The organism is Rhizobium sp. BK112 (genome assembly GCF_014193215.1).
GTDB classification, from domain to species: Bacteria; Pseudomonadota; Alphaproteobacteria; order Rhizobiales; family Rhizobiaceae; genus Rhizobium; species Rhizobium anhuiense.
In genome coordinates, this window is the sequence record NZ_JACHYZ010000002.1 from 1 (window position 1) to 113,610 (window position 113,610).

113 protein-coding genes and 1 pseudogene are annotated in these 113,610 nt (G+C 60.9%); 76 read left to right on the forward strand and 38 right to left on the reverse strand.

What is annotated here, in order from left to right; genetic code table 11:
- A pseudogene (locus FHT75_RS05220) lies at positions 1-406 on the forward strand (hemolysin); the annotation flags it as partial.
- Between the two features lie 330 nt (positions 407-736).
- On the forward strand, positions 737-994 hold the full coding sequence (locus FHT75_RS05225) for a hypothetical protein (protein WP_063476317.1): 258 nt from the start codon (positions 737-739) through the stop codon (positions 992-994).
- 3 nt (positions 995-997) lie between these two features.
- Here FHT75_RS05225 and FHT75_RS05230 read toward each other — a convergent pair whose 3' ends face one another.
- From FHT75_RS05230 to FHT75_RS05255, 6 genes are all read right to left on the reverse strand, one after another.
- Positions 998-1,723, reverse strand: a complete 726-nt coding sequence (locus FHT75_RS05230; protein ID WP_028756845.1) for an SDR family oxidoreductase — start codon at positions 1,721-1,723, stop codon at positions 998-1,000.
- A 12-nt stretch (positions 1,724-1,735) separates the two neighbouring features.
- Positions 1,736-2,797 carry an ABC transporter ATP-binding protein gene (locus FHT75_RS05235; protein WP_028756846.1) on the reverse strand — a complete coding sequence of 354 codons (1,062 nt, stop codon included), beginning with the start codon at positions 2,795-2,797 and terminating at the stop codon, positions 1,736-1,738.
- Positions 2,798-2,906: 109 nt separating this feature from the next.
- On the reverse strand, positions 2,907-3,113 hold the full coding sequence (locus FHT75_RS05240; RefSeq protein ID WP_028756847.1) for a DUF2160 family membrane protein: 207 nt from the start codon (positions 3,111-3,113) through the stop codon (positions 2,907-2,909).
- A gap of 4 nt (positions 3,114-3,117) precedes the next feature.
- Positions 3,118-3,954, reverse strand: a complete 837-nt coding sequence (locus FHT75_RS05245) for a carbohydrate ABC transporter permease (RefSeq protein ID WP_028756848.1) — start codon at positions 3,952-3,954, stop codon at positions 3,118-3,120.
- A gap of 4 nt (positions 3,955-3,958) precedes the next feature.
- Positions 3,959-4,834, reverse strand: a complete 876-nt coding sequence (locus tag FHT75_RS05250) for a carbohydrate ABC transporter permease (RefSeq protein WP_047613532.1) — start codon at positions 4,832-4,834, stop codon at positions 3,959-3,961.
- 96 nt (positions 4,835-4,930) lie between these two features.
- Positions 4,931-6,364, reverse strand: coding sequence for an extracellular solute-binding protein (locus FHT75_RS05255; protein ID WP_028756850.1), 1,434 nt, complete (start codon positions 6,362-6,364; stop codon positions 4,931-4,933).
- A 297-nt stretch (positions 6,365-6,661) separates the two neighbouring features.
- Between FHT75_RS05255 and FHT75_RS05260 the strand changes: the two genes are divergently transcribed.
- From FHT75_RS05260 to FHT75_RS05315, 12 genes are all read left to right on the forward strand, one after another.
- Positions 6,662-7,546 carry a sugar phosphate isomerase/epimerase family protein gene (locus tag FHT75_RS05260; protein WP_028756851.1) on the forward strand — a complete coding sequence of 295 codons (885 nt, stop codon included), beginning with the start codon at positions 6,662-6,664 and terminating at the stop codon, positions 7,544-7,546.
- Between the two features lie 62 nt (positions 7,547-7,608).
- Positions 7,609-8,835: an ROK family transcriptional regulator gene (locus tag FHT75_RS05265; RefSeq protein ID WP_028756852.1), complete on the forward strand. Its 1,227-nt coding sequence runs from the start codon at positions 7,609-7,611 to the stop codon at positions 8,833-8,835.
- Positions 8,836-8,865: 30 nt separating this feature from the next.
- A complete protein-coding gene (locus FHT75_RS05270; RefSeq protein WP_047615179.1) occupies positions 8,866-9,843 on the forward strand; it encodes a sugar kinase in 978 nt (325 codons plus the stop codon).
- Entirely contained in the window at positions 9,843-11,138 is a 1,296-nt protein-coding gene (locus tag FHT75_RS05275) for a D-tagatose-bisphosphate aldolase, class II, non-catalytic subunit (protein ID WP_063476318.1), read from the forward strand. The genes FHT75_RS05270 and FHT75_RS05275 overlap by 1 nt, the downstream gene beginning before the upstream one ends.
- Before the next feature lie 12 nt (positions 11,139-11,150).
- A complete protein-coding gene (locus FHT75_RS05280) occupies positions 11,151-11,876 on the forward strand; it encodes an SDR family oxidoreductase (RefSeq protein ID WP_063476319.1) in 726 nt (241 codons plus the stop codon).
- A gap of 11 nt (positions 11,877-11,887) precedes the next feature.
- On the forward strand, positions 11,888-12,661 hold the full coding sequence (locus FHT75_RS05285; RefSeq protein ID WP_063476320.1) for an SDR family NAD(P)-dependent oxidoreductase: 774 nt from the start codon (positions 11,888-11,890) through the stop codon (positions 12,659-12,661).
- Between the two features lie 155 nt (positions 12,662-12,816).
- Positions 12,817-13,641, forward strand: coding sequence for a class I fructose-bisphosphate aldolase (locus tag FHT75_RS05290; RefSeq protein WP_063476321.1), 825 nt, complete (start codon positions 12,817-12,819; stop codon positions 13,639-13,641).
- A 22-nt stretch (positions 13,642-13,663) separates the two neighbouring features.
- The gene (locus FHT75_RS05295) at positions 13,664-14,818 is read left to right on the forward strand and encodes a Gfo/Idh/MocA family protein (protein ID WP_063476322.1); all 1,155 of its coding nucleotides are present in this window, start codon (positions 13,664-13,666) and stop codon (positions 14,816-14,818) included.
- The gene (locus FHT75_RS05300; RefSeq protein ID WP_063476323.1) at positions 14,818-15,489 is read left to right on the forward strand and encodes a D-lyxose/D-mannose family sugar isomerase; all 672 of its coding nucleotides are present in this window, start codon (positions 14,818-14,820) and stop codon (positions 15,487-15,489) included. The genes FHT75_RS05295 and FHT75_RS05300 overlap by 1 nt, the downstream gene beginning before the upstream one ends.
- Positions 15,489-16,547, forward strand: a complete 1,059-nt coding sequence (locus FHT75_RS05305; protein WP_063476324.1) for a carbohydrate kinase family protein — start codon at positions 15,489-15,491, stop codon at positions 16,545-16,547. Before FHT75_RS05300 ends, FHT75_RS05305 begins: the two co-directional genes overlap by 1 nt.
- Positions 16,548-16,683: 136 nt before the next feature.
- Positions 16,684-17,472 (forward strand): L-iditol 2-dehydrogenase, encoded by a 789-nt coding sequence (locus FHT75_RS05310; RefSeq protein ID WP_063476325.1) that lies wholly within the window; start codon positions 16,684-16,686, stop codon positions 17,470-17,472.
- A 56-nt stretch (positions 17,473-17,528) separates the two neighbouring features.
- Complete coding sequence (locus FHT75_RS05315; protein WP_063476326.1) at positions 17,529-18,539, forward strand: zinc-dependent alcohol dehydrogenase family protein; 1,011 nt, start codon at positions 17,529-17,531, stop codon at positions 18,537-18,539.
- A 17-nt stretch (positions 18,540-18,556) separates the two neighbouring features.
- Here the strand turns inward: FHT75_RS05315 and FHT75_RS05320 are convergent, their stop codons facing one another.
- From FHT75_RS05320 to FHT75_RS05365, 10 genes are all read right to left on the reverse strand, one after another.
- On the reverse strand, positions 18,557-19,576 hold the full coding sequence (locus FHT75_RS05320; RefSeq protein WP_047615194.1) for a LacI family DNA-binding transcriptional regulator: 1,020 nt from the start codon (positions 19,574-19,576) through the stop codon (positions 18,557-18,559).
- 173 nt (positions 19,577-19,749) lie between these two features.
- Positions 19,750-20,610 carry a Pnap_2097 family protein gene (locus FHT75_RS05325; RefSeq protein ID WP_063476682.1) on the reverse strand — a complete coding sequence of 287 codons (861 nt, stop codon included), beginning with the start codon at positions 20,608-20,610 and terminating at the stop codon, positions 19,750-19,752.
- Positions 20,611-20,612: 2 nt separating this feature from the next.
- The gene (locus FHT75_RS05330; protein WP_063476327.1) at positions 20,613-21,887 is read right to left on the reverse strand and encodes an MSMEG_0569 family flavin-dependent oxidoreductase; all 1,275 of its coding nucleotides are present in this window, start codon (positions 21,885-21,887) and stop codon (positions 20,613-20,615) included.
- An 11-nt stretch (positions 21,888-21,898) separates the two neighbouring features.
- Entirely contained in the window at positions 21,899-22,186 is a 288-nt protein-coding gene (locus tag FHT75_RS05335) for an MSMEG_0570 family nitrogen starvation response protein (RefSeq protein WP_028756268.1), read from the reverse strand.
- Positions 22,179-23,348 (reverse strand): MSMEG_0565 family glycosyltransferase, encoded by a 1,170-nt coding sequence (locus FHT75_RS05340; protein WP_028756269.1) that lies wholly within the window; start codon positions 23,346-23,348, stop codon positions 22,179-22,181. Before FHT75_RS05340 ends, FHT75_RS05335 begins: the two co-directional genes overlap by 8 nt.
- Positions 23,345-24,319, reverse strand: a complete 975-nt coding sequence (locus tag FHT75_RS05345; protein WP_028756270.1) for a sll0787 family AIR synthase-like protein — start codon at positions 24,317-24,319, stop codon at positions 23,345-23,347. Before FHT75_RS05345 ends, FHT75_RS05340 begins: the two co-directional genes overlap by 4 nt.
- A gap of 2 nt (positions 24,320-24,321) precedes the next feature.
- Positions 24,322-24,864 (reverse strand): MSMEG_0567/Sll0786 family nitrogen starvation N-acetyltransferase, encoded by a 543-nt coding sequence (locus FHT75_RS05350; protein WP_028756271.1) that lies wholly within the window; start codon positions 24,862-24,864, stop codon positions 24,322-24,324.
- Positions 24,861-25,979, reverse strand: coding sequence for an MSMEG_0568 family radical SAM protein (locus FHT75_RS05355; protein WP_028756272.1), 1,119 nt, complete (start codon positions 25,977-25,979; stop codon positions 24,861-24,863). Before FHT75_RS05355 ends, FHT75_RS05350 begins: the two co-directional genes overlap by 4 nt.
- Positions 25,906-26,952, reverse strand: a complete 1,047-nt coding sequence (locus FHT75_RS05360) for a Nit6803 family nitrilase (RefSeq protein ID WP_028757318.1) — start codon at positions 26,950-26,952, stop codon at positions 25,906-25,908. The genes FHT75_RS05355 and FHT75_RS05360 overlap by 74 nt, the downstream gene beginning before the upstream one ends.
- Positions 26,953-27,027: 75 nt before the next feature.
- On the reverse strand, positions 27,028-27,510 hold the full coding sequence (locus FHT75_RS05365) for an MSMEG_0572/Sll0783 family nitrogen starvation response protein (RefSeq protein ID WP_003521909.1): 483 nt from the start codon (positions 27,508-27,510) through the stop codon (positions 27,028-27,030).
- A 584-nt stretch (positions 27,511-28,094) separates the two neighbouring features.
- Between FHT75_RS05365 and FHT75_RS05370 the strand changes: the two genes are divergently transcribed.
- Positions 28,095-28,790, forward strand: coding sequence for an alpha/beta hydrolase (locus FHT75_RS05370; RefSeq protein WP_028756274.1), 696 nt, complete (start codon positions 28,095-28,097; stop codon positions 28,788-28,790).
- 198 nt (positions 28,791-28,988) lie between these two features.
- Positions 28,989-29,639: an esterase/lipase family protein gene (locus FHT75_RS05375; protein ID WP_028755596.1), complete on the forward strand. Its 651-nt coding sequence runs from the start codon at positions 28,989-28,991 to the stop codon at positions 29,637-29,639.
- Between the two features lie 102 nt (positions 29,640-29,741).
- Here the strand turns inward: FHT75_RS05375 and FHT75_RS05380 are convergent, their stop codons facing one another.
- Positions 29,742-31,586 carry an acyltransferase family protein gene (locus tag FHT75_RS05380; protein ID WP_028755595.1) on the reverse strand — a complete coding sequence of 615 codons (1,845 nt, stop codon included), beginning with the start codon at positions 31,584-31,586 and terminating at the stop codon, positions 29,742-29,744.
- A gap of 596 nt (positions 31,587-32,182) precedes the next feature.
- On the opposite strand from FHT75_RS05380, the gene FHT75_RS05385 reads away from it, so the two are divergent.
- Positions 32,183-33,328 carry a right-handed parallel beta-helix repeat-containing protein gene (locus FHT75_RS05385; protein WP_028755594.1) on the forward strand — a complete coding sequence of 382 codons (1,146 nt, stop codon included), beginning with the start codon at positions 32,183-32,185 and terminating at the stop codon, positions 33,326-33,328.
- Between the two features lie 50 nt (positions 33,329-33,378).
- On the opposite strand, the gene FHT75_RS05390 is transcribed toward FHT75_RS05385, so the two are convergent.
- Entirely contained in the window at positions 33,379-34,713 is a 1,335-nt protein-coding gene (locus FHT75_RS05390; protein WP_047613565.1) for an O-antigen ligase family protein, read from the reverse strand.
- A gap of 481 nt (positions 34,714-35,194) precedes the next feature.
- Here FHT75_RS05390 and FHT75_RS05395 point away from each other — a divergent pair, with 481 nt between their 5' ends.
- Positions 35,195-35,998, forward strand: coding sequence for a Ku protein (locus FHT75_RS05395; protein ID WP_028755591.1), 804 nt, complete (start codon positions 35,195-35,197; stop codon positions 35,996-35,998).
- A gap of 22 nt (positions 35,999-36,020) precedes the next feature.
- Here the strand turns inward: FHT75_RS05395 and ligD are convergent, their stop codons facing one another.
- From ligD to FHT75_RS05415, 4 genes are read right to left on the reverse strand one after another with little or no spacing between them, the layout of a single operon-like run.
- Complete coding sequence (gene ligD / locus FHT75_RS05400) at positions 36,021-38,531, reverse strand: DNA ligase D (protein ID WP_028755590.1); 2,511 nt, start codon at positions 38,529-38,531, stop codon at positions 36,021-36,023.
- Between the two features lies 1 nt (position 38,532).
- On the reverse strand, positions 38,533-39,387 hold the full coding sequence (locus FHT75_RS05405; RefSeq protein WP_028755589.1) for a Ku protein: 855 nt from the start codon (positions 39,385-39,387) through the stop codon (positions 38,533-38,535).
- An 18-nt stretch (positions 39,388-39,405) separates the two neighbouring features.
- Positions 39,406-39,639 carry a DUF2188 domain-containing protein gene (locus tag FHT75_RS05410; protein WP_028755588.1) on the reverse strand — a complete coding sequence of 78 codons (234 nt, stop codon included), beginning with the start codon at positions 39,637-39,639 and terminating at the stop codon, positions 39,406-39,408.
- A gap of 55 nt (positions 39,640-39,694) precedes the next feature.
- Positions 39,695-39,958 carry a hypothetical protein gene (locus FHT75_RS05415; protein ID WP_028755587.1) on the reverse strand — a complete coding sequence of 88 codons (264 nt, stop codon included), beginning with the start codon at positions 39,956-39,958 and terminating at the stop codon, positions 39,695-39,697.
- A gap of 143 nt (positions 39,959-40,101) precedes the next feature.
- Here FHT75_RS05415 and FHT75_RS05420 point away from each other — a divergent pair, with 143 nt between their 5' ends.
- The 3 genes from FHT75_RS05420 (at position 40,102) to FHT75_RS05430 (ending at position 43,042) form a co-directional block, all read left to right on the forward strand.
- The gene (locus FHT75_RS05420) at positions 40,102-40,530 is read left to right on the forward strand and encodes an OsmC family protein (RefSeq protein WP_028755586.1); all 429 of its coding nucleotides are present in this window, start codon (positions 40,102-40,104) and stop codon (positions 40,528-40,530) included.
- A gap of 93 nt (positions 40,531-40,623) precedes the next feature.
- A complete protein-coding gene (locus FHT75_RS05425) occupies positions 40,624-42,060 on the forward strand; it encodes an FAD/NAD(P)-binding protein (RefSeq protein WP_028755585.1) in 1,437 nt (478 codons plus the stop codon).
- 88 nt (positions 42,061-42,148) lie between these two features.
- Positions 42,149-43,042 carry a DMT family transporter gene (locus FHT75_RS05430; RefSeq protein ID WP_028755584.1) on the forward strand — a complete coding sequence of 298 codons (894 nt, stop codon included), beginning with the start codon at positions 42,149-42,151 and terminating at the stop codon, positions 43,040-43,042.
- Positions 43,043-43,045: 3 nt separating this feature from the next.
- On the opposite strand, the gene FHT75_RS05435 is transcribed toward FHT75_RS05430, so the two are convergent.
- From FHT75_RS05435 to FHT75_RS05450, 4 genes are read right to left on the reverse strand one after another with little or no spacing between them, the layout of a single operon-like run.
- Positions 43,046-44,665: a VOC family protein gene (locus tag FHT75_RS05435; RefSeq protein WP_028755583.1), complete on the reverse strand. Its 1,620-nt coding sequence runs from the start codon at positions 44,663-44,665 to the stop codon at positions 43,046-43,048.
- 21 nt (positions 44,666-44,686) lie between these two features.
- Entirely contained in the window at positions 44,687-46,282 is a 1,596-nt protein-coding gene (locus FHT75_RS05440; RefSeq protein ID WP_028755582.1) for a response regulator, read from the reverse strand.
- A gap of 4 nt (positions 46,283-46,286) precedes the next feature.
- Positions 46,287-46,712 (reverse strand): response regulator, encoded by a 426-nt coding sequence (locus FHT75_RS05445; RefSeq protein WP_028755581.1) that lies wholly within the window; start codon positions 46,710-46,712, stop codon positions 46,287-46,289.
- Positions 46,699-48,837 carry a sensor histidine kinase gene (locus FHT75_RS05450; RefSeq protein ID WP_028755580.1) on the reverse strand — a complete coding sequence of 713 codons (2,139 nt, stop codon included), beginning with the start codon at positions 48,835-48,837 and terminating at the stop codon, positions 46,699-46,701. Before FHT75_RS05450 ends, FHT75_RS05445 begins: the two co-directional genes overlap by 14 nt.
- A 192-nt stretch (positions 48,838-49,029) precedes the next feature.
- Between FHT75_RS05450 and FHT75_RS05455 the strand changes: the two genes are divergently transcribed.
- The 3 genes from FHT75_RS05455 to FHT75_RS05465 all read left to right on the forward strand — a co-directional run bounded on the left by FHT75_RS05455 (position 49,030) and on the right by FHT75_RS05465 (position 51,062).
- On the forward strand, positions 49,030-49,407 hold the full coding sequence (locus tag FHT75_RS05455; RefSeq protein WP_063476329.1) for a response regulator: 378 nt from the start codon (positions 49,030-49,032) through the stop codon (positions 49,405-49,407).
- 482 nt (positions 49,408-49,889) lie between these two features.
- Positions 49,890-50,594 carry a helix-turn-helix transcriptional regulator gene (locus FHT75_RS05460; RefSeq protein WP_028755578.1) on the forward strand — a complete coding sequence of 235 codons (705 nt, stop codon included), beginning with the start codon at positions 49,890-49,892 and terminating at the stop codon, positions 50,592-50,594.
- A gap of 30 nt (positions 50,595-50,624) precedes the next feature.
- Positions 50,625-51,062, forward strand: coding sequence for a response regulator (locus tag FHT75_RS05465; protein ID WP_028755577.1), 438 nt, complete (start codon positions 50,625-50,627; stop codon positions 51,060-51,062).
- A 149-nt stretch (positions 51,063-51,211) separates the two neighbouring features.
- On the opposite strand, the gene FHT75_RS05470 is transcribed toward FHT75_RS05465, so the two are convergent.
- From FHT75_RS05470 to ybaL, 4 genes are all read right to left on the reverse strand, one after another.
- Positions 51,212-51,928: a sensor histidine kinase gene (locus tag FHT75_RS05470; protein WP_183844739.1), complete on the reverse strand. Its 717-nt coding sequence runs from the start codon at positions 51,926-51,928 to the stop codon at positions 51,212-51,214.
- A gap of 162 nt (positions 51,929-52,090) precedes the next feature.
- Entirely contained in the window at positions 52,091-54,640 is a 2,550-nt protein-coding gene (secD, locus tag FHT75_RS05475) for a protein translocase subunit SecD (protein ID WP_028755575.1), read from the reverse strand.
- An 86-nt stretch (positions 54,641-54,726) separates the two neighbouring features.
- The gene (locus FHT75_RS05480) at positions 54,727-55,107 is read right to left on the reverse strand and encodes a hypothetical protein (protein ID WP_028755574.1); all 381 of its coding nucleotides are present in this window, start codon (positions 55,105-55,107) and stop codon (positions 54,727-54,729) included.
- Between the two features lie 54 nt (positions 55,108-55,161).
- A complete protein-coding gene (gene ybaL / locus FHT75_RS05485) occupies positions 55,162-56,982 on the reverse strand; it encodes a YbaL family putative K(+) efflux transporter (protein WP_183844738.1) in 1,821 nt (606 codons plus the stop codon).
- A gap of 34 nt (positions 56,983-57,016) precedes the next feature.
- Here ybaL and FHT75_RS05490 point away from each other — a divergent pair, with 34 nt between their 5' ends.
- Positions 57,017-57,322: a helix-turn-helix transcriptional regulator gene (locus tag FHT75_RS05490; protein WP_028755572.1), complete on the forward strand. Its 306-nt coding sequence runs from the start codon at positions 57,017-57,019 to the stop codon at positions 57,320-57,322.
- A 6-nt stretch (positions 57,323-57,328) separates the two neighbouring features.
- Here FHT75_RS05490 and FHT75_RS05495 read toward each other — a convergent pair whose 3' ends face one another.
- Positions 57,329-58,750 (reverse strand): ArnT family glycosyltransferase, encoded by a 1,422-nt coding sequence (locus FHT75_RS05495; protein WP_183844737.1) that lies wholly within the window; start codon positions 58,748-58,750, stop codon positions 57,329-57,331.
- A 726-nt stretch (positions 58,751-59,476) separates the two neighbouring features.
- Here FHT75_RS05495 and FHT75_RS05500 point away from each other — a divergent pair.
- The 13 genes from FHT75_RS05500 (at position 59,477) to visR (ending at position 71,724) form a co-directional block, all read left to right on the forward strand.
- Positions 59,477-61,105, forward strand: coding sequence for a globin-coupled sensor protein (locus tag FHT75_RS05500; protein ID WP_183844736.1), 1,629 nt, complete (start codon positions 59,477-59,479; stop codon positions 61,103-61,105).
- A gap of 63 nt (positions 61,106-61,168) precedes the next feature.
- Complete coding sequence (locus FHT75_RS05505) at positions 61,169-61,465, forward strand: STAS domain-containing protein (RefSeq protein WP_003545491.1); 297 nt, start codon at positions 61,169-61,171, stop codon at positions 61,463-61,465.
- Positions 61,462-61,827 carry a chemotaxis response regulator CheY1 gene (gene cheY1, locus FHT75_RS05510; protein WP_003570362.1) on the forward strand — a complete coding sequence of 122 codons (366 nt, stop codon included), beginning with the start codon at positions 61,462-61,464 and terminating at the stop codon, positions 61,825-61,827. The genes FHT75_RS05505 and cheY1 overlap by 4 nt, the downstream gene beginning before the upstream one ends.
- 17 nt (positions 61,828-61,844) lie before the next feature.
- The gene (locus FHT75_RS05515; protein WP_097595988.1) at positions 61,845-64,139 is read left to right on the forward strand and encodes a chemotaxis protein CheA; all 2,295 of its coding nucleotides are present in this window, start codon (positions 61,845-61,847) and stop codon (positions 64,137-64,139) included.
- Between the two features lie 4 nt (positions 64,140-64,143).
- Positions 64,144-64,611: a chemotaxis protein CheW gene (locus FHT75_RS05520; protein WP_028755568.1), complete on the forward strand. Its 468-nt coding sequence runs from the start codon at positions 64,144-64,146 to the stop codon at positions 64,609-64,611.
- Positions 64,608-65,516: a protein-glutamate O-methyltransferase CheR gene (cheR, locus tag FHT75_RS05525; protein ID WP_183844735.1), complete on the forward strand. Its 909-nt coding sequence runs from the start codon at positions 64,608-64,610 to the stop codon at positions 65,514-65,516. The genes FHT75_RS05520 and cheR overlap by 4 nt, the downstream gene beginning before the upstream one ends.
- The gene (gene cheB, locus FHT75_RS05530; protein ID WP_047613585.1) at positions 65,513-66,556 is read left to right on the forward strand and encodes a protein-glutamate O-methylesterase CheB; all 1,044 of its coding nucleotides are present in this window, start codon (positions 65,513-65,515) and stop codon (positions 66,554-66,556) included. The genes cheR and cheB overlap by 4 nt, the downstream gene beginning before the upstream one ends.
- Complete coding sequence (locus FHT75_RS05535) at positions 66,557-66,946, forward strand: response regulator (protein ID WP_003556488.1); 390 nt, start codon at positions 66,557-66,559, stop codon at positions 66,944-66,946. It abuts the gene before it with no gap.
- Complete coding sequence (gene cheD, locus FHT75_RS05540) at positions 66,943-67,497, forward strand: chemoreceptor glutamine deamidase CheD (RefSeq protein WP_028755565.1); 555 nt, start codon at positions 66,943-66,945, stop codon at positions 67,495-67,497. The genes FHT75_RS05535 and cheD overlap by 4 nt, the downstream gene beginning before the upstream one ends.
- 16 nt (positions 67,498-67,513) lie before the next feature.
- The gene (locus FHT75_RS05545; protein ID WP_028755564.1) at positions 67,514-67,903 is read left to right on the forward strand and encodes a hypothetical protein; all 390 of its coding nucleotides are present in this window, start codon (positions 67,514-67,516) and stop codon (positions 67,901-67,903) included.
- A gap of 198 nt (positions 67,904-68,101) precedes the next feature.
- Positions 68,102-69,793: a flagellar basal-body MS-ring/collar protein FliF gene (fliF, locus tag FHT75_RS05550; RefSeq protein ID WP_183844734.1), complete on the forward strand. Its 1,692-nt coding sequence runs from the start codon at positions 68,102-68,104 to the stop codon at positions 69,791-69,793.
- 429 nt (positions 69,794-70,222) lie between these two features.
- Positions 70,223-70,969: a transcriptional regulator VisN gene (gene visN / locus FHT75_RS05555; protein WP_028755562.1), complete on the forward strand. Its 747-nt coding sequence runs from the start codon at positions 70,223-70,225 to the stop codon at positions 70,967-70,969.
- 8 nt (positions 70,970-70,977) lie between these two features.
- Positions 70,978-71,724, forward strand: a complete 747-nt coding sequence (gene visR / locus FHT75_RS05560) for a transcriptional regulator VisR (protein WP_028755561.1) — start codon at positions 70,978-70,980, stop codon at positions 71,722-71,724.
- A 56-nt stretch (positions 71,725-71,780) separates the two neighbouring features.
- On the opposite strand, the gene FHT75_RS05565 is transcribed toward visR, so the two are convergent.
- The 6 genes from FHT75_RS05565 to motA all read right to left on the reverse strand — a co-directional run bounded on the left by FHT75_RS05565 (position 71,781) and on the right by motA (position 77,168).
- The gene (locus FHT75_RS05565; protein ID WP_028755560.1) at positions 71,781-72,224 is read right to left on the reverse strand and encodes a hypothetical protein; all 444 of its coding nucleotides are present in this window, start codon (positions 72,222-72,224) and stop codon (positions 71,781-71,783) included.
- A gap of 5 nt (positions 72,225-72,229) precedes the next feature.
- Positions 72,230-73,309, reverse strand: coding sequence for a flagellar biosynthesis protein FlhB (flhB, locus tag FHT75_RS05570; protein ID WP_028755559.1), 1,080 nt, complete (start codon positions 73,307-73,309; stop codon positions 72,230-72,232).
- 313 nt (positions 73,310-73,622) lie between these two features.
- A complete protein-coding gene (gene fliG, locus FHT75_RS05575) occupies positions 73,623-74,663 on the reverse strand; it encodes a flagellar motor switch protein FliG (RefSeq protein ID WP_028755558.1) in 1,041 nt (346 codons plus the stop codon).
- 28 nt (positions 74,664-74,691) lie between these two features.
- Entirely contained in the window at positions 74,692-75,279 is a 588-nt protein-coding gene (gene fliN / locus FHT75_RS05580; protein WP_028755557.1) for a flagellar motor switch protein FliN, read from the reverse strand.
- Between the two features lie 65 nt (positions 75,280-75,344).
- Positions 75,345-76,295: a FliM/FliN family flagellar motor switch protein gene (locus FHT75_RS05585; protein ID WP_028755556.1), complete on the reverse strand. Its 951-nt coding sequence runs from the start codon at positions 76,293-76,295 to the stop codon at positions 75,345-75,347.
- Positions 76,296-77,168, reverse strand: a complete 873-nt coding sequence (gene motA, locus FHT75_RS05590) for a flagellar motor stator protein MotA (RefSeq protein WP_028755555.1) — start codon at positions 77,166-77,168, stop codon at positions 76,296-76,298. It abuts the gene before it with no gap.
- 255 nt (positions 77,169-77,423) lie between these two features.
- Here motA and flgF point away from each other — a divergent pair, with 255 nt between their 5' ends.
- The 13 genes from flgF to fliP all read left to right on the forward strand — a co-directional run bounded on the left by flgF (position 77,424) and on the right by fliP (position 86,495).
- The gene (flgF, locus tag FHT75_RS05595; protein ID WP_028755554.1) at positions 77,424-78,158 is read left to right on the forward strand and encodes a flagellar basal-body rod protein FlgF; all 735 of its coding nucleotides are present in this window, start codon (positions 77,424-77,426) and stop codon (positions 78,156-78,158) included.
- A gap of 119 nt (positions 78,159-78,277) precedes the next feature.
- Entirely contained in the window at positions 78,278-79,675 is a 1,398-nt protein-coding gene (fliI, locus tag FHT75_RS05600; RefSeq protein ID WP_028755553.1) for a flagellar protein export ATPase FliI, read from the forward strand.
- A 2-nt stretch (positions 79,676-79,677) separates the two neighbouring features.
- On the forward strand, positions 79,678-80,220 hold the full coding sequence (locus tag FHT75_RS05605; RefSeq protein ID WP_028755552.1) for a hypothetical protein: 543 nt from the start codon (positions 79,678-79,680) through the stop codon (positions 80,218-80,220).
- Positions 80,221-80,404: 184 nt separating this feature from the next.
- Positions 80,405-80,797 (forward strand): flagellar basal body rod protein FlgB, encoded by a 393-nt coding sequence (flgB, locus tag FHT75_RS05610; RefSeq protein ID WP_028755551.1) that lies wholly within the window; start codon positions 80,405-80,407, stop codon positions 80,795-80,797.
- 4 nt (positions 80,798-80,801) lie between these two features.
- The gene (gene flgC / locus FHT75_RS05615; RefSeq protein WP_028755550.1) at positions 80,802-81,218 is read left to right on the forward strand and encodes a flagellar basal body rod protein FlgC; all 417 of its coding nucleotides are present in this window, start codon (positions 80,802-80,804) and stop codon (positions 81,216-81,218) included.
- A 2-nt stretch (positions 81,219-81,220) separates the two neighbouring features.
- Positions 81,221-81,565: a flagellar hook-basal body complex protein FliE gene (locus FHT75_RS05620; RefSeq protein WP_028755549.1), complete on the forward strand. Its 345-nt coding sequence runs from the start codon at positions 81,221-81,223 to the stop codon at positions 81,563-81,565.
- Positions 81,566-81,584: 19 nt separating this feature from the next.
- Complete coding sequence (gene flgG / locus FHT75_RS05625; protein ID WP_028755548.1) at positions 81,585-82,373, forward strand: flagellar basal-body rod protein FlgG; 789 nt, start codon at positions 81,585-81,587, stop codon at positions 82,371-82,373.
- A gap of 16 nt (positions 82,374-82,389) precedes the next feature.
- Complete coding sequence (flgA, locus tag FHT75_RS05630; RefSeq protein WP_028755547.1) at positions 82,390-82,872, forward strand: flagellar basal body P-ring formation chaperone FlgA; 483 nt, start codon at positions 82,390-82,392, stop codon at positions 82,870-82,872.
- Complete coding sequence (locus FHT75_RS05635; RefSeq protein ID WP_028755546.1) at positions 82,869-83,990, forward strand: flagellar basal body P-ring protein FlgI; 1,122 nt, start codon at positions 82,869-82,871, stop codon at positions 83,988-83,990. Before flgA ends, FHT75_RS05635 begins: the two co-directional genes overlap by 4 nt.
- On the forward strand, positions 83,987-84,529 hold the full coding sequence (locus tag FHT75_RS05640) for a MotE family protein (protein ID WP_028755545.1): 543 nt from the start codon (positions 83,987-83,989) through the stop codon (positions 84,527-84,529). Before FHT75_RS05635 ends, FHT75_RS05640 begins: the two co-directional genes overlap by 4 nt.
- Positions 84,526-85,242: a flagellar basal body L-ring protein FlgH gene (gene flgH, locus FHT75_RS05645; RefSeq protein ID WP_028755544.1), complete on the forward strand. Its 717-nt coding sequence runs from the start codon at positions 84,526-84,528 to the stop codon at positions 85,240-85,242. Before FHT75_RS05640 ends, flgH begins: the two co-directional genes overlap by 4 nt.
- A gap of 12 nt (positions 85,243-85,254) precedes the next feature.
- Positions 85,255-85,761: a flagellar basal body-associated FliL family protein gene (locus tag FHT75_RS05650; RefSeq protein WP_028755543.1), complete on the forward strand. Its 507-nt coding sequence runs from the start codon at positions 85,255-85,257 to the stop codon at positions 85,759-85,761.
- A complete protein-coding gene (gene fliP / locus FHT75_RS05655) occupies positions 85,758-86,495 on the forward strand; it encodes a flagellar type III secretion system pore protein FliP (RefSeq protein ID WP_003556541.1) in 738 nt (245 codons plus the stop codon). Before FHT75_RS05650 ends, fliP begins: the two co-directional genes overlap by 4 nt.
- A gap of 182 nt (positions 86,496-86,677) precedes the next feature.
- Here the strand turns inward: fliP and FHT75_RS05660 are convergent, their stop codons facing one another.
- Positions 86,678-88,594: a glycosyl transferase gene (locus tag FHT75_RS05660; protein WP_028756334.1), complete on the reverse strand. Its 1,917-nt coding sequence runs from the start codon at positions 88,592-88,594 to the stop codon at positions 86,678-86,680.
- A 444-nt stretch (positions 88,595-89,038) separates the two neighbouring features.
- Here FHT75_RS05660 and FHT75_RS05665 point away from each other — a divergent pair, with 444 nt between their 5' ends.
- From FHT75_RS05665 to FHT75_RS05785, 25 genes are all read left to right on the forward strand, one after another.
- Positions 89,039-89,944 (forward strand): flagellin, encoded by a 906-nt coding sequence (locus tag FHT75_RS05665; protein WP_029868420.1) that lies wholly within the window; start codon positions 89,039-89,041, stop codon positions 89,942-89,944.
- A gap of 282 nt (positions 89,945-90,226) precedes the next feature.
- Positions 90,227-91,135, forward strand: coding sequence for a flagellin (locus FHT75_RS05670; protein ID WP_029868419.1), 909 nt, complete (start codon positions 90,227-90,229; stop codon positions 91,133-91,135).
- A gap of 245 nt (positions 91,136-91,380) precedes the next feature.
- Positions 91,381-92,292: a flagellin gene (locus FHT75_RS05675; protein ID WP_047613597.1), complete on the forward strand. Its 912-nt coding sequence runs from the start codon at positions 91,381-91,383 to the stop codon at positions 92,290-92,292.
- A 299-nt stretch (positions 92,293-92,591) separates the two neighbouring features.
- Entirely contained in the window at positions 92,592-93,554 is a 963-nt protein-coding gene (locus FHT75_RS05680) for a flagellin (RefSeq protein ID WP_063476331.1), read from the forward strand.
- A 204-nt stretch (positions 93,555-93,758) separates the two neighbouring features.
- Entirely contained in the window at positions 93,759-94,388 is a 630-nt protein-coding gene (locus tag FHT75_RS05685; protein ID WP_063476332.1) for a hypothetical protein, read from the forward strand.
- The gene (locus FHT75_RS05690; protein WP_063476333.1) at positions 94,385-95,734 is read left to right on the forward strand and encodes a MotB family protein; all 1,350 of its coding nucleotides are present in this window, start codon (positions 94,385-94,387) and stop codon (positions 95,732-95,734) included. Before FHT75_RS05685 ends, FHT75_RS05690 begins: the two co-directional genes overlap by 4 nt.
- Before the next feature lie 4 nt (positions 95,735-95,738).
- Positions 95,739-97,031, forward strand: a complete 1,293-nt coding sequence (gene motC / locus FHT75_RS05695; protein ID WP_063476334.1) for a chemotaxis protein MotC — start codon at positions 95,739-95,741, stop codon at positions 97,029-97,031.
- 2 nt (positions 97,032-97,033) lie between these two features.
- The gene (locus FHT75_RS05700; protein ID WP_063476335.1) at positions 97,034-98,473 is read left to right on the forward strand and encodes a flagellar hook-length control protein FliK; all 1,440 of its coding nucleotides are present in this window, start codon (positions 97,034-97,036) and stop codon (positions 98,471-98,473) included.
- Positions 98,421-98,978: a lytic transglycosylase domain-containing protein gene (locus tag FHT75_RS05705; protein ID WP_029868224.1), complete on the forward strand. Its 558-nt coding sequence runs from the start codon at positions 98,421-98,423 to the stop codon at positions 98,976-98,978. Before FHT75_RS05700 ends, FHT75_RS05705 begins: the two co-directional genes overlap by 53 nt.
- A 280-nt stretch (positions 98,979-99,258) precedes the next feature.
- Positions 99,259-99,930 (forward strand): transcriptional activator Rem, encoded by a 672-nt coding sequence (rem, locus tag FHT75_RS05710; protein WP_029868223.1) that lies wholly within the window; start codon positions 99,259-99,261, stop codon positions 99,928-99,930.
- A gap of 126 nt (positions 99,931-100,056) precedes the next feature.
- Positions 100,057-101,358, forward strand: a complete 1,302-nt coding sequence (locus FHT75_RS05715) for a flagellar hook protein FlgE (RefSeq protein ID WP_029868222.1) — start codon at positions 100,057-100,059, stop codon at positions 101,356-101,358.
- A 19-nt stretch (positions 101,359-101,377) separates the two neighbouring features.
- A complete protein-coding gene (gene flgK, locus FHT75_RS05720; RefSeq protein ID WP_063476336.1) occupies positions 101,378-102,865 on the forward strand; it encodes a flagellar hook-associated protein FlgK in 1,488 nt (495 codons plus the stop codon).
- A gap of 3 nt (positions 102,866-102,868) precedes the next feature.
- Positions 102,869-103,915 carry a flagellar hook-associated family protein gene (locus FHT75_RS05725; protein WP_183844733.1) on the forward strand — a complete coding sequence of 349 codons (1,047 nt, stop codon included), beginning with the start codon at positions 102,869-102,871 and terminating at the stop codon, positions 103,913-103,915.
- 31 nt (positions 103,916-103,946) lie between these two features.
- On the forward strand, positions 103,947-104,294 hold the full coding sequence (flaF, locus tag FHT75_RS05730; protein WP_029868219.1) for a flagellar biosynthesis regulator FlaF: 348 nt from the start codon (positions 103,947-103,949) through the stop codon (positions 104,292-104,294).
- Positions 104,291-104,740, forward strand: a complete 450-nt coding sequence (flbT, locus tag FHT75_RS05735) for a flagellar biosynthesis repressor FlbT (RefSeq protein WP_029868218.1) — start codon at positions 104,291-104,293, stop codon at positions 104,738-104,740. The genes flaF and flbT overlap by 4 nt, the downstream gene beginning before the upstream one ends.
- Positions 104,731-105,162: a flagellar hook assembly protein FlgD gene (gene flgD / locus FHT75_RS05740; protein WP_029868217.1), complete on the forward strand. Its 432-nt coding sequence runs from the start codon at positions 104,731-104,733 to the stop codon at positions 105,160-105,162. The genes flbT and flgD overlap by 10 nt, the downstream gene beginning before the upstream one ends.
- Before the next feature lie 91 nt (positions 105,163-105,253).
- The gene (gene fliQ / locus FHT75_RS05745) at positions 105,254-105,520 is read left to right on the forward strand and encodes a flagellar biosynthesis protein FliQ (protein ID WP_009992823.1); all 267 of its coding nucleotides are present in this window, start codon (positions 105,254-105,256) and stop codon (positions 105,518-105,520) included.
- Positions 105,521-105,609: 89 nt separating this feature from the next.
- Positions 105,610-107,697, forward strand: coding sequence for a flagellar biosynthesis protein FlhA (flhA, locus tag FHT75_RS05750; protein WP_047613614.1), 2,088 nt, complete (start codon positions 105,610-105,612; stop codon positions 107,695-107,697).
- On the forward strand, positions 107,694-108,446 hold the full coding sequence (fliR, locus tag FHT75_RS05755) for a flagellar biosynthetic protein FliR (RefSeq protein WP_047613616.1): 753 nt from the start codon (positions 107,694-107,696) through the stop codon (positions 108,444-108,446). Before flhA ends, fliR begins: the two co-directional genes overlap by 4 nt.
- A 4-nt stretch (positions 108,447-108,450) precedes the next feature.
- Entirely contained in the window at positions 108,451-108,864 is a 414-nt protein-coding gene (locus FHT75_RS05760; RefSeq protein WP_047613619.1) for a hypothetical protein, read from the forward strand.
- A 31-nt stretch (positions 108,865-108,895) separates the two neighbouring features.
- Complete coding sequence (locus FHT75_RS05765) at positions 108,896-109,459, forward strand: rod-binding protein (RefSeq protein ID WP_047613620.1); 564 nt, start codon at positions 108,896-108,898, stop codon at positions 109,457-109,459.
- 122 nt (positions 109,460-109,581) lie between these two features.
- On the forward strand, positions 109,582-109,947 hold the full coding sequence (locus FHT75_RS05770; RefSeq protein ID WP_047613621.1) for a hypothetical protein: 366 nt from the start codon (positions 109,582-109,584) through the stop codon (positions 109,945-109,947).
- Positions 109,947-110,486, forward strand: a complete 540-nt coding sequence (locus FHT75_RS05775; RefSeq protein WP_047613623.1) for a membrane protein — start codon at positions 109,947-109,949, stop codon at positions 110,484-110,486. Before FHT75_RS05770 ends, FHT75_RS05775 begins: the two co-directional genes overlap by 1 nt.
- 290 nt (positions 110,487-110,776) lie before the next feature.
- Positions 110,777-111,616 carry a WecB/TagA/CpsF family glycosyltransferase gene (locus tag FHT75_RS05780; RefSeq protein ID WP_097595979.1) on the forward strand — a complete coding sequence of 280 codons (840 nt, stop codon included), beginning with the start codon at positions 110,777-110,779 and terminating at the stop codon, positions 111,614-111,616.
- A gap of 214 nt (positions 111,617-111,830) precedes the next feature.
- The gene (locus FHT75_RS05785; RefSeq protein WP_183844732.1) at positions 111,831-113,603 is read left to right on the forward strand and encodes a succinoglycan biosynthesis protein exop; all 1,773 of its coding nucleotides are present in this window, start codon (positions 111,831-111,833) and stop codon (positions 113,601-113,603) included.
- The last annotated feature ends 7 nt before the right edge of the window (positions 113,604-113,610 follow it).

A 113,610-nucleotide genomic window follows, 5' to 3' on the forward strand; every position in this document is an offset into this window, starting at 1 on the left:
GGCAAGCTATACACTTGGCGCCAATGTCGAGAACCTCACCTATAATGGAACGGCGGCCTTCACCGGCACCGGCAATGCATCCGCCAACACGATCACCGGCGGTAACGGGGGCAACACGCTTACCGGTGGTGCCGGCGACGATATTCTCATCGGTGGGGCGGCAGCGGACTTTTTCATCTATTCGCCGAACTGGGGCCACGATACGATCACGAATTTCGTGGCGACCGGCACAGCGCATGACACGATCAGGATCGATCACAGCGTTTTTGCAGATTGGGCGTCGCTTCTTGCCGCATCCAGTCAGTCTGGCAGCGATACAATCGTTACCGCGGATATCAACAACACCATAACGTTGAAGAATGTCGCCGTATCGAGCCTGGAGTCGACGGATTTCCAGTTTGCGTGACCTTCGCTCGGACTTCCTCGGCGGAACCTTCTGCCGAGGAGGATTGGACCGAGGTTATTGCGGCGGCGTGCCGCAACCTGGGTCCTTGGTTGAAGGCCGTCATAAGTCAGGTGCTTAAGACGCCTCGCCGAGTTGGGCGGCGCCAGTATTGGGGAGCTGTCTCAACGTTGGTGGCAGCGCCAAACGTGGTAGCGAGGGCCAAAAACAGCGCGGCCCGCGCGATGGCGGGCCGTGTATCGGCGAGGCTTTCGTTTCAACGGGTCTCATATCGTGATGCCCTGATCGGAACCGCGACTCCGGCCGTCCGTTACCCTTTGAGGAACGGAGGACATGGACATGCCCAAGAGAAAAGCCATCGTCGAGGCGGCGCTCGAGTCCGGGTACGAGCGCCAGGCACTGGGGATCATGAATACGGAGCAAGCTCTCAAGCTTGAGGATTCCGACGGCCTTGTTTTCAGTCATCCAGATAAAGAGGCCGGCGTAACGGATCATTTTGTTGATCAGGATGAGCTGCGCCGATTGGTGCGGCGGTCAACGTCGCCGCTTCCCCCATTGCAATCGCAGGCTCGTACGACGCGTTCGTCCTGAACTTCAGGCAATCATGTAGCCGCCGTCCACCGGCATCGATATCCCGTTCACCATGGCAGCCTGATCGGAGAGCAGGAAAAGAACGACCTCGGCGATGTCTGCCGGTTCGGCGAAGCGACCGACGGGGATTCGCTTCATCATTCCCGCGGCCTTCTCGGGATCGCTCCATGCTTTCACCGCCATCGGGGTCAGCGTCACCGTTGGGTGGACGCCGTTGGCGCGGATGCCGTGCGGTGCAAGCTCCTTTGCCATGACCCGCGTCAAGCCATCCAACCCGCCCTTCGACGCACAATAGGCAGCGTGGTCGGGGATGCCGACGAAGGACGCGACCGACGAGACGTTGACGATGGCGCCCTTGCGGCCCGCCTTGATCAGCGAACGGGCATATTCCTGGGCCACGATCATCGGAGCACGGGTGTTGACCGCAACAAGTCGGTCGAATGCTTCGACTGTCGTATCCAGGAACGGCTGGAGCTCGGTCGTGCCGGCGCAGTTGACGAGGAAATCGGCGGGAAGGGCAGCGATGACAGCCTCCCTGGTCGCATCGGCATCGGCGAGATCGACCTGTATGGCCCGGCAGCCGGATTCCTGTTGCAGCGCTTCGACATCGGCAGCACTCCGGGTCAGCGCGACGACCTGAGCACCCCGTTCGATGAGCATCCTCACAAGTTCGCGTCCGATGCCTTTTCCGGCGCCGGTCACGATGACCGTCTTTCCTTTGAACTCCATGGATCGCCTCCCTTACAGTCTCTGGCCCGTTTCCCGATCGAAGATATGCGCACGCCGGGGATCGATATGGAAGTACATCGTCCGTCCGGGATCGACTTCGATGCGCTCGCGGATCAGGGCGTCGATCGGCACGCCTCCCGTGCGGCCGAAGATCAATGTCTCCGAACCCGTGGGCTCGAACACGGAGACCTCGACCGGAACGCCTTCATCGCCGATGGTGATATGCTCCGGCCGGATGCCGTAGGTAACGGCTCTTCCTTCGTCCGCATTTGTACTTCCCATGGGAAGGGCGATACCCTGGTCGGTGACGACGACCTTCCTGCCGTCGCGGGTCGCGATGCGGCCCTGCAGGAAGTTCATCGATGGGCTGCCGATGAAGCCTGCGACGAAGAGGTTGACCGGGAAGTCGTAGAGATCGAGAGGCTTGCCGATCTGCTCGACCCTGCCGTCACGCATCACCACGATCTTATTGGCCATTGTCATGGCCTCGATCTGATCATGCGTGACGTAGACGGTGGTGGTCTTCAGCCGCTGGTGAAGCTCCTTGATCTCGACGCGCATGGTGACGCGAAGCTTGGCGTCGAGGTTCGACAACGGCTCGTCGAACAGGAAGACCTTCGGATCGCGCACGATCGCGCGGCCCATCGCCACACGCTGACGCTGTCCGCCTGACAATTGCTTCGGATAGCGGTCGAGATAACGCGTCAGGTCGAGGATCTCGGCCGCTCTGCCGACCTTCTCGTCGATCTCCGCCTTGGGGCGCTTGGCCATCTTCAGCGGAAAGCCCATGTTCTCGGCGACCGTCTTGTGCGGATAGAGCGCATAGCTCTGGAAGACCATCGCGATGTCGCGCTCCTTCGGCGGAGCGTTGGTGACGACACGGCCGCCGATCCGGATGTCGCCGCCGCTGACGGTCTCAAGACCGGCGATCATCCGCAGCAGGGTGGACTTGCCGCATCCGGATGGGCCGACCAGCACGACGAATTCGCCGTCCTCGATGTCGACACTGACGCCGTGCATGACCTGGAGTGCACCATACCTTTTGGTGACGTCGCTCACCTGTACATTTGCCAAAGTCGTTCCTCCCTAAAGCAGCAATTTAAAGTGCTGCAGCATCCTTTGCGCGTCTGATGAGACGCGCGGCGCTGTCGTGTCTTGATGGTGTTGACGGAAATTCATCGGCTCATCCCTTCCAGACGAGATAGGCGCCGAGGACTGCCGAGATTGCTGCCGCAAACCATACCGAAAGCCCGAACGGCTCGATGAACCGCATCCAGAACAGCGAGAGCGCGACCCAGATCACAATCGAGATGAACAGCCGGTCGAACCAGTTCGTTTCGATCGGCAGAAAGCCCGGCTTGCGTTCACCATTTCCTGACGGAGATGTCATGGCTTCATCCTTTCACGGCGCCGAAGGTCAGGCCGGCAACGATGTGACGCTGGACCACCGAAAACACGATGAGCGCCGGAACCAATGTCAGCATTGAGATCGCGGCCATGATGCCCCAGGCCGTTCCCGTGGTCGTCACATATTCCGACAGGCCGGTGGTCAGCGTCCGCGCATTGAAATTGGTGAGCGTCGCCGCCAGCAGATATTCGTTCCACGCAAACACCCACGTCAGGATCAGCGTCACCGCAAGTCCGGGCCGTGCCAGGGGGAAGACGATGTCGTAGAGGACGACCCATGGGCTGGCGCCATCCATATAGGCCGCCTCATCCAACTCCTTCGGAATGGCTTCCACGGTCGGTCGCAGCGTCCAGATTGCGAAGGGAAGGTTGAAGGAGCAGTAGACCAGGATCATGCCGAGCCGGGAATCGGCGAGCGAGAAGTCGCCGATCCTGTAGACCTGCGTCAGCAGCAGGAAGAGCGGCAGCAGGAAGACCGCCGGCGGCGCCATGCGGTTGGTGATCGTCCAGAAGAAGATGCTTTCCTTGCCGGCAAGCTCGAAACGCGTCAGGGCGTAGCAGGCAAAAAAGCCGAGCGTCGTCACGAGCAGCGCGTTGCCTGACGAGATGATCAGCGAATTGAGCATGTAGCCGCGCAAGGTCGGGTTGGTCAGCACGTCCTGATAGTTCTTCCAGAAGAAGCTCCGGAGAATGACGTCGGGCGTCGAGAACAGGTCGAAGGGCTGTTTCACCGATATGACGAACAGCCAGTAAATCGGGAAAAGCGTCGCGAGGCTTATCAGCGTCCACAGGACGACCGGAAGCCAGGGGGTCTGGTTCTTCATCGCGTCAACCTCTCTTCACGCGGGGCGCAATCAAGCCGACATAGAGCAGCCAGCAGACGACGATGGTGAGGTAAAGGACGATGACGGAGATCGCCGAACCGTAGCCGTAATTCGTCTTGGGAAAGACTTCCCGGAAAATATGGACGCCGATGTAGCGCGTCGATGAACCCGGACCGCCGCCGGTCAGCATCAGCACTTCGTCGACGGTGCGCAGCGCATCCATCAGCCGGATGAACACCGTGGCGAGCAGGGCCGGGCGGATCAAAGGGAGTGTTATGTGCCAGAAGATCTGGCTCTTGCCGGCGCCGTCGATCTGCGCCTGCTCGAATGGGTCTGACGGAAGCGAGACGAGGGCGGCGATCAGCGAGAGGGTGACGAGTGGCGTCCAGTGCCAGATATCCATGATGACCGTCACGGTGAAGGCCGCGACGGCACTCTGGCCGATATTCAGATCGTAGCCGAACCAGCTTCGGAGGAGATAGGGAATGATGCCGATCGACGGCGTGGTCATCAGCTTCCAGACGGAGCCGACGATGATCGGCGCCATTATCAGCGGCAGGGTATGGATCGTGCGAAACACCGCTTTTCCGGGAAAGTCCTTGAGCAGCGCCTGGGCGAGGATGTAGCCGAGGACCAGCTCCGACACGACCGCGAAGAAGACGAATGCCAGGGTTATGCCGAGCGATGCCAGGAACTGCTGGTCGAAGACCAGCCGCCGATAGTTCTCAGCCCAGTTGAAGATCATGCCCGGATTGGCCGCGAACGGGTTCCATGAATGGAAAGAGACCCAGAGGACGTAGACGAAAGGAAAGATCCCGAACAGTCCGAGGATCACTATGGTCGGTGACAGCAACAGCCACCCGAGCTTCTGCGAATGCATCGCCTATCCCCCATTGAACGTTATGTGGACGTCCGCTCCACCTGGAGCGCAAAGATGACGGGTCGTCGGAACGACCCGTCAGTTGGGGAGGATGTTTTATTTGCGATAGCCGAGCGAGGTGAGCTCCTCTTCGGCCTTGGCCGCCATCTGGTCGAGGCCTTCATCGGGGCCGATCTTGCCGGTCAGGATGTCGTAGAAGATCGGAGCGGTCGCTTCACGTACCTGCGCATGGAAGGGGTAGGGAGGAGCGCCGGCGAAGAGCTTGCCCTCGTCCTTCAGCATTGTGTAGAAGCCACCGAGCTTGGCGTCCATCTCCTTCACCTTCGGATCGTCGAACGTCGCCGTGTTGGTGATGCGCGGTGCGGCGATGGCCCAATCGGGCTGAACTTCGTTCTGACCGATGAATTCGAGGAAGAGCAGCGACGCTTCCTTGTTCTTGGACGTGACCGGCACGCCGAAGGCGCCGCCATCGTAGTAGCCGATATAGCCCTTTCCGGCTTTCGCATCATCCAATACGCCCGGCTCGAGCGGCGGCAGAGCGAAGCCGACCTGGCCGACCACCTTCGACTGCGCCGGATCGCTGGCGATCCACGCGGCATTCTCACCATAGATCAGCCCCTGGGCGACACGGCCCGCGGCAAACGTCGTTGCGGTTTCCGTCCAGGTTGACTGGGTCGATTCCGGAGGAGCGATGTCGCGCAGGTGCAGCCAATATTTCAGCGCGGCCTTCGCCTTGTCACCGTTCATCGAACCGCCGTGTTCGACCGTCGCCGCATAATTGTTCTTGGCGTCGATGCCCCAATTGTAGACGCCGAAGGTCGGCACGATGGACTCGAAGAATTCATACCAGGAGGCCGGATGGCCGGTATGGGCCTGAGCGGTCGTGCCCCAGAGCTCCAGACCGTTGTCCTTGCCGTATTTCGTGAAGAATTCGGCAATCTGGGTGTACTCCTCGTGGGTCGTCGCCGGCTTCAGGTCCTTGCCGGTTTCCTTCTTGAAGGCTTCCTTGATCTTCGCATCGTCGAAGAGGTCCTTGCGATAGAGATAGGTCTTCAGGAAGGCTTCCATCGGAACGCCGAAGAGATCGCCGCTCGTGTCCTTGAAGTAGTCGGCAAAGCTGGTGAAGTTCGCATCGTCGTAGGTCGGCGCTTTCAGATCCGGCTGGTCTTTCAGCGTCTTCGTGATGTCGACGAGGAAATTCCTGGCGAGATAGGAGTAGATGATGTCCTGCTCGATGTAGACCATGTCATAGATGCCGGTCTTGGCTTCCATGTCCTTGATGGCCTTGTCGTACATCTGATCCCAGGACGTCGTCTCGATGTCGACCTTGATGCCGGTCTTCTTTTCGAATTCCGGAGCAAGCACGTTCTTGATGTAGTTCGACGGCGGGGTGCTTTCGGTGACGCCGTGCAGGGTCACGCCCTTGAATTTAGCCCCGGCGTCGGACCAGAAGTCGGCCCAGGCCGGTGAAGCGGTGGCGGCGAGGCCGAGCGTCAGCGCAAGCGCGCTAGCCTTCAAAGCATAGTTCATTTCCAATCCTCCCAGAGTGCAGCGAGATCATTTCGCCGGTGCTTTGTGTAGGCCAAAAAAACCGGCGGCGCAACATTTGTTGTCTAAACATGCAAATCATGAGCCTATCCCATTGATTTCTGCAGAAACTAATTTCTGCTGAGAGGCAGGGTAAGCGCAAAAACGGCATAATATATTGCATTGCAAAGAAATTTTGCGAAGCAGCAAAAAGCTAGCCGCTGAAATTATTTGTTGCCTCACCAAACTAAATGGCATAGCACTGTCCGCGATCAAGAGCATCTCGCGGAGGAAAAGGCTATGCGTCGATTGGGTATCCATTCATTTGTATGGACAGGTGGCCAAACGCAGGAGGGGCTGGAGATGGCCCTCAACAAGACGGCCGAACACGGATATCGCACCATCGAATTTGCCTATCTGCGCCCCGAGAAATTCAACCTCGATCGACTGGCGAAGCTTGCCCAATCCCTTGACGTCGAGATTGGCGTGACGATGGGTCTGCCGCTCGACAAGGACGTATCGAGCGAGGACATGTCTGCTGTCTCCGCCGGCAAGCAGACGCTGGCCGACGCCGTTCGGGCGGTCCGCGATATCGGCGGCAACAAGCTCGGCGGGATTCTCTATTCCGCCCACACCAAATACAATCGCCAGCCGACGAGGAAAGGCTGGGACAACAGCGTCGCCGCGATCGCCGCGACCGGCGAGGTCGCCAGGCAGGCAAACGTCGACCTCGTCCTGGAGGTCGTCAACCGGTTCGAGACGAACCTGCTGAATACCACGGCGCAGGGGTTGAAGTTCATCGCCGAGACGGGATCGGAGCATGTCCGTCTCCATCTCGACACGTTCCATATGAACATCGAGGAAGCCAATCCGGCCGCGGCGATCCGTCTCGCCGGCGACAAGATCGGTTATTTCCACATCGGCGAGAGCAATCGCGGCTACCTCGGCGACGGCGTCATCAACTTCGATCTGATCTTCGACGCGCTGCTCGACATCGACTATAGGCGCGACATCGTATTCGAAAGTTTCTCGACGACGGTCGTCGACGAGGGCCTGTCGCTCGCCTGCGCGATCTGGCGCGACACCTGGGAGGATAATGATCCGCTTGCAGCACACGCGAAGCGCTACATCGAGCTGAAATATGACGAGGCGAAGCGCCGCCGCGCCACAAACGCGCGGCCCTAATTATCCTTCTGACAGCCTGTTCCAGTCGTGTAAGGGTTGGGCGACTTGAAGGGAATTGAAATATGAACGACACCGTCTCCATCGGAAGTTCGCCGCGCAGGATCCGACAGAACAATATCGTCGCCGCCTTGCAGACGATCTACGCTCACCGAAGCCTCAGCAGGGCGGATCTCGCCCGCAAGCTCGGGATGAACCGTTCATCCTCGGGAGAGATCGTCGCCGAACTGACGGAAGGCGGGTTCGTTCAGGAATCGGACGAGAGCGGCAAGCAGCGCTCGGAGCCCTCCCGTGCCGGGCGGCCGGGCATCATGCTCGAACTGGTTCCCGATGCCGCGTTCTTCGTCGGAATCGAGATCGGCGTCGAGCATATATCGGCAGCCGTCATCGATCTCTCCGCAGAAGTCCGGGCCTGTCGAAAAATGGCGTTCGATACACCGTCTTCGACGGTGGAGGAGGCGGTGGCGCAGGGTGTCGAGCTCATTGTCGGCGTGATGGCGAAGAGGATGATCGGCAGGTGCAAGGGTCTCGGCATATCGACGCCGGCCCATATCCGGCCGGATGGTTTTGTCACCCTGGCACCGATCATCGGCTGGCGAGACGTGCCGTTGAAGGAGATTGGCCGATCCGCTTTCCTGGCCGTTGTCCCGGCCGCCGTCCCGATCACGGTCGAAAACGACGCCAACGCCTTCGCGATCGGTGACAGCTATCGCCACGGCGCCGCGGGAGTGACCCTGTTCCTGCTCATGGAAACCGGCGTCGGCGGCGGCATCATGATCGATGGCAAACTGTTTCGTGGCGGCCACGGTCTGGCGGGCGAAATCGGCCACACCCTGGTGCCGGGAAGCGGCGGTCAGAAGTTTGAACAGCTGATCGGTCGCGAGGTGCTCATCAGGCAGTATCGCGAGGCTGTCGGCCGCGAGAACGCCGATCTGCAGGATTTCCTCGGCGACGTTCGTGACCGTGTCCCGGCTGCCGTCAACATCGCCGAAACCTGGTCGCGCCATCTCGCCTACGCATTGCTGCAAGCCTGTCGCCTGCTCGACCCGGACAGGATCGTGCTGGGCGGCTCCGTGGCATCCCTCTACCCGATGGTCGCTGCCCGCGTGGCGGTCCACATGTCGGAGAGCCAGAACATCCCTTTCCCCACGCCTGAGATCGTCGTCGACAGTGATGCGGAGTTCGGTTCCGCCTTCGGGGCGGCATGCATGTTGCACCAGCGCTTTCTGTCACTGGAGAGCGAGGAGTTCGGCAGCGAGGATGGTGGGCCGGTCCAATCGGCGACGAGTTGACGACAAGAACTATCGAAAGCAGGGTTGCAAATGGCTTCAATACTGTCTCCGGACGCGCTTGGTCCCACGGTTTGCGTAGGCGAGATCCTCGTGGAGATCGTCGCCACGACGGTTGGAGACGGATTTCTCGAAGCCCAGCCGCTGGTCGGTCCGTTTGCGAGCGGCGCGCCGGCGATCTTCATCTCGCAATGCGGCCGGCTCGGCGGCAAGTCGGCCATGGTCGGCGCTGTCGGCGATGACGATTTCGGCCGGGTGAATACCGATCGCCTCAAGCGCGACGGCGTCGACGTTTCGGCGATCTCGATCGATCCGGACTATCCGACGGGAAGCGCGTTTGTCCGCTACCGCAAGGATGGCTCCAGAGATTTCGTCTACAACATCGCCACATCGGCAGCCGCGCGCTTCGGCTGGTCTCAAACGGTCGGCGATCTCATCGATCGGAGCGGGCATCTTCACGTGATGGGCTCGGCTCTGTCGGTCCCCAGTGCGCGTGAGGTGATCGACAGGGCGGTCGATATCGTCAAGGCGCGCGGGGGAACGCTCTCGGTGGATCCGAACATTCGCAAGGAATTGAAGCTGGACGAGGACACCGAGCGCCGGTTTTCCAAGCTTGTTGCCATGGCTGATCTGCTTCTGCCTTCCGGAGAGGAGCTTGAACGTGCCGCAGGTGTCGAAGGCGAGGCGGAAGCAATCCGCCGCTTGTTCGAGATGGGCGTCAAGGAAATCGTGCTGAAGCGCGGCGCCGACGGCGCGACCTATTTCGGCAGGCAAGGAGACCGCATCGAGGCTCCGGCATTCGTCGTTCGTGAGGTCGATCCGACCGGCGCCGGCGACTGCTTCGGCGGAGCCTATCTCACCTGCCGGCGGCTCGGAATGTTTCAGAAGCAAGCGCTGACCTATGCCTCCGCCGCCGGCGCCCGCAATGTGACGGTGCTGGGTCCGATGGAAGGCGCCGGCACTCGGCAGGAACTCGATGCATTTATTGCTTCAACGGAAAGGCGGCCGTGATGCAGGTGCACCTCGACGAACTGGCCAGACTGAGGATCGAAGGCCGCCCGAAAGGCGTGACCTCCGTATGCTCCGCCCATCCGATCGTGCTTCGGGCAGCACTCCGGCACGGGCGGCAACAGGAAAGCACCGTCCTGATCGAGGCGACCTGTAACCAGGTCAATCACCTCGGCGGCTACACCGGAATGACGCCAAGCGACTTCGCGTCTCTCGTCATGAAGATCGCGGCCGAGGAGGCGTGCCCCGAAGAACTGATCGTTCTCGGCGGCGATCACCTCGGCCCCAATCCCTGGCGCGACCGCCCGGCGGAAGAGGCCATGGCCGAAGCGGAGAAGATGGTTGCCGCCTATGTCGAGGCCGGTTTCCGCAAGATCCACCTCGACGCCTCGATGGGCTGCAAGGGCGAGCCGGTGGCGCTCGACGACGAAACCACCGCCCATCGCGCCGCCCGGCTGGCTGTTGTCGCCGAGGCCTCGGCGAAAAAGGCCGGCGGCGCGATGCCGGTTTACGTCATCGGCACCGAAGTGCCGCCGCCGGGTGGAGCCGACCATGCCCTCACGACGATCGAGCCGACGGCTGCAGCGGCGGCGCTGAAGACGATCGATGTCCACCGCCGGGTCTTTGCCGAGGAGGGCCTAACGGAGGCGTTCGGACGCGCTATCGGGCTGGTCGTTCAGCCGGGTGTCGAGTTCGGCAATCACAATGTCATCCTTTATAACCGCAGCAAGATCGAGGCGCTGCAATCAGTGCTCACCGAGGAGCCGCAATTCGTGTTCGAGGCTCACTCGACCGATTATCAGGGCACCCGGCCGTTGGCCGCGCTGGTGGAGGACGGGTTTCCCATTCTGAAAGTCGGTCCGGAGCTGACCTTCGTCCTGCGCGAGGCGCTCTATGCGCTGGATGCGATCGCGTCCGATCTGTTGCCCGACTACGGGGAGCGCCCGCTCTATGCGGCGATGGAAACGCTGATGCTCGATCAGCCCGGCAATTGGAGCCGCCACTACCACGGAACCGATGGCGAGAAGCGGTGGCTGCGGCACTATTCGCTCTCCGACCGTATCCGCTACTACTGGGCGTCGGCTGAAGCGCAAGATGCCGTCCGGCGCCTGTGCGGGGCCCTTCGAGGTCAATCCGTACCGCTGCCATTGCTTTGGCAGCATATGCCGGCCGCGCAGCACTTCGCGGATGCGCCGCTCGATCCGGAACAGGTTTTGGTCTGGAGAGTGACGAGGAGTCTTTCGGACTATCACGCCGCCTGCGGCGTCGGAAAGAATGAGCAATCAGCATCAAGATAGGAGGAGAAATCGATGACGGAACTGAATGGGAAGATCGCAGCGGTCACGGGTGCAGCATCCGGTATTGGCCTTGCTTCGACGGAGGCGATGCTCGCCGCAGGCGCGACGGTCGTGCTGGTGGACCGCGATCAGAAGGCGCTTGAGACGGTTTGCGAACGGCTTGGCGAGCGCGCCATTCCGCTGGTGATCAACTTGCTGGATCCGGACCAGTGCACGGGACTGCTCGAGGGTATCCTGTCGAAGACGGGCAAACTCGACATTCTGCATGCCAATGCCGGCACCTATATCGGCGGCGACCTGATGGAAACCGACCTCGATACCATCGATCGAATGCTCAATCTCAACGTGAACGTCGTCATCAAGAACGTTCGAAATGTCATTCCTCACATGATCGAACGCGGCACGGGCGACATTGTCGTCACCAGCTCGGTCGCCGGACATTCGGCGATTCCATGGGAACCGGTCTATTCGTCATCGAAGTGGGCGATGACCTGCTTCGTCCAGACGATGCGGCGCCAGCTTCTGAAAAACGGCATTCGCGTGGGGTCGGTTTCTCCAGGGCCGGTGATCAGCGCGTTGCTGGCGGATTGGCCGGAGGAAAACCTTCGCAAAGCCAAGGAGGCCGGCGCTTTGATCGAGCCCAAGGAAGTCGCCGACGCGATCATCTTCATGCTGACCCGGCCGCGCAACGTCACCATCCGCGATATCGTGGTGCTTCCAAGCGCATTCGACATCTGAAGGAGCTGAACATGAGCTACCAGGAGAAATTTCGCCTTGCCGGCGAACGCGCGGTGGTCACCGGCGGAGGGCGCGCGATCGGCCTTTGCTGCACCGAGGCGCTGGCGGAGGCGGGTGCTGCCGTCGTCGTCATCGAACGCAGCGAGGCCGACGCTGAGCAAGCGCTTGCGTTGCGCGACAAAGGCTACGACATCGAAGTCCGGGTCGGCGACGTCACCGACGCGGCCCGCATGGAAGCGATCGCGACCGAGCTTGCCGACGGCGGCCGGCCGGCGACGATCCTCGTCAACAATGCCGGCATCGGCCAGAGTGGCATCCCGGCGGAGGATCTCACCGACGCCGATTGGCTGCGCATGATGGACGTCAATCTCAACGGCGTCTTCTGGTGCTCGCGCGCCTTCGGTCGTCCCATGATTTCGCTGAAACGCGGCGCCATCGTGAACCTCGGCTCGATGTCGGGGACGATCTGCAACCGGCCTCAGCCTCAGACGGCCTATAACGTCTCCAAGGCGGCGGTCCATCACCTCACGCGCTCGTTGGCGGCCGAGTGGGCGCATCACGGCATCAGGGTCAATGCCGTCGCGCCCACCTATATCGAGACACCGATGGTGGTCGCCGTCGAAGCCAATCGCGAGCGGATTCCGCTCTGGCTCGCCGACACGCCGATGGGGAGGATGGGAACGCCGGAGGAGGTTGCAAGTGCTGTCCTCTTCCTCGCATCGGGCGCCGCCAGCCTGATGACCGGGGCGATCGTCAATGTCGATGCAGGTTTCACCTGCTGGTAATCCTTGCGGGACAGGCGCGAGGGGCGCCTCGTCCGCACTGGAAGGTCGGCAGCCGACAAATCAACCAATGTGGAAACGTTACCACATTTTCTTGACTCGCAATTCCGCTCCATTTATTCGAATGTGGAAACGTTGCCATATCTGGGAGGAGCTTCATGAAGTCCGCACGGTTGAACCGACTTTTCGGCGTGTCTGGAAATTGTTTTGACGTTGCCATCGATCACGGCATGTTCAATGAACGGACCTTCCTCGCCGGCATCGAGAACATGAAGACGGCCATCGAGGTGATCGCGCAAGCCGCGCCCGACGCCATCCAGCTTCCGCCGGGAACGGCACCCATTCTGCAGGCGATCCCCGGCAAACATCGTCCGGCACTGGTGCTGCGCACCGATATCGCCAACATCTACGGCAATCCGCTGCCGTCCCAGCTGTTTTCCGAAATGATCGACAGGGCGGTGGAGCAGGGCGTTGCCTTGGACGCGGCCTGCGTCGTCGTCAATCTTTTGATGCTGCCGGACCAGCCGGAGGTCTACCGCGCCTGTGTGCGCAATGTGAACAGCCTGAAGCGCGAATGCGAGATCTACGGCATGCCGCTGATGGTCGAGCCGCTGGTCATGCAGGACAATTCCAAGGGCGCCTATATGGTCGACGGCGCGATTGACAAGATCCTGCCGCTTGTGCGCCAGGCGGCCGAACTCGGCGCCGATATCATCAAGGCCGACCCCTGCGACAATGTCGATGAATATCACCGCGTGGTCGAGATCGCTCAAGGCCTGCCGGTGCTGGTGCGCGGCGGCGGCCGGGTTTCGGATCAGGAAATCCTGGTCCGTACCAAGCAGTTGATGGAGCAGGGCGCCCGTGGCATCGTCTATGGCCGCAACGTCATTCAACACAACAATCCCGGCGGCATGACGCGGGCTTTGATGGCGATCGTCCATGACAAGGCTTCGGTCGAGCAAGCCTCGCTGCATATCGGCTGACGCGCGGCTGGGAGGAGATGTCATGACGAAAACATTCCGCTTCGGCGTCATCGGCTGCGGTCTGATGGGACGCGAATTCGCCAGTGCCGCGGCGCGCTGGCTGCACCTGGCTGATGTGAAGGCGCGACCGGAAATCGTCGCCGTCTGCGACACCAACACGACGCTGCTTGACTGGTTCAGGGATCATGTGCCGACTGTTCGCCAGTTCACCGCCGACTATAAGGAGCTTCTGGCCAATCCCGAGGTCGATGCGGTCTATTGCGCCGTCCCGCATGTGCTGCACCAGCAATTCTATATCGACGTTCTGAAGGCCGGAAAACATCTTCTCGGTGAAAAGCCCTTCGGCATGGACGCCGCTCAGAACCGGGAGATCATGGCGGTTCTAGCCGAGCATCCCGACCTCCTGGTCCGCTGCTCGTCGGAAATGCCGTTCTTCCCCGGTGCACAGAAGGTCATCGCGCTCGCAAAAAGCGGCGAGATGGGAGATATCCTCGAAGTCGAGGCGGGGTTCCTGCATTCTTCGGATATCGACCGGCAGAAGCCGATCAACTGGAAGCGGATGGCCGAGATCAACGGCAATTATGGCTGCATGGGTGATCTCGGCATGCATGTGCTGCACGTGCCGCTGCGTCTCGGCTGGCGCCCGACCACACTGCATGCGCAATTGGTCAAAAAGGTCACCGAACGTCCCGACGGCAAGGGCGGCATGCTGCCCTGCACCACCTGGGACAATGCCACGATCAGCAGCCGCGTGCGCACTGCAGATCAGGATTTTCCGATGGTGCTGAAAACCTGGCGCATCGCGCCCGGCGAATCCAACAGCTGGTACATCCGCGTTCTCGGCATGAAGAAGAGCGCATTCTTCAGCACGAAGTCTCCGCGCCAGTGGCAGTGGATGGATTATAATGGCGGTGCGCAGGCCTGGAGCACCGAGGATCTCGGCTATGGCTCGCTGTTTCCGGCCATAACAGGCAAGATCTTCGAATTCGGTTTTGCCGACGCCATACAGCAGATGTGGGCGGCCTTCGTCGACGAGCTTGCCGGCGGCGATGCCAACGGTTTCGGTTGCGCGACGCCGGCGGAGGCGCAGGCGCATCATGCCGTCCTGACGGCAGCCCTCAAATCCGGCCGCGAGGACGTGGTGGTGCCGGTCGCCTATGACGGGGCGTCCGTCTGATGCAGCGCTCCGAGATCAACGCCGCGTTGCGGCGGGCAACCGAAACTCTCGAGCGCTGGCATTGGTCCCTGCCGGCATGGGGCTATTGGACGGCGGCGGATTTTGCCGCTCATCCGGCGGCATCGGCCTATTTGCGCTCCCATCAGCTGGGTTGGGATGTCACCGATTTCGGCTCGAACCGGTTTGCCGAATGCGGCCTCGTGCTGTTTTGCCTGCGCAATGGCATCGTTGATGTCGAGGGGGAGCGGACCTATGCCGAAAAGCTGCTCTTCGTTGGGGAAGGGCAGCTCACGCCGACGCACCGCCATGCGGCGAAGATGGAAGACATCATCAATCGCGCCGGCGGCGATCTCGTCATCGAATTCGCCGCAACCGATACCGATGGCAATGTGCTGAAGGAGGATGTGACGGTTCCGGTCGACGGGCTGCCGCACCGGCTCGCCGCATGGGAGCCGCTGGTTCTCCAGCCCGGCCAGAGCGTGACGATCCGCACCGGGCTTTACCACCGCTTCTACGGCAGGAAAGACAGCGGACCCGTACTTGTCGGCGAGGTCAGCCAGGTCAACGACGACAACAGCGATAATGTCTTCCTGGAGCCGATCGGGCGCTTTGCCGCGATTGAGGAGGACGAGCCGCCGCTCAGACCCTTGTGGAACGAGGGAGCCAGCTGATGCGAAGCCGGGAGGCGGTTCAACATCGCGACAGTCAGAAGCAGGGCGGCATCGTCTGCGCGGGAAACTTCATCGTCGATCGTGTCCACACCCTGTCCTATTGGCCCGAACAGGGCAATCTTGCGCATATCCTGCACCAGGATCTGGGTGTGGGGGGCGGGGCGGCCAATGTCGTCACCGATCTGGCCTCGCTCGGATTTCCTGGACAGCTGGCAGCGGCCGGGTGCATCGGTGCTGATCAGGACGGGGAGATCGTCAAGGCCCGCCTTACGGCCGCCGGCGTCGATGTCGGTGGGTTGACGGCGCTGGCCGACCGCGTCACGGCGCATACGCATGTCATGAATGTGCCCGGTCAAAACCGCACCTTCTTCTATCATGGTGGCGCCAACGATGCGGTCACCGACAAACATGTCTCACCCGCGACCTTCGCTGAGGCCGGCTATCGGCTGTTCTATCTCGGTTATCTCCTGCTGTTGCCGGGTCTCGACCGCATCGGCCCCGATGGCCGTTCGGGAGCATCGCGCCTGCTGGAGGCCGCGCGCCGCGCCGGGCTGACGACCTGCGTGGACTTCGTATCGAGCGAGGACCCGGAATTTGCAGCCAAGGTCGGCGTCGCTCTGCCCTTCTGCGATTACCTGATCATCAACGAGATGGAGGCGGCCCGGGCAACCGGCGTTGTCGTTCGCGATGCAAAGGGAGACTTGGTCGAGGCGGGGCTTCTGGAAGCGGGCGAGCGCCTGCTTGCCGCGGGCGTCGCGAAGGGTGCGATCATCCATGCGCCGGAAATCTGCTTCTGGTTTGCGCCGGGCGCTTCCTCGGTCATGACGCGGTCACGACCGGTTGATCCCCATGATATCGTCAGCACGGTCGGCGCGGGAGACGCCTTCTGTGCCGCCGTGCTCTACGGCCTGCATGAGAACTGGCCTGTCGAGCATATCTGCGCCGTCGCCCATGCTGCGGCTGCGCGTTGCCTCGCGGGTGCGACGGCCACCGATGGCATCCCCGACATGTCTGTCCTCCTTCGCGAGGCGAAGGAGACGCACCCGCAATCCGCTTAGCCCATCGGCGTCGGCTCACGAGAGCGCGGCGCCGATCACCATCCAGTCAGAATGGAGGAGCAGAGATGAAGCTATTCGATATGGCAGCCGTGCACGGCACCTTTGCCGATTTGGGCGCGACCAGGGAGGCAGGGCGATGACCTATGCGGAAACGGGACGGCTCTCCGGCAAGGTGGCACTGGTCACGGGAGGCGCGAGCGGCATCGGCAAAGCGGTCTGCGAACGTTTCACCGCCGAAGGCGCCAGGGTTGTCGTGGCGGATCTCGACGGCGAACGCTGCGCACGGGTGGCGCAGGCGATCGGCCCTCATGCCTGGGGTGTGGCGCTTGACGTGACCAGCCAGGACAGCATCGAAGAAGCTGTGCGCTTCACGATATCAACCGCCGGTCAGATCGACATCCTGGTCAACGCCGCCGGCATTTACGACGTCGAGTCCATTCTGGATATATCCCGGGAGCGGACCGCGAGGGTCTTTCAGGTCAATATCGAAGGCCTGATCTTCATGACGCAGGCCGTCGCCCGGCACATGGTGGAGAGAGGGGAAGGTGGACGCATCATCAACTTCTCGTCCCAGGCGGGACGTCGGGGCGAGGGGCCGGCGGTGGCTTACTGCGCCTCCAAGGCGGCCGTCATCAGCATCACGCAAAGCTGCGCCCTGGAGCTGATCCGCTACGGGATCAACGTCAACGCCATCGCTCCCGGTGTCGTCGATACGCCGATGTGGGATGTCGTCGATGCAAAACTCGGCAGCCGCGAAGGTTTGAAACCCGGCGACGTCAAGCGCCGCGTGGCTGCCGCCGTTCCCGCCGGACGATTTGGCGCCCCCCAGGAACAAGCGGCCATGGCAGCCTTCCTGGCCGGCCCCGATGCAGCATACATCGTGGCGCAGTGCTACAATGTCGATGGCGGCAATGTCATGAGCTGACGCTTCGCTTCATCTGCGGCAATAGGCAATCGAACTTGGGGTTCTGGAGGAGTGGAATGAAGGCTGTACGCTTGGAGTCGATCGGGTCTTTGACCATGCGCAGTGTCGAAAAACCGGTCGCCGGGCCGGGCGAGCTGCTTGTCCGGGTCGCAGCCGCGGGCATCTGCGGTTCCGATCGCCACATGTACAAGGGCGAATATCCGACGGCGATCCCCGTCACGCTGGGCCACGAATTCTGCGGCATCGTCGAAGAGATCGGCGATGGTGTGACACGGTTTACCGGCGGCGAGTTGGTGACGGTCGACCCGAATATCGCCTGCGGCACCTGTCCGGCTTGCACGCGGGCGCGGCCGAACTTGTGCGAGCGCCTGACCGCCATCGGTGTGACACGGGATGGCGGCTTCGCCGAATATGTGGCAGTGCCGCACGCGCAGGCCTTCGTGCTGCCGACCGACCTCGATCCCGTTCACGGCGCCTTCAGCGAACCGCTGGCCTGTTGTCTCCACGCCATCGACAAGGCAGGGATCCGTCCTGGCGACAGCGTCGCCATCCTCGGCGGCGGCGTGATTGGCCTGCTCATGGTGCAGCTGGCCCGCCTGGCGGGGGCGAGCGAGATCATTTTGATCACGCGGCAGCAATCAAGACGCCAAACGGCTCTGCGCCTGGGGGCGACGCACGCCTTCGACCCGGCCTCTTCTGACACGATCGCGTCCGTTCGAGAGGTCACCAAAGGCGGCGCCGACGTGGTCATCGAATGCGCCGGCGTCAGCGACACGCTTCAAAGCGGTCTGAAAATGGCGCGGCGCGGTGGCGCCTTCGTGCTTTTCGGGGTGACGCCGGCGGGTGTCGAGGTGCCGGTTCTGCCCTTCGATCTGCTGATAAACGAAGTCGATATCAGGCCGGCCTACCTCAATCCCTTCACCCATTCGCGGGCTGCGGCAATGGTCGCCAGCGGAGTGTTGGAGCTGGATGCATTGGTCACCAGAACCATCGGCCTCGAGCAGGTCGCCGAGGTGGTGGGCAACGCGCCATTGCCCGGCGAGATCAAGGTCATCGTCCGGCCTTAGCCTCGAGACCCACCTGCTCAACTGCGGACGGGGCCGGTGGAATCGCGCTCGATCAGCGTGACCGGCACCTTTACGATCGCAGCCTGTCGGGATTCGTCCCCGGTCTGGTGCTCGTCGATCAGCGCTTCCAACAGGCGTGCTGCCTGCTGCCCGACATCGCGGATCGGCTGTGCAACCGTTGTCAGCCGCGGAAAGACGTAGGCTGCTTCCGGCAGGTCGTCGAAGCCGACAACCGAATAGTCGTTCGGAACCGAAAATCCGCGATCCTGGATAGCATGGATGGCGGCAATCGCTGAAACGTCGGTCGTGCCGATGATGGCGGTGATATCAGGCCGAGACGCCAGCAATTCTCGCGCCAGCCGGTAGGTCTCGGCAAAGCTGTGCTCTTCCGCCATTGCCACGACGGCAGGCGCGATGCCGTTTTTCGCCATTTCCGCGGTGATGCCTTGAAGGCGAAGCTGGATGGGCTGGCTGTGCGCCGGCGCGCCGACGATGGCGATCGCCCGGTGGCCGAGGCCGATCAGATGGCGCGCCATCAGCCGCCCGCCTTCCTCGTGATCGGCCATGACAGCGTCGTCTGCGATGCCGTTCAGCTCGCGGTCAATGGCGATGATCGGAATGCGAGCGTCCCGCAGCACCCCGAAGTGCTCGATGCTGCCGAAGGCGCTGGCGACGATGACGCCGTCGACGCGCTGGGCGAGCAGCATCGAGATATAACGCGCCTCGTGCTCCATATTTTCCGCCGTGCTGCAGATCAGCGTCTGATAGCCGTGCTGAAACAATTCCTGTTCGATGGCATGGGCCAGGATGCCGAAGAAGGGCACCTCGATCGACGGTAGCATCAGTCCGATCATCCGGCTTGGCGCACCGCGCAACATGCGTGCGCCCTTGCTGGGCGTGTAGTTCAGTGCACGGATCGCCGCCTCGACGCGGTCTCGGAGCTCAGGCGAGGCATAACCGCTGTTGTTGAGCACGCGCGAAACCGAAGAGACCGACGTTCCTGCAAGTTTGGCGATATGTCTGATGCTGGTCGTCACGTGCTCGTTTTTCTTTTTCTAGCGGCGGTCGAATGAACCGAACTGCTGAAGTTCACCTCCATTTGTCATCCACTAGATCACTAGCGGCACGCCGCATCAAGCGCGCTCCGCTCGCCATCCCATTGTCCTTCTCCGTTTCAAACGACACAAAGCAGGCATTGCGGGACGATGACTCAGCGAAGATATGTCCACGCGCTGAATATTTTGGCGATCACTTTCCCATTCTCGCGTCGTAGCTGCCCATGGACAGTTTTTTGCTCGTCGGAAAAATCGATAAGGTCGAAGAAAACACTTTCATTTCGTTCGATATTTCCAAGGAAGAAAACGTCCTTACGGACGACCGGTCCCTTGCAGGGAAACCAGTTTTCCAGGGCGCGGTCGGCGAGTGCCTGATACTCGGCAAAATAAAACAATCCTGCGCCGTTGAACTCCTGCGAAGCGCTGGGATCAAACTTAAAGGTTCGGAGCGCCCTGTGAGCGAGGACGGAAAACCCGAAATGCGTGCCTAACCGTCCATTCCGGATGTCCACAGCGTTCTGGGCCAGAGGACTGGGCTGGAAGCGCCGTCCCTGCCGCTCAGGCAACGTCACACGCGCGATCGAGTGATTGTTGTCTTTGATCGTTCTGTGAACGAAGGTAGAGATGAGTTCCACCGCGCCGACGCTTCGTCCGTGCAGAGACAACTCGTGTCGGGTCGACGTTCGGGTTCGCGAGACTGCGGACAGCTTCGAGTGGATCGTCAAAATGTCATTTGCCTGCACGATGGCGAAATGGGCATCCGTCAGGGACGTTGCACAGATCGCGGCATAGGCTTCCTCTCCATCGGCCGTTCTGAAATCCGCATTGTCGAGCCCGAGGTGACGGGCGAGCATCAGCCAGTGACGATGGCCGAGTTCCTTCATCAGCCAGGTCTCCGACAGCCCGTTTCCATTCAAATGCGGCATGCCGAGAAGCACATGCGGATCAAGGGCACGTTCCATCAAGTCGCGTGCCGAAGGTCCTGCGGGCGGAAAATCGAGAAGGGCTGCGCTCATCATCAGGCACTGACCGCTTGCTTGAGAGAGGATGCCTGTGCCGAAAGCCGAGCTGCGAGATGCCCGACCACATGTTCGGCATCCTTGCCGACGCTGAGGAACCGCCCGGAACCCCAGGTCCAGAGCCAGGGAAGTCCGAGCACGTAGACGCCATCGACGACGGTAACGCCGCGGCGGTGAACGGGGTAGGCGTTGCCGTCGAAGATCGGCAGGCCGACGAAGGACCAATCCGGACTGAAACCCGTGGCCCAGATGACCGAGGTGATCCCCTCCGCCTTCAGATCGAGTTCGACAATCTCCGCCCCAGGCTCCCAGACGGGGACATAGGGGGATCCGGCCGGAGCCTCGATGCCTTTTTCGGCGATATGCCGGTCAATCAGGGCATTGATACCGTTATAGACACGGTCGGCACTGTCGAGATTGGCCTTCAGGTTCGGCTCGAACAGCATCCGGCCGGCGGCGACGCCGGACATGCGGCCATAAAGCATCATACCCTCCAGCGCGAATTTGCGCAGATCGATATCGCGTCCGCCGTCGCGTCCGGTCAGGTAATGGTTGGTGTCGTGCTTCTTCTTCGTCATGCCATCATGTTCGACCGTGATGTCGTACTGGCCGATATCGGAAAGCCAGTCGACCACATCGCGACCGCGATAGAACCGGGCGCAACGCGGCGCGTTGCCGGTGACGAGATGCACCTTGCGGCCGGCAAGATACAGATCCTCGGCGATCTGGCAGCCGGACTGGCCGGAGCCGACCACGATGACGCCGCCCTCCGGCAGTTGGTCGGCATTGCGGTAGGCGGCGGTGTGGAGCTGCATGATGTCCTCGGGCAGGCGCTCGGCCGCACGCGGAATGGCCGGATCTGCATAGAGGCTGGTGGCGATCACCACGGCATCGGCTGTCACCGCGCCAGCTGAGGTCTCGAGCCGGAAGAGGCCGCCATGCTTTTCGAGCGACGTCACGCTGGTTTGCTCGAAGACCGGCGCGTCGACCTTCTTCACGAAGCGATCGACATAGGCGAGTATCTCGTCCTTGACCATAAAACCGTGCGGATCCGTGCCGTCATAGGAATGGTCCGGAAGCTGGCATTGCCAGTTCGGCGTCACCAGGCAGAAGGCGTCCCAGCGTTCGTTCTTCCATTTATGCGCAACGGTCTTCTTCTCGAAAACCACGTGATCAATGCCGTGCCTCTTCAGATAGTGAGAGGCCGAGAGCCCGGCCTGGCCGCCGCCGATGACAACCGCGCTGTAATGGCTCTTGAGGGATGGTGTGGTCATGGTGGGTCCTTTCAAAGGATGAAGCTTTCGCAGCGGACTTCGGCCTCTGCGTCGGTGAGATAGGGAGTGGCGGCCTGTTCGATGCGCGACAGCTGGCCGAGCGCTAGCGAACAGGGATAGCCGTATTTCGCCTTGACCCTGTCGCTGGCGATGGTCAGTGCCGTGCGGCTGCGATCGAGAAAGTCGGCCAGCGGATAGTTTTGGCCCTCGGCGAAATAGTCCTTGATCACCAGGGAGGGCGAGTAACAGGTCTCCTTGCGGCCATCCGGCCAGGCAATGACGAACCGCATTTCAGGCATGGTCGGCCTCCAGCAGCGTGTGATAGCGGGCAAGATGGGCTGTTGCGGTTTGGTGCCAGCCATGGCGGGCGGCAACCTCGAGACCACGGGGGATGATCTGCTCGCGGATCGGTGCGACCAGCGCCAGCGCCATGCCTTCGGCAATGGAGACTGGATGATGCGGATCGCACCAGATCGCATCGCCGGGACCCAGATATTCGGTGAAGGGTGCAATCGAGGATGTCACGACCGGAATACCGCTGGCCATGGCTTCCAGAACGACGAGGCCGAAGCCCTCTTTGAGCGAGGGGAACACCAGCGCATCCGCCAGCCGGTAGAGGCTCGGCATGTCGGCATCCGCGATCGCACCGGTGATATGCACAGCTGCTGCGTCCCGACCGAGGCAGGCGAGGTGAGAGCGGAACTCCTCCTGATAGTCGCCATGGTCCAGGAGAGAGGCGCCGCCGGCAATGACAAGCTGGGCATCCGGCCGGATGGCGCGGACCTGACGAAAGGCTTCGAGAATGCCGAGGGTGTTCTTTCGCGCCTCGATGCCGCCGACACTGAGGAAGATCGGCCCGTTTCCGAGCTGCAGCCTGTCGCGCAGAGCGACCTGCTCGCCGTTCCAGGCAGGCGAGAAGCGGTTGGTGTCGACGCCATTGCCGACTATTGTCGCCTCGATGCCGCGATCCTCTCTGAGCTTGTCCCGCCAGAGGCGGCTGACGGCGAAGAAGAGATCGGCCACATCGATCGCGCGATCCTGCAGAGCCATCAGGCGCGGATCGGCGAACTGGTCGATGTGGTGGACGGTGCGGGCAAAACTCGGGATCAGGCCCTCCAGCTTGAGGGTCGCCAGCGCATTGCCGGAAATGCCGTCATGGGCGTGGAACAGGTCGAAGCCATTGGTTCCGGCTTTCCGGAAATAGCCGATATAATCGGCGATCCGCTGCTCGACCATTTCCGTCATATCCGGGGATGCCGGCGCCGCGGCAATACAGGCGGTGCCGCAGGAGGGCTGACGAAAAAAGCCCGCCCCCTTGGCATCGGGCGCATGCAGGACCACCTCATGGCCAAGCGAGGTCAGCGCTTCCGAAAGCTGCATGGCATGAACCACGCCGCCACGCGGGTTGGTGGAATGGGTCAGCATCGCAATGCGCAAGGTTCGGTGCGACGGAAGGTTCATGCGGCGGCATCCTGTCGACCGAGCTGCAGCAGCGGTGTCTCGGCATGATTGCGCACCACTGCGCGGGTCTCGCCATCGACCAGTGCGACCTCCGCACCAGCCACGACCGCGCCGATGACCGCGGCGCTGATGCCGCGCGCGGTGAAGCGGGTGACGACATCGGCCGCATGTTCCGGCGCGACCGAGAGCAGATAGCCGAAGCTCGGAAAGGTGACGAGCCAGCGATCGAGAGCGACACCGGCCGGCAGAGGAATGGCGGCGACGTCGATATCGATGCCGACATGCGAACATTCGGCCAGCATGATGGCGGTGCCGATGATGCCGCCCTGGCTGATATCCTTCGCAGACAGCGCGAGCCCGGCCTCGGCGATCTCGGGCAGCAGCTCGAGGTCGACGCGCAGGCGCGCCGGCGCGGCATCGGTGGCGGCCTCCCAGTTGTTGAAGGGTTCGCGGTAACGGCCGCGATGGTCGATCGCCGCAACCAGCACATCGCCCGGCCTTGCATCGAAGCTCGTCAGCAGTGTCTTGGCGCGACCGAGAATGGCGACCGACAATTGGCCGCGTTCGGTGCGCATATTGGTGTGGCCGCCGACGATCGGCACGCCAAAGGCGCTGGATGCCGCCCGCATGCCATCCAGAACGAGTGTCGCGCCAGCTTCGCCATCGGCCCAGACGGCATCAACCACGGCGATCGGCCGGCCGCCCATGGCAACGACGTCGGAGATATTGACCATGACGCCGCACCAGCCGGCAAACCAGGGGTCGGCGGCGACGAACTCGTTCATGAACCCTTCGATGGCAAAAAGCAGATGACCGTCGCCATCGGGCAGCGCGGCGCAATCGTCGCCGACGGCAATCTGCTGCCCCTGCAGGCCGAGCCTTGCGGCGATCGTGCCGATATCCTGCTTGGCGGCGATGCCGCCGCTCGTCGAGAGTTTGGCCGCCAGGGCCTTGATGTCGATCGCGACCATCTTCACGCCGCCTTTCTGGAAAGGGCGGTGAAGCCTGCCTCGGGTGTGACGCAAGGCGGATAATAGGCAAGGTCGGCCTTCATCCTGAGATGCGGCTTGCCATAGACCTCGAACTCCTCGATGACATCCCAGTGCAGCCTCCGAAACAGCAGGCCGTTCTGAACCTGCACATTGGCGAGGAACGTGTGGCATCCGATCGCATTGGCGGAGGACACGGCGAGCTTGATCAGGGTCGCCCCCAAGGCGCCGATCTTGCGAAAATCCGGATGGACCGCCAGTCTTGATCCCCACCAGATGCCGGGTTCGGCCTGATGGATGCGCACCGTTCCCACAAGCTGGTCGGCGGCAATGCCCAGCATGGAGAGAGCCACGATCGGGATGGCGTAATCGTCGATCGCGTCGCGGTCATCGCTTTCGAAGATCCGCTGTTCCTCGCAGAAGACGGCACGGCGCAGCGCATGCGCCTGGCTGCGCTCCCAGGCGGAGGTCGCGAATTTCACCTGGAATTCGCTCGAGCGATAGGGAGCAAAGGCTTCGAGCATCATTTGGTGAGCATCCTTTCATAGGTGGAAAGGGCGGAGCAGGCGCCGCATTTGCCGCAGCCGGCCTTGATGTCGACGGCCTTCAAGCCGCTGTCGACCAGCATCTTGGACAAGGGGCCGAGGATCGAGTGCATGAAGTCAGGCCTGGGCGCCGGGTGGCTTTCGAGCGGAGTGCCGGAAATCGGCACGAAGGGCACGACGAAGGGATAGACGCCAAGCGCAACCAGATTTTCGCAGATATCCAGAATGGCCTCACGGCTGTCGCCGAGCCCCGCCAGGATATAGGTCGAGACCTGGCCGCGCCCGAAGACCTCCACCGCGGCCCTGAACGAGGCCATGTATTTGGCGATCGAGACCTGCGCCTTGCCCGGCATGATGCGGGCACGGACCTCCGGCGTCACGGCTTCCAGATGCATCCCGAGGGCATCGACGCCGGCCTCCTTCATGCGGGTGAACCAGATATCGTCCTCCGGCGGCTCGCATTGCGCCTGGATGGGAATATCGACGGCCGCCTTGATGGCGCGGGCGCTGTCGGCGAGGATCGCAGCGCCGCGGTCGTCGCCCTTCGGCGTGCCGGTGGTCATCACCATATGTTTGACGCCGTCCAGTTCGACGGCGGCCTTGGCGACTTCCGCGAGCTGCTCCGGCGTCTTGTGGGCGATGGTGCGGCCGGCTGCCAGCGATTGGCCGATGGCGCAGAACTGACAGGTCTTGCTGCGGCTCTGATAGCGGATGCAGGTCTGCAGCACGGTCGTGGCGAGCACGTCCTTGCCGTGCAGAACCGCGATCTGCGAATAGGGAATGCCGTCGGCGGTCGAGCGCTCGTAGAAGCGTGGGCGCAAAGGAAAGGAAACCTCACCCAGCACCCTGCCATCCCGGCTGATACGGCTGCGGCCCATATCATCCGGCTTTTCCACCAGATAGGGACTCTCGAATGCAGGTGCGGTGTGAACCGGCACCATCACCGTCATGCCGTCAATGGTCAGCGCCTTGTGGTCGGAAGGTCCGGCACCACCGCGGCGGCTTTCATGTCCGGCCTTGGGGTCAACGAGCCGGGCTCCGTAGGACTGCAATTCGTTGATCAGAATCTCGGTCGGCAGATGTGTCGTATTCTCCATCGGAAAGGGTCCTTGCTTCGGCTGTGGGGAGGGACGGCTGGGTGGTGGTGACCATCGGCGCCGTGGCGCGGCCATCCATGACAAGATGCAGCAGCTCGGGCCGGGCATAATGGCCGACCGAATCCATCATCCGCTTGCGCTTCACGATCAGGCTCATGTCGAGATCGGCGATCAGGATGCCTTCGCCTTCCGTCAGCGGCGGCACGACGTGTTTGCCTTCGGGCGAGATGATCGCAGTCATGCAGCCGCCGCGCAGGGCCTTCTGCAGGCCCGCGTCGGGAGCAATGGAAGCGATCTGCTCGTCGGTCAGCCAGCCCGTGGCATTGACCACGAAGCAGCCGCTTTCCAGCGCGTGGTGGCGGATGGTGACTTCCATCTGGTCGGCAAAAATCGGCCCGACCATCGAGCCCGGAAACTGGGCGATATGGATGTCCTCGTGCTGCGCCATCAGGGCGTAGCGGGCCAGAGGGTTGTAGTGCTCCCAGCAGGCCAGCGCGCCAAGGCGTCCGACGGCGCTGTCGACCACCTTCAGACCGGAGGCGTCGCCCTGGCCCCAGATCATCCGCTCGTGAAAAGTCGGGGTGATCTTGCGACGCTTGAGGAGGAGTGTGCCATCGGCATCAAACAGCAGCTGGGCATTATAGAGCGATCCGTGGTCGCGCTCGTTGACGCCAAGCGCTACGACGATGCCATGTTCGCGGGCGGCTGCCGAGACGGCATCGGTGGCGGCACTCGGCACCGTGACGGCTTCCTCGTAAAGTCGCACATGCTCCTTGCCGGAGAGAACGGGCGGCAGCACGAAAGAAAAATAGGGGTACCAGGGGACGAAGGTTTCGGGAAAGACGATCAGCTCGGCGCCTTTGGTCGCCGCTTCACGAATTGCATCCAGCACGCGGGCCAAGGTTTTCTCGCGCGAGGTCAGATCCGGCGCGATCTGCGCGGCGGCAACCCGGACGCTCGTTTTTTTCTCCATGACGAAATCCTCGATTGACGGGCGGGGAGGCGGAGCGCCAGGACTCCGCCCCCTATTCTTTGGGGCGGTTGCTGCTCAGAGCGTCCAGGTGTCGAGGATGAAGGCGCCGTCGCGGCGATGGATCAGGATCAAGTCGAGAACGTCGAGCGGACTGATCGGCGTGATGCCGGGGATCAATGCGCCTTCGCCATGGCCGTAAAGCGCCTGAAGGGCAAAACGGCATGCATAGACCTTGCCACCTTCTTCCATGAACTTGACGATCTGGTTGTTGAAATTCAGATGGCCGGGAAAGGCCTCCGCGCCGAGCGTCGGAAAACCGCGCTGGACGCCGAGCGTGACGCCCGGGCCGTAGAGAAGGACCGAGGTCTCGAACCCCTTCCGCTTCAGGCGCGTCGCCTGCAGCAGGTTGACGAATCCGATCGATCCTTCGAACGCCACGGTATGGAAGGTGACGAGGGCTTTTTCCCCTTCGCCGGCCTGTACGTCCTCAAAAACCTTTTCCTCGTAATTGACAAGAAAGTCGCCTTTTTGATTGGCGGGCTTGGTCACTGCGGGCATGGATGGCTCCTTGGTTTGAAATCCGATCCCCATCCGGGGAGCATCCATCCAATTGCAAGCCACATGCCAGATTGATTATGCATAAATAGCAATCAAATTAACGGATAATACATTCAATTATGCTATCAATTTTGAAGGAGAAAGTTTTAGAGCTGATTTTATAGGCGATCGAGTGCAAAAATCGAATGCACGAAAGTTCAAAACAGATGCATTCAATTGCGCGTCAATCAGCATGAGGAAGCATAATACTTGTGGCGTGAGCCCCGGCAACCCGTTTACGCCGGGGTTTTGGGATGGGTGCTCAGACTCGCACCCGCCTTCTGGTGCTGGCAGCGCCTGGCAATGGAAGCGGCTCGCTTCCGAGGGAGGTCTGCGTCAAGATGCCTTATCGCATCAATCGGAACGGCCTAGCTATATTGAATGCAATCAATTAAAGCATTTGGATGTATATATAGGGCCGCTCGTTGGTCAGCGGAATAAGCCGCCAACTCCGTCGACGGTGGAGGAAGGAGGCGAAAAAGATGCTCGGATTCCGTTGTCGCCGATCAGGCCGTGTCGCTCTTTCCACGAAATAGGAGAAAACTATGAGTAATAAACCTACGATCATTCTGGTGCATGGCTTTTGGGGTGGAGCCGCACATTGGGGCAAGGTCATACTCGAACTGGCGCGGAGGGGTTATCAATCCGTTCGCGCCGTCGAACTGCCGTTGACGTCGCTTGCTGAGGACGCTGAACGGACACGCAAGATGGTGGCCCAGCAGAAGGGACCGGTTCTGCTCGTCGGTCATTCCTACGGTGGCGCGGTCATCACCGAAGCGGGAGATCAACCGAATGTCGCGGGGCTTGTCTATATCGCCGCATTCGCTCCCGACGAAGGTGAAAGTCCAGGCGCTATCACGCAACGGCATCCGCCTGCGGCAATGGCCAATATCGAGCCGGACAGCGACAGCTACCTATGGCTCAAGGCCGACAAATTTCACGAAAGCTTCTGCCAGGATATATCCCTCGAAGATGCTTTCGTTTTGGCGGCCACCCAAAAAGCGCCGCTTGCAGGCACCTTTGGCGACGTCATCACCGCTCCAGCTTGGAGGAAGAAGCCGTCCTGGTATCAAATAGCAAGCGAAGACAGAATGATTGCTCCTGGAAACCAGGCAGCAATGTCGACTCGTCTCAATGCTCGGAAAGTCGTGACCTTGGAGGCAAGTCATGCCTTGCCGCATTCAAAGCCTCTGGAGGTCGCAGCCTTTATCGATGAGGCAGCGGTAGCCATCTCGAAGTAAGAACAAAGATGCTTGTGGGGGGCGTGAGAATAAGCGCCCCCCGCTCGATCATCTGCTTGATCGCTTCCGCCCTCCATGCTCCGGCGTTGGAGAAGGCGCACGGCACGACGAAACTCTCCGGCATCGATCGACAAGCTTCACGCTTGCACGCTAGAGGATAGGGGCTTGATCGATAGCGGCGCGTTGAGCGGACAGATGATGAACGACACAGTCATCCTTTTTCACGGCATTGCCCGGACGAAGAAGAGCATGGAGAAGCTCGCCGGCTTCCTGTCCGGCCACGGTTATCGGGTTGTGAATGTCGGTTACCCCTCCACCAGGTTTTCGATCAGCGACCTCGTCGACATCGTTCGACCGGAGATCGACGGCGCTGCGACGGCGGCAGGAGACGGCCATCTCCATTTCGTCGGTTATTCGATGGGCGGGCTGATCATCCGGGCGTTTCTCACGCGTTATCGCCCAGCCAACCTCGGTAGAGTGGTCATGGTCGGAACGCCGAACAACGGCAGCCAGATCGCCGATTTCCTCAAGGGCTGGTCCTTATACAGGAAGGTCTATGGACCGGCAGGCCAGCAGCTGATTACCGATCAGACCGCAATGGCGAAGCTGTTCGGCACGGTCGATTACGAACTTGGCATCATCGCCGGCAATCGGACCATTGACCCGGTCTCTTCCCTTGTCATCGGCCTCAGGGTTCCGAATGATGGAAAGGTTTCGGTGGAGAGCACACGTCTCGACGGCGCCGTGGCGCATATCGTCATTCCCGCCAACCACACTTTCTTACCCGTCAACAGGACGATGTGGCGCCAAACCCTGTCGTTTCTGAAAGATGGGCGGTTTACAATCTGAATGTCCGAATATTCAAACATCCGCCACATGCCCTCGCCTTAATCCCTGCTGCACCGCTATCGAAGGATTAGTTCAACTAAAAGCGCGATGATGGGCATGCCTTTATCGCTGAACGACGAGAGCCTGCTTAACTCTTGAAATCAGAATGCGGGAGCCGTCGGCGGTGAAGTGCCCATAGTCGAATTGGACTGGGTCTCCGCTTTTTGTCCACACCACACAATCTGGGTTGCACATCGTCTTATAGGTAGAGATGTATGTTGCCCCGCTTCCGGCCAACGCGTCTTGAATGTCCAGACCGATGTGTTGTCGAGGCACCAGATGATCGGCGGCTTTAAATGGTTGCTTGTCGTAGAGACTGTGTGCGAGCAGCCGCGGCAGGGATGATTTATACTCTGCCACTGGTCCGAAGACGACGATCTTTTTGGCAAACGGTGATAGGTAATCCACCGTCTTCCTGATGAGTTTCGCGTCATCTTTTGTCCAGCGTCCAGCCAATACGAGAACATCGACTTTATGGCTCGGCAAGAAATCCTTGAACATGTAGTTCATGAGTTCGATGCAGCGTTCTTCGCCTTCGGCGTCGAGAGTGGGACGACATCCTGATGCGTTCGCTTGAATGACATTGGCCCCCGAAAGCGCCCTTAGTCCGGGATATAGATGAGCGGCGTGACTATCACCGACAAGCGCTATGTTTTGCTGATTGTCTGATAGCGCCAGGCAGGCATCACGATCATATTTTTCGATGCCGTCGTTTGACGTGAGGAAGCATTGTCCACTGCGAAAGGCCTTCGAAGGGTCGTAGTCAGCAAATTCCGCCACCCGTTCAACGGCCGTGTTGTCCTCTTTCATTTGATCGGCCGCGAGTTGCCCGACAAATGCCAGCATTGCTACCGATGCGATTGAAGCAGCCCCGGCGGCTACGGACACGGCAGGTCGGTATCTCATTGTTCGGAACGGCGTTTCGACAAATCGCCACGAAACATATGCGACGACGAGACTCAAAGCGATCGGCACCAATTGCCAGCCATGCTCCCATGCCCCGTACTGGTTCGAAAACACCCAAATCGGCCAATGCCACAGATAGAGGGAGTATGAGATCAAGCCTATGGCAGTGGCGACCCTCAATGAGAGTAGCTTGCTGACAAGTGTGCCTGGGCCGGTCCAGATGATCAGCGCCGTGCCTGCGGTCGCGGGCAACGCCGTCAATCCGGGAAACTCGGACGTCTTCGACAGCAGCAATGCGCTGAGGCAGATGAGCAAAGCACCGATTGCCGAAAGCACATCGTTGATCCGCGCATCAGCGAATTTCGGCAGTGCCGGTCCTGCGATGAGAGCGCCGACGAGCAGTTCCCAGGCGCGATACTGTACAAGATAAAAGGCTGCGGAGCGGTTGATTGGAACAGTGATAATGGAAGCAATGATACTGACCGCAAAAAGCCCGGCTATGGCCATCCCGGTTGCCCTGCGCCCATATCGGCTTGCCAGCATGACGATCAGGGGAAAAAAGACGTAGAACTGCTCTTCGACCGACAACGACCATGTGTGCAGGACTGGATTGAATTCCGAGGAATCATCGAAATATCCAGTTGTAAAATAGAAATAAGCATTTGAGGCAAAAAGCGCTGAGGAAGTGACGGACTTAAAGACCCGCAAGCTTTCGTCGGGCAGCATCGTAAAATAAGAAGCCGCCATCACAACGGCATACATGACCACGACAGCGGGAAGAATTCGTTTTGCGCGGCGACTATAAAAGTTGCCAATCGAGAATCGGCCATCCCCAACGTCAGCAAGAATGATTTTGGTAATCAGGTAGCCCGAGATCACGAAAAAAATGTCCACCCCGATAAATCCACCGGGGAGAATGCGGTCAAATCCGCAGTGATAAAGAATCACAAAAATTACGGCTACGGCACGCAGGCCGTCGATATCTTGACGATGCGTAATCATTTGGGCCTCGATATTTGGCCTCCCAGGATTTCGTACCGTGAGACCGGTCAATATGCAACCAGCATCAGGGTGAAATGAAAACTACTCGCCTTAGACGCGCTTCTATCCACAGCGAGATACGACCTGAAGAGCAGCGGAGGGGCCGCAAGGTTCATCGGGTGTTTTAGGGTTATTGCTTATTTTACCATTCGTCCGATGAAGCCGGCGAGAAGGAGAGCGATGTCCATCCGCTTCTCATTTCGACGGTGATTCGACTAAAGGGCACATTTTACAGCTGCCTTTCAACGGTTCCACAACTCAGGCCATAAGACTGACGGGCGATTTAACATTGACTGCTGGAACGCAGCGCGGCATTGCCAGGACGGCTTGCAGGCCAAATTGGGCGAACGTGTGACCAACAGAGTGCCGGAAGGCGATCCCAGCGCAGAGCACGCAACTGGCCAGACACAGTTTCAGCCGATGTGGCCGGGACGTCAGGGGTCAATTTACATGGATTTCTCAGCGGTCGTTCAGGTCAAGATAATTTCCAGATATTCAAACATCCGCCACACGACCCCTCATTATTACGAGCTGTAACCGTATCGAATGGAGATCCGATGCCCGCCATCTTGCGAAAGAAAATTCACGGCGCATCCACACGGGGACAGGTCATCGACGGCGCTCCGGACATCGGCGTCGCCTATCAGGTGTTTTCCGATACGGTGGTCGAAGACGTGATCGTCAAGAATTCTCCCCGCGGCTTCAAATTTCACAATGGCAGGAATCTCGTCATACGGCGCTGTGAGACCGAGAATGTGAAGGGCGACGGGATTTACCTTACAATGACGTCGGACGTGTTGCTGGAGAACAACCGCGTCGGCCCGGCGCCCGGCCAGGGAGCGGATTGCTGCCAATTCGCCTACGAAAACGACGACCGCAATGTGAGCTCCAATGTGGTGGTTCGGGGCAACCTTTTTCTTCAGTCGCCGACCAGCACATCCAACAAGGGGGCGCTGGTTTGCGGCAGAACGCGACAATACCATGTTGAATACAATTTCATCGGGGGGAAGAATTTCTCCTTTTCATCGATCGGTGACGATGCCGTCGTGCGCAGTAACGTCATGCGTGACGGCAAGATGAATGATTATTCCTTCGGGTATGGGGTTGGCGATCAAGTCGACCATGCTGGCCACCATGTTTATGACAACAGGATCGAGAACAGCAATCGTGGCGTGAGTTTGAGCGGTTACTCGGACCAGAGCCTGGCATTTCGCAAAGACATGAATATCCACGATAACGTGATCAGCGAATGTGAGATCGGGTTTTTCGCCAATCGGCCGTGGTCTGGAAGCTTTCGACGCAACATATTCTTGCGGTGCAAGCAGGACATCTTTCTGAAAGGAAACGGCAAAGCGACTGCAGGGGAAGTCGAAGGCAACTATCTCAACGACGGCAGCTTTCTGAACGTCACGCCGCCGCCGCTTCGCGTCAAGCCGGACGGAAAGGCTTCCGTTTCCTCCGGCGAATGGACATCCGAGCCCGACGAAATCCGCATCCAGTGGCGGGACAAGGGGATCGATATATCAGGCGCCAACCGGCCCTCCATTGCGATCGAGCCTGGCATGGAATTGTCATGCGTCTTGCTGGCCCGCAAGGGGCAGAATTGGATGTTGGCGATTGCCGAGACGGCCTATGACGATTTCACGCCGCGTGCATGGCAAGAAAACATGCTGCCTTGGCAGAAGCGCTATCTCTCGCTTTAATCGCCACACTGAGACCAGGCGGAGCGGAGCCCCCGTGAAGCCTCCGTGTCTCAAGCCTCACGCGGTCTCCGGTTTGCCAACAGCCTCGGACGCAGCTCGGAGAGTGCAATCACAGTGTGTGGCCAGAGAATAAAAGGTGCGAGCATCATCCCTGCCTCTGTCATGGATCCAAGCATGATCAGGATGATAATCACGATCTCCTTCCGTCTGGCGCCCGATCGCTCTTGATCGGCTTCGACGATTGTCATCTTTCGGAACAGACGAGTCACCAAAAACAAGACCCATGCGCCTATACCGGGAATGCCGATATTGAGGGCAAGTTCGAGGTAGGTGTTGTGCGTCGACCGCGCGTCGAACGTCACCTTGACGTATTCCTCCATGACATCGGGCTGGCGGAACATCGCAAAGCCATAGCCGGTTAAAGGCCTATCCCATATCAGCGGAAACAGCTGTTCCCAGATGTTGGTGCGCCCCGAGAAAGTAAGGTCTTTGCCGAAAGCTTCAGCAACGGCAGAGGCCACACCCAAATAAATGAAACTGGCGGCAAAACCCACCAGAAGAAACAGCAGGGCGACGACAAATGAGCGAAAAAGGCGATTTGGATAGACGTGGATAATCCGGATCGCATACAGCATGACACTGCCGAACATCGTCAATACAACCGCGGTCGACGACTTTGTCGCTACAATCAAAGCGAGGAGGCAAAGCATCGCAGCCCACCGTACAAGCGTGCTGTAACGAAGTCGGCCTAGCTTCTGCGTCGACAACAGACACACAAAGCTGACCGAGCAAAATTGTCCCAACGTATTCTTGTGGTAAAACGCCCCCTTTACCATGCCGGCATAGCTGCCACGCATGATGGCAAATTGCGGGAAAGCGGCAGTATAGAGAACATTGATAAATGCGGCCGCGATCGCAAAACGCCCCAGGATGCGAAACGCTTCCACGTTGCCATACCGCGCGCGATAAAGCAGCGGCGGGAGCGCAAGAACAATGACGGCGGCCAATCCCTTTAAAGACGCCCCTCTGTCAATCGAGAACACGATTGATGTCAGACAGGAAATGGCAACGACCCCGATGAGGGGCGAAATTCTTGAAAAGGTCCGTATGAATTGCCGTTGTTCCAACAGAAAATACAAACCGGACAACGGGATAAGGCTGTAAAGCATCAGCTTCATCGGAAGCGGGTCTACCGACGCGCCGTCATCGAAATTTGCCGGCAGTCCGTACCACATGCCGGTCGCCCGCCAAAGTGCGGCGTAGAATGCGACAGTAAGCACCAGCTTCGCCAGCACGTCCCGTCTGACGCGCCATCTGGAAGCAGTCCGCCGACGGTGGCTGCCTTGATAATAGTCTCGTGCTATAGACGCGTCTTGTATCGCCATTAAGAGCTCTTCTATCTCATGTTCGGGGATGTTCCTATTCGAAATAGGACTGAGCCAAAATTACAATTTACCTCTGCTGGACTCTGTATGCGACATTGAAATCATCGACACTGGTTTCTGTCTACGACCCATCACAAATCGATAGATTTCGATCGGTTGACCACTCCCACAATCCAAAACAGCCGACACGTCGCTCTTCCTGCAGTATATGGTTGGCGCGAAATTCATGAGCCAGACCAACGAGTTATTGCTGCAGTTCCTGCTTTAACCCGCCATGTGGCGCCACTTTAAGCCATATCATTCCTCGAATCCAGTTTGCTAAACCTTCCAATATGTCGCGCCCAACTGGTTCGAGCCACCCGCTGCCGCGCGCCGGGACGCTGGCTGTCGTCGTCAATCGAAACCTCATCAGCTCCCGGAACCAAAGACCGAACAGGCCGTTGATAACGATGCCCAACCATGTCCGGGAGGCAGGACAGACATGGCACGTCAGACATTCTGGAAAGGCTATCTCAAGCTCTCGCTCGTCACCGCCGCCGTCTCGCTGACGCCGGCCACGACCGAAAGCAACAAGGTTCGTTTCCATGTCCTCAATCGCCAGACGAAGAACCGCGTCGAAAGCCGTTATGTCGACAGCGTCACTCACAAACCTGTGGCCGAGCGGGACCAGGTGAAGGGTTATCCGCGCGGCGAGGACGATTATGTTCTGCTCGAAGACGAGGAAATCGAGGAGGTCGGGCTCGAAAGCACCCGCACCATCGACATCGACAGTTTCGTGCCGCGCGGCTCGATCGACTGGATCTGGTACGACAAGCCGCATTTTCTGGCGCCCGAGGACAAGGTCGGGGTGGAAGCCTTCTGCGTCATCCGCGAGGCGATGAAGGCGAATGATGTCGTCGGCATCGCCCGTCTGGTTCTCTATCGTCGCGAGCGTGCCGTGCTCTTGGAGCCGCAAGGCAAAGGCATCGTTCTCTGGACGCTGCGTTATGGCGACGAGGTGCGTGATCCCATTGCCGAACTCGATAGCAACACCGAGATCGACAGCAAGCTGCTGACGCTGATGAAGCAACTGGTGAAGGAAGAGACCAAGGATTGGAGCCCCACCATGGTGCAGGATCCGATTCAGAAACGCCTGAAGGCGATGATCCGCGGCAAACAGAAGAGCCTGAAGAAGACCGCATCCGCGAAAAAGCCTGCCCCGGTGAAATCGACCGGCAACGTCATCAACATCATGGATGCGTTGAAAAAGAGCCTGGCTGCTGAGAGCGGGCGCAAACCGCATTAGGCGAAAGGGTATTGCCGATCCGCTATCGCTTCTTCTTTTCCAGCGGTTTCGCTGCCGCGAAAAACCCGTCCCAAGGATCTCTCGGCAAGGCGTCCAGCCGCGTCGGCGTGTTGTCCACCGTGAAATAGGCCGGCCCGATGTCGGCGGTGAGCTCATCCCATTCCAGTGGCATCGACACCGCAGCCCCCGGCCTTGCCCGCGTCGAATAGGGGGCGACCGCCGTATTGCCGCGGCCGTTGCGGAGATAGTCGATGAAGATCCTTCCCTGGCGCTTGGCTTTGGTCGCCGTCGCGAGATAGCGCTGGGGATCGTCGGCCGACATGCTGTCGGCAAGCCATTTGGCAAAGCCCTTCACCTCCAGCCAGCCGGCTTTCGGTGCAAGCGGCGTCACCACATGCAGCCCCTTGCCGCCTGTGGTCTTGACGAAAGCGGCGAGACCCTCGGCCTCCAGCCGTTCCTTCAATTCGTAAGCCGCGGCGATCACATTCTCCCACGCCACCTCCTCGCCGGGGTCGAGGTCCATGGTGATCATATCAGGCTTTTCCCAATTGTCGGTCGTCGCACCCCAGGGGTGGATTTCCAGCACGGCCGATTGCACCAGCGCCACGACGCCATCGAAATCGGTAATGCGCAGCAGCTTCTCGCCCTGCTTGTCCTTCGGATCGGTTATCTCGCCGATATGCGGGTTCATGCCCTTCCAGGCATGTTTCTGGAAGAACCGCTGCCGGCCCTTGATCCCGTCGGGCAGACGCAGCAGCGCCAGGGGCCGGTTGACGACATAGGGCGCCATGAAGCGCCAGACCTGGGCGTAGTAATTCGCCAGGCCCTCCTTGGTAACGCCCTCGTCCGGCCAGTAGATGCGGTCGGGATGGGTGAGCGCCACCGCCGATTTCGGCAAAGCGCGAGCTGTGGTCTTTTCCGTTTCGCGCGTCACGTCCTTTGCCGGCTTGTCCTCGCGCAGGCCGCGGAAGGCGGCATGGCGCAGATTGCCGTCGGCCGACCAGGCGCGGAATTCCACTTCGCCGACCAGTTGCGGTTTCACATAGATCAGCCCGCGCCGTTCCTCCGATGTCAGTTTGTCGTCGAAGGAATTCTCGCTCTGCGTCAGCCGCGACAGCTTCTCATGGAGCATCTGCGCCGTTGCCACCGTATAGCCGGTGCCGACACGGCCGACATGTTTGAGTTCGCCGTTTTGGTAATACCCCATCGCCAGCGAGCCGATCGCATTCTTCATCGATGTCGACGGAACGTAGCCGCCGATGACGAATTCCTGCCGATGCGAGCATTTCGACTTGATCCAATCGCCCTTCCGTCCCGACGTATATTTGCTGTCACGCAGCTTGGAGATCACGCCTTCGAGGCTGAGCCGGCAGGCATGGTCGAGCACCAGTCCGCCGCTTTCGTTGAAATGCGCGCTGTAGCGCAGCTTGTCGTCGTCGCCGGGTATCAGGGTTTCGAGCAGATGTTTGCGATCGAGGAGCGTCGCGTTGAGCAGGCTGTGGCCGTCGAGATACAGAAGATCGAAGGCATAGAAGACGAAGCGATCATCGCGGCCTTGGCTCAAATCCTGCTGCAGCGCCGAGAAATCCGAAGCGCCAGTATCGCGCTCGACGACGATCTCGCCGTCGATCACCGCCGATCGCACCGGCAGGGCGGCGAAGGCATCGAGTACGGCCTTGCCGAATTTTGCCGTCCAGTCGAGCCCGCTGCGGGTCAGCATCTTGACCTCCCCGTCCCGGATCCGCACCTGCAGGCGATAGCCGTCGAACTTGATCTCATGGATCCACCGATCGTCCGCCGGCGGCTTCGGCTTCAGCTTGGCAAGGGCCGGTTCGATGAAATCCGGCATCGCGGCCTTGCGCGCGCCCTTCGGCCAGTCGCGTTCCCGGGGTGCGGCGGCTTTTGCCTTCGGAGCCGGTCTTTTGACGGCAATCCCTTTGCCGTTCTTCGCTTTCGAATTCCAGGTCGCTTCGGGATTATCCGCCACCTCTTCGAGCTGCCGGCCCGTTTTGGCTGATTCCGGCCGTTCGTCGAGGATGTCGCCGTCATGGCGCGCCTCGGCGTCGTCGCCCTTGATCAAGAGCCAGTTCTCACGCTTTTCACCGGGCCGGCCGTGCATGCGCACGAGATGCCAGCGGCCTTTCAGCTTCTCGCCGTCGAGTTCGAATTCCATATGGCCTTTGCGGTAGGCCTTGTGCGCATCGCCATGCGGCGTCCAGGTGCCGCGATCCCAGACGATGACGGTGCCGCCGCCATATTGCCCCTTCGGGATAATGCCCTCGAAATCGCCATAGGAGAGCGGGTGATCTTCGACATGCACGGCGAGCCGCTTATCCTCCGGGTTGAGGCTTGGTCCTTTCGTCACCGCCCAGCTCTTCAGCACCCCATCCATCTCCAGCCGGAAATCATAGTGCAGCCGGGTCGCATCGTGCTTCTGAATGACGAAGCTGTTGCCGCTGCTGCGGCCCTTTTGTCCGCGTGGCTCGGGGGTGAGCTTGAAATTGCGTTTCGCCTGATAGGTTTCGAGAGCCATCTCAGCTTGCCTTCTTGCTGTGGCTGTCGCTGCGGGCCGGCGCCTTCTTCTTTGCCGGATCCTTCGTTGCTGGGGCCTTGCCGCTCATCTTCGCGCTCTGGCGCAGCGCCTCCATCAGGTCGACGACCTTGCGCTCCGGCTGCTTCTTCTTCTTCGGCGGTGCCCGGCCCTCGATCTTCGCCTTCACCAGTTCGACGAGGGCAGCCTCGTAACGATCCTCATATTCGCTTGGTTCGAAGCTGGCCTGCTTGGTGCCGATGATATGGCCGGCAAGCTCGATCATCTCCTTGTCGAATTTGATGTCGGGAATGTCTTTGAAGACCGTATCGGCCGAGCGCACCTCGTAATCGAAGTTCAGCATCGTCGCGACGATGTAGTCGTCATGAGGGCGGATCAGCAGCGTCCGGTTGCGCCGGAAAAGCACGGCTTCGGCGAGTGCTGCGACCTTGCCGTCGCGCATGCCCCTGGCGATCAGCGACAACGCCTCCTCGTCATGCTCGTCCACGGGGGCGAGATAGTAAGGGCGGTCGAAATAAAGCTTGTCGATCCCGTCGAGGGCGATGAAAGCCTTGATATTCAGCACCTTGTCGCTCTCCGGCATGATCTCGGCAATCTCGTCGCCCTCGATGACGATGTAGTCGCCGCTCTCAATCTGGTAGCCCTTGACCTGGTCGTCCCGCTCGACCGGTTTGCCGGTCTCGCTGTCGACGAATTGCCGTTCCACCCGATGGCCGGTCCTGCGGTTGATGATGTTGAAGGAGACGCGGTCGGAGGAGGAAACGGCGGTGTAGAGCCCGACGGCGCAGGCAAGGTCGCCCACCTTCAGATGACCCTTCCAGCTTGCCCGAGCGGCCATTCCATCCTCCGTCGCAAATCAGAGCCGGCTGCCGCTCTTGTCGGTTTCGAGTTCCTGAAATGCCCAGCCGCGGCCGTCAGGCGCGGGATAGGCGAGCAGCGCATCGCCATCGCCGATCTTCTGGCGCGACGCGGCGTCCTTGGCATGGAAGATCGCTTCATCAGCCGTCGCATAGGTTTCCGAAAGCGTGTCGCCGAGCTTATAGGCCCAGCCATTGTCATGCGGGACGACCTGATAGGTGATATCGGCCATTTCGGATCTCCTCTTCTCAATCAAATAGGGAGCATGATGGCGTTGGCATCCTGCTCTAGTTCCGATTTGTTTTGCGCCGTTCATCGACGAGGGCGATGATTTTCTCCAGCGATGCGATATCCTCGCTGGTGACGACGGGAACCGGATCGGCCGCGATCGCCTCCAGCACCTCCTTCGAAACGGCGCCGTTGCGGATCGCCCATTCCAGCGTTTCGCGCGTCTCCCGCTCGGCTTTCAGCTGCGCATAGAGCGCAACGATCAGCCGATCACGAGCATCCATCCGCCGGCCTTGGTTATCCATGCTGCGGACGTGCACCATCGCAATCCACCTTTGTCACTGATTTCGTTCAGGTGTATTCAACTGATGAGGGATGGAAAGGTTCCGAAACCGGTGGGCGGGCTTTGCCATCGCCGCATCAGGCGGAATCGCCATCCGCAGGATATTTGCGAGAGGATTTCAATATGGCCGATCTCAAGATTCGCCCCCGCCCGACCGGCGCCACCGCCGTGGTCGGCCGCACCGGTTTCCCGCACGTCATCTCCGCCACCAAGGGTGAGATCGATATCGTCACCGCGCCGTCGCAGCCGGGCTTCAATCCGCTCGACCTGCTCTATTCCTCGCTCTCGGCCTGCCTGGTGCTCAGCGCCCGCATCGTCGCCAGCCAGATGGGCGTTCTCGACAAGATCAGCGAGATCACTGCCGACGTCACCGGCGAGAAGGCGACGGAAGGCCTTTCGCGCGTTGCCAAGTTCAACATCGCCTTCTCGATCAAGGGTGATATCGACGAGGAGACCCGGCAGAAGATCGCCCACGCCGCCGAAGACGAGATCTGCACGGTGAGCAACACCATCCGCGGCAATCCCGAATTCTCGACGACAATATCGGGATAAGCCTATAAAAATTATAGACAATAGCGGCGGAAGGATTGCGCGACCGCTGCCCCGCTTCTATGCTCGGATATCGAAGCAACGATCCCGGCCACCATGCAGCCCAAGCCTCTCCCGACGTCCGCACAACCCGTCGTCGCCATCATTGGCGGCGGTATCTCCGGCGCCGGCGTCGCTTATCATCTCGCTAAGGCCGACTGCGGCGAGCGTCCTGCCATCGTGGTCTTCGAGCCGCGCGCCGAACTCGGCCGCGGCCTTGCCTATGACACGGATGATCCGGCTCATCGCATCAATGTGCCGGCCGCCAAGATGAGCCTGCAGCCGGGCGACTTGAGTGAATTCCAGGCCTGGATCGAAGCCCGCGATGCCGTCGCCGACGATCCCGAGGCCAGGCAGCCCGATGGCTCATTCTTCCCCCGGCGTCGGCTCTTCGGCGAGTATGTCGCCTCCCTGCTGAAACCGCTGCTGGAAGACGGGAGCGTGCGTCATTGCCGCGCCGCGGTGACGGGTGTCGAACGCCGTGCCGGCCGCTGGTCGATCCTCGACGACAAGGGCGGCGTGACGGAGGCCGATATCGTCGCGATCGCCACCAGCCATCCGCCGCCGGCAGCTCCCGGCCGGCTTGCGATCCGGCTTGCGGCCCATCCCCGTTTCGTCGCCGATACCACCAAGCCCGGAGCGCTCGACGCTATCCGCCCGCATGACCGGGTGCTGGTCATCGGCAACGGTCTGACGGCCGCCGATGTGATTGCCTCGCTGGCGCAGCGCGGACATGACGGTCCGGTGACCGCGATCTCGCGGCGCGGTCTGCGGTCTCGCGGCCATGCGCCGGTGCCGCAGCCGCTCTTCGGCGATTTCATCTCCGATGCGACCCATTCCGCCGTGTCGCTGCTGGCGGAGATCCGCACCGCCATCGATGCGGCGAAGGCTGAGGGCATCAGCTGGCATGGCGTGATCGACCAGGTGCGGGCGCAGGGATACGAACTCTGGCAGGCGCTGCCGGTTGCCGAACGGCGCCGTCTCGTCCGTCACCTGCGTCCCTATTGGGACGTGCACCGTTTCCGGATCGCCCCGCAGGTCGAGGCCGTGCTCGACGCGGCGGTTGCTGCGGGCCGCCTCGATATCCTGGCCGGCTCGGTCGCCGATGCGCGCATCGAGGGCGAGTTGATCCTTTGCACCCTGCAGCCGCGTCATCAGCGCCAGCCGCTGGAGAGACCTTATGACGCTGTCGTCGTCACCACCGGCCCGGCGCATGGCGGTATCCTCGAAACCCAGCCCTGGCTTGCAGCACTTGCGGCAGACGGTCATCTGGCGCTCGACCCGACCGGCCTCGGCCTTGCCTGTACCGAGCGTTCGGAGGCGATCGGCCCATCCGGACGGGCCGACCCCTCGCTGCTGATCTCCGGCCCGCTGGCGCGCGGCACGTTCGGCGAGCTGATGGGACTGCCGCAGGTGACCGAGCATGCCTTCTTCGTCGCCGGCGAGATCGCCGAAAAGCTGAGGATGCGCGCGACGAATAGGCATCCTGCCTGATTTTCGATCAATATGTCGCTCTTCGGCTGTCGCCGGCGATCGACTTCTGATACGCACCCGGCATCCGGGTGACCAAAATATCGAGATCATGTCGCAGCCTGCCTCCACCCTTTCCGAAGCCTCGCCTTCCAATCGTTTTGCCCTTGCGGCCCTCCTTCTCGGCGGAGCGGCGATCGGCGGCTCGCCGATCTTCGTCAGGCTGTCCGAGGTCGGTCCGATGGCGACCGCCTTCTGGCGCGTGGCGCTGGCGCTGATCCCGATCTTCATCGTCTCGCTGATGAAGAAGGAGAGGGGTCCGAAGCCGCAAAATCTTTCCGACTACGGCATGCTGGTTCTCCCGGGCGTCATGCTGGCGCTCGATCTCGGCGCCTGGCACCTGTCGCTCACCATGACGTCGGTCGCCAATGCGACGCTGCTTGCCAACCTTGCGCCGGTTTTCGTCACGCTGATCGCCTTCCTCTTTTTCAGCGCGCAGATCAGCCGCATCTTCATCCTCGGACTTGCCGTGGCGCTCTGCGGCGTCGTCATTCTAAAGGGCGGGCCGGCAGCTGTCGGCAATGGCGATCTCAGCGGCGACGGCATGGCGATGATCGCCGCCTTCTTCTATGCCTGCTACATCCTGGCGATCGGCAGGCTGCGCAGCCGGTTCGATACGATCCGCATCATGTTGTGGAGCACGGCCTGCGCCGCCGTCTGCATCTTTCCGATCGGCCTCATCTATGAGGGCCATATGCTGCCCGCGACCGTCTATGGCTGGTCGATCGTTTTCGGCCTGGCTTTTATCAGCCATGCCGGCGGGCAGGTGGCGATCACCTATGCGCTCGCCTATCTGCCGCCGGCCTTTTCCTCGCTGACGCTGCTGTTGCAGCCGGTCGTCGCGGCCATCCTCGCCTGGGCGTTGCTGAGCGAGGCGATCGGGGCGATGCAGGCGCTCGGCGGCGCCATCGTGCTTGCCGGCATCATGGTTGCCCGCCGCGGCTGATCGTCAGCGATTTTCCTGCAGCAGCCATTTCTGGATGATCGGAATGTCGGCATCGCCGAGATCGTGGCCGCCGGGGATGACGTCGGAATCGACGGTGGCGCCCGAACTCTTCAGCCTCTCTTCCAGTTCGCTCGCATATTTGCCGTAGGCATCGGTCTTGCCGCTGATGACGAGCAGGTCCGTGCCTTTGAGATCGGCATGCGGATAGTCGCTGAGCACCGGCATGGAGCGCAGCAGCACCGCCTTGTGAACCAGGTTCGGGTGCAGGTAAAGCAGCGAGTTCAACAGGTTGGCGCCATTGGAATATCCGACATAGACGACCTTCTGAGGATCGAGCCCGTAGGATTTGACGGCGCCTTCGATGAAGGCCGCGAAGGCTTCGGCCTCGGTCTTGATATCGTTCTGGTCGAAGGAGAAGGGGGTGATGCGCTTGTACCAGCGCGGAAAACCTTCTTCCGTTGCCCGGCCGCGCACGCCGAGCAGCGTCGCCCGCGGCGCCGCCTTGTTCAGGAGCGGCATCAGCGTCGTCTCATTGCCGCCGGAACCGTGCAGCAGCACGAAGACGCTGCCATCGGGATCGGGGGGCGTATAGAAGCGATGGACGAATGGCAGCTCGCGATAGTTGACGCGCGGCTGGCCGGGCATCGAAAACTGCGGCAGCACCACCTTCAGGTCATGGAGATTGGTGATGGCTTCGGGCGGGGAGAACAGCTTCGTCCCCAGAGCGGCCTGTTCTTCGTCCACGGTCATGCCGGGCTTGTCGGTGGCAAGCTCCACCAGCGTGCCGCCGGGTTCGCGGGCATAAAGCGAGCGGAAATATTTGCGGTCGTGCATGTTGGTCGGCGATGCATCGGTCGCTTCCAATGCCTTGCGCACCGAAAGCAGCGTGTCCTCGTTCGCGGCGCGGAAGGCGACGTGATCGACCGTGCCGGTGCCCGGCGCGCCGGACCAGAAGCCGCGCGCATCGCGCACGTCGATGACGTCGCCGGATTGCGACACCAGCCTGTCGATCGTGCCACGATTGGCCTGGAAGCGATAACCGAAATGGGTCTCGAGGAAGCTGCGGCTTTCGGCAGGCTTCTCCGTCAGCATGGTGGCGCCGCGCACGCGCTGGACGGCATGCTCGATCGGGATCGAGGCGCCGTCCCAGGCGGCCGGTGATGCCAGGGTCTTCGTGCCTGCGAGCTTGAGGATGATGTTGTCGGGGTCCTTCAGCCGCAGCACAGGCTCGCCGAATTCGTCGGCCGGCCCCTCCGAGCGCAGGCCGAAGCTCATGGCGCGCGTCAGCCAATAGCCGATGCTGGCGGGATCGATCGACAGCGATATTTCGCTGATCTGGCCGAAGCCCACCCGGCCGGGGGCGCCATCTTCCCAAGCGAGAAAGGTGAGGAGGGAACCCGGCGTCCCCGCCGCATCGCCATAGAAGAGATGAAGCTGCGTCGCATCCTCGTAACCGGCTGTCTGCTTGACGAGCCGCATGCCGAGAAACCCGGCGTAGAAGTCCACGTTCGCCTGCACCTTTCGGGTTACGGCAGTGACGTGATGAATGCCTGATACCATCGAGAGCAGTCCTGATTGAAGCGGCGTCGTCAGGAGCGCGAGTATGAGAGCTGCGAAGGTCATACCGTTGCCAATGACCGTCGCTTAGTTTTGTTCCGCACAAAGTGCAAGCGAATCGCCGCGCTGCAGCAATTCCAAATGTTCGACATCTTCGAGTGCCTCTTCCAGTTGCTGCAGGGTCGGCGGCTTGACCATATAGGCGCGCGCGCCGAGATTTCTGGCCCGCCGCATGTCGGTCTCATCGCTTGAGGTGCTCAGGATGCAGACGGGAATTCGCTTGAGGCGGACATCGGCGGAAAGCGCATGCAGCACCTCGAAGCCGTCCATGATCGGCATGTTGATGTCGAGCAGCATCAGGTCGATCTGCGGCACGTCGGCGATGCCGGCGCGCTCTTCAAGCAGCCGCATCGCCTCGCGTCCATTGGTGGCGACATGCAGGTTGAAATTCACCTTCTCCCGGCGCATCAGCTTGATCTTGAGAATCTGGATGTCGGCCGGGCTGTCTTCCACCAGCAGCACTTCGGCGAGCCTGCCCGAACCTTCGCCTGGCTGCTCCGCCGGCCTGGCGCTGTGCGGGATGGCCGATGCGGCCGGCGGCGCGGGCCTTGCCTCGGCGAGCGGCACTTCGACAACGAAGGTGGCGCCCGGCCCATTTTCCGGCTCGCACCAGATCGAGCCGCCATGCAACTGCGCGATGCGGCGGCAGATGGCAAGGCCGAGCCCGGTGCCTTCGATGCCACGGCCGACGAGACGCTTGAACGGCTGGAAGATCAGTTCGCGGTGCTCGGGATCAATGCCGGGTCCGTTGTCGCGCACTGTGAGACGGCAGATATCGCGCTGCGCTTGCCCGGTGATGCTGACCTCCGGAACCTTCTGGTCGCAATAGCGGATGGCATTCGACACCAGGTTCTGCAAAAGCTGGGTCAGCAGTGTCGCATCGCCCATCACCTCAGGCAGCGCCCCGCGGATGATGACGGCTCCGCGGCTCTCGGTCTGCTGACGCAGATTGTCCTCCACCTGGTCGAGCACAGCGGAGAGCGAGACCGGCCTGAGCTCCGGTCCGCCGGAGGCCTCGAGCCTGGTGAAGCCCGAGACCTTGACGATCAGATCTTCCATATGGTCGGCGGCGCTGAGCACGTAATCGAGCAGTTCGCGGTCTTCGGCCGGAAGCGCCGACGACCCGTGCAGGATGCGGCTGAAGGATTTGATCGTCCGCAGCGGCTCCTTCAGATCATGGGCCATGGCGCGCGTGAAGATCTCGAGCGATTGCCGCTTCTGCTCCAGCTTTGCTTCCAGCATGCCGTGCATGATGGCGTTCTGGATGCAGCGATGCAGTGTTTCCGGCGACAGGGAATCCTTTGTCAGATAGTCGCGCGCCCCGCTCTTCATCACCTCGACGGCCACGGTTTCGCTGCCCTGGCCGGTCAGCATGATGACGTTGGCGGCGGGATCGGCCTCCAGGATATCGGCAAGAACGCCGAGACCGTCGCGCCCCGGAAGCGAATAGTCGAGCAGGATGCAGTTCGGCCGTTTCCGGCCGTTCAACGCCAGGCCCTCTTCACCTGTCTCCGCCTCCACGACCGTATAGGCGGTGCTGGAGACGCGGCCCAATATGCGGCGATAGACCTCGCGATCGTCGATATTGTCGTCGATGATGAGAATGCTGCAGACTTCCGCCAATCTGTCAGTCCTCGAGCGGCAGGATCGCGATTTCGAACCAGTATTCCTTCAGCCGCTGGATCGCAGCGAAGAGCCCGTCGAGATCGACCGGCTTCTGCACATAGGTATTGGCGCCGAGCGCATAGCAGCCTTCGATATCGCGCTCGTCGTCGGAGGTCGTGAGGATCACCACCGGGATCTTGCGCCAGCCGGCGTTCGATTTGATCGCCTCCAGCGTCTTGCGGCCGTCAAGGCCCGGCATGTTGAGATCGAGCAGGATCAGCCCCGGTTTCGGTGCCATCACGCCGAGCATGTCGAGCGCTTCCTGCCCCGAGGCCGCCCAGCGGATCGAGTTGCGCAGGTTGGTGCGTTTGAAGGCGCGCATCGTTGCTTCGAAATCGTCTTCGCTGTCCTCGACGATCAGGATTGGTTGCGTGTCACGCTGCTGCATTCTGCCCCTCGCGCTTTCTTCCCAGGGTGAAATAGAACGTCGTGCCGGCGCCGACCTCGGATTCCAGCCAGATATCGCCATTGTGTCGCGCGATGATCTTGCGAACGAAGGTGAGGCCTGCTCCGGTACCATCTTCGGAATCCTGCGACTTTTCCAGCCTTTTGAAAATGCGGAAAATGTCCTCATGGAATTCCTGGGGTATGCCCTTGCCGTTATCTCTAACGAAAAACACGTTGCGGGCAACCGTGCCGTCCTGGCCGACGAACCGGTCGAGGTAACCGATCGAGACAAGCGGCGCCGGCTTGTCGTTGTATTTGATCGCATTGGTGATGAGATTGCGGAACACTTCGGTCAATCGCGGCGCGTCGCAGACCACGTCCGGCAGCCGGCCGTCGATGATGACCTTGGCATGCCGTTCCTCGAGCAGCAGCTCCATCGTCGCGACGACATCCTTGACGATCAGGCTGATGTCGGTGCGTTTGACTGCCAGTTGCTGCCGCCCGAGCCGGGAGAAATACAGAAGGTCGTTGACGAGTTTCTCCATGCGCTGGCTGAGACGTACGAGCCGGTTCAGCCGGCGTACGCCGTCGACGTCGAGCTTGTCTTCGTAGTCCTCCAGGAGGAAGCGGGAGTGGTTGTGCAGGCCGCGCAGCGGTTCCTTCAGATCATGCGAGGCGATATAGGCGAATTCATCGAGGTCGTGGTTGCTGCGCTCGAGTTCGGCCGTATAGGCCTCGAGCTGGGCAAGCGTCGCCTTCATACGTTCTTCCTGCCGGACGCGCTCGCTGATATCACGCACGATGCCGACGAAGATCTTCGTATCGCCGGTGACGACGGTGCTGATGGAAACATCGATTGGAAAGACGATGCCGTTCTTGCGGCGTCCGGAGACCATGCGCGTCGTGCCGATGATCCGTTCCTCGCCGGTCTGCCGGTAATGGGCGAGATAGCCGTCGTGCTCGGAATGGTAGGGTTCGGGCATCAGCATCTTGATGTTCCGGCCGATCGTGTCCTGCGGGGAGTAGCCGAACATGCTTTCCGCCGCCGGATTGAAGCTCCTGATCGTTCCACGATCGTCGATGACGACGACGGCATCAGGCGTGCCGCGCAACAACGCGCCGAAGCGGACGCGCTCGGTTTCGAGGTTATAGTTGTTGCGCATGAAATAGAAGACGAGGATCGCGATCAGCCAGAGCGTGGCGGCCGTAATCGTGCGGTTGGCGATCTCCTGCCAGAATGTCGCCTCGTCGTGCCTGACGGCGAAGAAGCCGAGCATCAGCAGCACGGTGCAGGCAAAGGCGAAGAAAAGCGGCGCGTTCCTGTTGCCGAACCAGAGCGCCGTCAGCACCAGCGGCACGTAGAGAATGCCGTTGGCGACACCCAGCGGCGTATAGAGATCGACGAGAAGGCCGGTGAAGCACACGGCAGCCGGGATCCAGAGCGGGATCTGCGCCCGGTTTGCCGGCTGCATCCACCAGGAGCGGGCGAGAAGCCCCGCGCCGAAGATCACCATGCCGACCGCCGTATGCAGCGCCATCGCTGCATAGGGCCCCCAACGGTAGCCCTGTTCGGCATCGGTGACGTAGCTCGCCAGCGCGATCATGCCGAGCGTCATGACGACGTAGCTCGTCAGCTCCTGCACCACCTGGCTTTTCCTCTCCACCGGAAGCGAAAGCAGCAGCGAAAGATTGGCGATCAGGAAGATCAACGCCGTATTCGGCCCCATGCCGCCGCCGATCTGCACAATGAAAGCGGGGGGAACCAGGAAGCGCGAGATCAACACGTCGACATTGTGGAAAGTCCGGCCGATCGTGACGATTTCCACGAGCCGGGCTGCGGCAAACGCCGCTGCAAGTCCCGCCGTCATCGTAGCCGTTATTCGAAAACGGCGGCCGGTCAGTGTCGAGGCGGCAAGCCCCGTCCCGGAAAGCACGAAGCAGAGCGCAGTGTTGAAGGCCATCGACGGAAAGCCGGGAACCAGCGAAATAATGATCTCGACCTGCAGCAGCCAGCCGGCAAGGGCGGTCACGCCGAGAAGGACCATCAGGCAGCCGACGGCAATCGCAAAGGCACGGTAGTGCCGCCTTCGCTGGTCCTGCAGGTCCACGTCGCTGCTATCCTGCACCCGCCTATTCTCCTTGGTTTGCGCGGTCATTTTTTCCGAAATCAACGAATACTCAATAGGCAAAGGGAAGGCGATGTCGCGCTTTTTGCGAAATGCCTTGCGGTAATATATATCGAACTTTCGTGAAACCGCGGTATCGTGATTTCTAAGGACAGCGACGTTCGTTCGAACAATATCCAATCACGGTGATGGATGCCGACCCTATTTTACGTCGATGACAGCAGGGATGACCTCTTTTATCTCGACTATATCAGCCGGAAGCAGCAGATAGACGTCGATCTATTCTGCTTTTCGACAGCCGATATGGCGCTGGAGGCGTTGGAGGCGCGCGCGGCGGAAGGCAAGGCCGTGCCCGATCTGTTGATCACCGATCTCTACATGCCGCTCGATAGCGGCACTGGCCTGGTGCTGAGCCTGCGCCGGGATGTTCGGTTCAAGGCGATGCGGCTTGCGATCTGCAGCGGATCGGATGCCGATGAGGATCGCGCGCGTGCGCTTGAGGCCGGCGCCGATTTCTATCTCGAAAAACCCCTTGACCTTGCCGCACTCATTCTCAATCTTGAAGTGTAGGAAACGACGTCAGTCCGGCCGCCTGTTTTCTGCCGCTTGCCTGGAGCATCCGACAAACCGCAATTGACAAGGTCGGGGGCGCAACACAAGATGCAACCGAAGCGAAGGAAATGGAACGCAAAATAAGCGCTGAGAGAACCGATGAACCCGCGTTCGCCGCCACGAACATCAGCCAACCCCTTAGCTGAATGGGTCTATCGGTTCTCTCGCGCTTACGTCTGGCACTGCCTTCTCGCATTCATGGATGTTGAACACGAGAAGATTTACGATACCCAGGTAAGAACTACTGCCCCTCAGTAAAATCTGCCCGTGCATCACCTGTAGTTGAGATAATTGATGATTTCCGCCTTAAATATCGAAAGTCCCCGTTTTCGATATCTCTCATCAAGTTGTCTCGCAATTTTTGTAGCTCTTCGCGTCTAAGACGTATATCCCAAGATTTCGGGATCGGAGGCATCGGCGGGAGGAGAGGAAGAGTGGGAATGAACAATGCCCCGGCAATTCCCTTTCACGCCGGACCGGAACTGAGCCGGGCGATCAACCGCACCGATTTTTTCCGTCTGCTGAAGTCGGCGGCGCAGCATTACAACTTCGACAATTTCGCGCTTGCCCGCATTTCCGAGGCTTCAGCTCCTTTCGGTGAACGCGATATTGTCATCACCAATGTTGCCGAGCGGCGTGTCGGCCTTTTCATCACCACATTGAAGGAAGCGCTCGGGACCGTCCGGGCAAAGTCCGCCCAGTTCCTGGCAACGCCGGTCCATGGCCGGAGCGCGCAGCCGGAAGATCATCCCTCCGAGCTGGTTTTCAACGAGTTCCTGAGCGGCGTCTTTCTGTTCATCCCGCTGTTCACGCCGGAAGGGCGGCGCTATTGCCTCGTGCTCAGCGGCGAGCGTCAGGAGCCCGATCAGAGTGAGATCGCCGACATGCTTCTCGATGCCATGCGCATTTTCGACAAGCTCTACGAGGAAATCCTGACGCCGGAAATGTCCGGACGGCTGACGCAGCGCGAATCGGAAATCGTCAAATGGACGAGCGAAGGCAAGACGTCGGCGGAGATCGCCATCATTCTCGGTCTCTCCGAACATACGGTCAATTCGCACATCACCGCGGCCGCGCGCAAACTCGACGCCGTCAACCGCGTTCATATGGTGGCGATCGCCTTGAGGAATGGTTTGGTGTCGTGAAGTTGGTTTCGGGATTGGGGAAATGAGACGATGATCACCGAAACGGGCCGAAGGAACGCCGTCAAGGTTCTGTTTGTCGACGACGAATTCATCGAATTCCGCGCGCTCAAGAAGAAGATCGCCGATCTCTCCGAGCCGGCCGTCGAGGTCGAATATTCGCCTTCGATCGGTGACGCGCTGGAAAAGATCCGCTTGGAGCGATTCGATCTCATCCTGCTCGACAACCGCCTTCTGCCGAACGCCGATTTCCGCGAAACGGTGCCGGAACTGCGCGGCATCGGCTATACCGGACCGATCGGCGTCGTCTCGACCGATATATCGGGTGGCTATTTCCAGGAATTCCCGGATTACGGCGTCGATTTCCGTATCGGCAAGGACGAAATCGATGCGCAGACGCTGCAGCATATCATCCGCGAATATGTGACCTATGACGTCCCGGATTTCTGGAAGGACGACTACAGCATCTAGAGCAATTCCAGGAAAAGTGCGAAGCGGTTTTTGCCGGGAATTGCGTAAAAACAAAAGGATAGAGCGGTTCGGCGCTTCCCTAAAAGCTGAACCGCTTTAAAGCAATTTCCAGCAAAACCACTGCACGCTTCTGCTGGAAGTTGCTGATTTCAAGCAATAGGAAGGCGGATGCTGAAGCGGCTGCCGCTTTCATCCGAATGCTCGAGGCTGATATCGCCGCCCAGCGCCGTCAGAAACTCCCGCGCCGTCGTCAATCCGAGACCGGCGCCCTGAACCGCTCCCGCTTTCGGCAATTTCCAGAAGGGCTCGAATATCCGCTCCCGATAGGCCGAATCGATGCCCGTGCCATTGTCGGAGATGCGGATAAACCAGTCGGTGCCCTCTCGCACTGCCGCAATCGTCACATGCGGTGGCGCTTCGCTGCGATAGGTGAGGGCATTGGTCAGCAGATGCCGCAGCACCAGCCCGAGCAGGGCAGGATCGGTCCGGATGGAGGGCAGGCCCACGCTTTCAAGCGTCGCGCCGCGAACCTCGGTCTCGTCGGTCAACTCGCCCCAGATATTGTCGGCCAGCGCCTGCAGATCCACCTCTTCAGGCGTCACCTGGGGCGTTCCGCCGGCAAGGCTCATCAATGCCTTGGTGAGGCGCTGCGCGGCTTGCGCTTTCTCCAGGATCATCCTGAGGCTCTGCAACTGTTCGCCGTCGAGCGTCTCCTCGAGATCGTCGAGCAGCAGCTCGGCATACATGGCGATGTGGCGCAGCGGCGATTGCAGGTCATGCGAGGCGGTCGCGAGAAAACGCTTGATGCGCTCCTCGCTGTCGCCGGCGACAGCGGTTTCCGGCGGTCTTGTCGGGTTGGATGACATCTGGCGGCTTCCCCGATCTCAATGACAGCGCCGCGTCTCTTCAGGTGCGCAAAGGACGCGGTAACACTTTGAATTGGCACATAATGCAGTCGCCGACAATAGAAAGAGGGCGCCGGCTCTGCAACCGGCGCCCTCTTCAAGGGTACGTTAACAACGAGATTCTCAGGTCGCCGATTTGCGCGGGCGGCCCTGTTCTGGCGGGATGATTTCGACTGCCGCATCGGTTGCCGGTGCCGCCTTGGCATGGCGGCGGCGCCAGTCGCCGAGGAAGAGCAGGATCGGCGCCGCGATAAAGATCGAAGAGGCGCCGGCCACGAGAATGCCGAAGACCATCGGGATCGCGAAGCTCGAGACCGCGCTGCCGCCCCAGATCGCCATCGGCACCAGGGCGAGGAAGGCCGTCGCATTGGTATAGAGGCTTCGTGCCAGGGTCTCGTTGATCGACTTGTCGATGATCTCGCGCAGCGGCATCGACTTATAGAGCCGCATGTTTTCGCGCATGCGGTCATAGACGACGACCTTGTCGTTCACCGAGTAGCCGACGAGCGTCAGGATGGCGGCGATGGCCGTCAAATTGAAGTCGAGGCCGGTGATTGCGAAGAAGCCGATCGCCTTGGTGACATCGAGCACCAGCGTGACGATGGCGCCGACGGCAAACGGCCATTCGAACCGCACCCAGATGTAGATCAGCATCGCGAAGCTTGCGATGACGACCGACAGGATGCCGGCCCAGGCAAGCTCGCCGCTGACCTTCGGACCGATGACATCGGTGCCTTCGACGGTGGCCTTCGGGTCGAGCTTGATGACTTCGGCCTTCAGCTTGGTCACAGCAGCCGTCTGTGCCTCTTCGCCGCCTTCCTGCCGTTGGGCGCGCACGAGAATGCTGTTGTTGTCGCCGAAGGACTGCAGCGAGATTTCGCCGAGGCCGAGGCTGTTCAGCCCCTCACGGAAGGTTCCGAGATCGGCCGGGGCACTGGTCCTGACCGACATCTGGATGCCGCCGCGGAAATCGACGCCGTAGTTGAGGCCGGGGTGAATGAACAGCACGACCGAGGCAATCGACAGGAGCGCCGAAACGGTGACGCCGAAGAAGCGCGCCTTCATGAACTGGATGTGCTTGTCATAGGGGCTGAACGGGATCAGCGGCCTGATGTTCAGCACCTTCAGCCTCTGGCGGCGGGTGATCTCGATCATCGCGACGCGCACGAAGGCGACCGAGGTGAACATCGAGATGATCAGGCCGAGCGCCATGGTCACGGCAAAGCCGCGAACCGGTCCGGAGCCGAAGTAGAACAGGATGGCCGCAGCGATCAGGGCCGTCATGTTGCCGTCGATGATGGTCGAATAGGCACGGCGGAAGCCGGTGTCGATGGCGGCGAAGGCGCTCTTGCCCTTGCGCGTTTCTTCGCGGATGCGCTCGTTGATCAGAACGTTGGCGTCAACAGCAAGGCCGATGCCGAGAACGACACCGGCGATGCCCGGCAGCGTCAGCGTCGCACCGACCAGCGTCAGGGCGGAGAAGGTCAGGATCGTGTGGATCAACAGGGCGACATTCGCCAGCACGCCCCAGGTGCCATAGAGAATGAAGATGAAGAGTGCGACGAGAGCAAAACCGACGATGCCGGAATAAATACCCATCTTGATCGCATCGGCGCCGAGGTCGGCGCCGACGGTGCGTTCCTCGATGACGGTCAGCTTGGCGGGCAGGGCGCCGGCGCGCAGCATGGCGGCAAGCGTCGTGGCGCTGTCGGCCGAGAAGTTGCCGGAGATCTGGCCGGAACCGCCGGTGATCGGCTCGCGGATGACGGGCGCGCTCAGCACCTTGTCGTCGAGGACGATGGCGAAGGGATTGCCGACGTTCTGGCGGGTGATGTCGGCAAAGCGGGTGGCGCCGGCGCTGTCGAAGCGGAAGCTGACGATCGGCTCATGCGTGTTGGGGTCGAAGCTGACGCGGGCATCCGAAAGGCGATCGCCGGAGATTTCGACGCGATCGAGGACCGGATAGGACCGGCCTTCATCGTCCTTCAGCATGGTCACGCCAGGTCCCGGCTGGTTGTTCGGCGCCAGCATGTGGAACGACATCTTGGCCGTGGAGCCGAGAAGTTCGCGCAGGCGCGACGGATCCTGTGCACCCGGAAGCTGGACGAGCACGCGGTTGGCGCCGATGCGCTGGATCGTCGGCTCGGAGACGCCGACCTGGTCGACGCGCTGGCGGATGACCTCGAGGCTCTGCTGAACCGCGTTGTCGACATTGGCGGAAATGCCGGCCGGCGAGAAGCCGACGGTGATCGTGGCGCCGTTTGCGGCGACATCAAGATCGGCCTGGCCGGCGCTGAGACCGGTGCTGATCGGGTTGGCGAGCGTCTTCAGTTCGGTGACGGCGGCATCGCTCTGCGCGGCGTCGGCGAGTGTTACGACGATCTGGTTCTGGCTGCGGACCACGGCTTTCGGCTGGATGCCCTTTTCGCGCAGCACGCGGCGCGCGTCCTGAAGCAGCGATTGCAGCCGCTCCTTGGTCAGGTCGGCTTCGTCGACTTCGAGAACGAGGTGCGAGCCGCCGCGAAGGTCGAGGCCGAGCGACACCTGCTCATGCGGCAGCCATGCCGGAATACGCTGGAGGGTGGATTGCGGCAGGACATTCGGCAGGGCGATCAATAGGCCGAGAAGGATGATCACCGTATAGGTGAACACCAGCCATGGTGAAGTACGCATGTTGTATTCCTTGATATCGAGGGCCGGCGCTTGGGCGCTGGCAGTATGTCGTCAATGGTCGGTCGGAGCGCCGATCGGCGCAAACCTCAGGCAGCGGCGGGCGGTGCGCGCGGCTGATGGGTCCTGGAGACTGCGGCGCGAAGCGAGGCTTCGAATGCCGGAAAAGCGGCTGGCATGGTCCAGCCGGCGAAATCGAGAGCCGGGGCGACGGCAAGGGCAGGCGATCCGGCGTCATGCGCTGCCTGCTTCGGCGCAAGCCTGCGCTCGGTGGCAAGCAATCCGCGCACGGCATCGCGCGCGGTCAGCTGCGGCGGCTGCGGATCCCGATCGGAAGAGGAGAGCGTGTTGACGGTGACAACAGGCGAGATGATCAGGTTGCCGCCGAGAAGCAGGCCGAGATAGGCAAGAATGGCGACGAGGAGGGAGGCGGCGATACGGCCCGTCAGACGGCGCTGCTCCAGCTCCATCTTCTCCGTCCCGGCGATGTCACTCCCGTATCGGCTCAAAAGCGCGCCAATCTCTCATTCTTTTTCCGGCGGAGGTTCATCCGCAGGCATAATTGTATCAGGCCCATGTCCGTCTTCATAGGGCACACTCTCATGATGCACTTGGGCGAGCCGGTCAACCATGCCAAGCGCGATTTCGCGCTCGCCCATGATGACGGTGTCGGCGCCATATTGCTTCAATTCATCGACCTCTGCATCGGAATGGGCGCGGGCGACGATGAGGATCGATGGATTGACGCTGCGCGCCTGCTCGGCGATGCGGCAGGCCTCAAAAGCGTTGGGGATGGCGATGGCAATGCTGCGGGCGCCGGAGAGATTGGCGAGATCGAGCGTTTCCCGCATCACCGCATTGCCCGCCAGGGTTTCGATACCCTGCACCTTCAGCTCGCCGATGCGCTTATCGGAGTCCTCAATGACGAGAAAAGGTGTGGCTGACGACTTGAGATTCTGTCCGACGATGCTGCCAACCCGCCCGTAGCCAACGAGAATGGCGTGGCCGCTGAGAGTAGTCGGGTGCACCTCGTCGTCTTCAGACGGCATCTCCTCCTGGGCTGCTATCGCATCTGCAGCGGGAGCAGGGTCGGCCACGGCGTCTTCGCGCTTTGCACCATCCAGCAGCGGCCGCATGCGGTCGCAGAGGAAGAACAGCAGCGGATTGAGGATGATCGAAATGATGGCGCCGGCCAGGATCAGGTCGCGGCCTTCCTCCGGCAACAGCCCGAGTTCGACGCCGAGGGCGGCGAGGATGAAGGAGAACTCGCCGATCTGGCCGAGGCTGGCCGAAATCGTCAGCGCCGTGCCGAGCGGCTTCTTGAAGGCGAGCACGATCAGCAGGGCGGCGACGGACTTGCCGATGACGATGATGAAGATGGTGGCCAGAATCGGCAGCGGCTTGTCGATCAGGATATTCGGATCGAACAGCATGCCGACCGAGACGAAGAACAGCACGGCGAAGGCATCGCGCAGCGGCAGGCTTTCCTGCGCGGCGCGATGGCTGAGTTCGCTTTCGGCCAGCACCATGCCGGCAAAGAAGGCGCCGAGCGCCAGCGACACGCCGAAGAGCTTCGCCGCGCCAAAGGCGACGCCGAGCGCGATCGCCAGCACGCCGAGCCGGAAGAGCTCGCGCGAACCGGTATGGGCGATGCGGTGCATCGTCCAGGGAATGAGCTTGCGGCCGAAGACCAGCATCAGCGCCACGAATAGCGCCACCTTCACCAGCGTCATGGCGATCATGCCGCCGATGCCGAGATCGAGGCCGAACAGGCGGCTGAGTGCGGCCGAGAGCGGCTCGACAGGAGCGTGGCCCTCGCCGCCGATGCTGGCGGCGGCCGGGATCAGCACCAGCGCCAGCACCATGGCGAGATCCTCGACGATCAGCCAGCCGACGGCGATCCTGCCGCGCTCCGTCTCGACAAGCCGCCGCTCCTGCAGCGCCTTCAACAGCACGACGGTGGAGGCGACCGAAAGCGCCAGGCCGAAGACCAGGCTGCCGCCGGTCGGCCAGCCCATGAAGGCGCCGAGTCCCCAGCCGAGCAGTGTCGCAAAGGCGATCTGCACGATCGCACCGGGCACGGCGATGCCGCGCACCGACAGCAGGTCTTTCAGGGAGAAATGCAGCCCGACGCCGAACATCAGCAGGATGACGCCGATTTCGGCCAACTCCGGCGCAAGGTTCTGATCTGCCACATAACCCGGCGTATGTGGCCCCACAAGCACGCCGGCGATGAGATAACCGACGAGCGGCGGCATCCGCAGCCGATGGGCGAAGGCGCCGAAGATGAAAGCCAGCACGAGACCGCCGACGATTGTCGAAATCAAGGGCGTATCGTGTGGCATCGTCGTCTCCCGATCTGGAAATCCCGTTCGTAATATGACATATATGGTCTATATCGACCAATATGGGCAACTTAAAATCATGGGTCAAGGCGCACGGGAAACAATTCTCACTCCCGCTCTCTGCCGCGCGGCACGCGGCCTGCTCGACTGGACCCAGACCGATCTTGCCGAAAGGGCCGCGGTCTCGCGCAGCACCATTCGCGACTACGAGGGACGGCACCACGACATCCACCGCGCGACGGAGGCGCAGCTGCGCCTCGCCTTCGAGGAGGGCGGCGTCAAATTCGTCGAGATCGAGGGAGCGGGCACCGGTCTCTGCCTGCCCAATCCAGCCGGCTGAATCGGTTCAGGGCGCCAGGCAGGCGGCAGAGACCTTGTAGGCGGAGAGCGTCTTGCCCTTGTAGTTGCCTTGCGTCGGCTGCCAGCTCTTCAGCACCTCGGGCGCCTCGGTGGCGCAGGTGAGGCCCCCGTCCGTCAGGAAAAGCACTTTGCCGGTAATCTCGGCCGGCAGCGCGAATTCCTGCTCGTAATAGCTCTCCGGAAGGCCCGCCGGCGCTCGCGCATAGATCCTGTAGGATGCGTCGCGGAGCGTATAGAAAAGATCGGCGACCATGTCGCGATCGTCGGTCACGATGATGTCGGTGCCCGCCTGACCGGCGAGTGCGGCAGCCTCGCGGCTGACCTCGGCGCGGCCGAGATAGCGCTTCATCAATTCGTCGCCGTTCGGCAGCAGCAACTGCTGCGGAAAGATCGTCGCCAGCGGAAAGAGCAGGCTGGCGATGCCGTTGATGGTGAGCGACAGTTTCAGCCCCTTCGGCCACATCCGGTAAAGCAGCCAGACGGCAAGGATGGTCCCGGCGACATAGGCGGTCACCGCCCAGTTGGCATAGGCCTTGGCGACCGTCGCCTGCAGCGTGATCAGCACCACCACCGGCATCGACAGCCAGACCAGCATCTTTTCCCGGTCGTCGCTCCTGCCCTTGATCATGCGGTACACCGCCCACAGCATCGCAAAGAAGATGATCGGCCCGACGACGCCGAACTGGGCGGAGAAGAATTCAAGCCCGCGACGGAGATTGATGCCGAGTTCGCTCCAATGGGCGATATCCTGCGTATGCCGCACCGTCGTGTTGTCGTGCTGCAGGTTCCACCAGAGGTTCGGCAAGGCGACGACCGCCGCGACCGCGACCGCGATGATGAAATCCCGAATGGCGATGCGCGCCGCCGGAATGAGCAGGAGGGCAATCGCGCCGCCCGGAACGACGAACAGCACGGCATATTTCGACAGGAAGGCGAGGCCGACCCCAAGGCCCATGACGAGCGCCAGCCCGACCGAGCGTCGCTGCGTCAGGCCGAAATAGGCAAGCAGGGCGATCGCGATGAAGAACAGCAGGATGACGTCGGTCGAGAAGAACACCGAAGAAAGCGCCACACCGGGAAGGGTGATGTAGGTGGCGCCCGTCCAGCCTTCGATCTCCGGCCCGACGAAACGCTTTGCTATCTTCATCAGCACCAATGCTGCCGCCATGTGGATCAGCGGTCCGAGCAGCCTGATCCAATAGATGGCGTTGGAGCCGGAAAACTCGGTCATCGCCCGGATCACCCAGGCGATCATCGGCGGCTTGGAATAATAGCCGAGATCGAGATTCTGCGACCAGAACCAGTACTGCGCCTCATCGACGAAAAGGTCCGTCGCATCAAAATTGAGCAGGACGACGCGCCAGAGCGTGAAGCCGAGAACGATGAGGAGACCAGATCTGGGGGACATGAACGAATAGTTCCGCTGACATGAAAGGCGCGAGTGCGATACACCAAAGGTGCCGGACTGCCAACGGGGAAGGGGCGGTCTACAGCATGTCGCACAAAACTGTGTAGCGGTTTTGCGATAACGACATGCGTTGGAAATAAAGAGCCGGAGCGCGAGGAGCGTATCTGAAAGCGCGACGCGCTTAGAACACCCGAAGCGTGCGGGTATCGCGGTGTGCAGCGAGAAAATCGAGGAGGGCGACGGCTGCAAGCAGCGTCATTGCTATCAAGCAGGAACCCAATCCGAGAACAATCATTGCTCTGTCCTTGTCGACGTCATGTCTTGGTTATCGACCGGCATATACCACTGAGCTTGCGTGTGCCTTGTAGCAGCCATGCAACTCCGCAACAGTATTTGCAGCCAACTGCCTTGAATTGCTTCAAAAGCCTGTCCTGCGAAAGGCTTATTAACCTTCAGGCAAGGAATTAACCATAAACATTGGTTTACACGTCGGAATGGGAAGATGCACTCGTTCCCACCAGGCATGACGCCGTCCCGCCGTACCGGGTTGATCCGGTATCCATCTCTTCAGACAGCTCCGAAACATAGCTGATCAGGGGGCTTCGATCCGCCGGTTGTAACCGGCGGTGAGAACCGTCTCCACGCTTCGCGTTCAACGGATGCTGCGCAGGTTTTTCGCCGGGCCGTCGCCCGGAATGTGGTTGGGGACAGGCATTGAGGCAGGACATGCCATCAGATCAGGCTCGTGGAGCGCAGGCAGGCAGCTTGCGCGACCGCCTGCGCTTTGCCGGTCTCGATGCCGACCAGTGCGAGGTGGTGCGCCGCAACCGGCCGGCCCTCGAAGCCCATTTGAAGGCGGGGCTCAGGGATCTCTTCCATCGATTCCAGTCGTTCCCCGACGCCTCGCGCAATTTCGAGAGCGAGCGGCAGGTCGAGCGCCTGCATGATCTGCAGTCCTCGCATTGGGACGTGCTGACCGATGCGCGGTTCGACAGCCTCTATGCCGAGCGCGTCAAGGTGCTCTCCGATACCGAAAACAAGATGGGCCTCGACCCGCGCTGGCATGTCGCCGGCCATGGCGTCATGCTGGAGCATGTCGTTTCCGGTCTTGCCCAGGAGATTGCCGGCCGTCCGCTGTTGCCGTCGGCCAAGCGCCGCAGCCGTGAAATCTCCGATCTGATGACGGCGATCATCCGCATCGTCATGGTCGATGTGGAAATTGCCGTTTCGCTGCGCTTTAACGCGCTGCGCGCCGCCCAGAGCCGCGCGCTCGCCGATCAGCGCGCCGACAACGAGGCTGAGATCGCCCGGATCTTCGGCGATTTCATCGAAGGTCTTTCTGCCCGCGACCTGACGCGCCGCGCGCCCGTCGACGGCGACCATGCCGGGATCGCCGCCGCGCTGAATGGCGCGTTGGACGGCCTTCAGGCGGAATTTGCCGCCATCACAGAGCGAACGCTCAAGGCCGAAGCGGCGACAGGCTCGCTTGCCGGCCTGTCCAGGCAATTCGCCGGCACGGCTTCCGGCCAGGCCGACCGGCTGCAGCTTTCCGCCGCCGCCCTTGCCGGCATTGCCGGCAGCGTTCGCGACGGTGCGGCCGACAGCCGCGCCGCCGAACAGGCAGCCGCCTCGACGCGCGCCGCCGTCGAGGAAAGCGGTGAGGTCGTCGGTCGCGCGATCAGCGCCATGGCCGATATCGAACAGTCGGCGGAAAAGATCGGCCAGATCATCGGCGCGATCGACGAGATCGCCTTCCAGACCAATCTTCTGGCGCTGAACGCCGGCATCGAAGCCGCGCGCGCCGGCGATTCCGGCCGCGGCTTTGCCGTCGTCGCCCAGGAAGTCCGCGCCCTTGCCCAGCGTTCGGCCGATGCCGCCCGCGAGATCAAGACGCTGGTGACGACGACCAAGGCGCAGGTCGACGCCGGCGTGCAGATGGTCGGCCGCACACAGGATTCGATCGGCAGCATCGTGCGTCAGGTCACCGACATCAACGCCGCCATCGCCGGCATCGCCACGAGAACCGGCGAACATGCCGCAAGCCTCGACGGCGTCACATCAGACGTCAAGGGTCTGGGCGGCGAGGTGGCGGAGAGTGCCGGCCTGGCGGAGCGCTCGGCTGAGGGCGCCGACCACCTCCACACCGTCATTCTCGAGCTCGGCCAGACGGTTCGCGAGTTCCGCATCGCTCGGGAAAACGCCAATGCCGGGCGCCCGGCGCCGGTTCGCGCCGCACCACCGCGCGCCATCGAAGCCTCTGCCCGTCCGGCACCGGTCGAAGACGCCTATGAAAATGATGATTTTGGCCTTCCGCAGCCCTTCGCAAGCGTCGGAGGTGGGCGGAATGTTTACTAACCTATCGGATGATTGCCTCAGCTCGTCTTCTCGAGCCGGGGACAAGGGGACAAGGAAAAGCTGATGGCAGCAAAGAAGAGTGGCAAGACGCTGGATTTGACAGCGGTGCTCGACCTCAACGAGGCTTCCGCCTTGCGCGACAAACTCCTCTCCCTCAGGGGCAGCGGCCTTTCGATCGACGCATCGGGCGTCGAACGGATCGGTGCTCTTTGCGCCCAGGTTCTGATGTCCGCCGAGAAGACCTGGGAACAGGACAAGCAGCCGTTCACCTTCTCCAAGGTGTCCGACGCATTTCAGAAAACCATGCAGCTGGTTGGCGTCAATATTGACCACCTGCTTGCCAAGGAGATTCGGCAATGAAGAAAAAAGTTCTTACCGTGGATGATTCCCGCACCATCCGAAACATGCTGCTCGTGACGCTGAACAATGCCGGCTTCGAGACGATCCAGGCGGAAGACGGCGTCGAGGGCCTCGAGGTTCTCGAAGAGTCCAATCCTGACGTCATCGTGACCGACATCAACATGCCGCGTCTCGACGGTTTCGGCTTCATCGAAGGTGTTCGCCGCAACGAGAAATATCGGGCGATCCCGATCCTGGTCCTGACCACCGAAAGCGACGCGGAAAAGAAGAACCGCGCCCGCCAGGCCGGTGCCACGGGCTGGATCGTCAAGCCTTTTGACCCGGCCAAGCTGATCGATGCCATTGAGCGTGTAACCGCTTAAACCCAGGATTTGCTCCTATGGATATGAACGAAATCAAAGAGATCTTTTTCCAGGAGTGCGAGGAACAGCTCGCCGAGCTGGAATCCGGTCTTCTGAAAATGAATGATGGCGATCGCGATCCGGAAACCGTCAATGCGGTGTTCCGTGCCGTGCATTCGATCAAGGGTGGCGCCGGCGCCTTCGGCCTTGATGATCTGGTAGCCTTCGCCCATGTTTTCGAGACCACTCTCGATTGCGTTCGATCCAACAAGCTTGAGCCGACCCAGGACGTCCTGAAGGTGATGCTGAAGTCGGCCGACGTGCTGGCCGACCTGACGAATGCTGCACGCGACGGCGGCAGTGTCGATGAAAGCCGCAGCCGCGGCCTCGTCAAGGAGCTCGAGGCGCTGGCCAATGGTGAGTTGCCGTCTCCTTCGGCATCGGCCGAGGCGCCTGCGCCGAAGGCCGCCGCAAAGCCCGCGGCCAAGGCCGCTCCAGCGCCGGCCGTCAAGCCGACGGATGACAGCGGCTTCCAGCCGATCCCCTTTTCCTTCGACGATTTTGGCGGCGAAGGCGATGCGGACTCCGACCTGCCGACCTATGAAGTCATCTTCAAGCCGCGCTACGAACTCTATTCCAAGGGCAACGACGCGACCCTGCTGCTGCGCGATCTCTCGCGCCTCGGCGAAATGACCATCTATTGCAACACGGACGAGCTGCCGGGCCTCGAGGAACTCGATCCGGAAGGCGCTTATTTCTTCTGGAACGTCACGATCAAGACGGACAAGGGCGAGGACGCCATTCGCACCGTCTTCGAATTCGCCGAATGGGATTGCGAACTGACGGTGAAGCCGCTCGAGGAAGCAAGGGCCGACGCGACCAGCAACGACGAACTGCCGATGGTGCCGGTTCCCTTCGATCTGTCGATCCTGGATGAAACGGGCGCAACCGAAGACGTTGCCGCCGACGCGCGCGCCGAAGAGACGGCCGCCGCCGTTGCCGCCGCCGAGACCGCCTCCAACGTCACGCAGATGGCCGCAGCCGCAGCCCGTGTCGAGAAGAAGGAATCGGCCGCCGCCGCAGCCGCCGCCGCAAGCGCTGCCGCCCAGAACAATGCCGCCGGTGCCGGCCAGACGATCCGCGTCGATCTCGACCGTGTCGACCGCCTCATCAACCTCGTCGGCGAATTGGTCATCAACCAGGCGATGCTGTCGCAGAGCGTCATCGAGAATGACACGACCGGCACCTCCTCGATCAATATGGGCCTCGAGGAGCTGCAGCAGCTCACCCGCGAGATCCAGGACTCGGTCATGGCGATCCGCGCGCAGCCGGTGAAGCCGGTCTTCCAGCGCATGTCGCGTATCGTCCGCGAAATCGCCGACATGACCGGCAAGTCGATCCGCCTGATCACTGAAGGTGAAAACACCGAAGTCGACAAGACGGTCATCGACAAGCTGGCCGAGCCGCTGACCCACATGATCCGCAATGCCGTCGACCACGGCATCGAAACGCCCGAAAAGCGCGCAGCCGCCGGCAAGAACACCGAAGGCACGGTTCGCCTGACCGCCAAGCATCGTTCGGGACGCATCCTGATCGAGCTTGCCGACGACGGCGCCGGCATCAACCGCGAGAAGGTCCGCCAGAAGGCGATCGACAACGATCTCATTCCGGCCGATGCCAACCTTTCGGACGAGGAAATCGACAACCTGATCTTCCTGCCGGGTTTCTCGACGGCCGACAAGATCTCCGACATCTCCGGCCGCGGCGTTGGCATGGACGTCGTCAAACGTTCGATCCAGGCGCTCGGCGGCCGCATCAACATCACCTCGAAGCCGGGTCACGGCTCGGTCTTCACCATGAGCCTGCCGCTGACGCTCGCCGTTCTCGACGGCATGGTGGTCACCGTTGCCGGCCAGACGCTGGTCGTGCCGCTGACGGCGATCGTCGAAACCCTGCAGCCGGAAGCGGCCGCGATCCACTCCTTCGGTGCCAACCACCGGCTGATCTCGATCCGCAACTCGTTCTGCCCGCTGGTCGATGTCGGCCGCATCCTGAACTTCCGAGCGACCCAGGCCAATCCTGTCGAGGGCGTGGCGCTTCTGGTGGAATCCGAAGGCGGCGGCCAGCGCGCCCTGATGGTCGATGCCATCCAGGGTCAGCGCCAGGTGGTCATCAAGAGCCTGGAGGCCAACTACACCCACGTGCCGGGCATCGCCGCCGCCACCATTCTCGGTGACGGGCGCGTGGCTCTCATCCTCGATGTCGACGCGGTTGTCGGCGCCTCGCGCGGCCAGTCGCTCAAAGCGGAAATGTCGTTAGCAGCGGTAGGGTAAGGGAATGTCGTACACTGTAAAAAATCTGAACGAGGGGGATCGCGAGCTGATCGCGTTCCGCATCGGGGATCAGGAATTTTGCGTGAACATCATGTCGGTTCGCGAAATCCGGGGCTGGACCCCGGCGACCGCGATGCCGCACTCGCCTGCCTATATGCTTGGTGTCATCAACCTGCGCGGCGCGGTGCTGCCGATCATCGACCTGGCCGCCCGGCTGGGGATGAAGCCGGCCGATCCGACTGCCCGTCATGTCATCATCGTCGCCCAGGTCCGGCGCAAGGTCGTCGGCCTCCTGGTCGACGCCGTCTCCGATATCCTGACGGTGACCGACGAAACCATCCAGCCGACGCCCGAGATCTCCTCCGAACTCGAGCGTCAATTTGCCCGCGGTATTCTCGCCATCGAGAAGCGTATGATCTGCCTGATCGAACTCGAATCCCTCTTTTCAGAGACCGAAAGCGAAGCCGCATGAGTGTAATGGGCGCAAAAGATCAAAGGCAGGGATCCGACGAGGTCCTGGCGAGCGGAGAATATCCGCTGACGCGCCGCGACCTCACGGAGATCGCCGCGATGATCTATTCGGATGCCGGCATCTTCCTCAACGAGACGAAGGCGTCGCTCGTCTATTCGCGCCTGTCGAAACATATCCGCAATCTCGGCCTGTCCGGCTTCCGGGAATATTGCGACCTCGTCGCTTCGCCGGCCGGCGCCCCGGCGCGCCGCGAGATGCTGTCGCATCTGACGACCAATTTCACCCGCTTCTTCCGCGAAAACCACCATTTCGACCATCTGCGCGACCATGTCCTGCCGGACCTGCTGCAGCGGGCGAGATCGGGCGGCAGGGTGCGCATCTGGTCGGCGGCTTCCTCCGACGGCCAGGAACCCTATTCGATCGCGCTGACCGTGCTGTCGCTGATGCCGAATGTCGCCGATTACGACTTCAAGATTCTGGCGACCGACATCGACCCGAAGATCCTGGCGATCGCCCGGGCCGGCGCCTATGACGAGAACGCGCTCGAAACCGTTTCGCCGGCCATGCGCAAGCAATGGTTCAGCGAAGTCGAGGTGCAGGGCCGCAGGAAGTTCCAGGTCGACGACCGCGTCAAGCGGCTGATCACCTACAACGAGCTGAACCTGATGGCGCAATGGCCGTTCAAGGGCAAGTTCGACGTCATCTTCTGCCGCAACGTCGTCATCTATTTCGATGAGCCGACACAGATGAAGATCTGGCAGCGTTTCGCCGGCCTGCTGCCGGAAGGCGGTCATCTCTATATCGGCCATTCCGAGCGTGTTTCAGGCGAGGCAAAACACGTCTTCGACAATATCGGCATCACGACCTATCGCTATACGACCAAGGGTCTCGGGAGGAAGGCATGAGCGCTCCGGCAAGGGTTCTCGTTGTTGACGACTCGCCGACGATGCGCGGGTTGATCACTGCCGTCCTGAGTTCCGATCCCGAGGTCAACGTCATCGGCCAGGCCGGCGACGCGCTGGAAGCGCGCGAGGCGATCAAGCGGCTGAACCCGGACGTCGTGACCCTCGACATCGAGATGCCGAACATGAACGGTCTCGATTTCCTCGAGAAGATCATGACGCTGCGCCCGATGCCGGTGATCATGGTCTCCACCATGACCCATCGCGGCGCCGAGGCGACGCTTGCGGCGCTGGAGATCGGTGCGTTCGACTGTGTCGGCAAGCCGGGTCCGGGCGAACTCAGGCCCTTCGGCGACCTCGCCGAGAAGGTCAAGGCCGCCGCGCGCACGCAGCGCCAGTTCTCGCAGCCCACCGCCGCGCCAACGCCACCGCCCTCCGTCGCCGATTTCCGCGTCGGCCGTAAGATCGTCGCCATCGGCTCTTCAACCGGCGGCGTTGAAGCGCTGATTGCCGTGCTGCAGAAATTTCCGGCCAATTGCCCGCCGACGGTCATCACCCAGCATATGCCGCCGACCTTCACCAAGAGCTTCGCCGAACGGCTGAACCGCCTCTGTGCCCCGGTGGTGCAGGAAGCGACCGATGGGGCCCGCCTCGAAATCGGCAAGATCTATCTGGCCCCTGGCGGCGAGCGTCACCTTCAGGTCAGCGGCGCCTCGGCGCCGTCCTGCCGCCTCGTCGACCGTGCGCCGGTCAATGGCCACCGCCCATCCGTGGACGTGCTGTTCGATTCGGTCGCGGAACTGGCGGGCCGCAACGCCGTCGGCGTGATTTTGACCGGAATGGGCCGCGATGGCGCCGCCGGATTGTTGAAAATGCGCCACGCCGGCGCCAGAACGCTCGGCCAGAACGAAAAAACCTGTGTCGTTTACGGAATGCCAAGGGTTGCCCACGAACTTGGCGCCGTTGAGCAGCAGCTGCCGCTGTCTGCCATCGGTGAAGAAATATTGAAAATGACAGCCGCCCGAAAGGAAGGGACCGAATAAATGTCGATCGCGGAGAAAATCAAAGTTCTGATCGTCGATGATCAGGTAACGAGCCGATTGCTGCTCAGCGACGCGCTGACCCAGCTCGGTTTCAAACAGATCACGTCGGCCGGCGACGGCGAGCAGGGCATGAAGATCATGGCCGAGCAGCCGCACCACCTGGTGATCTCGGACTTCAACATGCCGAAGATGGATGGCATCGGCTTCCTGCAGGCCGTGCGCACCAACCCGAACACCAAGAAGGCGGCCTTCATCATCCTCACCGCTCAGGGTGACCGCGCACTGGTACAGAAGGCGGCCCAGCTCGGCGCCAACAACGTGCTCGCCAAGCCGTTCACGATCGAGAAGATGAAAGCGGCCATCGAAGCCGTGTTTGGAGCCCTGAAATGATCACTGAGGGGGCAGCCCGCCGCGTGCACATCATTCAGGGCGAGTACAAGGTTCTGAGCGATCCGAATGCGGTCCTCTCGACCATTCTCGGTTCGTGCGTGGCTGCGTGTCTCAGAGACCCCATCGCCGGCGTCGGCGGCATGAACCACTTCCTGCTGCCCGGTTCGGCGACCTCGCCGACATCAGGCGGCGATGCCACGCGCTACGGCGTGCATCTGATGGAACTGCTGATCAACGGTCTCCTGAAGCAGGGCGCCCGGCGCGACCGGCTGGAGGCAAAGATCTTCGGCGGCGCGAAGACGATCTCGACATTCTCCAATGTCGGTGAGCAGAACGCGGCCTTCGCCGTGCAGTTCCTGAGGGATGAAGGCATTCCGGTGGTTGGTTCCTCCACCGGCGGAGAGCATGGACGCAAGCTTGAATATTGGCCGGTCTCCGGTCGTGCGCGGCAATACCCCCTGACCGGCGCCGAAACGCAGAGAACCGTCGCTCTCGAGCAGCGTCCCGCCGCTCCGCAGAAGCCCGTCGAAACCAGTATCGAATTTTTTTGATGGCGAGGATTTTCATATGACATTTAACCCGGTGATGGAGCCGCCTGCGCCCGTCGAAGCGCTGAGCGACATCCTGATGCGCATCGTTTCGGAACTGCACGACGTCGCCTATCTGATCGAGCGCATCGAGCCACAGCTTCTCGAACTCGGCGGCGCGGAAATCCTGAATTCGCCGGATGCCATGAAGGTCATGCAGGGCATTGATCTCGCCGTGCAGAAATCGCGCGGCCTTGCCGAATTCATCGACACCATCACCGGCGAAATCCCGCACGGCTGGTCGGTCGACGTCGCAACCGCGCTCAGCCTCGTCAAGCTGGCCGAGATGCAGAAGGCATTGGGCGGCGCCACCCGCCACGGCCATTCCCAGCCATTGAGCAAGGCAGCCGGCGACTTCGATTTCTTCTAAAGCACCTCGCGCCAAACCGGATTCATGCGACATGCTTGTGGATGTCGTTATCCCAAAATCACTATTTTCTTCCGGGCGGCGGCATTAGGCCTTTTCGCTCCCGCAGCGCTTCACGAAACGCTCGCACAAGTTTCGCCGACTATTCGTCTGATGAGGCAATAAGCCTGCTTTGTCTTTGACGGATCGTGCGAGAACAGAATGAATCTGTTAAATCAATTAGTTCAGATCTTTAAGAACTTCGGCTCCCTGGGTCGAACGCGCCTGATGATTCTTGGAGGCGTCGGTGCCATTTCCATCGCAATCGTCCTTGCGGCCGCCCTTTTCGTCAACAAGCCGGCACAGGAAACGCTCTATGTCGGTCTGGATTCGCCGGATCTCAATCAGATCAGCATGGCGCTTGCCGAAGCCAACATCGATTTCCAGGTCGGCACGGACGGTTCCAGCATCAGCGTCCCCGCGGGGTTGACGGGCAAGGCCCGGCTGATGCTTGCCGAGCGCGGCCTGCCGAACAGCGCCAATGCCGGTTACGAACTTTTCGACAATGTCGGCTCCCTCGGCCTGACCTCCTTCATGCAGGAGGTGACGCGGGTTCGAGCGCTGGAAGGCGAAATCGCCCGTACCATCCAATCGATCTCGGGTATAACAGCCGCGCGAGTCCATATCGTCATGCCGGAGGTCGGAAACTTCCGGAAGGCCGAGCAGAAGCCGACCGCCTCCGTCATGATTCGCGCCAGCGCCACCGCCGGGCGCAGCGCGGCGACCTCGATCCGCCACCTCGTCGCCTCGGCCGTGCCGGGGCTTGACATCGATGACGTGACGATCCTCGATTCCGCCGGTCAGCTGCTTGCATCCGGCGACGAGGCGAGCAACAGCTCGCTGAACCGCTCGCTCAACATCGTCCAGAACGTCCAGCAGGAGGTCGAATCCAACATCGACAAGGCGCTGGCGCCGTTCCTCGGCATGGACAACTTCCGCTCCAGCGTTACCGCCGACCTCAACACCGACGCCCAGCAGATCCAGGAAACGACCTACGATCCCGAATCCAAGGTCGAACGCTCGGTCCGCTCGACGAAGGAAGCCCAGCAGTCGCAGCAGAAGACATCCGATAGCGCGACGACGGTCGAGCAGAACATCCCGCAGGCGGCTCCCGAGGCCGGCGGTTCCGCCGGGCCGGAATCGCAGGACAAGTCCGACAAGCGCGAAGAGCAGACGAACTACGAAATCAACAGCAGGACGACGGCGACGACCCGCAACAGCTACAAGGTCGAGAAGCTGTCGATCGCCGTGGTGGTCAACAAGGGCCGCATCGCCAAGATGGTTGGCGAGCCTGCCGATCAGGCCAAGATCGACGCCTATCTTGCCGAGATGCAGAAGATCGTCACTTCGGCGGCCGGTATCGACGCCAAGCGCGGCGACGTGGTCACCGTCACGGCCATGGACTTCCTCGAGAACCAGCTGCTCGAAGACGCCACCGGTGGTGTCCGCGTCATGGACATGCTGAGCCGCAATCTTGCCGGCATCATCAACTCGCTCGCCTTCGTCGCGGTCGCCTTCGTGGTGGTCTGGATGGGCCTGCGGCCTCTGGTGCGCAGCGTCAGCGGCAACGGCGGCGGCTCGGTTCTTGGCGACGCCACGCCGGAAGCGGCCGGCCTCGAGCTTCCCGACTTCGCGCCCGCGGCAGGAGCGTCCGGAGGTGCTCTCATGGACGGCTTCGGGTCCGACTTCGGCTTCGACAGCACCGAGGACCTGCTCAGCCTCGGCGACGACGATGGAAACTTCAACCGTCGCGTCAAGGAAGGCCCGGAACGCAAACTCTCTCGCATGGTCGAGATCAACGAGGAGCGCGCCGCGAAAATCCTCCGGAAATGGGCGATCGACGACGCAGCGTAAGGGAAAGGCCGGGCAACCGGCCTTTTTTATGTCGGTAGCAGGCACTATGTCCTGCAGCGGGATGTATCGGTTCCCGCAAAGCAAATGACGGCCGGCGCCAGCAATTCGAATAGGATATAGGCCTGACTGCAGTGAATACCGCTTTAGAGAAATTTGTTGAGGCATACTCGCGTAAAACGCGAATCAAGTTGCGGTACAGCCAGAATCACCTTAGCCTCCCCTATATCTTGAAGGGCGCGAATGGTGCTCGAATCAGTGCATGGACGGCAGTTGATGTAAATCCCTAGAAGTCGGAGATGGTGATTTACATCGGCTGGCTTACCCTTAGGTGATTCGAAATGGGTTTCGAGCGGGACTTGAATTGAATCCTTTACAGAAAAATTGCTGTTGCACCGAGTTTGATCGTTTCTCAGCCGCAGGACGTTGCCAATGGATATGAACATACTTCAGGCGAGCAAGGGCGAGAGGCAGATGGCGAATTTCGCGAGCGCGGTGGCGCCGGGTCTATTACCGCGCGATGAAGTGATCCAGCGCCTGCACGGTGTCGCCGACACTGGAAGGTTGCAGTCCGGTCTGCGCGCGCTGACGGAGTATGTGGGTGCTTCGCACTATCTTCTGGCGCGCTGCGATCTCATTCAGGAAAGCGGCCTCGATTTCATCGTTTCGTCCGATTGGCCTTTCGATCTGGTCAAGGACATCGCCAATGATCTGGTCAGCGGCTATGCCCGTTCGACCGAGCTGGAAAAATGCATGCAGGTCTTCCAGCCGAATTTTGCGCTTCTGCCGGATAGTGCCGATGTGCCGGACGGCGCCAGCCGCCAATATTGTTCATTGACCTTCAATGTCGGCCGGTCGCGGCTGGCCTTGATGTTCCTGTTCGGCGAAGGGTTCATCCTTTCGCCGGAGCGCCTGCGCGATGTGGGCCTGCTTGCAGGTTATGTCGCGAGCTTCCTCCGCTGCGGTGGCACGAAGGTCGATCGCGATTTTGAATTGACGGACCGCGAGCTCGAATGCCTGTTCTGGATCGCCGAGGGCAAGACCAGCGACGAGATCGCGATGATCCTTGGAATCTCCCGCAATACCATCAACAACTACATCACCAGCGTGATGCGCAAGACGGCGACCAAGACCCGCTCCGAGGCCATTGCCTTCGCCGTCCGCAATAATCTCGTATAGGGGGATCCATGGCACATTCACCAGGCAGGACGATGAGCAGCGCCGAGCAGCTGCGCATGGTGCGTGTGAACAGGATTTCCAGCCGGTCCGATCTTTTTCCGCGGCTGATCGCCATGCAGAAGCTCGCCGATGCGCAAGGCTTTGCGATCTTCCGCGTCAGCGGCTCGGGCCTTCCGGCAAAGCAGCGCCTGGTCTGCGAGCTCGAGAACTGGGGCTCTTCCAATGCCGGTTTCGGCAAGGCCTTCATCGATGCCTACAGCGATATCCTTCTCGACCATATCGACAAGTCGCTGCTGCCGCTCTCATGGGCCGGCGGTCACGATCGCGCGGCGCCCGGCCCGGCCGACTTCTCGCCGTTCATGACGCGGCTGCAGAACGGTATTCTGCCTTTCTCCGGCCTTGCCTTTCCGGTGCGGCTCGGCGCCGTCGGCAATGGTTTCATCCTCTTCACTGGCGATGAGATCGATCCGTCGAGCGATACCATCGTCGAGTTGCACGGTCGCTGCTGCCATATCATGATGGATCTGCTCTCGCTCGATGAACGCCGCACGGCTGCCGCCGAGGCGTTGAGCGAACGCGAGATCGCCTGTCTGCAGCTTGCCGGCGACGGCCGCATCAGCGAAGAGATCGCCGACAAGCTCGGCCTGTCGGTGCACACCGTCAACGCCTATCTCGGCTCGGCGACCATCAAGCTCGATTCCGTCAATCGCATACAGGCGATCGCCAAGGCGATCCGGCTCGGCTACATCAGCTGAACCCGCGCCGTTCTTCTATCCAATGTGGATGAATGCTCGATTGTCTTGAGAGGACGTCAGCCGGCCAGCGCCCGAGGCGGTTGGTTGACGTTGTAACGGGCTTCCCGGAGGCTCTTTTCGAGAAAGACGGTATTCTCGTCAGGATCGGCCGATGGATCCTGGAAAGCGATATGATTGATCTCGATGCCGGCGTGATCTTCGGCAAGGGTGAGCTGGGCATAGACGGTGACGCCGCGTGGCTTGATTTCCAGATCGAGAACGACCTCGGGCTTACCGCCCCACTCCAGCGTATAGTTGCCGCCCAGGCCGAAATTCACTGTGCCCGGATGGAAGAAAAGCTCCGCCGCCGACGCGACGAGATCGGAAAGGTTGCCGTAATACTCGAAGCGCAGCAGTGAAATAAGGTCAGAGGCATCCAGAAGGCGCAGTTCCGTTGCGACCGGGCTGATCGCAACGGCGAGGATCTTTTCACGCTGGGTAGAGTGGGGGCATTTTTTCATTCGGCTTATCTTACCCGTTTGTTCTTGGCGTCTGCGGCGTAGACCCGGTGGATCAGCTCCGCAACGGCCTTGTAGAAGACTGACGGTATGACACTATCGATCGAGACTTGCGCAAACATGGAGCGCGCAAGCGGAGGATCCTCGAACACCGGTATGCCGTTCTGCTCGGCGATCTCCCTGATTTTGAGCGCGACGAGGTCCTGGCCCTTGGCCAGCACCACCGGTGCGTCGTTTTCTTCACGCGCGTAACGCAGCGCCACGGCATAGTGCGTCGGGTTGGCGATGACGAGCGTCGCCCGGTGCACATTGTTGATCATACGCCGGCGCGCGCGGTCGCGCATCAGCGAGCGCTGCCGGCCCTTGACGAAGGGGTCGCCCTGCGCCTGCTTGTTTTCTTCCTTCACCTCGTGGCGTGTCATCTTCAGTTCGGTGAACCAGTGATGGCGCGTCCAGAAAAGATCGGCAATCGCCACGATCGCGGTGGCGATCAGCATGACGACGATGATCTTGCGCATCGCTGTCGTCGTCCGCACGAGGATGGTCTGTGGATCGGAGAACATCGCGTCGATCGAGCTGAAATATTCGCTTCTCATCACGAAGAACAGGATGATGCCGACGATGACGACCTTGAACAGCGACTTTCCGAATTCGATGAGGCCGGGCAGGCTGAACAGCCGCGTCCAGCCTTTGACCGGGGAGATGCGCGAGAACTGCGGCCGGATACGTTCGAGCACCGGTGTCGGCAGGTTCTGGAAGACGGCGGAGGCGATGCCGAACACCATGAACAGGATGAAGGCGGGCGCCACCAGCGCCGCACTTGCCCAGCCGATCCGGACGAACAGCGATAGGATATCCGGCCCCGTCTCGATTTTCCATTGGTCGGGCTGCTCGAAGATGTCGCGCAGCGTTTCCGTCATGCGCCCGACGCTGTCGGGGAGGAAGAACACCAGATAGATGTAGGTGGCGAGAATGGTCGCGAAGATCGACAGCTCGCGCGAAAACGGCACGTTGCCTTTTTCCGCGGCATCGGTTTGCTTTTTCGCGGTCGGGGCTTCTGTTTTGCTGTCCTTGTCATCGTCTGCCAAGTCGCGGCCCTCCGTCAAAGAAATAGGCTGCAGCTAATGCATGCCGCCCAAAATGTGCAGCGGTTTTGGGATGACGACATGCATCAAAACAAAGACCCAAAGCGCGTCGCAGGAACCGGGTTCTCTGCGACGCGCTTTGGAGCGCAGCCTATTGCTGGAAGGGTAGTCGCCTGTGGCACGGCGATCAACAGCTGCCGTACGGCATGCCGGATTTGTCAACAGTCTCGAAGTGCCGATGCATGCAACGGGAAAACGACGTGCACAATAGACGGAGCGAAAACGAGTCGCATGAATCAGCGCACTGCGACGCGTTTTAGGCGGCTGCCGAAGCGTCGCCTTCCTTCTCCTTGAGTTCGATCTGGCCGGAATTGGCCAGGCGAATCGCTTCCTGCGCCACGGCGCGGCGGGCAATCGCGATCTCGCGCGGATTGACGCCGCCCATGCCGCTCTGCAGATCCGATTCGATCATGCGGCGCTGGCGTGGGCTGATGGCCGAGAGAACCGATTCGCGGATCTCGGGGGGCGACCCGCGCAGCGCGACGGTGAGCACATCCGTCGAAATGTCGTTGAGCAGCAAGACGCGGCTGCGCTGCGGCATGTACATGAGGTCTTCGAAGAGGAAGATCTTCGGGCGGACCTTGTTGACCGATTCGCGGCTGATCGATTCGAGCGAGGTGAGCAGCGTGTCGACCTGCGGCTTGTCGAGTTCGTTCATGAGATCGGCGACCTTCGTCGAGCCGGCCGCATTGCGCTCTGCCTCGACCTCGGCAAGCAGCGTCATGACCTGGTTCTCGATGATCTGCGCGGCCTTCGGGCTGACCGTCTTCATGTTGACCGTTCTGTTCATGATGTCGGCGCGACGATTGTCGGGGAGTTGCAGCAGCACCTTGGCGCCGAAGTTGGAAGGCATCATCGAAAGAATATAGGCGACGGTCTGCGGATGTTCGCGCAGCAGGAACTGTGCGACGAATGTCGGCTCCGCTTCGCTGAGGCGATCCCAGATCGAGGTTTCATAGGCTTGGAATGCGGTGCGACGGCCAAGCAGGCTGTCGACCTCGTCGGGCGTCAGGCCTTCTTCGAGAATGGCCTCGATCGCCTTGGCGTTGTCCATCAGTCCGGCGCCCTCGGTGAAGAGGTCCTCGAACTCGGCGACGAGCAGCAGCAGTTCATCCGGCGGAATGGCACGAAGCGACTGGGCGGATGAGATAATGGTCTGAAGTTCGGCCTGGGTGAAATACTTCAGCAGCCGGCCGGCGACGCCCTTTCCCATAGCGAGAAGAACAGCCGCCGCCTTTTCAGCCTGGGTCAACGGTTTCCCGGCTAGCGCGCCGCCGAAATCGTCAAAGTCCATCATGGTCTAACCTCTCCGTCCCACACAGGGATCAGGCTTTTTTCGTACTCAAAACTTCTATCAGTTTCACACCGAATCGCGTGTCGTCGTGATCAAGCACCGTAATTTCGCCGCGTGCAATCCTGCGGCCGTTCACCATGATCTCGACGGGTTCGCCGATCTTCTTGTCGAGGGCGATGGTCGCCCCTTCATTGAGGTTCATCAGGCCGGAGACCTGCATGCGGCTGGTGCCGAGCATGATCTGGACATCGATCGGAATGTCCATGATCAGATCGAAATTGGAATTCAAAGCGCTGCCGAGCGGAGCCGGCGAACCCTCGAAAGAGGCGCTGCTGCCGAAATCCATGCCGGCAGCCTGGCTGGCATTGCCAGCGCCGAAATCGCCGCCGAAGTCGTCGCTGCCGAAGGGGCTTTCCGAAGCCTCGCCGCCGAAGGCCGCCAGGTCCGTTCCTGTCGCGAAAGGGTCGCTCTGTAGGTCGTCGCCAAACTGCGGCAGGTCGCCATCGGCATCCTGCTTCAGCACGCCGCGCAGATCGTCGATCGCCTGGTCGAGATCCGCTTCGCTACCCGGAATATCCAGGGAGAGGTCGCTGTTCTGCTGTGTTTTCTTCGTAGCCATGAAATCACTATTCCAGTTGAAACTTGCCTCAAACTGCCTTTGCAGCCCAAAAGCCAGAGAACCGATTAATTCATTAAATGACGGATGAGCTCGTCATCCGAGTTCATCGTATCCTTGACGCGGACCATGTAGTTTTCGCCTGAACGCCCGAACTCGCACACATACAATTCCTTGCTGTTGGCGCTGACCTCGACGCGCACGTCGCCGCTGTCGTGGAACGGAATGACGTCGCCGACCATCAGCTTCGATATCGTGCGCAGCGTCAGGTCCTGCAGCCTGATCTTGGCCTCGAGCGTGACATGCGAGCGGCGGACCTGGTCGCCGAGCTGTTCGGTCCATTCCGCCGAGCTGCTGCCAGCCTGGCGCTTCGGCTTCGGCGGCGTCACCTTGGTCTTGAGCAGGGCGGTCTGCGGGACGATCAATGCGAATTCCGAAACGATGCCGGCAAGGGTGATCGACATGTTGATGGCGGCGGCGAACTCGTCCGGGCGATCCTCGGCCGAGCGGGCGCGTGTGTCATGGGGGTGCGGAGCCGAAAGGCTCGGTTCGAAGCCGCCCGGCGCGTTGACGGCCGAGCGCAGCACCTTGGCGATCTTGTCGAAGACCATGACCGCCAGATCGAGTTCGATGATCGAAAGCACCCGGTCGGCGGGTTCTTCGATCGTATCGGCGGTGGCGCCGAGCAGGTGCTCCATCAGCGTGATGACGAACCCGTTGCCGCAGACAAGCGTAATGTTCTGCGACCAGTTGCGCAGCGTCGCGTCGACGAGCGTGACGTTCGCACTCAGGTCGTCGACCAGATGGTTCTTGTAGCCGATCTCGCAGCCGAGATAGTTGACCGTCACGTCGAGCCCGGTCTCGCTTTTGATGACGTCGGGAAAGAATTCGCTGTAGATTTCCCCAAAGGAGCTGCAGATCTTGGCGACCCTGCCTTTGTCGCCAAGCCCGCCTGTCAGTTTGGCGAGAAGGGCAGGATCCATAGCCGGTTTGTCGTGCGAAGCATTGCTCATGGTCATTTAAGCCGCCTTGTTTTCGCCGCCTGGATTCATCATTTCCTGTTCGACCGCATCGATGGACGGACGCTCGTAGGCCGAAATCGTCTTGCGGCCGTATTCGAGAGCGACCTGCGGCACCGACCCGTTCATATAGGCAAGCAGTGTCTGCTTGACGATGACGTAGAGGCGGTGCTGCTTGTTGCGTACCACCTTGATCTGCGAGACCAGCGGCGAGCAGACGCAGTAAGACAAGAGAATGCCGAGGAAGGTGCCGACAAGCGCCGAGCCGATCAAATGGCCGAGCACTTCAGGCGAATCATTGATGTGGGCCATCGCCTTGATGACGCCGAGAACGGCCGCGACGATGCCGATCGCCGGGAAGGAATCGCCCATGATCTGGATCGCGTGGTAGGGCTTCATCTTGTCGTGCATGATGGTGTTGAGCTCTTCATCCATCAGCGCTTCGATCTCGTGGCTGCGCGCGTTGCCGATGATGATCAGGCGCACGTAGTCGCAGATGAACGCTGTCAGTTCCTTGTTCTTTAGAACAGTCGGAGCCTGCTGGAAGATCGTCGATTCGGCCGGATTGTCGATATGGGCTTCGATTTCGTTGCGCGACTTGGTGCGCAGGTCGCGCATCAGCGAATAGAGCACGCCGAGCGTGTCGAGATAATTGCGTTCCTTCGGCACGGCGTGCTTGAAGGCTTCGCCGAGCGCCTTGCCGGAATCCTTCACCACCTTCATCGGGTTCGCCATGATGAAGCTGCCGAGACCGGCGCCACCGATGATGACGAATTCGAAGGGCTGGAACAGGGCGTCCACGTGGCCGCCCATCGCCATGAAGCTGCCGATGACACAGCCGCAAGTCACTATAAATCCGATAATGATATTCATCGTCAGCCCAATCTGAACGTTACTTTTCTCTAAGACGGATAGGATTTCTGCCTTGCGTGAGGCTGATGAAAAGGCCGCTCGCAAGGCATTTCCACGTGCCAGCTTCGCGCAAGCATCTGCCGTCAGTCTAAAGGAGACGAATGGGTGTCCGCACCCGTTTTCTGAGATGCCGCCTCAGCGAAATCCCGGCCGAACCACTCAAGACGACGCCCGGCTTTTCGTTCCGTTCATCGCCAATGCTTGGAGCTTACCGACATGCAATCCGGTCTTTATGTTTCTCTGTCGTCGCAGATGGCCCTCGAAAAGCGCCTGAACACCATCGCGGACAACATGGCGAACGTGAACACCACCGGTTTTCGCGCCACAGAGGTGAAGTTCGACGAGATGGTGGCGAATACCAAGAACAAGCTGAATACCAAGGTCGCCTTCGTTTCCCAGGGCAACGACTACCTGAACGAAGGAAATGGCGAACTGCAGCATACCGGCAACATGCTCGATTTCGCCATCAAGGGCGATGCCTGGTTTGCGCTCGATACGCCGGCCGGCCGCGTGCTGACGAGGGACGGGCGCTTCACGATCAAGGATACCGGCGAACTCGTGTCGATCAGGGGATATCCCGTTCTCGACGCCGGCGGCGCGCCGATCCAGCTCAACACCAAGGGCGGCGAGCCGGCCGTCGGCACCGACGGCATCATCTATCAGGCCGACCGCCAGGTCGCTTCGCTTGGTCTGTTCGAAGCCGATATCAGCAAGGGTTACCTGCGCTACGAAAACAGCGGCATCATGACCACCGACCAGCCGCGCGCCGTTGTCGACCGCTTCAATATCGGTGTCGAGCAGGGCTATCTCGAAAACTCCAATGTCAACGCCATGCGCGAGATCACCCAGCTGATCGAAGTCAACCGCGCCTTCGAAAGCGTTTCGTCGCTGATGCGTGACAGCGAGGATTCCTTCAAGGAAGCCGTCCAGACGCTTGGGGGCAGCCGTTGATGCATGTCGCCCAAAAGTGTCCGGCGGTTTTGGGAGGACGGCATGCATAAGAGCAGAGATCCGAAATACACCGCATGCAGCATGCTGCACGCGGTGTATTTCAGGGCGGGATTTGAAGCATGAGCACCAAGCTACTGTCCGAGGACGGCCTTTCCCCGAAACTGGCGCATCTGACAGGCCTCGTCGAGCGCTATGCATCGCCGGAGTTCGCCGTCGCCCATGGCGGTCGCGTGCAGACCATCGCCGCCGGCCATTACACGGTGCGCGGTCTCTCCCGCCATGTTCGTCTCGGGGAGTTCGTCGCCCATAAATCGGCGACCGGCATCCATCTCGGCGAGGTCGTGCGCGTCGAGCCGGACCTGATCTATGTCTGCCCCATCGAACCCGGCGAGCCGATCGGCATCCACGATACGGTCATCCGCAAGGGCGCCTTCCGCATTTCGCCGTCGGACAGCTGGTGCGGGCGCACCGTCAACTCGCTTTGCGAGCCGATCGACGGGCTGGGTCCGATCACCGAGGGCCTCGATCGGCGCTCGATCTCCAACACCGCGCCGCCTTCGATGACCCGCAAGCGTGTCCAGACCGGCTTCAAGACCGGGGTGCGCGCCATCGACATCTTCTCGCCGCTCTGCCTCGGACAGCGCCTCGGCATCTTCGCCGGTTCCGGCGTCGGCAAGTCGACGCTTCTGTCCATGCTCGCCCGCGCCGATGCCTTCGACAAGGTTGTCATTGCTCTCGTCGGCGAACGCGGCCGCGAGGTGCGCGAATTCATCGAGGATACGCTCGGCAGCAATATGAAGAAGGCGATCGCCGTCGTCGCCACCAGCGACGAGAGCCCGATGCTGCGCAAGATGGCGCCGCTGACGGCGGTCACCATCGCCGAGCATTTCCGCGACAAGGGGGAGAACGTCCTCTTCATCGTCGACAGCGTCACGCGTTTCGCCCATGCGATCCGCGAAGTGGCGACCGCCTCCGGCGAGCCGCCGATCGCGCGCGGCTATCCCGCGTCCGTCTTCACCGAACTGCCGCGGCTGCTGGAACGCGCCGGTCCCGGCCCCGAGGGCGCCGGCACCATCACGGCGATCATCTCGATCCTCGTCGACGGCGACAACCACAACGACCCGATCGCCGACTCGACGCGCGGCATTCTCGACGGTCACATCGTCCTGCAGCGCAGTCTCGCCGAAGAAGGGCGTTATCCGCCGATCGATCCGCTGGCCTCGATCTCGCGTCTCGCCCGCAAGGCCTGGACGCCGGACCAGGAAAAGCTGGTGTCGCGGCTGAAAGTGCTGATCCACCGCTTCGAGGAGACGCGCGACCTGCGCCTGATCGGCGGTTATCGCCAGGGCGCCGATCCCGATCTCGACATGGCGGTCAAGCAGGTGCCCATCATTTACGACGTCCTGAAGCAGTCGCCGGGCGACCGTGACTCGCCCGATGCCTTTGCCGATCTCGCCGGCGCGCTCAAGGCCGCAGCCGGTATGGGCAATCAGGGCGGACAGATTCAGAGGAGATAGACGTGGCTGAATTCGACGACGAACGCATCGCTTCCTTGAAGCAGCGCAGGAAGACCGCCATGCTGGATCGGCTTCTGACCTTCACCGGCCTGGCGCTGGCCGGCGCCGCCGCTTTCTTCCCCTGGTATGTGTTCTTCAACGAGGACAAGTTCGGCATCAACGTCGCCGCCAGCGGCAATTCGCGCGACCTGCCGGATTGGCCGGCCCGCAACGTCTTCAGCGTCTCGCCGCTTGCCATGGTCAACAAGAACGAGGGAGAGAAGAAGACTCCGCCGATCGATCCGCTGACGACGGCGACGGTCTCCGATCTCGGCAAGGAGCGCGATGGTGGCCCGATACTGGAAGATCAGCCCTTTCCCGGCAAATCTTCCTTCCGCCTGCTGCACGTCTCCAATGGCCGGGCGCTGATCGAGGATACCTCGGGCATGTATGTGGTGCGCATCGGCTCGATCCTGCCCGACGAAAGCCGCCTTGCGGCCCTCGAGCAGCGCGACGGAAAATGGGTGATCGTCACCTCCAAGGGCGAGACCTACCAGAACAATTGAACCTGCCGCAGGTGCCGAACACGACAGGGGCTCCGCCGCGAACCGGCCGGAGCCCGGTTTCTTTTTGGAGCCCGCTTTCTTTTAGCCGTGGCCTTCTCCGAAAAGCGGCTCGAAGCCTGAATTCCCGTAAGTCCCACGCAAGATTACCGCACTAGGTTCGGGGCAGTAAAAACGGAGAGTTCCCATGCAACCGATCCAACTTTTCGACTTGGCTTCGCGACAGGCGGAATGGCTGACGGTCCGTCAGCAGGTTGTTGCCAGCAACATCGCGAATGCCAATACCCCGAAGTTCCATGCCAAGGACGTCACGCCCTTTGACGCCGTGCTCGACAATGCCGATATCACCATGGCGCGCACCAATCCGGCGCATCTGAGCGGCAATGATTTCAGCGACAGCGGCGATATCGACGTCAAGGATGCAGCACTCGACCAGGAAATCGGCATCCAGGAATCCGGCAATACGGTCGGTTTGGCCGAAGAGCTCTCCAAGTCGGGCGATATCAAGCGCCAGTACGATCTGAACACCTCGCTGGTCAGTTCCTTCAACCGCATGATGTTGATGACCGTCAGGAAGTAAATTCATGGATCCGCTTTCAGCAGCAATGAAAATCGCCGGTTCGGGACTCGAGGCACAGTCGACGCGTCTGCGCATCGTCTCGGAGAACATCGCCAACGCCCGCTCGACCGGCGACACGCCCGGCGCCGACCCTTATCGCCGCAAGACGATAACCTTCGGCCAGCAGATGGATCGCACCAGCGGCGTTGAGACGGTCAACGTCAAGAAGGTCGGTGTCGACGAAGGCGACTTCAGCACGGAATTCGACCCCAGCAATCCGGCTGCGGACCAGAAGGGCGTCGTCAAGCTGCCGAACGTCAACATCCTCGTCGAGATGGCCGACATGCGCGAAGCCAACCGCTCCTATGACGCCAATCTGCAGACGATCAAGCAGACCCGCGATCTCATCTCCTCCACGATCGATCTCCTGAAGAGCCAATAATAATGATCAGCAGCGTCCAGAATGTCAGCAACCTTTCGATGACCCGCGCGCTTGGCGCCGTCGACACCGAAAATTCCGCCTCGTCGTCTGCCGCCGCCACCATGCCGGGCACCGCCGGTGCGGCTAATGGCGTGAGCTTCGCTTCCGTCATGGGCAACATGGCGAGCGATGCGGTCAGCAGCCTGAAGGGTGCGGAAAGCATGTCCTTTGCCGGGATCAAGGGCACGGCGACGACGCGTGAAGTCGTCGATTCCATGCTCCAAGCCGAGCAGACGCTGCAGACCGCGATTGCCATCCGCGACAAGGTCGTCTCGGCCTTTCTCGAAGTCACCAAGATGCAGATGTAACTGATTTGAGGACGAACACATGAGAGCGCTCGCCATCGCAGCAACGGGCATGGATGCCCAGCAGACCAATCTGGAAGTCATCGCGAACAACATCGCAAACATCAACACGACAGGTTTCAAGCGCGCCCGCGCCGAATTCTCCGATCTTCTCTACCAGACCGAACGCGCCAAGGGTGTCGCCAACCGCGCCAACCAGGCCGTTGTTCCCGAAGGCGCCAATATCGGCCTCGGCGTCCAGACCTCGGCGGTCCGCAACCTGCATCTCCAGGGCGAACTGACGCAGACCGGCAACGATCTCGACGTGGCGCTGATCGGCAAGGGCTTCTTCCAGATCCAGTCGACCGACGGCACGACGCTTTACACCCGCGCCGGCGCCTTCAACAAGAACGACCAGGGCCAGCTCGTCACCATTGACGGCTACGAGGTTCTTCCCGGCATCACCATTCCGACAGGCTCCACCGAGCTGACCATCAGCCGCTCGGGCGAAGTCTCGGCGAAGCTGCCGGGTGCGACGGATGCGACCGTGCTCGGTCAGCTGACGCTTGCCGACTTCGTCAACGAGGCGGGCCTCCAGCCGCTTGGCGACAATCTCTTCCAGGAAACGGCAGCCTCCGGCGAAGCCGTCATCGGCAATCCCGATGAGGAAGGTTTCGCTTACATGAAGCAGGGCTATCTGGAATCGTCGAACGTCGACCCGGTGAAGGAAATCACCGAGCTGATCTCGGCCCAGCGGGCTTACGAAATGAATTCCAAGGTGATCACCACCGCTGATGAAATGGCCTCCATCGTCAGCAAGAACCTGAAGTAAAGGGAAGGGCCGAAACATGATGTTTTGCCGGGCAGGACACATCTCAGGATGGGTGGCGGCAGCCACGATCGCAGTCGCGGGCATCTTCTTGCCCGCGGACGTGGATGCCGGCATGGGTTATGCCGTTGTCCCGACAACGATCATCTACCCCGGCGACATATTGTCGGCCAGCCAGCTGCAGGAGGTCGAGGTTACCAACCCCAACCTTGCTGGCGACTATGCCAAATCCGTTTCACAGGTCGAAGGCATGGTCTCCAAGCGCACGCTGTTGCCGGGCCGGACGATATCGGTTTCGGCCCTGCGCGAAGCCTATACGGTGACGCGCGGCTCTTCGATCCGCCTGGTCTTTACGCTCGGCGCGATGACCATCTCGGCTGCCGGCACACCGCTCGAAGACGGTTCGACCGGGCAGGTCGTGCGCGCACGCAATATGGATTCCGGCGTCATCGTCAGCGGCACGGTGCTTGCGGACGGCACGGTCCATGTGAGGGCAAAATGAAATTGTTCTTCCGTTTCTTAACCCTTGTCGCGGTTGTCGCCATGAGTTTGGCCGATGTCGCGCCCGCCTGGGCGCTGACCTCCCGCATCAAGGACATCGCCTCGCTTCAGGCCGGCCGCGATAACCAGCTGATCGGCTACGGCCTGATCGTCGGCCTGCAGGGAACCGGCGACGGCTTCCGTTCCTCGCCCTTTACCGAGCAGTCGATGCGGGCGATGCTGCAGAATCTCGGCATCTCGACCCAGGGCAGCCAGTCCAGCGCCAAGAACACCGCGGCGGTGATGGTCACCGCCAACCTGCCGCCTTTTGCAAGTCCTGGCAGCCGTATCGACGTCACGGTGAGCTCGCTCGGCGACGCCACCTCGCTGCGTGGCGGCACGCTCGTCATGACATCGCTGTCCGGCGCCGACGGCCAGATCTACGCCGTCGCGCAGGGTGCCGCCATCGTTTCCGGCTTTCAGGCGCAGGGCGAGGCGGCGACCGTGACCGAAGGCGTCACCACTGCCGGCCGCGTGCCCGGCGGCGCCATCATCGAACGCGAACTGCCGTCCCGCTTCAAGGATTCGGTCAATCTCGTCCTGCAGCTGCGCAACCCCGACTTCTCGACGGCGATCCGTATTGCCGACATCGTCAACGGTTATGCCTCGGCGCGGTTCGGCGGCCCGGTCGCCGAAGCCAAGGATTCGCAGGAAGTGGTGATCCAGAAGCCGCGCACGGCCGATCTCACCCGGCTGATGGCCGACATCGAAAATCTCATCGTCGAAACCGACACGCCGGCCAAGGTTGTTATCAACGAGCGCACGGGCACGATCGTCATCGGCTCGGACGTCCGTGTCTCGCCGGTCGCCGTCAGCTACGGCACGCTGACGGTTCAGGTCACAGAGACGCCTCAGATCATCCAGCCCGAACCCTTCTCGCGCGGCCAGACCGCCGTCCAGCCGCAGACCGATATCACGGCCGAGCAGACCGGCGGACGCGTCGCCATCATCGATGGGCCCGACCTCAGGACCCTCGTCGCCGGCCTTAACAATATCGGCGTGAAACCGGATGGCATCATCGCCATTCTCCAGGGCATCAAGTCGGCAGGCGCCCTGCAGGCGGAGCTTGTGCTGCAATGATAAAGATCATCAACCCTGACATGACGGTCCTGCAACTGCTGCGCCGGCTGGCGCTGCCGGCCGCGGGCCTCGTCCTTCTGTCGATCCCCGGCGCATTCGCACAGGAACATGCGCCCGCTGGCGACATCACCTCCCAGGACGAGATCAAGCAGTTCTGCACCAACATCGCCGATCCCGCCCGCGACCAGCGTTACCTCTTGCAGAAGCAGGAACTGGAAAAGCTTCGCGCCGACATCGATGCCCGCATGGCGGAGATGGACAAGCGCAAGGCCGAATACCAGGACTGGCTGAAGCGGCGCGACGATTTCCTGAAGCAGGCGGAAGCCGGACTCACCGAAATCTACAAGAAGATGAAGCCGGATGCGGCCGCACTCCAGTTGCAGGACATGAAGATTGAGGTCGCCTCCGCCGTGATCATGCGGCTCGGTCCGCGTCAGTCGAGCCTCATCCTCAACGAGATGGACCCGCAAAAGGCCGCGGTTATCGCCAGCGTCATCGCCAGTGCGTCCGATCCCAATACCTCGAAGGATCCTTCATGAATATGCGTTTCCCGGCCGCGATCGCCGCCCTCGCGCTCCTTGCAGGCTGCCAGTCTCCGACGGCGGTTAGCGAGATCGGCCGTGCGCCCGCCATGAGCCCGATCGGCAGCGGCCTTGCCTACGGCCAGACGCCGCAGATGGCGCTTTATCCGAAGCAGCCGCGCGCCGTGGCGCAGGGCTATTCGCTGTGGAGCGATTCGCAGGCCGCCCTGTTCAAGGATGCGCGCGCGCTCAACGTCGGCGACATCCTGACCGTCGACATCCAGATCAACGACAAGGCCTCCTTCGACAACGAGACCAACCGCAGTCGCACGAATTCGAGCGGGATGAACTGGGACGTTAACGCCCAGATCTTCGGTTGGACCCCCGAGTCCAAGACGGACCTGACCTATGGCTCCGACACCAGCACTGACGGCAAGGGCAAGATCGAGCGCACCGACAAGATCACCCTGCTTGTCGCTGCCGTCGTCACCGGCATTCTCGAAAACGGCAACCTCGTGATATCGGGCTCGCAGGAAGTCCGTCTGAACCAGGAACTGCGCATCCTGAACGTCGCCGGTATCGTTCGTCCGCAGGACGTCAATTCCGACAACCAGATCTCCTACGACAAGATCGCCGAAGCCCGCATCTCCTACGGTGGCCGCGGCCGCCTGATGGAAGTGCAGCAGCCTCCGCGCGGCCAGCAGGCCGTCGATCTTTTCTCGCCGCTTTGAGGCTGAACGACGATGGCAGAGCCAGACGCAAGCGCAGGTCAAGCGAAGAAGAAATCCGGCGCGCTGATGACGATCATCGGCATCGCCGTCCTGACCCTGCTCGGCGCCGGCGGCGGCTGGGCGGTCGGCACGATCGTCGCGCCCAACGTCAAGGGCGCCAAGGAGGCCGAGCAGGCCAAGGAAGCCGAGGCCAAGAAGAAGGCCGAGGAAGGTCTGGCGCGGATTTCGACCGAGGCCAACAACATCGTTCAGCTCGAGCCGATCACGTCGAACCTTGCCTACCCCTCGGAAAACTGGGTGCGACTCGAAGTCGCGCTGCTGTTCAACGGGCCGCCGGATGTCAAGGTTTCCGAGGATATTCATCAGGATATCCTCGCCTATATCAGAACCGTTTCCCTCCAGCAGATCGAGGGGCCGCGGGGCTTTCAATATCTCAAGGATGACATACAGGAACGTGTTGACCTTCGCTCGCAAGGGCGGGTATCGAAGGTCATGTTCAGGACATTTGTCATCGAATGATTCGTCTCATAGTTTTCCTTGCCGCCATGATGGCGGTACCGGAACTGGCGGTGGCACAGCAGCTGCCGACTGACTTATTGAACGTGCCGGTCGATGGCTCGGTTGCCGCCTGGATCATCCGCACTTTCGGCCTGCTGACCATTCTTTCGGTCGCGCCGGGCATCCTGATCATGGTGACGAGCTTTCCGCGCTTCATCATCGCCTTCTCGATCCTGCGTTCAGGCATGGGTCTCTCCTCGACGCCCTCCAATATGATCCTCCTGTCGCTGTCGCTGTTCATGACCTTCTACGTCATGTCGCCGACCTTCGATCAGGCCTGGCAGAACGGCGTGCAGCCGCTGCTTGCCAATCAGATCAACGAGACCGAGGCGGTCCAGCGTATCGCCGAACCCTTCCGCACCTTCATGGCGGCCAATACCCGCGACAAGGATCTGGCGCTCTTCGTCGATCTGGCGCGCGAACGCGGGCAGAATATCCAGACGACCGATCCGATCGACTACCGCGTGCTGATCCCGGCCTTCATGATTTCCGAGATTCGCCGTGGCTTCGAGATCGGCTTCCTCGTCGTGCTGCCGTTCCTCGTCATCGACCTGATCGTCGCCACCATCACCATGGCGATGGGCATGATGATGCTGCCGCCGACCTCGATCTCGCTGCCGTTCAAGATTCTCTTCTTCGTACTGATCGACGGCTGGAACCTGCTCGTCGGCAGCCTGGTGCGCTCGTTCAGCTGAGCGGCTGCCGCTAAAACGTGCTGCGCAAAGCGCGCAGCGGTGCTGCGATCACAACATGCGTAAAAGCCAGGACCGGAGTGCGGGAGCGAATCTGAAAGATTGCGACGCGGCTTTAGCCTTCACCAATGAAAAACCCGCCGGAGCGATCGCCCCGGCGGGTTTTTCGTGGCGGTTGAAAAGCCTCACTCGGCCGCGAATGGCCCCGTGCGCGGCGGCAGCGCCGGAATGTCCATGTGATCGGGTGCAAGACCCTGCTTGGCACGCTCGGCCATGATTTCATAGGCCTGCTCAAGATGGTTGCAGAACCGTTCGGCATCGAAGAGCGGCGCAATGTAACGCTTTTCCTTGAGATGCGCCTTGTATGCGGCGATCCGTCCGGGATTCTGAGCCAGCTCGACGGCCATATCCTCATAGGCCTGCAGGTCGTCTGCGACGAGGTCGGGCAGGTCGATGGCCCTGAGCAGGCTCTCGCTGACGCGTGAGGCGAAGTTGGTGCCCTTGACGGTCAGAACCGGCAGGCCGCCCCAGAGCTGCTCCGAGGTGGTCGTGTGGCCGTTGACGGGGAAGGTATCGATGCCGATGTCGGCCGCCTGCTGACGGTCGATGTGTTCTTCGTAGGGTGCGCGCGGGCAGAAGATGATCCGCTTGGCGGAGATCCCCGCCGCCTGGAATTGCTTCAAGAGGTTGGCCTGGTTGCGCGGCGTGTTCGCCATCAGCCAGAGCACGCTGTTCGGCGCACGCTTGAGAATGCGGCACCAGCTGTTGATCGTCTCCGGCGTAATCTTGCGGTTACCGTTGAAGGACGCAAAGATGAAGGCGTCTTCCGGCAGGCCAAGCTGCTCGCGGGTGACAGGGCGCGGCTTCGGGCGATGCATCGGGTCGTTCGGCTGATAGCTTTCCGGCAGCCGGCAGAATTTCTCATGGTAGAAGGGCTTGGCCACCTCGGGCAGCACCGAATGGTCGCCGATGACGTAGTCGAGGTCGATATTGACCGTGCTGCCGGGGAAGCCGAGCCAACCGACATGAACCGGTGCGAGCGGCAGGTTGAAGGCCGGCGCGCGGCTGCCCGAAGTATGGCCCTTCAGGTCGACCATGATGTCGATATTGTGCTCGCGCACCACTTCCAGCACCGCCTGATCGGAGAAGCCGTGAATGGTGACGACCCGGCCCCAGCGGCTGCGGTCGGTCGTGTTGTGCTTGAGGTACTCCGGGCCTGTATGGCAGAAGAGCGTCACCTCGAACCGGTCCTTGTCGTGCAGTTCGAGGATGCGCTGCAAGAGCTTCATCGTCGCATGGCGATCCCAGAAGTCCGATGACATGTAGCCGATCCGGATCTTGTCCGACCAGCTGTGCGGCTGGCTGCGACGGAAGGCCACCCGTTCCGGATTGAGGGGGGTGGTGCCGATCGTCGCATACCGGTTGAAGTCCTCATTGCCGCACCAGTGCAGATGATAGAACGGGTTGTCCTTGCGCAGGATCTCGATATCGCCCTTTGCAAGGGCCGCGTCGATTACTGCCTGATGCTTGCTCGCCTCTTCGAACTCGTTGAATTCGCGGGCGAAAACAAGGTGAAGGAAGCGGAATGCCAGATTGCCGGGAAAACGCTTGAAGATATTGCGCGCCAGGTTCTGGTTGGTTGCGTCGTTCAGATCGTCGCTCAGCAGCAGCGCCGCCAGGCGCATATGCTCGGGATTGGAGCTTTGCGACAGCACCGTCTTGAACGGGCGGATGATATCCCGCTGCTGGCGCTTCAGATAGATCGCTGTGATGATGAAGGCGAGCTCCGGGTCTTCCTGCGCCTTGGCGAGGTTTCGCATGGCGATCAGCAGGGCATCGTCCTCGTTGCCGGTCTCGTAATGCAGCTTGGCAGCCTGTTTCTGGTATTCGTAGGAATTCGGTCCTTCGCAGTTGCCGGCCAGGCCATAGGCTTTCGCGGCATCGGCCTTGAAGCCGAGCTGCACGAGGTTCTTGGCCAGCAGCGCATAGGTCTTGGCGTCCTGCTGGATATCCATCAGCTGGTTGAGCGTTGCCAAGGACTGTGTGTAGCGGCCCATCTGGTAATCCTTGGATGCCGCAGAGAACGAAACTTTGCTGTTCAAAACCCAACTCCGTGAAGGAAATGTTCTGGCGTCGATCGCCGCGGCACGGACAGGCCGTCCTCCGCAAAACGAGCGGATCGGTCCGATGGTGCTATCCCGGCGCCTGCCACATTGGCATTCGAAGCTTGCTTGAAACCGGTGCGCTTGGTGAACCTCTGTTTTCGCGGGGAAATGCCGACTTTTGCCAGGGAAAACGCTTGGTTTTCAAGAGAATTAGAATGCAAAGGAATATATTCAGCAAGCATTAACTATGGCCCGCGAGGAGCCGGCCTGGAGCCTGTATTTTTAAGGAGTTGGCAAGCATTGGCTGCGAGATTGCCCTGGACATGACGGGTTTGGGCCAAACAAAAAAGGCGCCGAGTAGCATGAAGCTGGTCCGTCATCGCCGGTACTATAGTCCGGTATGTCCTCCTTTTTGTATCTAGTTTTCCAGGGGACAGACTTATGACAAGCATTAACACGAATACTTCCGCGCAGGCCGCTCTCCAGACGCTGCGTAACGTTAACCAGAACCTCAACAACACGCAGAACCACGTTTCGTCTGGTTACCGCGTTGAAAAGGCTTCGGATAACGCTGCTTACTGGTCGATCGCAACGACCATGCGTTCTGACAACAAGGCCCTCTCGGCTGTCTCCGACGCTCTCGGCGTAGGCGCTGCAAAGGTCGACACCGCTTACACCGCCATGGACAGCGCCATTGACGTCGTCGGCGAGATCAAGGCGAAGCTCGTTGCTGCGACTGAAAATGGTGTCGACAAGGCCAAGGTCCAGGAAGAAATCAGCCAGCTGCAGCAGCAGCTCCTGAGCGTCGCGCAGTCGGCTTCCTTCAACGGCGAAAACTGGGTTGCCGGCGCCTCCGGCACCAAGAGCGTTGTTTCTTCGTTCGTCCGCGACGGCTCCAACGCCGTTTCGATCACGACGACCGACTACGTACTCGACAGCGGCTCTGCGGGCAACGTTCTGTTCGGCATGAGCGGCGGCTCGGTCGAAACCTCCACGGGTATCCTCGGTACTTCGACCGGTGCGACTGGTTCGATCTACGCAATGGACATCACCAACTTCACCGCCGGCCAGATCCAGTCGGCTCTGACCAACGTCGAATCGGCTCTGAAGGCCATGACCAGCGCCGGCGCTGCTCTCGGCTCGCTCTCCAGCCGCATCGACGCCCAGGACAACTTCGTGTCCGCTCTGAGCGACTCGATCGACTCCGGTGTCGGCCGTCTCGTCGACGCCAACATGGAAGAAGAATCCTCCAGGCTCAGCGCGCTCCAGACCCAGCAGCAGCTGGCAATCCAGTCGCTGTCGATCGCGAACTCCTCTTCGCAGAACATCCTGTCGCTCTTCCGCTAAGACCGGTCGGCACAAGATTTCCAAGTTTCGCGGCCGGGTCATCCCCGGCCGCGAAATGTTTTAATATAAGGTTAATGAAAATCCTTCTAAGTCTCAGATATTTTTAAGATATTTCCAATTCGAATTCAGCTTTCCTTAACCATCTTGCTGTTTTCTAGGCCCATCGAAACGGCGAGTTAACCTTAACAAGAATGGTTAACAGGCATGATGCTGATCGCTGTGGGCCGGCCCAAAATCCGGAATGTCCCTTCTTAAAATCTGCCAACAAGGGGCAAGCAAACTATGACGAGCATCAACACCAATAACGCTGCAATGGCAGCCCTCCAGACTCTCCGTGGCATCAACCAGGGTCTCCAGGAAACCCAGGCTCACGTTTCGTCTGGCTATCGCGTCGGCAAGGCTTCGGACAACGCTGCTTACTGGTCGATCGCAACGACCATGCGTTCTGATAACAAGGCTCTCTCGGCTGTTTCCGACGCTCTCGGCCTCGGCGCTGCAAAGGTCGACACCGCTTACTCCGCCATGGACAGCGCCATCGATGTCGTCGGCGACATCAAGGCGAAGCTCGTTGCCGCCACTGAAAACGGCGTCGACAAGGCCAAGGTCCAGGAAGAAATCAGCCAGCTGCAGCAGCAGCTCCTGAGCGTCGCGCAGTCGGCTTCCTTCTCCGGCGAAAACTGGGTTGCCGGCGCCGACGGCACCAAGAACGTTGTTGCCTCCTTCGTCCGTGACGGCTCCAACGCCGTTTCGGTCGTGATGACCGACTATGTTCTCGACAGCGGCTCCATGGGCAACGTTCTGTTCGGCATGAGCGGCGGCTCGGTCGAAACCTCCACGGGTATCCTCGGCACTTCGAATGGTGCGACCGGTTCTGTCTACGCAATGGACATCACCAACTTCACCCTCGGCGAAATCCAGTCGGCTCTGACCAACGTTGAATCGGCTCTGAAGGCCATGACCAGCGCCGGCGCTCAGCTCGGCTCGATCTCCAAGCGCATCGAACTGCAGGAAAACTTCGTGTCCGCTCTCAGCGACTCGATCGACTCCGGTGTCGGCCGTCTCGTCGATGCCAACATGGAAGAAGAATCCTCCAAGCTCAGCGCACTGCAGACCCAGCAGCAGCTGGCCGTCCAGTCGCTGTCGATTGCGAACTCCTCTTCGCAGACCATCCTCACGCTGTTCCGCGGCTAATAACCCTCGGAAACATCAGCCCGCCGGTCTCCGGCGGGCACTGGTATCGAGCCGCGCTTCGATGGAGCGCGGCTTTTTTAATGTCTGTTAACGATCCATTAACCATAATGCTGTTTTCTGCGTCCAACGAGACGGTGAGTTAACCAAATTTAAGAACCGGTTAACAGGCATGAAGCTGATCCCCGTTCCCGGTGGCCTTCCGGAATGTCCCTTTTTTCTTTTTGCCGACGAGGGGCAATCATTTCATGACCAGCATTTTGACGAACGTCGCGGCGATGGCCGCTCTCCAGACACTCCGCGGCATCAACGACAACCTTGAGGACACGCAGAACCGCGTATCATCGGGTTACCGCGTCGAAAAGGCTGCTGACAACGCCGCCTACTGGTCGATCGCAACGACCATGCGTTCGGATAACAAGGCGCTTTCCGCCGTTTCCGACGCTCTCGGCCTCGGCGCCGCCAAGGTCGACACCGCTTACTCCGCCATGGACAGTGCCATCGACGTCATCACCGAAATCAAGGCGAAGATCGTCGCTGCAACCGAAAAGGGTGTCGACAAGGCTAAAGTTCAGGAAGAAATCAGCCAGCTGCAGCAACAGCTCCTGAGCATCGCGCAGTCGGCTTCCTTCTCCGGTGAAAACTGGGTTGCCGGCGCTGACGGCACCAAGAGCGTCGTTTCCACTTTCGTCCGCGATGGCAACGGCAATGTCTCGGTCAAGACGACGGATTACATCCTGGACACGAGCTCGGCGGGCAACGTTCTCTTCGGCATGGACTCGACCGGCGCGATCGAGACCAGCTCCGGCATTATCGGCACATCATCCGGTACGATCGGCTCGATCTACTCGATGGACATCACCAACTTCGATTCGCCTGAGATCTCCATGGCCCTGACGTCGATCGAGGCAGGCCTCGAGGCGATGACCAAGGCTGCATCGCAGCTCGGCTCGATTTCCACTCGCATCGAGCTGCAGGAAGGCTTCGTCAGCGCGCTCAGCGATTCGATCGACTCCGGTGTCGGCCGCCTCGTCGACGCCAATATGGAAGAAGAATCCTCCAAGCTCAGCGCCCTGCAAACCCAGCAGCAGCTGGCTATCCAGTCGCTGTCGATCGCCAACTCCAGCGCTCAGAACATCCTCACGCTGTTCCGCAGCTAAGTCAGGCGCTGAAGCTGGACCGAATCTTGCGCCATCGTCTGGCCGCACGCACAAAGCCTCCCGGACCGCGCCCGAAATGGCGCGGTTCTTTCTTTTATATCAATGTCTTGATCGAAATTTCGGTCGACGCGCCAGGCTCGGTGCCGCACTCTTGCCCAACAGGTTGATATCGAGTTAACTACGCCTTGAGTTGATTTGCTTTTGCGACACGCCGGTAGAAACCCTGCCGGAGGCATGATGCCACTTCAGTCGCCGCCGGCAATCCGGCCTGCCCTTTCACCTTAATCCGAGACCTGTCGATGACCGTTAAGATTACCAGCGCGGCCGCGGTGAATGCGCTTTCGGTGCTGCGCAGCATCAACAAAGAAGCCAGCCAGACCCAGCAGCAAGTGTCCTCGGGATATCGTATCGAGACGGCCGCCGACGATGCGTCCTATTGGTCGGTCGCAACCGTCATGCGTTCGGACAGCACCAATCTCGGAACGGTCGGAGATGCGCTCGGTCTTGGCGCTGCCAAGGTGGATGCGACCTATACGGCGATGAACTCGGCGATCGATCTCATGAGCCAGATCCGCGCCAAGCTGGTTTCGGCAAGAGAACCTGGTGTCGATAAGGACAAGATCAACGCCGAGATCAGCGAATACAAAGAGCAGTTGCAGACGGTCGTCGAATCGACGTCGTTTGCGGGGGAAAACTGGCTGCTGAACGGCGACACTGCTGCACCGCCGACATGGTCGGTCATCTCGGGTTTCGTGCGCGCTTCGACCGGCGAATATCAGGCCCAGACCATCGATTTCCCATCGTCGCAGACCATCCTCATCGACAAGAACAGTGCGAGCGGCGGCCTGCTGACCAAGGCGGTCGATGCCAACGCGATCAATAACTCCGGCACGACGTCGCGGAATTATTATCTGCTGGATGCCGGCTCGACGACGCCGGCGACGGGTACGGAAATTGCGATCGACGGCAACACGACCGATGCGCAGCTCACCGACATGCTCGACGTGACCGAGTCGCTGCTCTCCTCGCTGACGACCACGGCGGCATCCATCGGCGTGATGAAGACACGCATCGACGATCAGATAGACTATACCGCCGATCTGTCCGATTCGATCGACAAGAGCGTCGGTGCGCTCGTCGATACCGACATGGACGAGGCTTCGATCCGGCAGAAGGCAATCGAAACCCAGAAGCAGATGGCCGTCGAAGCGATCTCGATCCTCAATACGGCCGCAAGCAAGATTCTGATTCTGCTGGAATAAGGAATGGGCGCGATCACGGGTGGCGACCGCGCCATTCATCCTCGCGCAAGTTTGACTTCCTAGTTTCCGGCATGAAGGCATCGTCCGAATCCGTGCCGGCGCAAGGTCAGGCCCTTGCCCGTTTCGAAGGGAGATGTCGGCGCGCAAGGACATTTTGAGCGGGAGCGCGCATGTTGCATGCCTCCCGGATGCTGGATGGTTTTTATGAGCATTTCGCTTTCCCGGTATTTGAAGGATTTCGGCGAACCGGAACCGTCACCGCCGGTCCTCGACATGGATGATTTCGGCGGCGACATGTTCCCCGAAACACCGAGCGAACCGGTGATCGACGTCGAGGCGGAGCGCCGTGAAGCCTATGCGGAAGGTCATGCCGCGGCCACCGCGGAACTGACCGAGAAACACGCGCTGGAGGCGCGGACGCTGGCTGAGGTCCATGCGCGTCAACTCGAGGAGCTGAAGCTTCGCTACGAAGTCGAGGCGGCGGCAGTCATTGCATCCCGCATCCGCGATATTGCCGAAGAACTCGCTCAGCTGGTCAGCGCCGGCGCCGCCGCCGCCATCGCGCCAGTGATGACGGAAGCGCTTGCCGCCGAAGCTGCCGAAAACCTCGCCACCCTGCTGCGCGACGCGATCCTTGAAGGCGCCGCTGGAACGATCGTCGTCAAGGGACCGACCCGGCTTTTCGACATATTGAAGGCCGAGCTCGGCGAACATGCCGAGGCGGTTCGCCATTTTGAGACCGACGATATCGATCTTGCCGTCGAAATCGGTGATTCCGTCATCGTCACCCGTATGTCCGCCTGGGCGGCCAGCTTGAAGAAAGTTCTCGAATGAGCGAAGGCGAAAACCACCACCACGGCAAAAACGAGATCATCATCGTCAAGAGACATGGCGGCGGCGATCACGATGGCGCCCATGGCGGTGCGTGGAAAATTGCCTATGCCGACTTCATGACGGCGATGATGGCGTTCTTCCTGGTCATGTGGCTGGTCAATGCCGCCAACGAGGAGACCAAGGCCTCGGTCGCGACCTATTTCAATCCGATCAAGCTCTCCGACGAAAAGCCGACCGAAAAGGGTCTGAAGAAGCCTGTCGATAACGCCGAAGGCGAGGAGAAGCAGGAGAAGTCGAAGCAGAAGGAAGAAGATCCGAACGACGGCAAGGCCGCGGCGGATGGTGACGACCAGACATCGACATCAGGCGACCAAACCAATTATTCCGAGGCCGATTTCTTCGAAAATCCCTATTCGGTTCTCGCCGAGATCGCCCAGGAAGTCGGCCAGCAGGCCAATGTCAGCGCCAAGGGCGACGGCGGCGCCGCCGATTCCGGTCCCGCCACCGGCGCCGATGGCGGCGAGGCCTATCGTGATCCCTTCGATCCGGATTTCTGGACGAAGCAGGTCGAGGTCACGACGGCCGGCAAGTCGGCGCCTCCCGGCAAGAGCGACCAGCAGGCGGTCGAGAGCGGGACGACCGAGGTCGCCAAGCTCGAAGACACCAAGCCGATACCGCTGACCACCGATCAGAAGGCTGCCCCGGAAACCAAGGAAACGAAGGAAACCAAGGAAACCAAGGAAACGAAGGGCGCGGTCGAAGCCAAGGACGGCAAGGCGCCGGCCGGCAAGTCTGCCAACGACAAGAAGGCGGAAGCTCAGAAAGACGCCGAACATCAGAAGGATGCGGATAAGGGCGCTGATGAGGCCGAGCAGCAGCAACAGAAGGAAGCAGAGCAGCTGCAGGAGCAGATCGCCCAGCAGATCGGCGGCGTTGCCGGCAAGCTCGCCGAAGGCCTGACCGTGACGGCGTCCGAAGGCGGATTGCTGGTCAGCATCTCCGACCAGAGCGACGATTCGATGTTCAATATCGGTTCTGCTGTTCCGCGCCAGGAGATGGTGCTCGCCATGGAAAAGATCGGCGCGATCCTGAAGGAGAGGGGTGGCGCGGTCGCCATCCGCGGCCACACGGACGGGCGCCAGTATAAGGGCACCCAGAACGAGAACTGGCGGCTTTCGATGGACCGCGCCCAGAGCGCCTACTACATGCTCGTGCGCGGTGGGCTCGACGAGAAACGTATCTCCCAGGTCTCCGGCTTCGCCGACCGTCGGCTGAAGCTGCCGACCGACCCGTTCAACGCGACCAACCGCCGGATCGAGATCCTGGTGCAGGCGGATAAGGGATAGTCGGATGGCGCGTCGGCAGCATCGCTATATCGGATGTGTGGCCCTCGGCCTGGCGATGCTTTCGCCGGCCGCAGGCAAGGCGCAGGATCCGGACGATCTTGCGCCGTACAAGATGCTGCGGTCGTTGCAGTTCGTGCAGGACTCCGTCGTCACCGGCGATCATTCGGCCGGCGAGATGCAGCGCTTCATGCTGGGGACGATCGACGAGCGGCTGCGCACCGTCGATACTTCGGTCTTCGATGACGACCGCAATGTCGATGCAGCGCTGATCTATGCGATGAGCGGCGGCAATCCCCAGACGCTCGAATATCTGATCGCCCACGACGTCAACGGCTATTTCGACAATCGCGTCACCGATGTGCTGCGCAAATATCTGAGCGGCAAAGGGCTGCTCGTCGCCAAGACGCTGGAGGAGACGGCCCGGGAATATCGCGACAAGAAGATCGGCCCCTATCTTGCGCTGATCGGCGGCAACGTGCTGATCGCGACGAAACCGGCAGACGCGCTGGATCTCTACGACCAGGCGCGTCTTGCAGCACCCGGGACGATCGTCGAGGAGGCGGCGTTGCGCCGCTCGGTCGCCATCTGCGTCGACAAGGGGATGCTCGATAAGGGAATGGCCTATTCGCAGCGTTATGTCAGACGTTTTCTGCATTCGCCCTATGCCAGCCAGTTCGCCGATCTTTTCGTCACGCTCGTCGTCAGTCACGATCACGACGTGAAGCCGCAGGATGTCGTCGACATCCTGTCTTTCATGGATGCGCCGCGCCAGCGCGAGGTCTATCTGCGCATCGCCCGTGCTGCGGCGATATCAGGTAAGCCGGAGCTGACGCATATGGCGGTCGAACGGGTGCAGTCGCTTGGCGCCGACACCGACAATGCCTTCGGGCCACTTGCGAATTTCTATGGCGGCATGGCCGGCCTTCCCACAGAGGATGTCGACCGGGCGGCAAAGAATGTCCGCGGCATCGACGGCAACACGCTTTCGCCGCGGGATCAGGCGCTGCAGGAGGCGGCGCGATCGGTCGCCGACCAGATCCTGCGCGCTCCCGATCCGGCAAGCTTGAGGCAAGCATCCACCCCTAACACTGATCATCAAGAAATCACTTCTGAAAAGGCTGCGGCGGCGATAGCGACGCAACCGGAAGCGCCAGGCGCGCTTCCCGAGCCTGTTCCGGGAGGTGTGGCATCGACTGGCCAGAGCCAGGATACCGACCCCTCATTCAACGCATTTGTGACGACCAATCGATCCAAGCTCGACGAGATCGACGGTCTTCTGGCGCAGGAAGGCAATTAATTATGATGGATATCAGCGTCTCGGGCGGAGCCTCCGGTGCGGAGTCGGCTGCGGTTGCGAAATCCGCGCGGCCGGCCGGAAAAGATGATGCCGCCGGCCAGAAGAACGGCTTCTTTGACGTGCTTGCCAAGGCAGGCAGCAATGCCGTCAATGACGACGCCGACGATGCGCAACCGGATCAAGGGACGGCTGCCGATGGCGCCGCGGAGAAAGTGGCGCGGACGATCCGCGGCCGCAGCAGCGCAAAGCCGTTGGTCGATCTCAGTGACGCTGCTTTGAAGGCGCAGGCGGAGGTGCCGCCGGAAACGATCGCCAATGTTGAAAAGGTTGCGGCAAAGCCCGCAAAGGCCGGGGTCAAAATGCCGGCCGATCTCGCCTTCGGCACGCTCGATCCGAAAGACAGTCCCGCAGACGAGGTGGTGCAGACGGCCAAGAGTGGCAAGCACGCCAAGGCCGACGCATTGGAAACCGATACGGACCAGGACAGCGACGAGGATGACGGCGGCATTTCCGACGTCCTCGGCCTGCTGAAGCAGGAACCTGCCGACGGCGCCGTCGCCTTGCCGGCGGCAACAGCCGCCCACCATCCGTCCGCCAAGGCGGGTGAGGCAGGATCGACCGACAAGAAACTCGATGGGGTTGACGCCAAGGCGGGCGGCCATGCATCCGATGCTCTGGCGGCCGTCAGCAGCAACGTCGAGAGCGGCAAGGCCGATGACGTCAAGCTTCCCGGAACGGAGAGTGCCGAAGCAGCAGATGGCAGGACATTCAGGATCAGTCGTGCCGATGGCCGCGGCGTATCGATGGATGTCCACATCGGCACTGATCAGGCCGGGGCGAAGGATGGCGCGAAGAAGGCCGATGTCGAAAATGTTTCGGTGCTTGAATCGCGCCGCTATATCGGCCTGATGCAGAATTCGAATTCCGCCGCCGTGACCGCTGCTCTCTCCGGCGATTCCGAATGGGCGCGCGCCATGGAACCGAGCTCGGCGCTCTCCAACGCGGCGGAATGGACGAGCACCGGCAAGGTGGTCAATACGCTGAAGATCCAGATGAACCCGCTCGATCTCGGCCTGGTGACGGCGACCATGCGCCTGTCCGGCGACGCCCTGAACGTCGACCTCAAGGTCGAAACGGGGGCGGCCTATCGTCAGATGAAGGAAGATCACGGCAAGATTCTCGAAGCTCTGCGCAGCCAGGGCTACGCCGTCGACAACGTCACCATCAGCATGGCGCCGGTCGAGCGTGCCGATACCGGCAACCAGGCGGGCAGCCAGGCCTCCCAGCAGCAGTCGCTCCCCCAGCAGGGGCAGGGTGGCGAGGCGCGCGAGCGTCACAATCAGACGGCACGGACGGATGGAGGCTTCAATGGCGCAGGCGAGACTGATATTGAAGACGCTCGTACTGGCGGCAGCAGCGGCACTGGCGGCGTTTACCTCTGAGGCATCAGCCTCCACCGGCGCCTGCGAACGCGAGATCCAGTCGGCCGCTGCCAAATATGGTATCCCCGAAGGCATCCTCTATTCAGTCGGTCTGACGGAGACCGGCCGCAAGGGCTCGCTCTATCCCTATGCCATGAACGTCGAAGGCAAGGCGATCTTTCCGCCCTCGGAACAGGATGCGATGCGGCAATTCGACGTCGCCCGCAGCAGCGGCGCGAAGCTCATCGACATCGGCTGCATGCAGATCAACCACTATTATCACGGTGAAAATTTCGGCTCCGCCGAGGATATGTTCGACCCACACCGCAACGTAGAGTACGCGGCAAAATTCCTCCGCAACCTTCATGATCGGCACGAGACATGGACGATGGCGGTAGCCAGATACCATGCCGGACCCAACAACGATCCGGCGCAGAAGCAATATGTCTGTCGCGTCATCGCCAATCTGGTTGCCACGGGCTACGGCAAGTGGACTCCCAATGCGAGTAACTTTTGCCGAAATTAATGCAACCAAAAATGGAAGAGGCATATTGTGACGAAACTGTGTCACAATATGGCGGGAATCCGGCACGAAACCCATGTGCAAGCCATAATTAACCGGGCGTTAACTTTTCCACGAAATTTTGGTGTGCATATTCAATCATACCCACTAGATATAGATCAAATCGGACCCAAGATCTTAATCAATTATTAATTTCTGCCATTAACTTTAACGAGTTGTCGCCGATTCGTGCGATTCGTACCCATAGATCATCGAAGTGCCACACTGATTCGGAGGCGGACGAATGATCGTAGTGGTTGATGAGCGTGAGCTCGTGAAAGATGGATACACATCTCTGTTCGGCCGTGAGGGCATTCCCTCCACCGGCTTTGATCCAACGGAGTTCGGCGAGTGGGTACAGACCGCTGCCGATTCCGATATAGCGGCAGTCGAGGCTTTCCTGATCGGGCAGGGCCAGCGCAACCACGAACTGCCCCGGGCGATCCGGGATCGGTCGATGGCGCCGGTGATTGCGGTCAGCGACCAGCCCTCGCTCGAAAACACCCTTGCGCTTTTCGATTGCGGCGTCGACGACGTGGTGCGCAAACCGGTGCATCCCCGCGAAATCCTCGCAAGAGCGGCTGCGATCCGGCGCCGGCTGAAGGCGATCGCCAACTACACCGAGATCGGTGGGATCCGCGTCTTCTCGGATGGCCGCGACCCCGAGATCAACGGCGAGGTCTTTGCGCTTCCCCGGCGCGAGCGCCGTATCCTCGAATATTTGATCGCCAATCGCGGTCGCCGGGTCACCAAGACCCAGATCTTCAACGCCATCTACGGCATCTTCGATGAAGAGGTCGAGGAGAACGTCGTCGAAAGTCACATCTCGAAGCTGCGCAAGAAGCTGCGCAAGAAGCTCGGCGTCGATCCGGTCGATTCCAAGCGTTTCCTTGGCTACTGCATCGATTGGGCCTGATTTTGCCGGCCGGGTGGCGGCGCCCGGCTGAACCTCGATATTCGGCCTCGCCGCGCGCATGACAGACAGCTTCACGCAAGGCCCGACAAATACTCTCGAGTTTAACAGGTAAAACGAGGTTTTCAGATGAGCATTTTCGGCAGCATGAAGACGGCAGTATCGGGGATGAACGCGCAGGCGAACCGCCTCAGCACCGTCTCCGACAACATCGCCAACGTTAACACCACCGGCTACAAGGCTGTGTCGACAAGCTTCTCGTCGCTGGTTCTGCCCTCCTCGAACGGCAATTACAATTCCGGCGGCGTTCAGACCTCCGTGCGCCAGGCCGTCTCCGACCAGGGCGATATTTCCTACACCACCTCCAGCACCGACCTTGCGATCTCGGGCGACGGCTTCTTCATCGTCCAGGGTGCGGACGGCACGCCGGTCCTGACCCGCGCCGGCGATTTCACCAAGGACGACGAAGGCAACCTCGTCAATTCAGCCGGCTTCCAGCTGATGGGCTATTCGTATGACTCCGGCGCCCCTGCCGTCGTCGTCAACGGTTTCGACGGCCTCGTTCCCGTCAACGTCACCCAGAATGGCCTGACCGCCATCGCCTCGACCTCAGGTGTCTTCACAGGCAACCTCAATTCCAACTCCACTGTTGTTACGGCTAATCTCCCGAGCGATAACGGTACTAGCGGCACCACAACGACCGACACCAAAAAGGTCTCGATGGTCGCCTATGACCGTCTTGGCAACAAGGTGATGTACGACTTCTACTTCACCAAGACCGCGCAATCGGCAACGCCGACGACACCTCCCGCGACCGCCAGCACTTGGGAAGTTGCGATTTTCCGCAATGCCGATGCGGCGACGGGTGGCACGACCTCCTTCCCGTATACCACGACAGGCGGCACCGTCGGCCTGGGAACACTCGAGTTCGACGCCGACGGCGCCTTGGTTACGGGTGGCGCCGTCACCATTAGTGATCCGGTGACCGGCCAGGACATCGACATGGATTTCTCCGGCCTCACTCAGCTCGGCGCCGCCTTTTCCGGCACCGGCACGCCGAACGGCCAGGCCGCCAGCCCAGTCAAGGACGTCACCATCGACGGCGACGGCATTGTTTACGCCAAGTATGAAGACGGCAGCACCAAGCCGCTCTATCGCATCCCGCTGGCCAACGTCGCAAGCCCGGACAAGCTGACGCTGATGAGCGGCAACGTCTACAGCGCCAACGGCCAGTCGGGCGTCACCGTCACCGGCTTCCCGCAGACCAACGGCCTCGGCACGATCAAGTCAGGCGCTCTCGAAGGTTCGAACGTCGACCTCGCCGGCGAGCTGACCGAAATGATCGAAGCGCAACGCAGCTATACCGCCAATTCCAAGGTGTTCCAGACGGGGTCCGACATCATGGACGTCCTCGTCAACCTCAAGAGATAATCAGGGTAACGGCTAAGCCATGTCGCTCACGTCAGCACTTAATACCGCGCAGAGCATATTCAACAATACCGGCACGCAGAGCAGTGTCGTATCGAACAATATCTCGAATGCGGGCAACAAAGATTACGTGCGCCGGCAGGCGATGCTTACCACGTCCTTGAACGGCGCCCAGGTCGTCAAGATAGACCGGGCGCAGGAAGATGCCTTGCTGCGCCAGTATCTGAAGACATCCTCTCAGGACAGCGCCCAGCAGGCCTTGCTCGGAGGTCTCGAGGACCTCAAGTCGATCATGGGTGGCAACGACTACGAAACGTCGCCATCCACCTATCTCGGTGTTTTCCAGCAAAAGCTTCAGGCCTTCCGCACGACGCCGGGCAGCACGGTCGCCGCCCAGGGCGCCATCACCGCCGCCCAGGATGTGGCCAACTCGCTGAACAACGCCTCGCAATCCGTTCAGGATGTCCGCGCCAGCGCCGATAAGCAGATCGCCACCGACGTTGAAACGCTGAATACGCTGCTGAGCCAGTTCGAAGAGGCCAATAATGCGGTAAAGACCGCCACGGCCTCGGGTGCGGATGCCTCCGGCGCCCTCGATGAGCGCGAGAAGGCGCTCAAGCAGATTTCGAAGATCGTCGGCGTCAGCGCGACGACGCGCGACAACAACGACATGGTGCTGAGCACGCCCGACGGGACGATCCTCTTCGAGACGGTTCCGCGCACCGTGACCTTCAAGTCTCAGGATATCTATACCGCCTCCACCGTCGGCAATTCCGTCTATATCGACGGTGTTGCGCTGCCGCTCGGCAGCGGATCGACCACGACGGGGATGGGAAGCCTTCAGTCGCTCCTGCAGGTCCGTGACGATATCGCCCCCAACTTCCAGAAGCAGCTCGACGAAATCGCCCGCGGTCTGGTCTCGATCTTCAAGGAAGATAACTCGTCAGGCACCCCGGCCTACGTGCCCGGCCTTTTTACCTGGAGCGGCGGCACGGTCGATACTGGCGGCACCGCCGTCGCCGGCATGGCGTCGACCATCACCGTCAGCAGCCGTGTGATCACCTCGCAGGGCGGAGACCCGATGCGCCTGCGCGATGGCGGCATCAACGCCACCGGCGTCGTGGTGAACACTACAGGCGAAAGCGGCTATACAGACGAACTTGATCGCCTCTATACGGCGTTGGGCTCCGATATGGATTTCGACCCGGCAACGGGAACGACTGTCGGCTTCGACGCCACGACGGGCATCGATTCGAACGTCAGCATCATGGAATACGCCACGAATTCCCTCGGCTGGCTCGAGCAGTATCGCAGCAACGCCACGACGGCGGCGGAAAATACCTCGGCGGCGCTTTCACGCTCCGACGAAGCCTATTCCAACGAGACGGGCGTCAACCTCGACGAGGAGCTGACGCTGCTCCTCGACATAGAGCAGTCCTACAAGGCGGCGACGAAGATCCTGAACGCCGTTGACGAAATGTTGAAGTCATTGCTGGATATTGCGAGTTAAGCCATGAAGAGCTCATTTATTTCAAGTTCAGCCATTCAGAACGCGATGCGCCTGACGATCCGTCAGGGGCAGAACCAGATGACCAAGGCAACGATGGAAGCGACGACGGGTGTCTATGCGGATATCGGTGTCTCTCTCGGCGGCAACGCCGCCAGGAGCGTGGACTTCACCCGCGAGACCGACAGGATAGCCTCGATCAAATCAAGCAATTCGCTTGTCGCCGCGCGCATGGAATCCTCGCAGCTCGGCCTTTCCAAGATGAAGGACGTCGGCGACGGCCTGGTTTCGAAGCTGACGGCACTCCAGGGCAGCCACGATCCCGGCAGCATCACCGTCGCCATCCAGTCGGCGACCAGTGCGCTCTCCACGATGATGGACACCGCCAACACCATGGTGAACGGCGAATATCTGTTCTCCGGCATCAATACCGATGTGCAGCCGCTGACCGATATGACCGCAACGACGAGCGCCGCCATCGTCACGGAACTGAACACTTATGCGACCGGCCTCGGCAAGGCGGTCAGCGATTTGACCGGCGCTGAAATGGAGACCTTCATAACGTCGACGGTCGAGCCGATGTTCAGCGAAGCGAACTGGACCGATGCGACGACCGGCTGGTCGCAAGCGTCGAGCCAGAACATGACGAGCCGTATCAGCAACTCGGAAGTGATCGAATCCTCGACCAACGCCAATTCCGAAGGCATGCGCTACTTCGCGCTCGCCTCGGTGTTGACCTCGGCGCTTCTCGACCAGGGCCTCAGCAGCGATGCAATGAGCACGGTGTCCAAGCAGGCGATCAGCTATACGACGAAGGCGACCAGCGGCCTCGTGACCCAGGCAAGCCAGCTCGGTCTTTCCCAGGAGCGCGTCAAGAAATCCAACGACGCCCTCGACGCCCAGTCGAACATCATCAAGAACAAGCTCGTCGATCTGCAGGGTGTCGATCCCTACGAGGCCTCGACGCTCGTCAAGACTTTGGAAACGCAGCTTGAAACCGCTTACACGATCGTCTCGAAGATCCAGCAGTTGAGTCTCGTAAACTACCTTTGATGATCAAAGGCGCGCAAAGAAGGATGCATGAATGTATCAGTTCTCATATGCCGAAGTCATGCAGGACTCGGTGGCCGACGCGAAAGAGCGGGAATGGCAGGTTCTTGACCGGTCCATAGATCTGCTTTCGCAGGCGCGCGAAAAGGAAAAATACGGCCGGGAAGCCATTGAAGCCCTGTTTTATACGCGCCGGGTGTGGATCAGCTTCATCGAAGATCTGAAACATCCCGACAACCAGCTGGAGATCGAGCTCAGGGCCAACCTCATCTCGATTGCGATCTGGATATTGAAGGAATGCGACAGGATCAGAAAACGTCAGTCTAATAACTACCAGGGCATCATCGACGTTACCACCATCATCAGGGATGGACTTAAATGAAAAGTACACTTCGCATTTCTCTGAAAGCCGGAGAAAGAATCTTCATCAACGGCGCCGTCCTGCGCGTCGACCGCAAGGTCGCGCTGGAATTCCTGAATGATGTGACGTTCCTTCTCGAAAACCACGTCCTGCAGCCGGAAGGCGCCACCACGCCCCTGCGTCAGCTCTATTTCATCGCGCAGATGATCCTCATCAATCCCGAGGGCAAGGACCACTCGACGGCGATGTTCCGCAAGTCGATCACCATGCTGCTCACCTGCTTCAAGAACGAGGAAATCCTCGCCGAACTGAAGCGCATCGACGCGCTCGTGTCGACCGGCCGCGCCTTCGATGCATTGAAGGCGATCCGCGGCCTCTACGCGATCGAAGACAGCATCCTCAACAATCACGAAATGCCGCCAACGATGGTCGAGCAGATTCGCAGGGAGATTGCACCATGGCGGTAGATGCAACAACAAGCGCGACCTCAACAACCTCGACGACCTCCTCGACGAGTTCGAGCTCGAAGTCGGCGACACTGAACTACGACAACTTCCTGCAGCTGCTCATCGCGCAGATGAAGAACCAGGATCCGACCGATCCGATGGATGCCAGCGAGCAGGTGGCGCAGCTGGCAACCTTCTCGCAGGTCGAGCAGACGATCCAGACCAACACCAAGTTGGACACGCTTCTGGCAAGCTCGAGCCTCACCCAGGCCAGCAGCTACGTCGGCAAATACATGGAAAGCGCCGACGGCACCGTCAAAGGCATCATCGATTCCGTCAAGGTTTATTCCGATGGTATCATTGCGACGACCAAAGATGGCGATAAGATACTCGTGCAGACGGGAATCACTGTTGCCGACGAGGCGCCGAGCAGCAGCTCCTGATGCGAACGGCGCCAACGCGCCTGTTTGACGCCAACCAAGCGCGGTCCGGCCAAGGCGGGGCCGCTTCAAGGCGATATGAGGTTGCCTTCGGATGAATGAAGCTGATGCATTAGATCTGTTCCAGGCCGCGATCTGGACCGTGCTGATTGCCGCCGGTCCCGCGGTCATCGCCGCGATGGTGGTGGGTCTCGTGATCGCCCTGATCCAGGCGCTGACCCAGGTGCAGGAAGCGACGCTGACCTTCGTGCCGAAGATCGTCGCGGTGCTGATCACGGTCGGCGTCACCGCGCCTTTCGTCGGCTCGCAGATCTCGATTTTCACCAATCTGGTCTTCTCGCGCATCCAGTCTGGTTTCTGAGCCACCTTCGCGCAAGCTTCGCCATTTAAGTCTCGATTCGAATTGGGCGGACTCATATCCGCCTCCTCTCATGAAGAGACGGAATCGTCATGGCGCAACCACCTGCACTCCCCATTCCAAAAGTCGCCCCGAGCCTGCGCGATGTCGGTTTTGCCCTCGGCATCGTCGGCATCATCTGCATTCTCTTCCTGCCGATCCCGCCATTCCTGATCGATATGGGCCTGGCCTTCTCGATCGCCTTCTCGGTTCTGATCCTGATGGTCGCGCTGTGGATTCAGAAGCCGCTCGATTTCTCGTCCTTCCCGACCATTTTGCTGATCGCGACGATGACCCGGTTGGCGCTGAACATCGCGACGACGCGCGTCATCCTGTCCCACGGTAATGAAGGCCACGACGCGGCCGGCGGCGTCATCGCCGGTTTCGCAAGCCTGGTCATGTCTGGCGACTTCGTCATCGGTCTGATCGTCTTCCTCATCCTCATCACCATCAACTTCATCGTCATCACCAAGGGTGCCACGCGTATCGCCGAAGTCGGCGCGCGTTTCACCCTGGACGCGATCCCCGGCAAGCAGATGTCGATCGACGCCGATCTTTCGGCCGGCATCATCGACGAAAAGGAAGCCCAGCGTCGGCGCCGGGAACTCGAGGAGGAAAGTTCCTTCTTCGGTGCGATGGACGGTGCCTCGAAGTTCGTGCGCGGCGATGCCGTCGCCGGCCTCATCATCACCGCCATCAACGTCTTCGGCGGCATCATCATCGGCTATTTCCGCCACGGCATGCCGATCGGCGAAGCGGCCGACGTCTTCGTCAAGCTCTCCGTCGGCGACGGCCTCGTCTCGCAGATGCCGGCGCTCATCGTCTCGCTCGCCGCCGGCCTTCTCGTCTCGCGCGGCGGCACCACCGGCTCCACCGACCAGGCTGTTGTCAACCAGCTGAGCGGCTATCCCCGCGCACTCTCGGTCTCGGCCGTGCTGATGTTCGTCCTGGCCTTGATGCCCGGCCTGCCGTTTGTCCCCTTCGTGATCCTCGGCAGTCTTCTTGCCTTCGGCGCCTGGTTCATCCCGCGGCAGGTCGAGGCGGAAAACAAGCTTCGCCGCGAGCAGGAGGAAAAGAAGGTCGTCCAGAGCAAGGAGCTGGAAAAGGATTCGGTCAAGTCGGTGCTGCGCACCTCCGAGATCGAGCTCGCACTCGGCAAGATGGTCTCGACGCGCCTGCTCGGCGCCCACCAGGAGCTCGCCTTCCGCGTCGGCAAGATGCGCAAGAAGTTCGCCACGCAATACGGTTTCGTCGTGCCCGAGATCAAGGTCACGGACGATATCGCCATCGCCGAGAAGTCTTACCAGATCCGCATCCACGGCACGACGGTCGCCTCCAATCTCTTGCGCGTCGGCGAAGTCCTCGTCGTCACCGGCGCCGGCCGCCGGCCGAGCATTCCCGGCGACGAAATCCGCGAACCCGCTTTCGGCATGCCGGCCGTCTCGATCCTCGAAAACTTCGCCGACGATCTGAAACGCGAGGGCTTCCAGCCGATCGACAACGTCTCGGTCGTGCTCACCCATATGAGCGAGGTCATTCGCAACAACCTGCCGCAGCTTCTGTCCTACAAGGACGTCAAGGTGCTGATCGATCGGCTCGACCCCGAATACAAGAAGCTCGCCGACGAGATCTGCTCGTCGCACATGTCCTATTCGGGCCTGCAGGCGGTGCTCAAGCTCCTGCTTGCCGAACGCGTCTCGATCCGCAACCTGCACCTCATTCTCGAAGCGGTGGCCGAGCTTGCCCCGCATGTCAGGAAGACCGAGCAGATCGTCGAGCACGTCCGCATCCGCATGGCCCAGCAGCTTTGCGGCGATCTTGCCGACAATGGCGTGCTGCGCGTGCTCAGGCTGGGCAGCAAATGGGATCTGGCCTTCCACCAGGCGCTGAAGCGCGACGCCAAGGGCGAGGTGATCGAATTCGACATCGATCCGCGCAGCCTTGAAGAGTTCAGCGAGCAGGCCACCAAAGTTATCCGTGAGTTCATGGATCGCGGCCTGCCATTCGCCCTTGTCACATCGCCGGAAACACGCTCCTATGTGCGCATGATCATCGAACGGCTGTTCGCCACGTTGCCTGTCCTGTCGCATGTCGAACTGGCCAAGGGCATCGAGATAAAGATTTTGGGCTCTATTTCATGATAACAGACCCGCAAGGGACCGTTCTGGCGCTGTTTCTGGTTTTCTGCCGGATCGGTGGCTGTGTGCTGGCTCTTCCGGGTTTCTCCTCGGCGCGCGTGCCCGAACAGCTGCGCGTCTTCATTGCCGGCGCGCTGTCTATCGCCGTCATGCCGCTGCTTTGGGATACTGTCTATCCCGCCGTTCACACCGGTTCTGCAACCTATATCGGCCTGATATTCAGCGAATCGCTGATCGGTGTGATGTATGGCATGCTGGCGAGGATCTATACGCTCGGCATGCAGTTCGCCGCCTCGATCATGGCCATGATGGTCGGCTATACCCAGCCGGGCTCCACCGACATCATCGAGGACACGTCGGAGAACAGCCTTTCGGCCTTTGTCACCTTTGCCGGCATCATGATTCTCTTCATCATGGATTTCCATCACATCGTCTTCCGCGCGCTGATCGATTCCTACACGACCATGCCATTCGGCGGCCTGATGCAGATGCGCGCGACGCTGATCTCCTTCACCGACACGCTGGAGCAGACCACCTACATCATGCTGCGGCTGTCGAGCCCGTTTTTGATCTATGGCATGATCTTCAACGTGTCGATCGGCTTCATCAACAAGCTGGCGCCGCAGATCCCGGTTTACTTCATCTCCACACCTTATCTGCTGATGGGCGGCCTCTTCCTGATCTATTTCTCGATTGCGGCGATGGTCAGCCAGTTCGGCCAGTCCTTCGGCTCGATTTATATCGGGCGATGAGGCGATGACCGAAAAGACGCGCTCCCAGAAACTCAAGCGACTGCTCTCGGTGCAGCGGCATATCGAACGGGTAGCCGAGAACGACCTGGCCGAAACCAGCCGCCAGCGCGTCGAGGTCAATGCGGCGATGGACGACGTCATCCTCGCGCTCGGCTCGATGGACCCGGTCCACCACGCCTTCTCGCAGAGCTACGCCGATCGATTCGGCAGGCTCACCATCAAGGACAAGCAACTGACCGGCATGCAGGAGGTCCACGAGATGCGGCTGGCGCGCGAGCGCGCCAAGGGCGATCGTTTCGAAGAGGGCATGAAGGAAGCCCTCGAGGCCGAGCGCCGCGAGGCCGACGACAATGCCGTCTACGATGTCATCGATCAGCAATTCGCAACGCCAGCCTCCAGCAAGCTTCAAAAACCATAGTCGTTACGATCTTAATTCAGAGGATTCTAACGTGGCTATTTCGCCCCCCAGTGATCTGGTCCTGGACGTTGTCAAAGCTGCCGACCCCATGGAGGTTCAGGCGGCCCAGGAAAAATTGAAGGCAAATCGTGCGGCCTTTGCCGCAACGAGCCTCGCCGAAAACGGCAAGGGCTTCTCCAATACGGTCGATGTTCTCGATCATATCGGCCAGAAGAGCGGCCTCGCCGACATCCAGAACCGCACCAAGGCCGAGGAAGTTCCGGAAAGCTACCGGAAGTTCGAGGCCATGGTTCTGCAGAATTTCGTCAAGTCCATGTTGCCGAGCGAAAGCGAAGACGTATACGGCAAGGGCGCGACCGGCGATATCTGGAAAGGCATGATGGCCGAGCAGCTCGGCAACACCATGGCCAAGGGTGACGGCATCGGAATCGCCAAGCAGATGTACAGCGAACAACTGCGCCGGCAGGAAGGCAAGATCGTCAATGCCTCGACCGACAACGATGACCGCAACACCGCGATCAGCATGATCGACGACTTCCAGCGTAAGACCTTTGGCACACCGACCGCCGAAGCCAAGACCGATCGAACAGGATGATTTTAGGCCCGTTGGCCTGAAATCTGAATCCTGTTCTCAATTAAAATCAGAGCATGGTGTCGTCCGAAAACCGCGCACACTTTTCGGCGCCATGCTCTGAGCGACGCATAACCGAGGGTACAATGGAAATAGTTTCGAACGAATACAGGATCAAATCCGTTCTCGGACGCCTCGAAATGATAATCGACAATGAGAACACCCGGATCGGCAGCGATCCGCAATTCGATCTCAAGGTCTCCAATGCGCATAAGAGCCGCTGCCTCTACGAGCTGTCGATGCTTTTCCGCGATACCGATCCGGCCGAGCTTGCCGCTGCCCATCTCGATCAGCTGCATGGCTTGAAGAAGAAGCTGGTTCTCAATGCCCGCCGCGTCGAGGCGCATCTCGAAGCGGTGCGTGCCGTCGCCGACCTCCTGAAGAACGCCGTTCAGGATGCCGATGCCGACGGCACCTATTCCCAGGAACAATTCGCCATGCGTGGAAACTGATGATCAAGCTCGTCCTCACCGGTGTCTGGGTTTGCGCCATCACCTTGGCATCGGTCTATTTCTCGGTGTACCTGGCGACCGCGCCGGCGCCTGCGGCAACCGATTCCAAGCAGAGCGCGCTCGAACTGGTGAAGGGCGAAACGATCACGGTACCGATCATCGGCAACGGCGCAGTCACCGGCTACTTCCTCGGCCGCGTTTCGTTCATGATGAACAAGGAGATGCTGAAGGGCGTGACGCTGCCGCTGTCCGAGATGACGACGGATGAGCTTTTCAGCCTGCTCGTCGGCAACAAGATGGTCGATATCGCCCACATCAAATCCTTCGATCCGAAGGCCTTCCGCGAAGAGATCAAGAAGGGCATGAACGAGCGCCTGGGTGGCGAATACGTCGCCGAAGTGATGCTGGAGCAGCTCGACTATCTCTCCAAGGAAGATGTCAAGGAAAGCTCCGCCGGCCAGCCGAAGAAGGTGGGCACACCCGTCAAGATTGTCGAGACCGCACCGGCCGGCGAAACGCCGGCGCCTCCTGCGCATTAGGCGACATCCGATCATTGACGACAAACGGCGCCACAGGGCGCCTTTTTTCGTTGGCGCCCATGGTTAATAAACCACTTATGCGAGCATTGAAATTCAAGGAATTTTCCTAAGGGTTGTTTGAAACCATCCTGTTATATCAGGTCTCACAGCTTGGCTTGCGCCGCCTTCCGGGATCGGGGTGACGCCGTCCCGGCGTCACGCGACCGGTTCTTTCGAGACCTCCGGTGCGGAAATATGGGCTTGTTTTCCGGGATGTCGGGCGCATGCAGCACCCTCGGCAGGAGGTAGGAATGAATCTGATTGCAAACTTCGCGGTGCTCGCATCGCGGCGGACGATTTTCGATCTGCCGGTCTGCGATCTCGGCTGGGACGACGCCCTCGTTTTCATCAACGAGCTGGCCTCCATTCCCGTCGGCCAGACCGTGGTTTGCTTCGTCAACGCCCACAACATGCTGACGGCGCTGCGCGACGACGAATATTACCGGATCATGTCGCATAATCTGGTGCTGCCGGACGGCATCGGTCTCAACATCGCATCGCAGATCGCCCATGGCGCGCCATTTCCCGCCAATCTGAACGGCACCGATTTCGTGCCGGCCTTCCTCACCTTCATGGAGGCCCCGCGCCGCATCGGTCTGATCGGCGGCACGCGCTCGGTCGTCGAGGCGGCGGCGGAAAATTTCCGCAGGCATACGCCCTGGCATGAATTCGTCGTCATTTCCGACGGTTATTTCGATAAGGTCGATTCCTCCGTCGTCACCGAGGAGCTGGAGCGCCAGAAAGTCGATATCCTGATCGTCGGCATGGGAACGCCGCTGCAGGAGAAATGGGTCCACGACAATATCCGCGCCGATCATGCGCGCCTGGTGCTGACGGTGGGCGCTCTCTTCGACTTCGTTTCCGGCGCCGTCCCGCGTGCGCCGAGGACGGTGAGGATGATGCGCCTGGAATGGGCCTATCGCCTGCTGCAGGAGCCGACGCGCCTCTGGCGCCGTTACGTCATCGGCATCCCGGTCTTCCTCTTCCATGTCCTGCGCTACCGCTTCCGCCGGCGCGAAAGGATCCTCAGCTACCCGGAAGAGCACGGCACCGCGCTGCAGCCGCGGTCGGAGCATAAGAAAGCGAGCTAGAGCGCGTCGCGCCAAAGGGCCGCGGTTTTGCCTAAAAACCAAGAGCTAAAGCGCAGGAAGCGAATCTGAAAGACGCGAAGCGCTTTTAGCTGACCCCAGTTTTTTACACGCTGCGGTTAACCATTTCTTTGCCATGAATATTTAGATTGGTTTAATCATCGGCCTCCGTGCGGATGAACGAAGCCGGCCATCATGTGCATGAGATGTGGCGCAAATGTACGATATCAGGGCCAGAAGCAGTTTTCACGATCGCGCAGCCGCTGAGCCGCGTGCCCATGACGATTCGTATCGATCGCCCCGATCGAAGCGGGCCGGTATCGCGCCGCCCGAGGCCGAACTGCTGCGCGCCATCGGCCGCGCGCTGGAAGAGCAGCGCGCCATGGCGGCGCACGCAGCACCGCTGGTCGACCGCATCGAAACCATCCTCGGCAACCGCCTCCGGGCCGCCAATGATGTCGGCCATCTGCTTTCTGAGGAGCCGGCGCGCCACGAGGAACTGGCTGCTCCGGCCGGCGAGCCGGTGCGCTCACCCGAACTGCTGGCCGTTATCCGTGAAGAACCCGCAGCGCCTCGGCCGGCCAGGCCGCGCCGTCGTCTGAGCGGCATTGGTCTTGCAATGACGATCGCCGTCCCGACGGTCGTCGGAGCGGGCCTGCCGGCGCTGATGCCGGCGTCGCCAACCCTCTACCGTGCCGAAGCGACGCTTGCGGTGAAGACAGATGCTGCAAGCCGCGCTGCCTTTACCCAGGCCGCGGCAAAGGGGCTGCTGACGGCGCGCATGGTTGCTTCGACGGTGGCCGCCCTGAAACTCGATCGCGATCCCGAATTTGCCGGCCCCGGCGCCAATGCGCTTGGCGTTGCGCTCGATCTCCTCTCGGCGACCGGTGCGGCTGCCGATCCGGCCTCGCGCGCCGAGGCGACACTGAAGCATGCGGTCGAGATCCTGCCCGATGCCGCCGCCGGCACGATCCTCCTGAGGGTGACAACAGGCGATGGCGGCAAATCCATGCGCATCGCTGCAAGGCTTGCCGAAGCGGTTTCCGCAGCAGACCGACCCGGCGGCAACGGCGAAACCGACACCGCTTTGCGCAAGGCCTATGACGAGGCGAAGGCGGAGCTTGCCGCCTTCACGACCAAGAGCGGCGAGGGCAACGTCAAGGTGGCGATCGACCTTCGCCGCCAGATCGACGGGCTCGATGCCGATCTGAAACAGGCCGACCAGAACATCCTTTCCGCCAAGGCGCAGGCCGACCGGCTCAAGGCGGCGAAACTTGCCGAGGTGCTCGACGGTTCATTGCCCTCCGATATGCTCTCGCCGGCGCTGCAGGACTGGCGCGACAAATATGCCGTCGCCAGAACCGCGCTTGCCCAGCTTTCTGCCGAGCTTGGCCCGCGCCATCCGCGCCTCCTGCAGCAGCAGGCTGAAACCGATAGTCTGAAGGAGAATATGGGCAAGGAACTGACCCGTCTTGCCCAGACCGCCAATGTCGCCGCCAAGGCCGCCGTCGATGCGCGCAAGGGCCTGAATGACCGCCGCAACACGCTGATCGCCCAGAGCCGGGATACCGGCGTCGATCTTTCCCGGCTGACCGAACTCGGCGAGAAGGCCAATGCCGCGCGTTCGCGCCTGGAAGATGCGGATTCCGCATCGGCGGCAACGGCTGCCGACGGTCATATCACGCTGATGAAGCCGGCGCTGGCAACAGCGGTGTCGGCGAGGGATGGCTGGATTGGCCGCTTGCTGGCCGGCGCTGCCATGGGTCTGGCGGTCGGTCTTGCCGCGGCTTTCCTGCTGCGCCTGCGCCGGCCCATCGCTGCTGCCGCGCATGCGGAAATGCCGCTATCCCGGCCGCAGGCCTCGCCGCCGCCGGTACTTCCGCCCGTTCCCGCACCGGTCGACGAGATGGAGGTGTTGCGCTCCGAGATCTCCGGGCTGCGCGACCGGCTTCGTGTTCATGCGCTCGAAGCGCGGCAGCCGCTGCGCTGACGAACAT

Excerpts from the sequence above, each read along its gene's own strand:
- FHT75_RS05225 (WP_063476317.1), top strand. The coding sequence starts at position 737 with ATGGACATGCCCAAGAGAAAAGCCATCGTCGAGGCGGCGCTCGAGTCC.
- FHT75_RS05230 (WP_028756845.1), bottom strand. The coding sequence starts at position 1,723 with ATGGAGTTCAAAGGAAAGACGGTCATCGTGACCGGCGCCGGAAAAGGC.
- FHT75_RS05240 (WP_028756847.1), bottom strand. The coding sequence starts at position 3,113 with ATGACATCTCCGTCAGGAAATGGTGAACGCAAGCCGGGCTTTCTGCCG.
- FHT75_RS05245 (WP_028756848.1), bottom strand. The coding sequence starts at position 3,954 with ATGAAGAACCAGACCCCCTGGCTTCCGGTCGTCCTGTGGACGCTGATA.
- FHT75_RS05250 (WP_047613532.1), bottom strand. The coding sequence starts at position 4,834 with ATGCATTCGCAGAAGCTCGGGTGGCTGTTGCTGTCACCGACCATAGTG.
- FHT75_RS05255 (WP_028756850.1), bottom strand. The coding sequence starts at position 6,364 with ATGAACTATGCTTTGAAGGCTAGCGCGCTTGCGCTGACGCTCGGCCTC.
- FHT75_RS05260 (WP_028756851.1), top strand. The coding sequence starts at position 6,662 with ATGCGTCGATTGGGTATCCATTCATTTGTATGGACAGGTGGCCAAACG.
- FHT75_RS05265 (WP_028756852.1), top strand. The coding sequence starts at position 7,609 with ATGAACGACACCGTCTCCATCGGAAGTTCGCCGCGCAGGATCCGACAG.
- FHT75_RS05270 (WP_047615179.1), top strand. The coding sequence starts at position 8,866 with ATGGCTTCAATACTGTCTCCGGACGCGCTTGGTCCCACGGTTTGCGTA.
- FHT75_RS05275 (WP_063476318.1), top strand. The coding sequence starts at position 9,843 with ATGCAGGTGCACCTCGACGAACTGGCCAGACTGAGGATCGAAGGCCGC.
- FHT75_RS05280 (WP_063476319.1), top strand. The coding sequence starts at position 11,151 with ATGACGGAACTGAATGGGAAGATCGCAGCGGTCACGGGTGCAGCATCC.
- FHT75_RS05285 (WP_063476320.1), top strand. The coding sequence starts at position 11,888 with ATGAGCTACCAGGAGAAATTTCGCCTTGCCGGCGAACGCGCGGTGGTC.
- FHT75_RS05290 (WP_063476321.1), top strand. The coding sequence starts at position 12,817 with ATGAAGTCCGCACGGTTGAACCGACTTTTCGGCGTGTCTGGAAATTGT.
- FHT75_RS05295 (WP_063476322.1), top strand. The coding sequence starts at position 13,664 with ATGACGAAAACATTCCGCTTCGGCGTCATCGGCTGCGGTCTGATGGGA.
- FHT75_RS05300 (WP_063476323.1), top strand. The coding sequence starts at position 14,818 with ATGCAGCGCTCCGAGATCAACGCCGCGTTGCGGCGGGCAACCGAAACT.
- FHT75_RS05305 (WP_063476324.1), top strand. The coding sequence starts at position 15,489 with ATGCGAAGCCGGGAGGCGGTTCAACATCGCGACAGTCAGAAGCAGGGC.
- FHT75_RS05310 (WP_063476325.1), top strand. The coding sequence starts at position 16,684 with ATGACCTATGCGGAAACGGGACGGCTCTCCGGCAAGGTGGCACTGGTC.
- FHT75_RS05315 (WP_063476326.1), top strand. The coding sequence starts at position 17,529 with ATGAAGGCTGTACGCTTGGAGTCGATCGGGTCTTTGACCATGCGCAGT.
- FHT75_RS05325 (WP_063476682.1), bottom strand. The coding sequence starts at position 20,610 with ATGAGCGCAGCCCTTCTCGATTTTCCGCCCGCAGGACCTTCGGCACGC.
- FHT75_RS05330 (WP_063476327.1), bottom strand. The coding sequence starts at position 21,887 with ATGACCACACCATCCCTCAAGAGCCATTACAGCGCGGTTGTCATCGGC.
- FHT75_RS05335 (WP_028756268.1), bottom strand. The coding sequence starts at position 22,186 with ATGCCTGAAATGCGGTTCGTCATTGCCTGGCCGGATGGCCGCAAGGAG.
- FHT75_RS05340 (WP_028756269.1), bottom strand. The coding sequence starts at position 23,348 with ATGAACCTTCCGTCGCACCGAACCTTGCGCATTGCGATGCTGACCCAT.
- FHT75_RS05345 (WP_028756270.1), bottom strand. The coding sequence starts at position 24,319 with ATGGTCGCGATCGACATCAAGGCCCTGGCGGCCAAACTCTCGACGAGC.
- FHT75_RS05350 (WP_028756271.1), bottom strand. The coding sequence starts at position 24,864 with ATGATGCTCGAAGCCTTTGCTCCCTATCGCTCGAGCGAATTCCAGGTG.
- FHT75_RS05355 (WP_028756272.1), bottom strand. The coding sequence starts at position 25,979 with ATGGAGAATACGACACATCTGCCGACCGAGATTCTGATCAACGAATTG.
- FHT75_RS05360 (WP_028757318.1), bottom strand. The coding sequence starts at position 26,952 with ATGGAGAAAAAAACGAGCGTCCGGGTTGCCGCCGCGCAGATCGCGCCG.
- FHT75_RS05365 (WP_003521909.1), bottom strand. The coding sequence starts at position 27,510 with ATGCCCGCAGTGACCAAGCCCGCCAATCAAAAAGGCGACTTTCTTGTC.
- FHT75_RS05370 (WP_028756274.1), top strand. The coding sequence starts at position 28,095 with ATGAGTAATAAACCTACGATCATTCTGGTGCATGGCTTTTGGGGTGGA.
- FHT75_RS05375 (WP_028755596.1), top strand. The coding sequence starts at position 28,989 with ATGAACGACACAGTCATCCTTTTTCACGGCATTGCCCGGACGAAGAAG.
- FHT75_RS05380 (WP_028755595.1), bottom strand. The coding sequence starts at position 31,586 with ATGATTACGCATCGTCAAGATATCGACGGCCTGCGTGCCGTAGCCGTA.
- FHT75_RS05385 (WP_028755594.1), top strand. The coding sequence starts at position 32,183 with ATGCCCGCCATCTTGCGAAAGAAAATTCACGGCGCATCCACACGGGGA.
- FHT75_RS05390 (WP_047613565.1), bottom strand. The coding sequence starts at position 34,713 with ATGGCGATACAAGACGCGTCTATAGCACGAGACTATTATCAAGGCAGC.
- FHT75_RS05395 (WP_028755591.1), top strand. The coding sequence starts at position 35,195 with ATGGCACGTCAGACATTCTGGAAAGGCTATCTCAAGCTCTCGCTCGTC.
- ligD (WP_028755590.1), bottom strand. The coding sequence starts at position 38,531 with ATGGCTCTCGAAACCTATCAGGCGAAACGCAATTTCAAGCTCACCCCC.
- FHT75_RS05405 (WP_028755589.1), bottom strand. The coding sequence starts at position 39,387 with ATGGCCGCTCGGGCAAGCTGGAAGGGTCATCTGAAGGTGGGCGACCTT.
- FHT75_RS05410 (WP_028755588.1), bottom strand. The coding sequence starts at position 39,639 with ATGGCCGATATCACCTATCAGGTCGTCCCGCATGACAATGGCTGGGCC.
- FHT75_RS05415 (WP_028755587.1), bottom strand. The coding sequence starts at position 39,958 with ATGGTGCACGTCCGCAGCATGGATAACCAAGGCCGGCGGATGGATGCT.
- FHT75_RS05420 (WP_028755586.1), top strand. The coding sequence starts at position 40,102 with ATGGCCGATCTCAAGATTCGCCCCCGCCCGACCGGCGCCACCGCCGTG.
- FHT75_RS05425 (WP_028755585.1), top strand. The coding sequence starts at position 40,624 with ATGCAGCCCAAGCCTCTCCCGACGTCCGCACAACCCGTCGTCGCCATC.
- FHT75_RS05430 (WP_028755584.1), top strand. The coding sequence starts at position 42,149 with ATGTCGCAGCCTGCCTCCACCCTTTCCGAAGCCTCGCCTTCCAATCGT.
- FHT75_RS05435 (WP_028755583.1), bottom strand. The coding sequence starts at position 44,665 with ATGACCTTCGCAGCTCTCATACTCGCGCTCCTGACGACGCCGCTTCAA.
- FHT75_RS05445 (WP_028755581.1), bottom strand. The coding sequence starts at position 46,712 with ATGCAGCAGCGTGACACGCAACCAATCCTGATCGTCGAGGACAGCGAA.
- FHT75_RS05455 (WP_063476329.1), top strand. The coding sequence starts at position 49,030 with ATGCCGACCCTATTTTACGTCGATGACAGCAGGGATGACCTCTTTTAT.
- FHT75_RS05460 (WP_028755578.1), top strand. The coding sequence starts at position 49,890 with ATGAACAATGCCCCGGCAATTCCCTTTCACGCCGGACCGGAACTGAGC.
- FHT75_RS05465 (WP_028755577.1), top strand. The coding sequence starts at position 50,625 with ATGATCACCGAAACGGGCCGAAGGAACGCCGTCAAGGTTCTGTTTGTC.
- FHT75_RS05470 (WP_183844739.1), bottom strand. The coding sequence starts at position 51,928 with ATGTCATCCAACCCGACAAGACCGCCGGAAACCGCTGTCGCCGGCGAC.
- secD (WP_028755575.1), bottom strand. The coding sequence starts at position 54,640 with ATGCGTACTTCACCATGGCTGGTGTTCACCTATACGGTGATCATCCTT.
- FHT75_RS05480 (WP_028755574.1), bottom strand. The coding sequence starts at position 55,107 with ATGGAGCTGGAGCAGCGCCGTCTGACGGGCCGTATCGCCGCCTCCCTC.
- ybaL (WP_183844738.1), bottom strand. The coding sequence starts at position 56,982 with ATGCCACACGATACGCCCTTGATTTCGACAATCGTCGGCGGTCTCGTG.
- FHT75_RS05490 (WP_028755572.1), top strand. The coding sequence starts at position 57,017 with ATGACATATATGGTCTATATCGACCAATATGGGCAACTTAAAATCATG.
- FHT75_RS05495 (WP_183844737.1), bottom strand. The coding sequence starts at position 58,750 with ATGTCCCCCAGATCTGGTCTCCTCATCGTTCTCGGCTTCACGCTCTGG.
- FHT75_RS05500 (WP_183844736.1), top strand. The coding sequence starts at position 59,477 with ATGCCATCAGATCAGGCTCGTGGAGCGCAGGCAGGCAGCTTGCGCGAC.
- FHT75_RS05505 (WP_003545491.1), top strand. The coding sequence starts at position 61,169 with ATGGCAGCAAAGAAGAGTGGCAAGACGCTGGATTTGACAGCGGTGCTC.
- cheY1 (WP_003570362.1), top strand. The coding sequence starts at position 61,462 with ATGAAGAAAAAAGTTCTTACCGTGGATGATTCCCGCACCATCCGAAAC.
- FHT75_RS05515 (WP_097595988.1), top strand. The coding sequence starts at position 61,845 with ATGGATATGAACGAAATCAAAGAGATCTTTTTCCAGGAGTGCGAGGAA.
- FHT75_RS05520 (WP_028755568.1), top strand. The coding sequence starts at position 64,144 with ATGTCGTACACTGTAAAAAATCTGAACGAGGGGGATCGCGAGCTGATC.
- cheR (WP_183844735.1), top strand. The coding sequence starts at position 64,608 with ATGAGTGTAATGGGCGCAAAAGATCAAAGGCAGGGATCCGACGAGGTC.
- cheB (WP_047613585.1), top strand. The coding sequence starts at position 65,513 with ATGAGCGCTCCGGCAAGGGTTCTCGTTGTTGACGACTCGCCGACGATG.
- FHT75_RS05535 (WP_003556488.1), top strand. The coding sequence starts at position 66,557 with ATGTCGATCGCGGAGAAAATCAAAGTTCTGATCGTCGATGATCAGGTA.
- cheD (WP_028755565.1), top strand. The coding sequence starts at position 66,943 with ATGATCACTGAGGGGGCAGCCCGCCGCGTGCACATCATTCAGGGCGAG.
- FHT75_RS05545 (WP_028755564.1), top strand. The coding sequence starts at position 67,514 with ATGACATTTAACCCGGTGATGGAGCCGCCTGCGCCCGTCGAAGCGCTG.
- fliF (WP_183844734.1), top strand. The coding sequence starts at position 68,102 with ATGAATCTGTTAAATCAATTAGTTCAGATCTTTAAGAACTTCGGCTCC.
- visN (WP_028755562.1), top strand. The coding sequence starts at position 70,223 with ATGGATATGAACATACTTCAGGCGAGCAAGGGCGAGAGGCAGATGGCG.
- visR (WP_028755561.1), top strand. The coding sequence starts at position 70,978 with ATGGCACATTCACCAGGCAGGACGATGAGCAGCGCCGAGCAGCTGCGC.
- FHT75_RS05565 (WP_028755560.1), bottom strand. The coding sequence starts at position 72,224 with ATGAAAAAATGCCCCCACTCTACCCAGCGTGAAAAGATCCTCGCCGTT.
- fliG (WP_028755558.1), bottom strand. The coding sequence starts at position 74,663 with ATGATGGACTTTGACGATTTCGGCGGCGCGCTAGCCGGGAAACCGTTG.
- fliN (WP_028755557.1), bottom strand. The coding sequence starts at position 75,279 with ATGGCTACGAAGAAAACACAGCAGAACAGCGACCTCTCCCTGGATATT.
- FHT75_RS05585 (WP_028755556.1), bottom strand. The coding sequence starts at position 76,295 with ATGACCATGAGCAATGCTTCGCACGACAAACCGGCTATGGATCCTGCC.
- motA (WP_028755555.1), bottom strand. The coding sequence starts at position 77,168 with ATGAATATCATTATCGGATTTATAGTGACTTGCGGCTGTGTCATCGGC.
- flgF (WP_028755554.1), top strand. The coding sequence starts at position 77,424 with ATGCAATCCGGTCTTTATGTTTCTCTGTCGTCGCAGATGGCCCTCGAA.
- fliI (WP_028755553.1), top strand. The coding sequence starts at position 78,278 with ATGAGCACCAAGCTACTGTCCGAGGACGGCCTTTCCCCGAAACTGGCG.
- flgB (WP_028755551.1), top strand. The coding sequence starts at position 80,405 with ATGCAACCGATCCAACTTTTCGACTTGGCTTCGCGACAGGCGGAATGG.
- flgC (WP_028755550.1), top strand. The coding sequence starts at position 80,802 with ATGGATCCGCTTTCAGCAGCAATGAAAATCGCCGGTTCGGGACTCGAG.
- FHT75_RS05620 (WP_028755549.1), top strand. The coding sequence starts at position 81,221 with ATGATCAGCAGCGTCCAGAATGTCAGCAACCTTTCGATGACCCGCGCG.
- flgG (WP_028755548.1), top strand. The coding sequence starts at position 81,585 with ATGAGAGCGCTCGCCATCGCAGCAACGGGCATGGATGCCCAGCAGACC.
- flgA (WP_028755547.1), top strand. The coding sequence starts at position 82,390 with ATGATGTTTTGCCGGGCAGGACACATCTCAGGATGGGTGGCGGCAGCC.
- FHT75_RS05635 (WP_028755546.1), top strand. The coding sequence starts at position 82,869 with ATGAAATTGTTCTTCCGTTTCTTAACCCTTGTCGCGGTTGTCGCCATG.
- FHT75_RS05640 (WP_028755545.1), top strand. The coding sequence starts at position 83,987 with ATGATAAAGATCATCAACCCTGACATGACGGTCCTGCAACTGCTGCGC.
- flgH (WP_028755544.1), top strand. The coding sequence starts at position 84,526 with ATGAATATGCGTTTCCCGGCCGCGATCGCCGCCCTCGCGCTCCTTGCA.
- FHT75_RS05650 (WP_028755543.1), top strand. The coding sequence starts at position 85,255 with ATGGCAGAGCCAGACGCAAGCGCAGGTCAAGCGAAGAAGAAATCCGGC.
- fliP (WP_003556541.1), top strand. The coding sequence starts at position 85,758 with ATGATTCGTCTCATAGTTTTCCTTGCCGCCATGATGGCGGTACCGGAA.
- FHT75_RS05665 (WP_029868420.1), top strand. The coding sequence starts at position 89,039 with ATGACAAGCATTAACACGAATACTTCCGCGCAGGCCGCTCTCCAGACG.
- FHT75_RS05670 (WP_029868419.1), top strand. The coding sequence starts at position 90,227 with ATGACGAGCATCAACACCAATAACGCTGCAATGGCAGCCCTCCAGACT.
- FHT75_RS05675 (WP_047613597.1), top strand. The coding sequence starts at position 91,381 with ATGACCAGCATTTTGACGAACGTCGCGGCGATGGCCGCTCTCCAGACA.
- FHT75_RS05680 (WP_063476331.1), top strand. The coding sequence starts at position 92,592 with ATGACCGTTAAGATTACCAGCGCGGCCGCGGTGAATGCGCTTTCGGTG.
- FHT75_RS05685 (WP_063476332.1), top strand. The coding sequence starts at position 93,759 with ATGAGCATTTCGCTTTCCCGGTATTTGAAGGATTTCGGCGAACCGGAA.
- FHT75_RS05690 (WP_063476333.1), top strand. The coding sequence starts at position 94,385 with ATGAGCGAAGGCGAAAACCACCACCACGGCAAAAACGAGATCATCATC.
- motC (WP_063476334.1), top strand. The coding sequence starts at position 95,739 with ATGGCGCGTCGGCAGCATCGCTATATCGGATGTGTGGCCCTCGGCCTG.
- FHT75_RS05700 (WP_063476335.1), top strand. The coding sequence starts at position 97,034 with ATGATGGATATCAGCGTCTCGGGCGGAGCCTCCGGTGCGGAGTCGGCT.
- rem (WP_029868223.1), top strand. The coding sequence starts at position 99,259 with ATGATCGTAGTGGTTGATGAGCGTGAGCTCGTGAAAGATGGATACACA.
- FHT75_RS05715 (WP_029868222.1), top strand. The coding sequence starts at position 100,057 with ATGAGCATTTTCGGCAGCATGAAGACGGCAGTATCGGGGATGAACGCG.
- flgK (WP_063476336.1), top strand. The coding sequence starts at position 101,378 with ATGTCGCTCACGTCAGCACTTAATACCGCGCAGAGCATATTCAACAAT.
- FHT75_RS05725 (WP_183844733.1), top strand. The coding sequence starts at position 102,869 with ATGAAGAGCTCATTTATTTCAAGTTCAGCCATTCAGAACGCGATGCGC.
- flaF (WP_029868219.1), top strand. The coding sequence starts at position 103,947 with ATGTATCAGTTCTCATATGCCGAAGTCATGCAGGACTCGGTGGCCGAC.
- flbT (WP_029868218.1), top strand. The coding sequence starts at position 104,291 with ATGAAAAGTACACTTCGCATTTCTCTGAAAGCCGGAGAAAGAATCTTC.
- flgD (WP_029868217.1), top strand. The coding sequence starts at position 104,731 with ATGGCGGTAGATGCAACAACAAGCGCGACCTCAACAACCTCGACGACC.
- fliQ (WP_009992823.1), top strand. The coding sequence starts at position 105,254 with ATGAATGAAGCTGATGCATTAGATCTGTTCCAGGCCGCGATCTGGACC.
- flhA (WP_047613614.1), top strand. The coding sequence starts at position 105,610 with ATGGCGCAACCACCTGCACTCCCCATTCCAAAAGTCGCCCCGAGCCTG.
- fliR (WP_047613616.1), top strand. The coding sequence starts at position 107,694 with ATGATAACAGACCCGCAAGGGACCGTTCTGGCGCTGTTTCTGGTTTTC.
- FHT75_RS05760 (WP_047613619.1), top strand. The coding sequence starts at position 108,451 with ATGACCGAAAAGACGCGCTCCCAGAAACTCAAGCGACTGCTCTCGGTG.
- FHT75_RS05770 (WP_047613621.1), top strand. The coding sequence starts at position 109,582 with ATGGAAATAGTTTCGAACGAATACAGGATCAAATCCGTTCTCGGACGC.
- FHT75_RS05775 (WP_047613623.1), top strand. The coding sequence starts at position 109,947 with ATGATCAAGCTCGTCCTCACCGGTGTCTGGGTTTGCGCCATCACCTTG.
- FHT75_RS05780 (WP_097595979.1), top strand. The coding sequence starts at position 110,777 with ATGAATCTGATTGCAAACTTCGCGGTGCTCGCATCGCGGCGGACGATT.
- FHT75_RS05785 (WP_183844732.1), top strand. The coding sequence starts at position 111,831 with ATGTACGATATCAGGGCCAGAAGCAGTTTTCACGATCGCGCAGCCGCT.